Source organism: Nocardioides ferulae (assembly GCF_003660455.1).
GTDB classification, from domain to species: domain Bacteria; phylum Actinomycetota; class Actinomycetes; order Propionibacteriales; family Nocardioidaceae; genus Nocardioides; species Nocardioides ferulae.
This window is the reverse complement of the sequence record NZ_QZVR01000002.1, coordinates 394712-510054: the sequence shown is the minus strand read 5'-3', so window position 1 is coordinate 510054 and position 115343 is coordinate 394712. Positions and strand designations below refer to the sequence as shown.

At 72.4% G+C, this 115343-nt stretch carries 102 protein-coding genes, 1 tRNA gene and 2 pseudogenes (1 of these 105 cut by a window edge); 31 read left to right on the top strand and 74 right to left on the bottom strand.

What is annotated here, in order from left to right; translation table 11 throughout:
* Positions 1–388: 388 nt before the first annotated feature.
* Entirely contained in the window at positions 389–613 is a 225-nt protein-coding gene (locus D6B71_RS05445) for a DUF7455 domain-containing protein (protein ID WP_121252741.1), read from the top strand.
* Positions 614–688: 75 nt separating this feature from the next.
* Positions 689–1165 (top strand): DUF456 domain-containing protein, encoded by a 477-nt coding sequence (locus D6B71_RS05440; RefSeq protein WP_121252739.1) that lies wholly within the window; start codon positions 689–691, stop codon positions 1163–1165.
* 16 nt (positions 1166–1181) lie between these two features.
* Here D6B71_RS05440 and D6B71_RS05435 read toward each other — a convergent pair whose 3' ends face one another.
* The 4 genes from D6B71_RS05435 to D6B71_RS05420 form a co-directional block, all read right to left on the bottom strand.
* Complete coding sequence (locus tag D6B71_RS05435; RefSeq protein WP_121252737.1) at positions 1182–1502, bottom strand: STAS domain-containing protein; 321 nt, start codon at positions 1500–1502, stop codon at positions 1182–1184.
* Positions 1503–1589: 87 nt separating this feature from the next.
* Complete coding sequence (locus D6B71_RS05430) at positions 1590–3017, bottom strand: RNA polymerase sigma factor (RefSeq protein WP_121252735.1); 1428 nt, start codon at positions 3015–3017, stop codon at positions 1590–1592.
* Between the two features lie 144 nt (positions 3018–3161).
* Entirely contained in the window at positions 3162–3731 is a 570-nt protein-coding gene (locus D6B71_RS05425) for an HhH-GPD-type base excision DNA repair protein (protein WP_121252733.1), read from the bottom strand.
* A 72-nt stretch (positions 3732–3803) separates the two neighbouring features.
* Entirely contained in the window at positions 3804–4205 is a 402-nt protein-coding gene (locus tag D6B71_RS05420) for a universal stress protein (protein ID WP_121252732.1), read from the bottom strand.
* A 146-nt stretch (positions 4206–4351) separates the two neighbouring features.
* Between D6B71_RS05420 and D6B71_RS05415 the strand changes: the two genes are divergently transcribed.
* Positions 4352–4750 (top strand): hypothetical protein, encoded by a 399-nt coding sequence (locus D6B71_RS05415; protein WP_121252730.1) that lies wholly within the window; start codon positions 4352–4354, stop codon positions 4748–4750.
* Positions 4751–4762: 12 nt separating this feature from the next.
* Here D6B71_RS05415 and D6B71_RS05410 read toward each other — a convergent pair whose 3' ends face one another.
* From D6B71_RS05410 to D6B71_RS05400, 3 genes are all read right to left on the bottom strand, one after another.
* Positions 4763–6229 (bottom strand): glutamate-cysteine ligase family protein, encoded by a 1467-nt coding sequence (locus D6B71_RS05410; RefSeq protein WP_121252728.1) that lies wholly within the window; start codon positions 6227–6229, stop codon positions 4763–4765.
* Positions 6230–6238: 9 nt separating this feature from the next.
* On the bottom strand, positions 6239–7390 hold the full coding sequence (locus tag D6B71_RS05405) for a carboxylate-amine ligase (RefSeq protein ID WP_121252726.1): 1152 nt from the start codon (positions 7388–7390) through the stop codon (positions 6239–6241).
* Between the two features lie 82 nt (positions 7391–7472).
* Positions 7473–8576: a DUF4192 domain-containing protein gene (locus tag D6B71_RS05400; RefSeq protein WP_121252724.1), complete on the bottom strand. Its 1104-nt coding sequence runs from the start codon at positions 8574–8576 to the stop codon at positions 7473–7475.
* 181 nt (positions 8577–8757) lie between these two features.
* Between D6B71_RS05400 and D6B71_RS05395 the strand changes: the two genes are divergently transcribed.
* Positions 8758–10092 carry a DNA polymerase IV gene (locus tag D6B71_RS05395; RefSeq protein ID WP_121252722.1) on the top strand — a complete coding sequence of 445 codons (1335 nt, stop codon included), beginning with the start codon at positions 8758–8760 and terminating at the stop codon, positions 10090–10092.
* On the opposite strand, the gene D6B71_RS05390 is transcribed toward D6B71_RS05395, so the two are convergent.
* From D6B71_RS05390 to D6B71_RS05380, 3 genes are all read right to left on the bottom strand, one after another.
* Complete coding sequence (locus D6B71_RS05390; RefSeq protein WP_121252720.1) at positions 10034–10948, bottom strand: 5-oxoprolinase subunit C family protein; 915 nt, start codon at positions 10946–10948, stop codon at positions 10034–10036. The genes D6B71_RS05395 and D6B71_RS05390 overlap by 59 nt on opposite strands.
* Complete coding sequence (locus D6B71_RS05385) at positions 10945–11652, bottom strand: 5-oxoprolinase subunit B family protein (protein WP_121252718.1); 708 nt, start codon at positions 11650–11652, stop codon at positions 10945–10947. Before D6B71_RS05385 ends, D6B71_RS05390 begins: the two co-directional genes overlap by 4 nt.
* Before the next feature lie 73 nt (positions 11653–11725).
* Complete coding sequence (locus tag D6B71_RS05380; protein WP_121253005.1) at positions 11726–12451, bottom strand: 5-oxoprolinase subunit PxpA; 726 nt, start codon at positions 12449–12451, stop codon at positions 11726–11728.
* 39 nt (positions 12452–12490) lie between these two features.
* On the opposite strand from D6B71_RS05380, the gene D6B71_RS05375 reads away from it, so the two are divergent.
* Positions 12491–14647 carry a S9 family peptidase gene (locus D6B71_RS05375; RefSeq protein WP_121252716.1) on the top strand — a complete coding sequence of 719 codons (2157 nt, stop codon included), beginning with the start codon at positions 12491–12493 and terminating at the stop codon, positions 14645–14647.
* Between the two features lie 248 nt (positions 14648–14895).
* Entirely contained in the window at positions 14896–15852 is a 957-nt protein-coding gene (locus D6B71_RS05370) for a sigma-70 family RNA polymerase sigma factor (RefSeq protein ID WP_121252714.1), read from the top strand.
* A gap of 14 nt (positions 15853–15866) precedes the next feature.
* Here the strand turns inward: D6B71_RS05370 and coaE are convergent, their stop codons facing one another.
* The 3 genes from coaE to D6B71_RS05355 are packed head-to-tail and all read right to left on the bottom strand — an operon-like array spanning position 15867 to position 18153.
* On the bottom strand, positions 15867–16454 hold the full coding sequence (gene coaE / locus D6B71_RS05365) for a dephospho-CoA kinase (RefSeq protein WP_121252712.1): 588 nt from the start codon (positions 16452–16454) through the stop codon (positions 15867–15869).
* A 2-nt stretch (positions 16455–16456) separates the two neighbouring features.
* Entirely contained in the window at positions 16457–17209 is a 753-nt protein-coding gene (locus D6B71_RS05360) for an SIMPL domain-containing protein (RefSeq protein WP_121252710.1), read from the bottom strand.
* Positions 17206–18153, bottom strand: coding sequence for an NAD-dependent epimerase/dehydratase family protein (locus tag D6B71_RS05355; protein ID WP_121252708.1), 948 nt, complete (start codon positions 18151–18153; stop codon positions 17206–17208). Before D6B71_RS05355 ends, D6B71_RS05360 begins: the two co-directional genes overlap by 4 nt.
* Positions 18154–18281: 128 nt before the next feature.
* Between D6B71_RS05355 and D6B71_RS05350 the strand changes: the two genes are divergently transcribed.
* Together D6B71_RS05350 and D6B71_RS05345 are read left to right on the top strand one after the other, a co-directional pair.
* On the top strand, positions 18282–18989 hold the full coding sequence (locus D6B71_RS05350) for a TetR/AcrR family transcriptional regulator (RefSeq protein ID WP_240641088.1): 708 nt from the start codon (positions 18282–18284) through the stop codon (positions 18987–18989).
* Positions 18986–20278 (top strand): class I adenylate-forming enzyme family protein, encoded by a 1293-nt coding sequence (locus tag D6B71_RS05345; RefSeq protein WP_121252704.1) that lies wholly within the window; start codon positions 18986–18988, stop codon positions 20276–20278. The genes D6B71_RS05350 and D6B71_RS05345 overlap by 4 nt, the downstream gene beginning before the upstream one ends.
* Before the next feature lie 560 nt (positions 20279–20838).
* Here D6B71_RS05345 and D6B71_RS05340 read toward each other — a convergent pair.
* Positions 20839–21816 (bottom strand): helix-turn-helix domain-containing protein, encoded by a 978-nt coding sequence (locus tag D6B71_RS05340; RefSeq protein ID WP_121252702.1) that lies wholly within the window; start codon positions 21814–21816, stop codon positions 20839–20841.
* Positions 21817–21909: 93 nt separating this feature from the next.
* Between D6B71_RS05340 and D6B71_RS22640 the strand changes: the two genes are divergently transcribed.
* A complete protein-coding gene (locus D6B71_RS22640) occupies positions 21910–22053 on the top strand; it encodes a hypothetical protein (RefSeq protein WP_164519544.1) in 144 nt (47 codons plus the stop codon).
* 71 nt (positions 22054–22124) lie between these two features.
* Here D6B71_RS22640 and rpsA read toward each other — a convergent pair whose 3' ends face one another.
* Both rpsA and D6B71_RS05330 read right to left on the bottom strand, forming a co-directional pair.
* Positions 22125–23600 carry a 30S ribosomal protein S1 gene (rpsA, locus tag D6B71_RS05335; RefSeq protein ID WP_121252699.1) on the bottom strand — a complete coding sequence of 492 codons (1476 nt, stop codon included), beginning with the start codon at positions 23598–23600 and terminating at the stop codon, positions 22125–22127.
* 177 nt (positions 23601–23777) lie between these two features.
* Positions 23778–24734 (bottom strand): phosphotransferase family protein, encoded by a 957-nt coding sequence (locus D6B71_RS05330; RefSeq protein WP_121252697.1) that lies wholly within the window; start codon positions 24732–24734, stop codon positions 23778–23780.
* A 79-nt stretch (positions 24735–24813) separates the two neighbouring features.
* On the opposite strand from D6B71_RS05330, the gene D6B71_RS05325 reads away from it, so the two are divergent.
* Together D6B71_RS05325 and D6B71_RS05320 are read left to right on the top strand one after the other, a co-directional pair.
* Positions 24814–25686, top strand: a complete 873-nt coding sequence (locus D6B71_RS05325; RefSeq protein WP_126688186.1) for an ABC transporter — start codon at positions 24814–24816, stop codon at positions 25684–25686.
* A 39-nt stretch (positions 25687–25725) separates the two neighbouring features.
* Entirely contained in the window at positions 25726–26547 is an 822-nt protein-coding gene (locus D6B71_RS05320) for a class I SAM-dependent methyltransferase (protein ID WP_240641087.1), read from the top strand.
* 3 nt (positions 26548–26550) lie between these two features.
* On the opposite strand, the gene pgfA is transcribed toward D6B71_RS05320, so the two are convergent.
* Positions 26551–27471 carry a cell envelope lipid trafficking protein PgfA gene (gene pgfA, locus D6B71_RS05315; RefSeq protein WP_164519543.1) on the bottom strand — a complete coding sequence of 307 codons (921 nt, stop codon included), beginning with the start codon at positions 27469–27471 and terminating at the stop codon, positions 26551–26553.
* A gap of 168 nt (positions 27472–27639) precedes the next feature.
* Here pgfA and D6B71_RS05310 point away from each other — a divergent pair, with 168 nt between their 5' ends.
* Together D6B71_RS05310 and D6B71_RS23360 are read left to right on the top strand one after the other, a co-directional pair.
* Entirely contained in the window at positions 27640–29547 is a 1908-nt protein-coding gene (locus tag D6B71_RS05310) for a hypothetical protein (protein ID WP_121252691.1), read from the top strand.
* Positions 29544–30632 (top strand): annotated as a pseudogene (locus D6B71_RS23360) (acyltransferase family protein); the annotation flags it as partial. The gene D6B71_RS05310 and the pseudogene D6B71_RS23360, both read left to right, overlap by 4 nt.
* Before the next feature lie 20 nt (positions 30633–30652).
* Here D6B71_RS23360 and D6B71_RS05300 read toward each other — a convergent pair.
* Together D6B71_RS05300 and D6B71_RS05295 are read right to left on the bottom strand one after the other, a co-directional pair.
* A complete protein-coding gene (locus D6B71_RS05300) occupies positions 30653–34810 on the bottom strand; it encodes an alpha-(1->3)-arabinofuranosyltransferase domain-containing protein (protein ID WP_121252687.1) in 4158 nt (1385 codons plus the stop codon).
* Positions 34807–35574 (bottom strand): class I SAM-dependent methyltransferase, encoded by a 768-nt coding sequence (locus tag D6B71_RS05295; protein ID WP_121252685.1) that lies wholly within the window; start codon positions 35572–35574, stop codon positions 34807–34809. The genes D6B71_RS05300 and D6B71_RS05295 overlap by 4 nt, the downstream gene beginning before the upstream one ends.
* 56 nt (positions 35575–35630) lie before the next feature.
* On the opposite strand from D6B71_RS05295, the gene D6B71_RS05290 reads away from it, so the two are divergent.
* Positions 35631–36842 carry a glycosyltransferase family 4 protein gene (locus D6B71_RS05290; protein WP_121252683.1) on the top strand — a complete coding sequence of 404 codons (1212 nt, stop codon included), beginning with the start codon at positions 35631–35633 and terminating at the stop codon, positions 36840–36842.
* Positions 36843–36866: 24 nt separating this feature from the next.
* On the opposite strand, the gene D6B71_RS22635 is transcribed toward D6B71_RS05290, so the two are convergent.
* Entirely contained in the window at positions 36867–37022 is a 156-nt protein-coding gene (locus tag D6B71_RS22635; protein WP_164519542.1) for a hypothetical protein, read from the bottom strand.
* Between the two features lie 76 nt (positions 37023–37098).
* Positions 37099–38793, bottom strand: a complete 1695-nt coding sequence (locus tag D6B71_RS05285; protein WP_126688185.1) for an MmpA family trehalose lipid delivery protein — start codon at positions 38791–38793, stop codon at positions 37099–37101.
* A gap of 125 nt (positions 38794–38918) precedes the next feature.
* Between D6B71_RS05285 and D6B71_RS05280 the strand changes: the two genes are divergently transcribed.
* Entirely contained in the window at positions 38919–40178 is a 1260-nt protein-coding gene (locus D6B71_RS05280) for an oligosaccharide flippase family protein (protein WP_121252679.1), read from the top strand.
* Positions 40179–40201: 23 nt separating this feature from the next.
* On the opposite strand, the gene polA is transcribed toward D6B71_RS05280, so the two are convergent.
* Entirely contained in the window at positions 40202–43009 is a 2808-nt protein-coding gene (gene polA, locus D6B71_RS05275) for a DNA polymerase I (protein ID WP_121252677.1), read from the bottom strand.
* On the opposite strand from polA, the gene D6B71_RS05270 reads away from it, so the two are divergent.
* The gene (locus tag D6B71_RS05270; protein ID WP_240641085.1) at positions 43008–43451 is read left to right on the top strand and encodes a hotdog fold thioesterase; all 444 of its coding nucleotides are present in this window, start codon (positions 43008–43010) and stop codon (positions 43449–43451) included. The genes polA and D6B71_RS05270 overlap by 2 nt on opposite strands.
* Before the next feature lie 42 nt (positions 43452–43493).
* Here D6B71_RS05270 and D6B71_RS05265 read toward each other — a convergent pair whose 3' ends face one another.
* Positions 43494–44066 carry a GNAT family N-acetyltransferase gene (locus tag D6B71_RS05265; RefSeq protein ID WP_164519541.1) on the bottom strand — a complete coding sequence of 191 codons (573 nt, stop codon included), beginning with the start codon at positions 44064–44066 and terminating at the stop codon, positions 43494–43496.
* A 204-nt stretch (positions 44067–44270) separates the two neighbouring features.
* On the opposite strand from D6B71_RS05265, the gene D6B71_RS05260 reads away from it, so the two are divergent.
* Together D6B71_RS05260 and D6B71_RS05255 are read left to right on the top strand one after the other, a co-directional pair.
* Positions 44271–45026, top strand: a complete 756-nt coding sequence (locus tag D6B71_RS05260; RefSeq protein WP_121252673.1) for a DUF554 domain-containing protein — start codon at positions 44271–44273, stop codon at positions 45024–45026.
* Between the two features lie 143 nt (positions 45027–45169).
* Complete coding sequence (locus D6B71_RS05255; protein ID WP_206051566.1) at positions 45170–46531, top strand: ABC transporter substrate-binding protein; 1362 nt, start codon at positions 45170–45172, stop codon at positions 46529–46531.
* Positions 46532–46595: 64 nt separating this feature from the next.
* Here the strand turns inward: D6B71_RS05255 and D6B71_RS05250 are convergent, their stop codons facing one another.
* From D6B71_RS05250 to D6B71_RS05230, 5 genes are all read right to left on the bottom strand, one after another.
* Positions 46596–47354 (bottom strand): ABC transporter ATP-binding protein, encoded by a 759-nt coding sequence (locus D6B71_RS05250; RefSeq protein WP_121252671.1) that lies wholly within the window; start codon positions 47352–47354, stop codon positions 46596–46598.
* Positions 47354–48328, bottom strand: a complete 975-nt coding sequence (locus D6B71_RS05245) for an ABC transporter ATP-binding protein (protein ID WP_121252669.1) — start codon at positions 48326–48328, stop codon at positions 47354–47356. The genes D6B71_RS05250 and D6B71_RS05245 overlap by 1 nt, the downstream gene beginning before the upstream one ends.
* Complete coding sequence (locus D6B71_RS05240; RefSeq protein ID WP_121252667.1) at positions 48321–49514, bottom strand: branched-chain amino acid ABC transporter permease; 1194 nt, start codon at positions 49512–49514, stop codon at positions 48321–48323. Before D6B71_RS05240 ends, D6B71_RS05245 begins: the two co-directional genes overlap by 8 nt.
* 12 nt (positions 49515–49526) lie before the next feature.
* Positions 49527–50843, bottom strand: coding sequence for an ABC transporter permease subunit (locus tag D6B71_RS05235; RefSeq protein WP_206051565.1), 1317 nt, complete (start codon positions 50841–50843; stop codon positions 49527–49529).
* A 202-nt stretch (positions 50844–51045) separates the two neighbouring features.
* Positions 51046–51651, bottom strand: a complete 606-nt coding sequence (locus D6B71_RS05230) for an ANTAR domain-containing response regulator (RefSeq protein WP_121252662.1) — start codon at positions 51649–51651, stop codon at positions 51046–51048.
* 39 nt (positions 51652–51690) lie between these two features.
* On the opposite strand from D6B71_RS05230, the gene D6B71_RS05225 reads away from it, so the two are divergent.
* A tRNA-Leu gene (locus D6B71_RS05225) sits at positions 51691–51764 on the top strand.
* A gap of 578 nt (positions 51765–52342) precedes the next feature.
* On the opposite strand, the gene pyk is transcribed toward D6B71_RS05225, so the two are convergent.
* The 8 genes from pyk to trpC form a co-directional block, all read right to left on the bottom strand.
* Positions 52343–53809 carry a pyruvate kinase gene (gene pyk, locus D6B71_RS05220; protein ID WP_121252660.1) on the bottom strand — a complete coding sequence of 489 codons (1467 nt, stop codon included), beginning with the start codon at positions 53807–53809 and terminating at the stop codon, positions 52343–52345.
* A 142-nt stretch (positions 53810–53951) separates the two neighbouring features.
* Complete coding sequence (locus D6B71_RS05215) at positions 53952–55430, bottom strand: glutamate synthase subunit beta (protein WP_121252658.1); 1479 nt, start codon at positions 55428–55430, stop codon at positions 53952–53954.
* On the bottom strand, positions 55423–59988 hold the full coding sequence (gltB, locus tag D6B71_RS05210) for a glutamate synthase large subunit (protein WP_121252656.1): 4566 nt from the start codon (positions 59986–59988) through the stop codon (positions 55423–55425). Before gltB ends, D6B71_RS05215 begins: the two co-directional genes overlap by 8 nt.
* 181 nt (positions 59989–60169) lie before the next feature.
* Positions 60170–61114: a prolipoprotein diacylglyceryl transferase gene (lgt, locus tag D6B71_RS05205; RefSeq protein ID WP_206051564.1), complete on the bottom strand. Its 945-nt coding sequence runs from the start codon at positions 61112–61114 to the stop codon at positions 60170–60172.
* A gap of 11 nt (positions 61115–61125) precedes the next feature.
* Positions 61126–61758, bottom strand: a complete 633-nt coding sequence (locus D6B71_RS05200) for an SCO family protein (RefSeq protein WP_121252654.1) — start codon at positions 61756–61758, stop codon at positions 61126–61128.
* Positions 61751–62548 (bottom strand): tryptophan synthase subunit alpha, encoded by a 798-nt coding sequence (gene trpA, locus D6B71_RS05195; RefSeq protein WP_121252652.1) that lies wholly within the window; start codon positions 62546–62548, stop codon positions 61751–61753. The genes D6B71_RS05200 and trpA overlap by 8 nt, the downstream gene beginning before the upstream one ends.
* Positions 62545–63840 carry a tryptophan synthase subunit beta gene (gene trpB, locus D6B71_RS05190; RefSeq protein WP_121252650.1) on the bottom strand — a complete coding sequence of 432 codons (1296 nt, stop codon included), beginning with the start codon at positions 63838–63840 and terminating at the stop codon, positions 62545–62547. The genes trpA and trpB overlap by 4 nt, the downstream gene beginning before the upstream one ends.
* Positions 63837–64652 carry an indole-3-glycerol phosphate synthase TrpC gene (gene trpC, locus D6B71_RS05185; protein WP_121252648.1) on the bottom strand — a complete coding sequence of 272 codons (816 nt, stop codon included), beginning with the start codon at positions 64650–64652 and terminating at the stop codon, positions 63837–63839. Before trpC ends, trpB begins: the two co-directional genes overlap by 4 nt.
* Positions 64653–64840: 188 nt before the next feature.
* Here trpC and D6B71_RS05180 point away from each other — a divergent pair, with 188 nt between their 5' ends.
* Positions 64841–65263 (top strand): DUF4190 domain-containing protein, encoded by a 423-nt coding sequence (locus D6B71_RS05180; RefSeq protein ID WP_121252646.1) that lies wholly within the window; start codon positions 64841–64843, stop codon positions 65261–65263.
* 97 nt (positions 65264–65360) lie between these two features.
* On the opposite strand, the gene D6B71_RS05175 is transcribed toward D6B71_RS05180, so the two are convergent.
* The 7 genes from D6B71_RS05175 to D6B71_RS05145 form a co-directional block, all read right to left on the bottom strand.
* Positions 65361–65819 (bottom strand): DUF2752 domain-containing protein, encoded by a 459-nt coding sequence (locus D6B71_RS05175; RefSeq protein ID WP_206051563.1) that lies wholly within the window; start codon positions 65817–65819, stop codon positions 65361–65363.
* A 43-nt stretch (positions 65820–65862) separates the two neighbouring features.
* The gene (locus tag D6B71_RS05170) at positions 65863–66063 is read right to left on the bottom strand and encodes an HGxxPAAW family protein (protein ID WP_121252644.1); all 201 of its coding nucleotides are present in this window, start codon (positions 66061–66063) and stop codon (positions 65863–65865) included.
* A gap of 97 nt (positions 66064–66160) precedes the next feature.
* Positions 66161–66763, bottom strand: a complete 603-nt coding sequence (locus D6B71_RS05165; RefSeq protein WP_164519540.1) for a Trp biosynthesis-associated membrane protein — start codon at positions 66761–66763, stop codon at positions 66161–66163.
* Positions 66756–67115, bottom strand: a complete 360-nt coding sequence (hisI, locus tag D6B71_RS05160; RefSeq protein WP_121252640.1) for a phosphoribosyl-AMP cyclohydrolase — start codon at positions 67113–67115, stop codon at positions 66756–66758. The genes D6B71_RS05165 and hisI overlap by 8 nt, the downstream gene beginning before the upstream one ends.
* 23 nt (positions 67116–67138) lie before the next feature.
* Entirely contained in the window at positions 67139–68353 is a 1215-nt protein-coding gene (locus tag D6B71_RS05155) for a hypothetical protein (protein ID WP_121252639.1), read from the bottom strand.
* Positions 68354–68436: 83 nt separating this feature from the next.
* Positions 68437–70260: an ABC transporter ATP-binding protein gene (locus tag D6B71_RS05150; RefSeq protein ID WP_121252637.1), complete on the bottom strand. Its 1824-nt coding sequence runs from the start codon at positions 70258–70260 to the stop codon at positions 68437–68439.
* Positions 70257–72056: an ABC transporter ATP-binding protein gene (locus D6B71_RS05145; RefSeq protein ID WP_338036782.1), complete on the bottom strand. Its 1800-nt coding sequence runs from the start codon at positions 72054–72056 to the stop codon at positions 70257–70259. The genes D6B71_RS05150 and D6B71_RS05145 overlap by 4 nt, the downstream gene beginning before the upstream one ends.
* 110 nt (positions 72057–72166) lie before the next feature.
* On the opposite strand from D6B71_RS05145, the gene D6B71_RS05140 reads away from it, so the two are divergent.
* The 6 genes from D6B71_RS05140 (at position 72167) to D6B71_RS05115 (ending at position 77869) form a co-directional block, all read left to right on the top strand.
* Positions 72167–72814, top strand: coding sequence for a TIGR03085 family metal-binding protein (locus D6B71_RS05140; RefSeq protein WP_121252633.1), 648 nt, complete (start codon positions 72167–72169; stop codon positions 72812–72814).
* Between the two features lie 93 nt (positions 72815–72907).
* A complete protein-coding gene (locus tag D6B71_RS05135) occupies positions 72908–73741 on the top strand; it encodes a pseudouridine synthase (RefSeq protein ID WP_121252631.1) in 834 nt (277 codons plus the stop codon).
* A gap of 162 nt (positions 73742–73903) precedes the next feature.
* On the top strand, positions 73904–75034 hold the full coding sequence (locus tag D6B71_RS05130; protein ID WP_121252629.1) for a serine/threonine protein kinase: 1131 nt from the start codon (positions 73904–73906) through the stop codon (positions 75032–75034).
* Between the two features lie 66 nt (positions 75035–75100).
* Complete coding sequence (locus D6B71_RS05125) at positions 75101–76111, top strand: DMT family transporter (protein WP_121252627.1); 1011 nt, start codon at positions 75101–75103, stop codon at positions 76109–76111.
* A gap of 28 nt (positions 76112–76139) precedes the next feature.
* Positions 76140–77453 carry an MFS transporter gene (locus D6B71_RS05120; protein WP_240641084.1) on the top strand — a complete coding sequence of 438 codons (1314 nt, stop codon included), beginning with the start codon at positions 76140–76142 and terminating at the stop codon, positions 77451–77453.
* Positions 77454–77572: 119 nt separating this feature from the next.
* Positions 77573–77869 (top strand): DUF4193 domain-containing protein, encoded by a 297-nt coding sequence (locus tag D6B71_RS05115; protein ID WP_121252623.1) that lies wholly within the window; start codon positions 77573–77575, stop codon positions 77867–77869.
* Between the two features lie 22 nt (positions 77870–77891).
* On the opposite strand, the gene D6B71_RS05110 is transcribed toward D6B71_RS05115, so the two are convergent.
* The gene (locus D6B71_RS05110; protein WP_121252621.1) at positions 77892–78452 is read right to left on the bottom strand and encodes an NYN domain-containing protein; all 561 of its coding nucleotides are present in this window, start codon (positions 78450–78452) and stop codon (positions 77892–77894) included.
* 14 nt (positions 78453–78466) lie between these two features.
* Complete coding sequence (locus tag D6B71_RS05105; protein ID WP_338036783.1) at positions 78467–79534, bottom strand: IS110 family RNA-guided transposase; 1068 nt, start codon at positions 79532–79534, stop codon at positions 78467–78469.
* 466 nt (positions 79535–80000) lie between these two features.
* On the opposite strand from D6B71_RS05105, the pseudogene D6B71_RS05100 reads away from it, so the two are divergent.
* Positions 80001–80417: pseudogene (locus D6B71_RS05100) on the top strand (NUDIX domain-containing protein); the annotation flags it as partial.
* 14 nt (positions 80418–80431) lie between these two features.
* Here the strand turns inward: D6B71_RS05100 and D6B71_RS05095 are convergent.
* The gene (locus tag D6B71_RS05095; RefSeq protein ID WP_121252615.1) at positions 80432–81160 is read right to left on the bottom strand and encodes a fibronectin type III domain-containing protein; all 729 of its coding nucleotides are present in this window, start codon (positions 81158–81160) and stop codon (positions 80432–80434) included.
* 238 nt (positions 81161–81398) lie between these two features.
* Here D6B71_RS05095 and arr point away from each other — a divergent pair, with 238 nt between their 5' ends.
* Together arr and D6B71_RS05085 are read left to right on the top strand one after the other, a co-directional pair.
* Positions 81399–81833 carry an NAD(+)--rifampin ADP-ribosyltransferase gene (gene arr, locus D6B71_RS05090; protein ID WP_121252613.1) on the top strand — a complete coding sequence of 145 codons (435 nt, stop codon included), beginning with the start codon at positions 81399–81401 and terminating at the stop codon, positions 81831–81833.
* A 246-nt stretch (positions 81834–82079) separates the two neighbouring features.
* Positions 82080–82742 (top strand): Type 1 glutamine amidotransferase-like domain-containing protein, encoded by a 663-nt coding sequence (locus D6B71_RS05085; protein ID WP_121252611.1) that lies wholly within the window; start codon positions 82080–82082, stop codon positions 82740–82742.
* A 983-nt stretch (positions 82743–83725) separates the two neighbouring features.
* On the opposite strand, the gene hisF is transcribed toward D6B71_RS05085, so the two are convergent.
* From hisF to hisD, 6 genes are read right to left on the bottom strand one after another with little or no spacing between them, the layout of a single operon-like run.
* A complete protein-coding gene (gene hisF / locus D6B71_RS05080) occupies positions 83726–84502 on the bottom strand; it encodes an imidazole glycerol phosphate synthase subunit HisF (protein WP_121252609.1) in 777 nt (258 codons plus the stop codon).
* Positions 84499–85248, bottom strand: a complete 750-nt coding sequence (gene priA / locus D6B71_RS05075; protein ID WP_121252607.1) for a bifunctional 1-(5-phosphoribosyl)-5-((5-phosphoribosylamino)methylideneamino)imidazole-4-carboxamide isomerase/phosphoribosylanthranilate isomerase PriA — start codon at positions 85246–85248, stop codon at positions 84499–84501. The genes hisF and priA overlap by 4 nt, the downstream gene beginning before the upstream one ends.
* 34 nt (positions 85249–85282) lie before the next feature.
* On the bottom strand, positions 85283–85915 hold the full coding sequence (hisH, locus tag D6B71_RS05070; protein ID WP_121252606.1) for an imidazole glycerol phosphate synthase subunit HisH: 633 nt from the start codon (positions 85913–85915) through the stop codon (positions 85283–85285).
* Complete coding sequence (gene hisB / locus D6B71_RS05065) at positions 85912–86520, bottom strand: imidazoleglycerol-phosphate dehydratase HisB (RefSeq protein WP_121252604.1); 609 nt, start codon at positions 86518–86520, stop codon at positions 85912–85914. The genes hisH and hisB overlap by 4 nt, the downstream gene beginning before the upstream one ends.
* Positions 86517–87620, bottom strand: coding sequence for a histidinol-phosphate transaminase (locus D6B71_RS05060; protein WP_121252602.1), 1104 nt, complete (start codon positions 87618–87620; stop codon positions 86517–86519). Before D6B71_RS05060 ends, hisB begins: the two co-directional genes overlap by 4 nt.
* 11 nt (positions 87621–87631) lie before the next feature.
* Positions 87632–88933, bottom strand: a complete 1302-nt coding sequence (hisD, locus tag D6B71_RS05055) for a histidinol dehydrogenase (protein WP_121252600.1) — start codon at positions 88931–88933, stop codon at positions 87632–87634.
* Positions 88934–88972: 39 nt separating this feature from the next.
* On the opposite strand from hisD, the gene D6B71_RS05050 reads away from it, so the two are divergent.
* Complete coding sequence (locus tag D6B71_RS05050; protein WP_121252598.1) at positions 88973–89638, top strand: LON peptidase substrate-binding domain-containing protein; 666 nt, start codon at positions 88973–88975, stop codon at positions 89636–89638.
* A gap of 22 nt (positions 89639–89660) precedes the next feature.
* Positions 89661–90152, top strand: coding sequence for a Cys-tRNA(Pro) deacylase (gene ybaK, locus D6B71_RS05045; RefSeq protein ID WP_121252596.1), 492 nt, complete (start codon positions 89661–89663; stop codon positions 90150–90152).
* On the opposite strand, the gene D6B71_RS05040 is transcribed toward ybaK, so the two are convergent.
* The 22 genes from D6B71_RS05040 to D6B71_RS04935 all read right to left on the bottom strand — a co-directional run.
* On the bottom strand, positions 90149–91855 hold the full coding sequence (locus tag D6B71_RS05040) for a DUF3352 domain-containing protein (protein ID WP_121252593.1): 1707 nt from the start codon (positions 91853–91855) through the stop codon (positions 90149–90151). The genes ybaK and D6B71_RS05040 overlap by 4 nt on opposite strands.
* A 59-nt stretch (positions 91856–91914) precedes the next feature.
* Positions 91915–92466, bottom strand: a complete 552-nt coding sequence (locus D6B71_RS05035) for a hypothetical protein (RefSeq protein WP_121252592.1) — start codon at positions 92464–92466, stop codon at positions 91915–91917.
* Positions 92451–96008, bottom strand: a complete 3558-nt coding sequence (dnaE, locus tag D6B71_RS05030; protein ID WP_121252590.1) for a DNA polymerase III subunit alpha — start codon at positions 96006–96008, stop codon at positions 92451–92453. The genes D6B71_RS05035 and dnaE overlap by 16 nt, the downstream gene beginning before the upstream one ends.
* Positions 96009–96163: 155 nt before the next feature.
* Complete coding sequence (locus tag D6B71_RS05025) at positions 96164–96646, bottom strand: GNAT family N-acetyltransferase (protein ID WP_121252588.1); 483 nt, start codon at positions 96644–96646, stop codon at positions 96164–96166.
* Entirely contained in the window at positions 96636–97571 is a 936-nt protein-coding gene (locus D6B71_RS05020) for an RluA family pseudouridine synthase (RefSeq protein WP_121252587.1), read from the bottom strand. The genes D6B71_RS05025 and D6B71_RS05020 overlap by 11 nt, the downstream gene beginning before the upstream one ends.
* Positions 97568–98158: a signal peptidase II gene (gene lspA, locus D6B71_RS05015; protein ID WP_121252585.1), complete on the bottom strand. Its 591-nt coding sequence runs from the start codon at positions 98156–98158 to the stop codon at positions 97568–97570. The genes D6B71_RS05020 and lspA overlap by 4 nt, the downstream gene beginning before the upstream one ends.
* Complete coding sequence (locus D6B71_RS23355) at positions 98131–99045, bottom strand: TraR/DksA family transcriptional regulator (RefSeq protein ID WP_121252583.1); 915 nt, start codon at positions 99043–99045, stop codon at positions 98131–98133. Before D6B71_RS23355 ends, lspA begins: the two co-directional genes overlap by 28 nt.
* Before the next feature lie 137 nt (positions 99046–99182).
* Positions 99183–99932, bottom strand: a complete 750-nt coding sequence (locus D6B71_RS05005) for a DivIVA domain-containing protein (RefSeq protein WP_121252998.1) — start codon at positions 99930–99932, stop codon at positions 99183–99185.
* Between the two features lie 141 nt (positions 99933–100073).
* Positions 100074–100364, bottom strand: a complete 291-nt coding sequence (locus D6B71_RS05000) for a YggT family protein (protein ID WP_121252581.1) — start codon at positions 100362–100364, stop codon at positions 100074–100076.
* A gap of 122 nt (positions 100365–100486) precedes the next feature.
* Positions 100487–100984, bottom strand: coding sequence for a cell division protein SepF (locus D6B71_RS04995; RefSeq protein WP_121252579.1), 498 nt, complete (start codon positions 100982–100984; stop codon positions 100487–100489).
* A gap of 58 nt (positions 100985–101042) precedes the next feature.
* Positions 101043–101753 carry a YggS family pyridoxal phosphate-dependent enzyme gene (locus D6B71_RS04990; protein WP_240641083.1) on the bottom strand — a complete coding sequence of 237 codons (711 nt, stop codon included), beginning with the start codon at positions 101751–101753 and terminating at the stop codon, positions 101043–101045.
* Positions 101750–102523: a purine nucleoside phosphorylase YfiH/LACC1 family protein gene (locus D6B71_RS04985; RefSeq protein ID WP_240641082.1), complete on the bottom strand. Its 774-nt coding sequence runs from the start codon at positions 102521–102523 to the stop codon at positions 101750–101752. Before D6B71_RS04985 ends, D6B71_RS04990 begins: the two co-directional genes overlap by 4 nt.
* 32 nt (positions 102524–102555) lie before the next feature.
* Positions 102556–103827 carry a cell division protein FtsZ gene (gene ftsZ / locus D6B71_RS04980; RefSeq protein ID WP_121252577.1) on the bottom strand — a complete coding sequence of 424 codons (1272 nt, stop codon included), beginning with the start codon at positions 103825–103827 and terminating at the stop codon, positions 102556–102558.
* A 227-nt stretch (positions 103828–104054) separates the two neighbouring features.
* Positions 104055–104837 carry a cell division protein FtsQ/DivIB gene (locus D6B71_RS04975; RefSeq protein WP_121252575.1) on the bottom strand — a complete coding sequence of 261 codons (783 nt, stop codon included), beginning with the start codon at positions 104835–104837 and terminating at the stop codon, positions 104055–104057.
* Positions 104834–106270: a UDP-N-acetylmuramate--L-alanine ligase gene (gene murC / locus D6B71_RS04970; RefSeq protein WP_121252573.1), complete on the bottom strand. Its 1437-nt coding sequence runs from the start codon at positions 106268–106270 to the stop codon at positions 104834–104836. The genes D6B71_RS04975 and murC overlap by 4 nt, the downstream gene beginning before the upstream one ends.
* Complete coding sequence (gene murG, locus D6B71_RS04965) at positions 106267–107349, bottom strand: undecaprenyldiphospho-muramoylpentapeptide beta-N-acetylglucosaminyltransferase (RefSeq protein WP_121252571.1); 1083 nt, start codon at positions 107347–107349, stop codon at positions 106267–106269. Before murG ends, murC begins: the two co-directional genes overlap by 4 nt.
* Before the next feature lie 13 nt (positions 107350–107362).
* The gene (gene ftsW / locus D6B71_RS04960) at positions 107363–108658 is read right to left on the bottom strand and encodes a putative lipid II flippase FtsW (RefSeq protein ID WP_121252569.1); all 1296 of its coding nucleotides are present in this window, start codon (positions 108656–108658) and stop codon (positions 107363–107365) included.
* A 173-nt stretch (positions 108659–108831) separates the two neighbouring features.
* Positions 108832–109869, bottom strand: coding sequence for a Mur ligase family protein (locus D6B71_RS04955; RefSeq protein ID WP_206051561.1), 1038 nt, complete (start codon positions 109867–109869; stop codon positions 108832–108834).
* Between the two features lie 13 nt (positions 109870–109882).
* Positions 109883–110968, bottom strand: a complete 1086-nt coding sequence (gene mraY, locus D6B71_RS04950) for a phospho-N-acetylmuramoyl-pentapeptide-transferase (protein ID WP_121252567.1) — start codon at positions 110966–110968, stop codon at positions 109883–109885.
* Positions 110965–112398: a UDP-N-acetylmuramoyl-tripeptide--D-alanyl-D-alanine ligase gene (locus D6B71_RS04945; protein ID WP_121252992.1), complete on the bottom strand. Its 1434-nt coding sequence runs from the start codon at positions 112396–112398 to the stop codon at positions 110965–110967. Before D6B71_RS04945 ends, mraY begins: the two co-directional genes overlap by 4 nt.
* Positions 112395–113963, bottom strand: coding sequence for a UDP-N-acetylmuramoyl-L-alanyl-D-glutamate--2,6-diaminopimelate ligase (locus tag D6B71_RS04940; RefSeq protein WP_476739130.1), 1569 nt, complete (start codon positions 113961–113963; stop codon positions 112395–112397). The genes D6B71_RS04945 and D6B71_RS04940 overlap by 4 nt, the downstream gene beginning before the upstream one ends.
* 55 nt (positions 113964–114018) lie before the next feature.
* Positions 114019–115343: the 3' portion of a peptidoglycan D,D-transpeptidase FtsI family protein gene (locus tag D6B71_RS04935; RefSeq protein ID WP_240641081.1), read on the bottom strand. The gene runs 439 nt beyond the window's last position; the window shows 1325 of its 1764 coding nt (coding positions 440–1764); the start codon falls outside the window, past its right edge; it ends in the stop codon at positions 114019–114021.

The following is a 115343-nucleotide window of genomic DNA, read 5'->3' as shown; positions in this document are numbered from 1 at the left end:
TGGCCGACGACGCGGGGCGGTCGCCGTGCCCGGGCACCCGAATCTACCCGCGCAGGCGCTAGGTCCGACGCAGGCACGCCTGGATCGGGCGAACCCCCGCACCGGGTCACGGACCGGCCGTGAGTGACGTCACGATGTGGTCACGACGCGCCGCCGTTTCGGCCATCCCCGGCGCGTCGGAACCGGCCAGGGGCCAGACTCGAGGGCGTGCGGCCCTGCCGGTCCGGACCAGTGTCGTCCGGCGCATGGAATCGGTCGGGCAAGGGAATCAGGTTCGTGATCAGATGGACGATCAGATAGGCGTGTCCGAGATTACGTGGCGGCGGGAATCTTGCAGTCTCCGGCTACGTTGAGCAAGACACCGAACGAACGACGAAATGAGGCCGATGTGACCACTGCACTTGCCCCCAGTGCGCCGCTGACCGCTGCGGACCGCTGTGACCGCTGCGGAGCCCAGGCCTACCTTCGCGTAGAGCTGCAGAGCGGCGGCGAGCTGCTGTTCTGCGCCCACCACGCGCGTGAGCACGGCGACAAGCTCAAGGAGATCGCGGTCGCCGTGATCGACGAGACGCACAAGCTCGGCAACTCCCCCACGCCCGCCCCGGAGCACTGACACCGCCCACCGACTGCCGCGACGGCCCCGAACGCAAGCGTTCGGGGCCGTCGCCGTCGTGAAAGGGTGTGGCCCGTGAGTCTCACCGAAGTCGTGGTCGCGATCGCGATCCTGATCGGCCTGGTCGGGATCCTCGTCCCCGTGCTGCCGGGCTCGATCCTGGTGCTGGCCGCCATCGGCGTCTGGGCGGTTCAGACGGGGGGCACCACCGCCTGGGGGGTGCTCGCCGCCGCGGCCGTGCTCCTCGCCGCCGGAACGGTCGTGAAGTACGCCGTGCCGGGCCGCCGGCTCAAGTCGGCCGGCATCCCGGCCTCGACGCAGTGGGCGGGCGCCGGGCTGGCGGTCGCCGGGTTCTTCGTCGTTCCGGTCGTCGGCATCTTCGCCGGCTTCGTGCTCGGCGTCTATCTCGCCGAGCGGCACCGTCTCGGCGCACGACTCGCCTGGCCGTCGACCAAGTCCGCGCTGGCCGCGGTCGGGCTCTCGATCCTCATCGAACTCGCCGCAGCGGTCCTGGCGACGCTCGTCTGGGTCGGCGGCGTGGTGGCCACCTGAGGACCACCAGCCCGGCTCACGCCTCCCGGTAGGGAAGCCCGCAGATCTCCAGCACCCGCTGGGCGATGCAGCCGCGACGCGCAACGAACTCGAGCTCGTGGCCGGCCTTGCGCGCGTTCTCGCGAGCCACGGCCAGCACCCCGACCCCCAGGCTCGGCAGGAAGTCGACGTCGTTGAGGTCGACGACCAGCGGGCGGGAGTAGCCTGCCGACTCCTTCTCCAGCGAGTCGCGCAGGGCGACACCCGAGAGCTCGTCGATGCTGCCGCTGATGGCCAGCACGCCGGTCTCGGCGTCGTACGCCGAACTGAAGGGCCGCTCGTCCACGGTTCCGGTCATCGTTCTCCTCCCTGGCGGTCCAGGGTTGTGGGGGGTGTCCACGGGCGCACTGCTCGGCCCGAGGAGGTCTCGGCAGGTCGGTCTGGGTCAGTCAAGGTAGTCGCGCAGCACCTGCGAGCGCGAGGGGTGGCGCAGCTTGGACATCGTCTTGGACTCGATCTGGCGGATCCGCTCGCGGGTCACGCCGTAGACCTTGCCGATCTCGTCGAGCGTCTTCGGCTGTCCGTCGGTCAGGCCGAACCGCATGCTCACCACGCCGGCCTCGCGCTCGGACAGCGTGTCGAGGACCGCGTGCAACTGCTCTTGCAGCAGGGTGAAGGAGACCGCGTCGGCCGGCACGATGGCCTCGGAGTCCTCGATGAGGTCACCGAACTCGGAGTCGCCGTCCTCGCCGAGGGGGGTGTGCAGCGAGATCGGCTCGCGACCGTACTTCTGGACCTCGATGACCTTCTCGGGGGTCATGTCGAGCTCCTTGGCGAGCTCCTCGGGCGTGGGCTCCCGGCCGAGGTCCTGCAGCATCTGCCGCTGCACCCGGGCCAGCTTGTTGATGACCTCGACCATGTGCACCGGGATGCGGATGGTGCGCGCCTGGTCGGCCATCGCGCGGGTGATGGCCTGCCGGATCCACCAGGTGGCGTAGGTCGAGAACTTGTAGCCCTTGGTGTAGTCGAACTTCTCGACCGCACGGATCAGGCCCAGGTTGCCCTCCTGAATCAGGTCGAGGAAGAGCATGCCGCGGCCGGTGTAGCGCTTGGCGAGCGAGACGACCAGCCGCAGGTTGGCCTCGAGGAGGTGGTTCTTGGCCCGCCGGCCGTCCTCGGCGATCCACTCCATCTCCTCGCGGAGCTTCTCGGAGATCTTCCCGCCCTTGGCCAGCTTCTCGTCGGCGAAGAGCCCGGCCTCGATGCGCTTGGCGAGCTCGACCTCCATCTCGGCGTTGAGAAGCGGCACCTTGCCGATCTGCTTGAGGTAGTCCTTGACCGGGTCGGCCGTCGCGCCGGCGACCATGACCTGCTGCTCGGGCTCGTCGGTGTCGTCGGCGGCCGAGACGACGAACGAGGCCTGCTTCTCGTCCTCCTCGATGGAGGGGTCGGCCGCGACGTCCTTCTCGAACTGCTCGTCGGGCAGGTCGGGCAGCACCTTCTTGCCGTCGGGGCCGACGGCCGGTGCCGCGGCGGCTTCCTCGCCGGCGGGCTGCGGGGTCGCAGCGGCCTTCTTGGCGGCCGCCTTCTTGGCGGGGGCCTTCGCCGCCTTCGCGGTGGTGGTCTTGCGGGTGGTCGTCGCCGCGGCCGCCCGGCCGGTGGTGGCCGGCACGTGCACGGAGATGCCCAAGCCGCTCAGGTGCTGCAGCAGCGACTTGAGGTGCCGCGGCTCGACGGCCGCGTCCTCCGAGGCCTGGCGCACCTCGTCAGGGGTGAGCGTGCCGGTCGGCTGGGCCCGCTCGATGAGGGCGGCGACGGCGGGATGCGAGAGCACCTCGGCGGGAATCTTGCGCGCGTTCGAGGACACGAACACCTCTCGTGAGCTGACTGGGAAACCGACGGTGGATCGAAGTTGGGCGCGGCGAGGCCCGGTGTCGTCAAGTGCCGCTCGGACCATTCTGCCACGGCGCCGGTGAGGCCGGACCACTCCCCCGGCCCTCGGGCGACGTCCGATCCGTCAGGTGGCCGCGGAGCGGGCGGCCGCCTTCTTCTGCTTCTTGTAGTCGCGCACCCGCTGCAGCGACTCGGCGTCGACGACGTCGGCCACCGACCGGTGACCCTCGAGCGCGTAGTCGCCGACCACCGCCTCCCACCCGGGCGGACGGACGCCGAGCTGCTTGGCCAGGAGCGCGACGAAGATCTGCGCCTTCTGCTTGCCGAAGCCCGGCAGCTCCATCACCCGGGCGAGCAGCTCCTCGCCGGTGGCGGCCTCGCTCCACAGCCGCTCGGCGCGGCCGTCGTAGCGCTGCTCGACGAGCGCCGCGAGCGCCTGGAGCCGGGTCGCCATCGAGCCGCCGTACCGATGGATCGCCGGGGGACGCCGGCAGAGCTCGGAGAACGTGTCGGGGTCGGCCGCGGCGATAGCGGCCGGATCGAGACTGCCGAAGCGCTCCAGGACCTTCGCCGGGCCGGCGAAGGCACGCTCCATCGGGAACTGCTGGTCGAGCATCATGCCGACGAGCAGTGCGAACGGCGACTCCTCGAGGACCTTGTCGGCCGCAGGGTCACCGGTGATGTGGATGGCCATGGGGGTCATCTTCGCGCACGATGCGGGGACCACCGGTGCGAGGGGCACCGGGGCGCCCTCGCACCGGGGACGTCAGTCGGCCTTGACCGCCAGCACCGGGCAGTGGGCGTCGAGCAGGATGCGCTGGGCGTTGCTGCCCAGGATCAGCTTGCCCACCGGGGAGCGACGACGCAGGCCGATCACGATCAGCTCGGCCTCGTTGGCCTCGGCGACGTTGATCAGGTCCTCCGCGGGCTCGAGACCCCGGACGAGCTCGCGGACCTCGAAGGGCAACCCCGTCTCCTTGAGCCGGCGCTCGACGTCCTCCATGTCGTTCTCGGTCTGGATCGCGGACTCGGCGTCGAACTCCCGCCCACCGCGATGGGAGTTCACCACGACCAGCTTGGCGCTGCGCAGCTTCGCCTCGTCGATCGCCTTCGCCAGCGCGGCCTCGCCCTCGGGCTTGGGCACGTAGCCCACCACCACGGTCGACATCGCTCTCCTCGTCTCGGTGCTCTCGTCGCTGTCGGGCCGGTCGGCCCACTGGGCACGTTATCGAATCCCTCCTGACGCCGTGCACTTGTGGACAACCGTGACGGTGTGTCGCCGCAGGGGAAGGCTGTGCCCATGACGGAGCGACCATGACCCGAGCGTCCCTCGACGAGATCGATCACGGCAGTGACGCCCGGCCCAGCCCCGAGGAGGGGTTCGACGTCGGGTGTGCCGGCATCGCCGCCGCCCTGCCGGCCGTCCGGCGGGCGGTCGTGCTCCGTCTCGGGCGCCCCGGCGATTCCGCCGTGGCGTTCGCGCTACGGCCCGGTGAGTCTTCCGACCACACGCTGCGTACCGATGTGGTGGCGGCCCTGCTGCGCCGCTGTCCGGCGGCCGACCCCTGGGTGTGGCTGACCCGCGACGGGGGCCACCAGGTCGAGGACTCCGACGCCGGCTGGTACGCCGCGGCCCGCGCGGCGTTCGCCGAGGCCGGCCGTCCGCTGCGCTTCGTCGTGGTCACCCCGGAGGGCTGGGTGCTTCGTGGGTGATGCTCGACGTGCTCAGTCCCAGGTGTGCACCGGCTCGTTGGAGTGCATCCGGTCGCGGTAGTCCAGGAGCGTGGCCCGCAAGGCGTCGAAGCGGTCCTGGTCCGCGCGCCCATGCATGCGGCGCACGAACCACTCCGCGCCGTTGGTGCCGGTGAGGCAACGCTGCTCGATGATGTCGAGCAGCCGGTCGCTCTCCGCCGCGTCGACGCCCCACGCAGCCAGCCCCTCGCGCGCCAACGGGAGCAGCCGCCGCAGCACCAGCTCGGTGGCGCGCACCTGGCCGACGCCGGGCCAGTAGACCTGGGCGTCGATGCCGTGCCGTGCGGCCAGGTGGAAGTTCTCCTCGGCGGCGCTGAAGGACATCTGGGACCACAGCGGTCGCTCGTGCTCGGCCAGTGCCCGCACCAGGCCGAAGTAGAGAGCGGCGTTGGCCATGGTGTCGACGACCGTCGGTCCGGCGGGGAGGACCCGGTTCTCGACCCGGAGGTGCGGGACTCCTCCGGCGATGTCGTAGACCGGGCGGTTCCAGCGGTAGACCGTGCCGTTGTGCAGCCGCAGCTCGGCGAGATTGGGCGTGCCACCGCCCTCGAGCACCTGGAGCGGGTCCTCGTCGGCGTCGGTCACCGGGAGCAACGCCGGGAAGTAGCGGACGTTCTCCTCGAACAGGTCGAACACCGAGGTGATCCACCGTTCGCCGAACCACACGCGCGGGCGCACACCCTGCGCCTTCAGCTCCTCGCCGCGGGTGTCGGTGGCCTGCTCGAAGAGCGGGATCCGGGTCTCGCGCCACAGCTCCTTGCCGAGCAGGAAGGGGGCGTTGGCACCCAGGGCCAGCTGGATGGCGCTGATCGCCTGGGAGGCGTTCCAGTAGGAGGCGAACAGCGCGGGAGAGGTCTGCACGTGCAGCTGGGTGCTGGTGCAGGCGGCCTCGGGCACGATCGAGTCGGCGGTCGTGGCCAACCGCTCGGGACCCGTGATGGCCAGCGTGATGTCTTCGCCGCGGGCGCCCAGGATCTGCTCGCTGAGCAGGTGGTAGCGCGGGTTGGGGCTCAGGCTCGCGGCCGTCATGTGCCCGTGGTCGAGGGTGGGCAGGATGCCGATCATGACCAGGTGCGTGCCGAGGTCGGCCGAGTGCTGCTCGGCGGCGTTCAGGCTGCGCCGCAGGCTCTCCTCGAAGCCGCTCAACCCGCGCTCGCGCAGCCGGGCCGGCGCCACGTTGATCTCGATGTTGAACTGGCCCAGCTCGGTCTGGAAGTCGGGGTCGGCGACCGCGTCGAGGACCTCGCTGCTCCTCAGCGCGGGGTCACCGCGCTCGTCGACCAGGTTCAGCTCGACCTCGAGCCCGGTCATCGGGTCGTCGGTGTCGAAGCGCGCCTCGCGCAGCATCCGGGCGAACACGTCGAGGCAGCGCCGCACCTTCTCGCGGTGTCGGGTGCGGTCCGCGCGGGAGAACTCCTGTGCCTCCACCTCTTCGCCCATGTCCGCAGCCTAGAAGACGGGTCCGAGGGCCCAGGCCCGCTCGCTGCGCTCGACCAGGTCGTCGACGACCCCGTCGATGCCGTCGCGGTCCTGGCCGGCGCTGCGCTCGAAGGCGGCCCGCTGCCGGGTCGCCCCGCCCCCGCGCAGCACGCGGGGCACGCCGTCCTCGACGACCGACAGGTCGCCGGCCTCGTCGAGCTCGCTGCCGACCAGCTCCACCAGGGACTCCAGCACCTCGCGGGCCGGACGCAGCTCGCGGCGGAGCGGGTGCATCAGCGTGTCGCCGAGGCCCCATCGGGCGGCGCGCCACTGAGCCCCTCGCAGCTGTTCGCTGCGCCACCGGTCCGCCGGTTCGCCGGCCGACCAGCCGCGGGCGGCGTGCTCGACCAGGGCCCGGGTCAGCGCGACGAGCAGACCGGCGTCGGCCGGGTCGGTGCAGACGTCGAAGACGCGCACCTCGACCGTGGGCTGTCCCTCGGAGAGTCGCGCGTCGAAGTAGAGCATGCCGCGGTCCCGGGCAGCGCCGCTGGCGAGCAGCCCGTCGGCCGCGGCGCGGTAGCCGGCCATCGACCCGAACGCCTCGGTGGGGCCGGCGCTGGGCCACCTGCCCCACACCTGCGAGCGCCAGGAGGCGTAGCCGGTGTCCCGGGACGCGGCGTACGGCGAGTTGGCGCTGACGGCGAGCAGCACCGGCAGCCACGGCGCCAGCCGGTCGATGACCGCGACTCCCTCGTCGTCGGAGCCGATCCCGACATGGATGTGCATGCCGCAGGTCCCGGCCGAGCGGGCCACCTCGCCGAAGGTGTCGACCATGTCGCGGTAGCGGTCGTCCGGGGAGACACGGGGATGAGTCAGCTCGACCGGCGCGATGCCGCACGCCACCGCCGCCAGTCCCGCCTCCCGAGCAGCCAGGCCGGCCGACCTGCGCGCCGCGCGGAGCTGCTCGACCGCGGCCGGCACGTCGGTGGTCGGGTCCGTGCGCGTCTCCACCTGGTGCAGGAACAGCTCCTGGTCGAGCTCGTCGCTCGCCGCCCTGGGCTCACGTCCGGCGCCGTGCTCGCGGTGGCCCTTCAGGACCTCCCGGGCCCGGGCGCTCACCTGGCGGGTGGCCGGGTCGAGCAGGAGCAGCTCCTCCTCGACGCCGACCGTGCGGATATCCATGGCGCGGGGGTACCCCGCGCCCGGCGCCCGCATCCGGGGCGGTGCGGGTCGGCTGTGTCACGGCATCAGGTCGCACGACGACTCACCGGTCCAGTTCGCAGCCCTGCTCGGCAGCCCGCCACGCCTCCTCCTCGAGGAGCTCGATCTCGTCGAGCCCTGCCCAGAGGTCGGCGACCGCCGAGGGTGGCACGGCCTCGGCCAGCATCCGCTCCAGCAGCGCCGCCATCGGGTCCGACTCCCCTGTCTCGGCGCCGGCCTCGGCGCCCCTGTCGAGCGCACACCAGGCCAGGGCCCCGTCGCCGGCCTGCCAGGCCGACCAGGCCAGCAGCAGGGCCGGGCCGGCGAGAGCCCGCTGCGGAGCCCGACGGAGCACCGTGGTCCACAGCGTGACGTGCTCGGACGCGGACTCCCGGTCGATCGAGCGCAGCAGGAGGTCGCGGGCGGACTCCTCGGTCAGCGCATCCAGCAGCGCCGCCGTCTCGGCGATGTCGGGCACGGAGCCGAGTGGCCGCTCGCCTCGCGCGAGGGCGGCTGCTCGCGCGAGCCTGGCCAGCTGCCCGTCGAGGCGGCGGCCGGCGTCGAGGGCGGAGCTCTGCCGCTCGATCTCCGCCAGTGCGTCGTCGACCGCCGCCACGAGCTCCGGGACCGCCGCGACCATGTCGGCCAGCTCGGTGCGCGAGCCGTGGGTGACTCGACCCAGGACCACCGACTCGACGAGGAACGGATGGGACGAGACGTCGTAGGGCACGCCGTGTCGAGGCGAACCGTGGCCGCCGGCGGGGCAGGTCCACCATCGGCTGCCGTCCGCGCGCAGCACCGGGAGCACGCCCACACCGGCCCGGCCGAAGTGCCGCTGCAGCGCCCCCGCCACTCGGTCGCCGAGCCGGCCGTCGGCGGTGTAGAGCACGAACGCGACGCGAGTCACCCGGTGCCGCCTGACCGGTCGCAGCAGCGTCTCGGCGAGCTCGTCGAGGGCGGACGCGTCGGTCGGGTCGGGTGCCGGGTCGGGCAGGTCGCAGCGAGCATGGAAGGGGCCTGGGGAGGAGCCGGCGGCGCCGAGCGTGATCATCACCGCCGACTCGGTCGGATGGAACCCCAGGAGCACCGGCACGGCGGCCAGGAGGTCCTCGGGGCTGCGGGCGGTCAGGGTCCGCCGGGGCTGGGAGTCGCTGGGCGTGGTCGTCATGGGACGACGGTGGCCCCGGCCACCCCCCGGCCGCAGCACCGCGCGGCTCGGCCTGTGGAGGACGGCGCACTCGAGGCGAGTGTGGAGAGAGCCGATCTGGGTCCGGCTGTGGGTGGCGGTGGGTGGCGGTGGGTAGCGTCCTCGACCGTGAGGATGCGGTCGACCGGCGCGGGGTGCCGAGGTGCGTGAGCATGCCTCGGTCCTCCACCTCGACCTCGATGCGTTCTTCGCCTCGGTGGAGCAGCGCGACAAGCCCTCGCTGCGCGGCAAGCCGGTCGTCGTCGGCGGGGTCGGTGGCCGTGGGGTCGTCTCCACCGCCTCCTACGAGGCTCGTCGCTACGGCGTCCGCTCGGCGATGTCGACCCGCGAAGCCAGGGCCCGCTGCCCGCACGCGGCGTTCCTGTCCGGCCGCTTCCATGCCTATCGTGAGGCGAGCCGCGCGGTGATGGAGCTGCTGCGCTCGGTCTCCCCTCTCGTCGAGCCGCTGTCTCTGGACGAGGCGTTCGTCGACCTCGAGCACGCCGGCCTGCCCGACCTCGAGGTCGGCACGGTCACCGGGCTCGCCGAGGAGCTGCGCGAGCGGGTCGCGGCGGTCACCGGAGGCCTGACCGCCTCGGTGGGTCTCGGCACCTCCAAGTTCATCGCCAAGGTCGCCAGCGACCTCGACAAGCCCGACGGGCTGGTGGTGGTCGCGCCCGGCACCGAGCGCGACCTGCTGCGCCCGATGCACGTCACGGTGATCCCGGGCGTCGGCCCGGCGACGGCCGAACGACTCCGGCGTGCCGGCATCCACACCGTCGCCGACCTCGAGCGGGTCGGCCTCGACGAGCTGGTCCAGCTCGTCGGGCGTGCCCACGGCCACGGGCTCCACGAGCTGGCCCGCGCCCACGACGACCGCCCCGTGGTCCCCGAGCGCGAGGCCAAGTCCGTGAGCGTCGAAGGCACCTACGACACCGATCTGGCCGACCGGCGGCTGATGGAGCACCTGCTGACCCGGCAGGCCGGCGAGGTCGCCGCCCGGCTGCGCAAGTCCGGCCTCTCGGGCCGCACCGTCTCGATCAAGGTGCGGCTGCACGACTTCACCACGCTCAGCCGCTCCACCACGCTGCCCTCCCCGACCGACCAGACGGCCACCATCTCCAGGCTGGCCCGGCGCCTGCTCGCCGACCTCGACACCTCCGGGGGCGTGCGGCTGCTGGGGGTCGGCGTCTCCGGCCTGGCCGACTGGGTCCAGGAGGACCTCTTCGGCGAGACCGCCGAGGAGCAGGAGCCGCTGCCCGAGGTCGACCTGCCCACGGACCGGCTGCGCGGCTGGTCCCCCGGCATGGACGTCGTGCACGCCGAGATGGGCCGGGGCTGGGTCTGGGGCTCGGGCCGGGGGGTGGTCACCGTGCGCTTCGAGACCGCCCAGACGCCGCCCGGGCCGGTGCGCAGCTACCGGGCCGACGACCCCTGCCTCACGGCGTGGCAGCCAGCCCCGCTGCCCGAGGACGCCGCACCGCCGGCGCCCGGGTGAACCGCACCGTCTGCCCGGGGCGCAGCTGGGCGCACTGCCACAGGTCGGCCCTCTCGACGACCGCGATCACCGGGTAGCCGCCGGTCGGGGGGTGGTCGGCCAGGAAGATCACCGGTCGGCCGTTCGGCGGCACCTGGACCGCACCGGAGACCATGCCCTCGCTGGGCAGCTCGCCCGGTCGACGGCGCCGCAGCCGGTGACCCTCGAGCCGCAGGCCCACCCGGTTGGAGTCGATCCCGACCGTGTAGGGCGAGGAGCAGAGCAGGTCGAGCGCGCCCGAGGAGAACCAGTCGAGCCGCGGGCCCGGGTGCAGCCGCAGCACGCCCGCGCTCGGCGGTGGTCGCGGCACCTCGTGTGCCGCGGGTGGCCCGGTCGGGTCGCCGAGCGGGAGGACCGCGCCGGGTGTCAGGGCCGGCGGGCCGACCCAGGCGAGGGTGTCGGTGGAGCGGGACCCCAGCACGGGTGGCACCTCGATCCCGCCGGCGACCGCGACGTAGCTGCGCAGCCCGACCGCGGGCGGCCCCACCTCGAGCACCTCGCCGGCGGGCAGGAACTCCGCCCGCCCACCTGCGCACGGCCGGCCCGCGATGCGCACCGGCCCGGATGCGCCGGTCACCGCCACCCATCGGCCGGCGTGGGCACGCACCGCCAGCCCGCCGAACGTCACCTCGAGCACGGCTGCCTCGGGCGGGTTGCCGACCAGCCGGTTGCCGAGGGCTGCCGCGGGCCCGTCGAGCGCACCGGCCCGGGGCACCCCGAGATGGGCCAGGCCCACCCGTCCTTGATCCTGCACCGTCGCCAGCGGGCCGGTACGCAGCACCTCCAGCGCGGCGGCACGACTCCCGGGAGCGGTCACCGGAACCACCGGCGGCGGGGCGTGCGGGGTCCCGGAGGGGCCGGCTCGCCCGCGATGCCCCGGCTCCCCGGGCGCCCGGCAGCGACCGGCGCCGAGACGGGCTCGCTCGCAGTGACATCGCGGAAGCGCACCCGGGTGCCGGGCGGCAGCAGTGCGGGCTCGATGCGCTCGGGGTCCCACAGCTGCTCGTCGGTGTGGCCCAGCACTCGCCACCCACCTGGGGACTCCCCCGGATAGATGCCGCACCAGGTGCCGGCCAGGGCGACCGCCCCGGCCCGCAGCCGGGCCCGCGGGGAGTCGAGCCGCGGGACGGCCAGCTCCTCGGGGAGCCCGGCGAGATAGGAGAACCCCGGCGCGAAGCCGCAGAAGGCGCTGACGAACTCGATCCCGGTGTGCCGCGCGACCGCGCCCTCGACAGTGGTGCCCCACAGCCCGGCGACCAGCTCGAGGTCGACGCCGTCGTAGGTCACCGGCAGCTCGACGACCCCGCCGCCGATCGGCACCGGGTCGCCCCGCCACGCGTCGAGCGCGGCGGCGAGCGCCTGCGGGTCGGCGACCTCCGCGAACAGGACGCTGGTCGCGGCGGGGACGATCTCGGCCGCGCCGAGAGCGCGCTCCCTGGCCCAGGCGGCCAGGGACAGCGCGGCTGTCGTGTCCGGGACCTCGACCAAGAGCGAGTCTGACCCCACCGAGTGGACGTGCACGGGTCAAGTGTCGCAGTCGGAACCGGTCGCGGAGGGCCGAAATGTGGACGTTGTTCGTCCGAGACTCGGACGCTCAGCAGCTGCGCAGGAGGTACCCGGCCCGCTCCAGCTCTCGGCGTACGGCCTGGGCGTGGGCGACGGCGCCCGGTGTGTCGCCGTGCACGCACACCGAGTGCACCTGGGCCGCCAGCTCGACCGCCCGGCGCGCGATCCGGGCAACGTCGGTCAGCACCGCCCCCGCGCGGTGGCGAGGGAGGAGGCGCCCATCGGGCCCGTAGCCGCGATCGGGGAAGCCCTCGTGGAGGACCCGGCGTCCGGCAGCTGCGGCCTTCTCCTGCAACACCCCCGGCATCGTCATCACCGGCAGTCCGGACCCGTCGAGCACCGAGCCGTCGAGCACCGCGGCCGCCTGCTCCTCGTCGTCGAGCACCCGGTGGTAGAGCGCGCCGTGCGGCTTGACGTAGCGCACCTCGACGCCGCTGCGGGCGGCCGCGTCGGCCAGCTCGCCCACCTGGTGGGCGATCTGCTCGCGCAGCCGCCCGTAGGGGACCTCCCTCGGGATCCGTCCGAAGTTCTCGCGGTCGTCGTAGGAGACCTGGGCGCCGATCGCGACACCGCGCCGCGCGGCCTCCGCGCAGACCTCGCGCATCAGCGCCGGGTGGCCGGCGTGGAAACCGCAGGCCACGTTCGCGCTGGTGACGACTGCGAGCAGCGCGGCGTCGTCGGTGACCTCCTCGCCGAGGTCGGCGTTGAGGTCGACGGCGCGCTCGGCCGGCGCAGGCTCCGAACCGGTGGTCACCGGCACACGCTAACCCCACGTCTCCTAGGGTCTGCCCACATGGAGCCACCTCTCGCCCCCCGTCGACCCGTCACCCGCGAGCTCCACGGCCGGACCCGCGTCGACGACTACGAGTGGCTGCGGGAGAAGGACTCCCCCGAGGTGGTGGCGCATCTCGAGGCGGAGAACGCCTGGACCCGTGAGCGGACCGCCCACCTGGCCGACCTGCGGACCCGCATCTTCGACGAGATCAAGGCCCGCACCCGCGAGACCGATCTCTCGGTGCCCACCCGCAGCCGCGGCCACTGGTACTACGGGCGCTCCTTCGAGGGCCGCGAGTACGGCGCCAGCTGCCGGGTGCCGGTGGCCGGCCCCGACGACTGGACGCCGCCGACCCCGGCGGACGACTGCGCCCCGGACCAGCCGGCGCTGCCGGGCGAGGAGGTGCTGCTCGACCTCGACGCCCTGGCCGAAGGCCACGACTTCTTCTCCCTCGGCGGCTCCGCGGTCAGCCCCGACGGCAACCTGCTGGCGTTCGCGGTCGACGTCGTGGGCGACGAGCGCTACCTGCTCCGGGTCAAGGACCTGCGCACCGGAGAGCTGCTGTCCGACGAGCTGACCGGCCTGCTGGGCGGCGGCACCTGGGACCGGACCGGGGAGAACCTCTATTACACGACCGTCGACGACTCCTGGCGGGCCGACAAGATCTGGCGACACCGGCTCGGCACCAGCCAGGACGACGACGAGCTGGTGCACCACGAGCGCGACGGCCGCTTCTGGGTGGGGGTCGGCCGCACCCGCAGCGACCGGTTCCTGGTGATCGCCTCGGGCTCGAAGACCACCAGCGAGTACCGCTTCCTCGACGCCGACGACCCGGCGGCCGGGTGGCAGGTGTTCTCGCCGCGCCGCGAGGGCCTGGAGTACTCCCTGGACCATGCCGTGCTGGGCGGCGAGGACCGCTTCCTGGTGCTGCACAACCTGACCGGGCCGGACTTCGAGCTCGGTGTCGCACCGGTCCGGCCGACCCCGCCCGAGGAGTGGACCGCGCTGGTCCCGCACGACCCGCAGGTGCGGCTCGAGGACGTCGACGCGTTCGCCGGGCACCTGGTGCTCCACCAGCGCAGCGCGGGGCTCACCCAGCTGCGGATCCTGGAGCTCGGGGACGACCCGACCACCCCGGTGACCGACGACTACCTGGTGCGATTCGACGAGGAGGTCTACACCGTCGGGTCGGGCGGCAACCCGGGCTTCGCCCAGCCCACGGTGCGACTGGGCTACACCACCATGGCGGTGCCGTCGTCGGTCTACGACTACGACGTGCGCACCCGCGAGCTGACGCTGCTGCGGCGTGCCCCCGTGCTGGGCGGCTACGACCCCGCCGACTACGAGGAGCACCGCCTCTGGGCCACGGCGGACGACGGCGAGCGGGTGCCGATCTCGATCGTGGCGCGCCGAGGGGCGCGGGGCCCCGCGGAGGCGCCGCGCCCGATCCCGGTGCTGCTCTACGGCTACGGCGCCTACGAGATGTCGATGGACCCCTACTTCTCCGTGGCCCGGCTCTCGCTGCTCGACCGCGGGGGTGCGTTCGCGATCGCCCATGTCCGCGGTGGCGGTGAGATGGGCCGGCGCTGGTACGACGACGGGAAGCTGCAACGCAAGCGCAACACGTTCACCGACTTCGTGGCCTGCGCCCGGCACCTGGTCGAGACCGGGTGGGCCGAACCGGAGACGCTGGTGGCCGAGGGCGGCAGCGCCGGCGGGCTGCTGATGGGCGCCGTGGCCAATCTCGCCCCCGACCTGTTCGGCGGGATCGTCGCCGCGGTCCCGTTCGTCGACAACCTCACGACGATGCTGGACGCCTCGCTCCCGCTCACCGTGACCGAGTACGACGAGTGGGGGAACCCGGAGGCCGACGCGGAGGTCTTCGACTACATCGCCTCCTACGCCCCCTACGACAACGTGGCAGCGGTCGACTACCCCCCGATCCTGGCCGAGACCTCCTTCCACGACACCCGGGTGCTCTACGTGGAGCCCGCGAAGTGGGTGGCCCGGCTGCGGGCCACGGCCGAGGGGCGCCGTGACTTCCTGCTGCGCACCGAGATGTCGGCCGGGCACGGCGGGGTGTCGGGCCGCTACAAGGCCTGGCACGACCGGGCCTTCACGCTCGCCTGGATCCTGGACCGGATGGGTCTCGCCGACACGCCTCCGGCCGGCTGAGCCGGAGCCGGGACCGCCCATCCGCCGATCGTTCCGCGACACGCCGCAACAGGGCGGGAACCGTCGACGGGTCGCCGCCGGGCTGAGAAGTGGCTGAGAGTTGGCTCGCCAGGCAACTCCCCGCCCGCGCCGTTCGTCGTTCAGGCATACGGGCTCACGTTTGAACCAGGAATCCCAGGGACACCGTGAGCGTTAGACGAGCGTGTGACGACGCAGCGGCGGCGGCACTGGTGCGAAGGAGGGGTCCCATGGCAACACGGACGGCGACGGCAGGGGTGCGAGAGATCGAGGGGCGCGACAGCGTCGGTCTCTACCTCGACGAGATCGCGCGCAACCCGCTCCTCGACGCCGCGGCCGAGGTCGAGCTCTCCAAGACCATCGAGGCCGGCCTCTACGCCGAGTCGCTGCTGCGTGAGGGCCGGGTCGGCCGCCGCAAGGGCGGCGCCCCGATGACCGCCTCCCAGGAGGAGCTGGAGTGGCTCGCCGAGGAGGGTCGCAAGGCGGTCGACACGTTCATCACCGCGAACCTCCGGCTGGTCGTCTCGATCGCCCGCAAGTACGGCCGCGCCCAGATGCCGATGCTCGACCTGATCCAGGAGGGCAACACCGGCCTGATCCGGGCGGTGGAGAAGTTCGACTACACCAAGGGCTACAAGTTCTCCACCTACGCGACGTGGTGGGTGCGCCAGGCGATCACCCGGGGCATCGCCCAGCAGGCGCGGGTCGTGCGGCTGCCCGTGCACGTGGTGGAGGAGCTGAACCAGGTCGGCGGCGCCCGACGCACGCTCGAGCGTCAGCTGGGCCGCGACCCGGAGCCGCAGGAGATCGCCGCCGAGCTCGGCATGGAGCTCGAGCGCGTCCTCGACCTGATGGCCTGGGGCCGCGAGCACGTCAGCCTCGACTCCCCCGTCGACGACGACGGCGACACCTCGCTCGGTGACCTGATGGCCCAGGAGACCTCCCCCGGCCCCGACCTGAACTTCATCGACGTCGAGTCCCGCGACCGGCTCAACAGCCTGGTGGGGCAGCTCGACGACCGGGCCGCCGACATCATCCGCTCGCGCTACGGTCTCGTCGACGGGCGCCAGCACAAGCTCGCCGACATCGGCGCCAAGCACGGCATCTCCGCCGAGCGGGTGCGCCAGCTCGAGCGGGAGGCGCTGCAAAAGCTCCGCCGCTTCGCCGACCCCGACCTGGCAGCCTGACGCACCCGACCAGGTCAGCCGGACCGCAACGCCTCGACGACCTCCGCGACCCGCTCGCGGAGGTCGTCGCGCGTCGCGGTGTTCTCCACGACGTGGGTCGCGATCGCCCGGCGCTGCTCCCGGCTGGCCTGCGCGGCGATCCGCGACTCGGCCTCCTCGGCGGTCCAGCCACGGTCGCGCACCATCCGGGCCACCTGCAGCTCGTGCGGGGCGTCGACGACCAGCACCGCGTCGAAGTCGTCGGCGCGACCGGTCTCGGCCAGCAGCGGGATGTCGTGCACGACCAGCGACCCGGGCGGCGCCTGCTCCTCGAGGGCCACGATCCGCTCGAAGACCAGCGGGTGCACGATCGACTCCAGCCTGCGTCGCAGCTCGGCGTCCGCGAACACCAAACGGCCCATGGCGGCCCGGTCGAGCTCCCCGTCCTCGGTCAGCAACTGCGGACCGAACGCCTCGACCACCGCCGCCAGCCCGGGCGTGCCGCGCGCGACCACATCCCGGGCCAGCTGGTCGGCGTCGATGACGACGGCGCCGAGCTCACGCAGCATGGCCGCGACGGTGCTCTTGCCGGAGGCGATGCCTCCGGTCAGCCCGACGCGCACGCTCAGCGCACCCCGGCGGTGTGCGCGGCGGCCATCCCCGCCACGAACCGGGCGTCGACCGAGGCGGTCACGTCGATGTCCTGCGGCACCAGCTGCAGCTCGGCGTCACCGCCGGCCAGCTTGGCCGCGCGGGTGAACGGGGCACTGGACTCCCCGATCGGGTGCAGCCCTTCGGCGAGCATGCCGGCCTCGGCGAGGGAGACCGGCACGATCGGTCCGAGCTTGAGGGCCTCCGCGTACGCCTGCGCCTTGGCCTGTGCGTCCCGCACGGCGCGGGTACGCGCGGCCCGGGCCAGCTCCTGGCGGCGGTGGACGGTCAGCGACCACTCGACGTACTCGACGTGGAACCCGGTGATGCCGGCCATGTCCGAGAGCCAGGCCGACATCCGCGCGAAGTCGCTGAACTTCACCTGCAGGTCGGTGCGGGCGTGGTGGACCAGGGGCAGCTGCACACCGTCCTTGTTCCACGGCCGGTTCGACCAGGTGCGGACGTCTTGGCTCGACCACCAGGTCACCGGCCCTCGGTCGGGCTCGTGCAGCGAGACGATGCTCGCCTGCACCACCGCGAACTGCTCGGCCACCGCGTCGTAGACCCGGCCCGCCTCGGGTCCCTCGAGCCCGACGCCGGCGTGCACCGTGGCGCGTTCGGCTGGGTGGAACTGGCGACTGGTGCCGCGAACGGTGATCTCCACGGGGGCCGGGGCGTCGGTCGGCGCAGTCGCCTGGTCGGAGGCGTGGGGTGAGGTCGAGGTCACCTCGCCACACTAGCCACCGCGTCGTCGCCGGTGGCCCGGCAGACCTCCTCCCACGGCGTCGGGCGCAGGCCCAGCTCCTCCTGGGCGGCCGAGGAGTCCAGGACGTAGGGCACCTCGAACTGCCACCGCGTGCTGCGCAGCTCGCGCACCATCGGTACGCCGAGTGCGAGCGCGTCCAGCATCAGGCGCGGATAGCCGCGGACCGCGACCGGCTTGCGCCCGACCGCGGCGCACATGTCGGCGATCGCCTGCCGCTGGCTGCGCGGAGCGTCGGTCGGCACGTGCCAGACCCGGCCGAGCGCGTCGGGACGGGCCGCGACCGCGGCCAGGGTGCGGGCGACGTCGCGCACGTCGGTCCACGAGTGCGGCTGGTCCGGGCTGCCGAGCACCCGGACCGGGCGTCCGGCGAGCGCCCGGGGCAGCACCCGGGTCACGTGTCCGTTGTCTCCGACACCCGGGCCGACGTAGTCGGAGCCTCGGACCTCGACGGCCCGGACCCGGCCGTCGCGGTGTGCGGCCAGGGCGTCGGCCCAGATGCGGGCGCGGAGCTCTCCCTTCGGATCGGTCGCCCGGTCCGGGAGCTCCTCGACCATCGGCTCGGTCACCGGACCGTAGGGATAGAGGTTCCCGGTGATGGCGAGCACCGCGCCGGAGCGTTCGGCGGCGGTCAGCATCGCGGCCGCCATCGGCGGCCAGTCACGGACCCAGGTCGTGTAGTCCGGGGGGTTGACGCAGTTGTAGAGGGCGACCGCCCCGTCGGCGAGCGCGGCCAGGGCATCGGCGTCGGTCACGTCGAGGGCGACCCGCCGGACCCCCGCCAGCTCGGGACCGCCGCCGGAGCGGCTGACCAGGACGGTCTGTTCACCGCGGTCGGCGAGCAGGCGGGCGAGCGAACGGCCGACCGGGCCGGCGCCGAGCACGAGATGGTGCTGCTGGGGGTTCATCGGGGCTCCTGAGACGAGTGGACGAGCGAGAGCAGCGCTCTCGAATCGAGACTGGCAGGACCTCGATCCATATGCAAGAGCAGTGCTCTCGTTTTTTGTCAGCGCTCTTGTCGTGCCAGGATTGCCGAGTGAGCACCGAGTCGCTGTCGCAGGGCGCCCGCGCCCGCGCGCGCGCCGAGATCACCAGGACCATCCAGGAGACCGCGCGCCGACACCTGGCCGAGGTCGGTCCCGCAGCACTCTCGCTGCGCGCGATCGCGCGCGACGTGGGCATGGTCTCCTCGGCCGTCTACCGCTACTTCCCGAGCCGCGACGACCTGCTCACCGCGCTGATCGTCGAGGCCTACGACGAGGTCGGCGAACAAGCCGAGCGGGCCGACCGCGCGTGCCACCGCGCCGACCTCGGCGGCCGGTTCGGCGCGGTCTGCCGAGCGGTACGCGACTGGGCACTCACGCACCCGCACGAGTACGCCCTGCTCTACGGCTCCCCGGTGCCCGGCTACCAGGCGCCACAGACCACGGTCGGGCCCGCCAGCCGGGTCCCGCTGGTGCTGCTGGGCATCGCCGCCGACGCCCAGCGAGCAGGTCCGGCCCCCATCGCTCCCGCCGTGCAGGTTCCCGACGCCGAGCGGGCGGCACTCTCGGGCATCCAGGTCCTTCTCGACGAGCCGATCAACGACTCGCTGCTCGCCCGCTGCCTGCAGTCCTGGGCGACACTCTTCGGCCATGTGTCGCTGGAGCTGTTCGGACACATGCACACCGCCGTACTCGACTACGACGCCCATTTCGAGCACGTCGTGCGGCAGCTCGTCGCCGATCTGGGGTTGGACCGATGAGCGACCTGCCACCCGGTGCCCGGGTCGCTCTCCTCGTGCCGGGCTCGCCGACCTTCCTCGACGTCGTGATGGCGCTCCTGGCCGAGGGCAGGTTCCCGATCCCGCTCGACCCGAGGCTCACCACCTTCGAGCGCCACCGGATCCTGGCCGGACTCTTCCCCGACCTGGTCGTCGACGACGAGGTCGGGCTGCGCGACCTGCACCTGCGACTGCTCCCCGACGGCGGCCCCGAGCAGCGCCTCCCCCGAGCCCGGCCGATGCACGTCACCAGCGGCACCACCGGAGTCCCCAAGGGAGTCGACAGCGGCCAGCTGAGCCGGGCGGACGCCGAGGCGCTGGTGGCGGAGGAGCGCGACCTGTGGGGATTCCGGCCCGACGACGTGAACCTGGTGCTGAGCCCGCTCTACCACTCGGCCCCGCTGCGCTTCGCGATGGGCACCCGCCTGGCCGGCGGCCGGGTGGTCGTGCCGGGACCGTTCGACCCGGCGAGGGTGACCGAAGCCATCCGCAGCGAGCGCCCGACCACCATGTTCTGCGTGCCCGCCCACCTGCAGCGGCTCTTCGCACACTGGGACGAGGTCGGCACCCCCGACCTCTCCTGCTTCCGGCTGGTCGCCCACGCCGGCGCGCCGTGCCCCGAGCAGGTCAAGCGGCGGCTCATCGAGGCCTTCCCACCCGGGACGACCTGGGAGTTCTACGGCTCCACCGAGGGTCAGTTCACCGCCTGCCCCAGCGAGGAGTGGCTGACCCGCCCCGGCACCGTCGGCCGGGCCAGGCCGGGACGCACGCTCCACGTCGACCCCGACGGCACGATCTGGTGCACCGTGCCGAGGCATGCCCGGTTCACCTACTACGGCGCCCCCGAGAAGACCGCGGCCGCCTGGCGGGAGACACCCGAGGGGCCCGCCTTCACCGTCGGCGACCTCGGCCGCCTCGACGCCGACGGCTACCTCTACCTCGACGGGCGGCGCGAGGACCTCATCATCACCGGCGGGGTCAACGTCTATCCGCTCGAGGTGGAGCAGGCGCTGCGCACCCACCCGGCGGTCGCCGACGCCGCCGTCTACGGCATACCGGACGAGCACTGGGGCCAGCGCGTCTGCGCGGCCGTGGTGCCCGCGCCTGGCGGCGACCTCGACGTCGAGACCCTGACCGCGTTCGCCCGCGAGCACCTGGCCCCACCGAAGCGCCCCAAGACCTGGACCCTGCTCTCCGACCTGCCCCGCACCCTCACCGGCAAGGTGCTGCGCGACCGACTCCCCGGGGCGGAGCCGCGTCGGGCGGACTGACGCTGACCCGCCACTCGTGGTCGGTGCTTGCGCGCTGACCTGCCACTCGTGGTCGGTGGTGCCTCGCTGATCTGTCACTCGTGGTCGGTGGTGCCTCGCTGACCTGCCACTCGTGGTTGGTGCTTGCGCGCTGACCTGCCACGCGCGGCTTTCCGCTGCGCGGGGCTTCGTGGTCTGCCTGACCTGGGGTCTGGTGGGTTGTGGTGGGTGGGGCGGGAGTCTGCGTCGCTCGCGCTCCCAGGGAGGGAGGGTGTGCGGCTTCGCCGCACTGACCCGACCAGGCGCGGCCGCGCAGGGGTTGGTGTCATCGCGGCGTAGCCGCGAAACCCCCTCCCACCCGCGGTCGGTGAGCCCGGCGCTGAGCGCGGGGTGGGGCGGCGGAGCCGGAGGGGGCCCCCGGACGGCCGTGGATGGGCCTGGCCCCCGCTCCGTGAGGAACGAGCGGAGCGGGGGCTTGGCCGGCCGGGGCCCCCTCCGGCGCAGCCGACCCGCCCCACCCACAACCACCCCAGGGCTCACCAGCACCACGACGCCCCGCGCAGCGGCACGCAGCGGTCGTCTCAGGAGGCTGCCTCGTCGGTACAGGTCTCGTCGCGGCAGGCGAACCGGCGGCGGTAGGCCTGTGGACTGAGTCCCCGGACCCTTCCGAAGTGATGGCGCAGCGTGGCCGCGTTGCCGAAGCCGACCTCGGAGGCGATCCAGTCCACCGAGCGGTCCGTGCGCTCGAGCAGCTGCTCGGCCCGCAGGACCCGCTGCCGGGTGACCCACGCGTGCGGCGTGGCGCCGACCTCGTCCTTGAACCGGCGGGCGAAGGTGCGGGGCGACATCACGGCCTGACGCGCGAGCGTGTCGACGTCGAGGTCCTCGTGCAGGTGCTCGACGATCCACTGCTGGAGCGGGCCGAAGGTCTCGCCGGCCAGGTCGGGGACGGGGCGAGAGATGAACTGGGCCTGACCACCGTCCCGCTGGGGCGGGACCACCATCCGGCGGGCGATCTGCGCGGCGGCGGCCGCACCGTGCTCCTGCCGCCAGATGTGCAGGCAGGCATCGATCCCCGCGGCCGTCCCCGCGCTGGTGACCACCGACCCGGCGTCGACGTAGAGCACCTCGGGCACGACGGTCGCCTCCGGGAAGCGGCGGGCGAGCTCATGGGTGTACTTCCAGTGCGTGGTGCAGCGGCGCCCGTCCAGCAGTCCGGCCTGCCCGAGCACGAACGCCCCGGAGCACACCGAGAGGATCCGCGCACCACGGTCGTGGGCCGCACGCAGCGCGGCGACGACCGGCTCGGGGGCCTCGAACGATCGCGGCACCGCGGGCACCGCGACCAGATCCGCGTCGGCGACCCGGTCGAGACCGTCGCTCACGTTGATCGAGAACCCCTGGGTGGTCTCGATCGCGCCGGGCTCGTCGGCGCAGACGGCGAAGTCGAGACGAGGGATGCCGTCGTCGGTCCGGTCCAGGCCGAAGGCCTCGCAGACGACTCCGAGCTCGAAAGGCGCGACTCCGTCATAGACGATCACGGCCACGTTGGTCAGCACAGGAGGAGTCTGGCACGAGGTTGGCAGGAAATCACCTATCGGCGACATTCCTGCCACTCGTGGCGTGATCAAAGCGGTCGCATGATTACTGCCATGATCTTCGTGTTCCTCCTCCTCGCGATCGCCGCGTTCCTCGCCGCGGCCGGCGTCCACCTCTCCATCCACGACGGCCGCGGTCCCGCCGGACCGCCCGCCTCCCACGAAGACCCCACCTTCCGCTCCCCGAGCGCGTGGTGAGTCGCCCCCCTCCCCCACAGACGACGAAGGGCCCGGCCACCCACCTGGGTGACCGGGCCCTCGTCTGTTGCTCAGTTGCCGCCGGTGAGCTTCTCGCGCAGCGCCTGCAGTGCCTCGTCCGAGGCGAGCGAGCCGCCGCCCTCCTCGACCACCACGTCGGCGGTGCCGCCGCTGGAGTACGAGGTGGCCTCGCCGGCCTCGGCCTCGGCCGCCTTGGCCTCGGCCTGCTGCTTGACGTGAGCCTCCCAGCGAGCGTGCGCCTTGGCGTACTGCTCCTCCCAGACCCCGCGCTGCTCCTCGAAGCCCTCGAGCCACTCGCCCGTCTCGGGGTCGAAGCCCTCGGGGTAGATGTAGTTGCCCTGGTCGTCGTAGGTGGCGGGCATGCCGTAGAGCGTCGGGTCGAACTCCTCGACGTCGCTGGCCGCGGCGGTCTCGTTCGCCTGCTTCAGCGACAGCGAGATCCGGCGACGCTCGAGGTCGATGTCGATGATCTTGACCATGACGTCGTCGTTGACCTGGACGACCTGCTCGGGGATCTCCACGTGGCGCTCGGCCAGCTCGGAGATGTGCACCAGGCCCTCGATGCCCTCCTCGACCCGGACGAACGAGCCGAACGGCACCAGCTTGGTGACCTTGCCCGGCACGATCTGACCGATCTGGTGGGTGCGGGCGAAGTGCTGCCAGGGGTCCTCCTGCGTCGCCTTGAGCGACAGCGAGACCCGCTCGCGGTCCATGTCGACGTCGAGCACCTCGACGGTGACCTCGTCACCGACGGCCACGACCTCGGAGGGGTGGTCGATGTGCTTCCAGGACAGCTCGGAGACGTGCACCAGGCCGTCGACGCCGCCGAGGTCGACGAACGCACCGAAGTTGACGATCGAGGAGACGACGCCCTTGCGGATCTGACCCTTCTGGAGCTGGGTCAAGAAGCCGTGGCGAACCTCGGACTGGGTCTGCTCGAGCCAGGCGCGGCGCGACAGGACCACGTTGTTGCGGTTCTTGTCGAGCTCGATGATCTTCGCCTCGAGGGTCTGCCCGACGTAGGGCTGCAGGTCGCGCACGCGGCGCATCTCGACCAGCGAGGCGGGCAGGAAGCCGCGCAGCCCGATGTCGAGGATCAGGCCGCCCTTGACGACCTCGATGACGGTGCCCTCGACGACGCCGTCCTCCTCCTTGACCTGCTCGATCGTGCCCCAGGCGCGCTCGTACTGGGCGCGCTTCTTGGACAGGATCAGCCGACCCTCCTTGTCCTCCTTCTGGAGGACGAGCGCCTCGACCTTGTCGCCGACGGCGACGACCTCGGAGGGGTCGACGTCGTGCTTGATCGACAGCTCGCGCGAGGGGATCACACCCTCGGTCTTGTAGCCGATGTCGAGCAGGACCTCGTCACGGTCCACCTTGACGATGGTGCCGTCGACGATGTCGCCGTCGTTGAAGTACTTGATGGTCGCGTCGATCGCGGCGAGGAAGTCCTCTTCGGAACCGATGTCGTTGATCGCCACCTGGGGGGCGTCGTAATCGGGAAGAGTGGAGATGGTGCTCGTCATAAGGGAGGCTGGACCTTCGTTGTGGGCAGAAGTCGTGCGGGCACGCGCGAGAAGTCGGTTTCACTACCGGTGGTGTCGTGCCCGGCGGCCCGCGAGGCGGGCACCGGGTCTGAACCGGGGCTGATAGCGAGCGAGAGTCCACTCCGTCCGGGACGCAGGCAGACTTCAGGCGCCTAACTACCCTACGCGGTCGCGCACGCCCTCGTCCAACCCGCCGGACAGGTCACCGCTCGCGAGGATCGAGCGCAGCAGCCGGTCGGCCCGGGCGGCCACCGGATTCTGCTCGCGGCGGGCGGACAGGTCGACCAGGGCCGCGAGGTCCGCGGCACGAGCCAGCTCCAACGCACGCCGCGGCTCGACGCCGCGCCGCGCGGCGTACGCCGTCAGCACCGCGTCGCTGAAGTCCGGATCACGCTCGAAGCGCAGGAGGTTGCCCAGGTCGGTGAACGGGTGCCCGGCGTGGGCGTACTCCCAGTCGACCAGCCCGGTGACCCGGAGCGTGTCCGGCGCGACGAGGAGGTTCTTGAGGTTGAAATCGCTGTGGACCAGACAGCTGCGACCCACCCCGTCCAGAGCCTCCTGCGCGCGGTCGGCCACCGAGCGCAGCGCGGCCACCTCCGTGCGGCCGAGATGGGCGAGCTGCGGGAGGAAGTGCTCGACCAGCTCGGGCACCCCGTCGAGTGCGTCCCAGGTGCCGATCGAGAGGTCGGCGTCCAGGAAGGGGCCGCGGCGCAGCATCGGCATCCCGCCCAGGTCGGCCAGGAGCACACCGAGGTTGCCACCCAGCCGCCGGCGGCCCTCGGCGCCGAGCGTCGGCAGCACCTCGTCGGCGCGGCGTCCGGGGAGCAGCTCGGTGATCAGCAGCGCGGGGCGCCCGGCGACCGGGTCGGCCCGGCGCAGCTCCAACACCCGGGGCACCGGCACCAGTCCGCTCACCAGTCGCAGCAGCGCGGCGTCGACCTCGGCGGCGGCGGCGCCCCGCAGGCTGTGGCCGGCATAGATGCGGACCACCGACTGCTCTCCGGGAGCGCCGGCGAGGAACGTCTCGCCGGACCAGCCACCGGGGAGCGGCACCAACGAGGTCCAGGCGTCGGCGACCCGGCCGGTCGCGCCGGGGTCCTCCGCAGCAGGCATGCCCCCGATGCTGCCAGGTCGATCCGGGGGCGGGTCACGGAGCCTCCCGCGGCGACCGCCGCCCGGCTACCGTCGGCCCATGGCGCTGCCCCGGCTCCCCCACGTGCCCGTCCCCGGACTGCCCGGACGCCTCCCAGAGGCTCTCCCGCACCTTGTGGTGCAGACCGTCACGCTCCCTGTCCGGCTCACCGTGGCAGCGACCAGGGCCACCCTCGCTCTCGGCGAGCTCGCCCACCCCGACGGACCGCTGCGCCGCCCCGGCGGGTACGCCGAGCAGCTGGTGCGGGTGATCGGCGAGCAGGGGTACGCCGCACAGCTGGTGGCTCGGCTGACCGACCTGCTCGACGAGGAGGCCGGCCCGGCGCGCCTGGCCGCCACCCTCAACGACCTGACCGCCCCGGACCGTCCGCTGGGTCGGATGCTGGCCCGCGACGGGGCGCTGGACCGACTGCTGGCCGAGGACGGCCCGGTGGTGCGCCTGCTCGACGAGAGCGGCGCGGTCTCCCGACTGATCGCCGAGGACGGCCCGATCACCCGGCTGCTGGCCGAGGACGGGCCGGTGGCCCGCCTGATCGCCGAGGAGGGAGCCCTCGAGCAGCTGGCCGCCGAGGGCGGCGTCCTCGACCGACTGCTGGCCACCGGCGGCGCCCTGGACCGGCTCACCGCCCCCGGGGGCGTGCTCGAGCGGCTGCTCGCGCCAGGCGGCCTGGCCGACCGGATGCTCACCGAGGACGGCTTCGTCGAACGGCTGGTGGCCGAGGGCGGCACCCTCGAGCAGCTGATCGCGCTCGGCGACACCATGGAGTCGATCCGGCCACGACTCTCCGAGCTGGCCGCCCTGGTGCCGGCCCTGGCCGACTCCGCGGAGTCCCTCGGCCGGGCGGTGGGGCCGCTCGGCGACCTCGCGGGGCGCATCCCGCTCACGCGGCGCCGCCTCCCCGGCACCTCCTGACGCCTCCGGGCGCAGTAATCTCCGTTCGTGGAACCAGCTGTGCAGCACCCGCCCGTGCGCGTCGAGCGCCGGCCGGTCGACGAGGCGGAGTCACGCCGGGCGAACGGCCCCGACTGGGACCGCTACGCCGACGAGTACCAGTCCACCCACGGCGAGTTCCTCGGTGACGCCGGCTTCGTGTGGGGTCCCGAGGGTCTCACCGAGGCGGTCGCCGGTGTGCTCGGGCCGCTCGAGGGGCGCGACGTGCTCGAGGTCGGCTCAGGCGCCGGCCAGTGCTCCCGGTGGATCCGCACCCAGGGCGGCCGGGCGGTGGGCCTGGACCTGTCCCACCGACAGCTCCAGCACGCGCGCCGCCTGGACCTCTCGACCGGGGTGAGCGTGCCGTCGGTGCTCGGCACCGCGACCGCACTGCCCTTCGCCGCGGCGTCCTTCGACGTCGTGTTCAGCTCCTTCGGGGCTCTGCAGTTCGTCAGCGACATCGACGTCGCGGTGGCGGAGACGGCGCGGGTGCTGCGGCCGGGCGGCCGGTTCGCGTTCTCGATCACCCATCCGACGCGCTGGATGTTCCCCGACGACCCCGGAGAGGCGGGCCTGGTGGCCAGCCAGTCCTACTGGGACCGCACGCCGTACGTCGAGGTCGACGACGCGACCGGCCTGGTCTCCTACGTCGAGCACCACCGCACCCTGGGCGACTGGGTGTCGTTGCTGGCCCACGCCGGCTTCGTGCTCACCGACCTGCTCGAGCCCGAGTGGCCAGAGCACCACGACCGCGTCTGGGGCGGCTGGTCGGCCACCCGCGGGCGGTTCACACCCGGCACCGCGATCTTCGGCGCCGACCTGCTCCGCCCGGCGGGGGCCTGACGGTCAGGCGGAGACCGAGACCCGCTCCTCGTCGCTGAGCGTGGCCTCCCTGCGGGAGCCGCTGGGCCGACCGGTCAGCAGCAGCCCGGCTCCGGCCAGCAGGCACAGTCCGCCGCCGATGAAGCCGATCATCGGCACGGTGCGCAGCATCAGGTCGAGGCCGGCGAGGTTCTCCTCGGCGTCGGCGATGGAGGTGGCGAGCTGCTCGTCGCTGAAGGCCAGCTGGATGGAGACCGCGCGGGAGCCGTCCTCGAGGTAGCGCTGCTGGTCCTCGGTCTGGTTGATGACCGCACCGGTGCGCGGCTCGACCCAGATCTCCTTGACGGTGTCGTAGGTGCCGGGGACGCCCTCCATGATCTCGATCGGCGCGTCACTGATCTCGACCTTGTAGACGTAGGCCTCGATGCCCTCGAGGTTCTCGGTGCGGTCGTAGGCGGCCGTCACTGCCTGCCCGGTGGTGCCGTCCCAGTAGGGGTAGTCCTGCTTCTCCGCGTCGAAGGGCCACTTGTTCACCAGGCCCTCGTGGGGAGTCGCGTCGGCCGGGAGCGTGTCGATGTCGTTGACCGCCTCGGCGCTCACCCTGTCGGTGGCGAACACGTCGACGTCGGCCTTGAACAGACGCTCGTCGCTGTCGCTGCTGCCGCAGTCGGGAGGGTTGCCCTGGTCGACGACCACGCAGACGGTGTTGACCCAGACGGCGGTCTGGTCGTCGGTGGCCTCGGCGTCGGTCTTGGTGACGCTGGTGGCCCGGATCGGGACCGGGTCGTCCTCGAGCTTCTGCAGGGTGCCGCTCAGCCTGGTGGTGGTGTTGACGTCCTCCGGAGTCTTCTTGATCATCCCCGGCGCCCACACGGTGGCCAGCACACCGGCGACCAGCAGGAAGCCGCCGAGGCCCAACAGGATCCGACCCGTGATGTTTCGCAATGCAGTTCCCTCCCCAGGAAAGTGATCGCAGCCACAGTAGCCCCGATCCGACGCATTTGTGCGGAAGGTCACATATTCCTCGGTGAGCGGTCAACGAGAAGTCCCGGTAGGTGGTGGCCGGGCGGAAGCACCGCTGATCCGCGGCGGCACTGTGGGACACTCGCCCGCGTGCCGCAGCCGTCCGCTCCCCTCGCCGTCACCCCGGCACACGGCTCGAACGTGACCGAAGGAGCGGTCGCCGACCGTCGCCCCGACGGTCGTGGCGAGTCCACCTGGGCGAGCGTCCCCAGCCGCGACCGCGTGCTGGTCGCGGCCGGGCTGCTCGTCCTGGTCCAGCTCGCCTTCCGGGCCTGGGCGCTCTTCCCGTCGTGGTTCTACACCGACGACTACCGGTTCCTGCACGACGCCACCGGCGCCGAGCTCGACCTCGACTACCTGATCACGCCTTTCGACAGCCAGTTCATGCCTCTGGGACGGGCGCTGGTCTGGCTGGTTGCCGACTCCGGGCACGTCAACTGGACGCTGGCCGCCGGCTCCACGCTGCTGATGCAGGCTCTGGCGAGCGTCGCCTGCGTCTGGATGCTGACCACGCTGTTCGGGGCCCGCTGGGAGGCTCTGGCGCTGCTGGCGCTCTACCTGTTCGGCGCCATGACGCTGCCGGCGCTCATGTGGTGGGCCGCGGCCCTCAACCAGATCCCGCTGCAGGCTGCGCTGTTCGCCTCCGTCGCCTGCTGGGTCCGCTATCTGCGGGGCGACGGGCTGCGTTGGCTGGCGTTCACCCTGATCGTGCTCGCCCTGGGCCTTCTCGCCTATGTGAAGACCGTGCTGGTCTTCGGCGTTCTGGCCTACCTGTTGCTCGCCTACTTCGCCGAAGGTGGCCCGATCCGGCGCACCTGGTCGGCCGTCCGGCGCTTCTGGCCGGCGGCGGTCGGCGCAGTCGCGCTCGGCGCGGGCTACACGGCGTACTACGTCACCCAGGTGCCGTCGATCTTCGCCGACGCCGATCGGCCGCTGGCCGGCAGTCTCGCCGAGCACATGCTCGGCACCTCCCTGGTGACCGGCCTGGTCGGCGGACCCTGGCAGTGGGACACGAGCAACCCGCCGGTCGCCCAGGCGGCGCCGCCTGACTGGGCGACCCACGCAGCGTGGGTCGCCTGCGCCGTCGTGGTCTCGGTGATCCTGCTCCGCAGAGAGCGCGCCGGACGCGCCCTCGTCCTCTTCTGCGGCTACGCGGCGCTGGCCTACCTGCTCGTGCTGACCAGCCGGGCCCCCGTGATCGGCGGCGACATCGGTCGGGAGTACCGCTACCTCACCGACACCGCTGCCATGGTCCCTCTCTGCCTCGGGCTGGCCACACTCGGAATGCCGGGAGCGCCCGGCAGCAGCGCGCCACGTCGGCGGCCGCTGCTGCTACTGGCACCGGGCAAGGGGGTCGTCGTGTCAGCGGTGACGCTGGTCTGCGCCTCCGCCCTGCTCAGCTCTCGCGCCTACGCGCTCGTCTGGCACCAGGACCACCCAGGCGCGGACTTCACCCAGCGCGTGATCGACTCCTTCGGCAACCGGACCAGCGCCGACCTGGCCGACCAGGTCGTGCCGCCGGAGGTCATCCCGGGCTACTCCTCGCCCTACAACCTCACCTCTCGGCTGGTTCCCCTGCTGGTCGACGACCCGCGCTTCCCCACCACCTCGGCGCGCTTGTCGGTCCTCCGAGGGGACGGCAGCCTACGCCCGGCGGAGGTCGACGCGGTCGCCGAGAGCCGCCCCGGCCCCGACGAGGACTGCGGTTGGGAGGTCGCCGAGAGCGCGACCACGGTTGCGCTCGACGCCCGCACCTTCGACTACGCCTGGTGGGTCGAGATCGACTATCTCGCCTCGACAGACACCGAGATGGCCGCGCGGATGGGTGACACCCAGCGGACGCTTCCGTTGCGCCAGGGGCTGCACACCCTGTGGACCCGCGCCGACGGCGAGCTCTCCTCGCTCACGTTCGGCGACCTGAGCGTCGAGGGCGCACGGGTCTGCATCGACCGTGTTCGGGTCGGCCTGCTCGACCCCGACCTGGAGCTCGAACCATGAGCCTGGAGTCGTCGGCCCCGCAGGGGCTCGATCCGCGGTTCCCCGCGTTGGACACACTGCGCGCGGTGGGAGCCCTCGCCGTGGTGACCACGCACGTCGGCTTCGAGTCGGGCGCCTACACCCGGTTCGGCGTCCTCGGCGCTGCGTTGTCCCGCCTCGATGTGGGCGTCGCGATCTTCTTCGTCCTCTCGGGCTTCCTGCTCTCCCGCCCGTACCTCGCGGCGGCCGTCGGGCACGGCACGCGTCCCCGCGCCGGCCGCTACCTGTGGCGCCGGGCACTGCGCATCCTCCCCGTCTACCTCGTCACCGCGGTGGCCGTGCTGGCGCTGACTCCCGCCAACGCGGGAGCCGATGCGCGCGACTGGGCGGTGACCCTGCTCTTGGCCAACATCTACCTCGACCCGATCCTGCCCAGCGGGTTGGCGCAGATGTGGAGCCTGGCGGTCGAGGTCGCCTTCTATCTCGTGCTTCCGCTCCTCATGCTCGCCGCGGTCGGGCGCCCCGGCCGCCGGCTCCGGACCGGCCGAGTGGTGGCGGTGCTCGCAGTGCTGGTCATGATCACCGTCTGGTGGCACGTCGACGGGGCCGCATGGGCCCCCGACGGCGACGCGGTGGCCACCCAGTGGCTGCCCGGCTTCCTCAGCTGGTTCGCCGTCGGCATCGGGCTGGCCCTGCTGCACGTCCTGCACGTGACGGGGGCTTCGGGACCGGTCGTGACGGCGCTGGTGACCGCGGGCCGACAGCCGGGAAGCTGCTGGGCGGTCGCCGCCGGGCTGATGCTGGTCGCCGCGACGCCGGTGGGTGGGCCGGTCCTCCTCGTCGCGCCCACCGCGTCGGAGTCGTTGGCGAAGAACCTCCTGTACGCCGGCATCGCGGGCCTCGTGGTGCTGCCGGCCGTCTTCGCCGGTCCCGACGGCGTCTTCGGCCGGGTGGCCGGGGCACCGTGGGCTCGACACCTCGGGCTGGTCTCCTACGGCGTCTTCTGCGTGCACATGTCGCTCCTCCACCTCCTGCGCGAGGCGATGGGATGGCCGCTCTTCGCCGGCAACTTCGTGGTGATGTGGGTCTCGACCGTGGCTGCCAGCCTGATCGTCGCGGAGCTCGTCTACCGGCTGGTGGAGCTGCCGGCCATGCGTTGGCGCAATCTCGACCCGCCCTGGCGCCGTCGGGGCCGGGGCTCGTCGGCCGCGGACACCACCACCGCCACGACGGAGAACAGCACCAGATACTGAGGCGGCATCGCCTCGCCCGCCCAGCCCTCGCTGCTCCCCCACGGACGCACGGCGTACCACGACGCCGCCACGAGCACCGGGGCGGCCAGCCACCACGCGTAGGTCGCGCGACGTCGCGCGCGCACCCCCACCGTCGACACGGCCGCGAGCACCCCGATCGCCAGGCCAGGCCAGCCCGCCAGCAGTCCGGCGCCGACCAGGGCGAGCACCAGCGCGGCCGGACCGGGCAGGGAGCGCGCGCCGGTGGGCGATGGCTCGGCTCCCGCGCGGCGGCGACGCACCAGCGTCATCACCATCGCCAGCCCCGCGGCGGCCAGTCCGCCTGCCAGCAACCCCCACCGGTAGAGCCGGTCCGGGCCGAAGTGCATCGCCACGACGCCGGCCGGATCGTCGGGCGGGAGCCAGAACGCCTGCTGCCATCCGTCCACGACGACCGGTTGCAGGGGGTCACCATCCAGAGAGGCGGTCCAGCCCGGGTTGGTGTTCGTCCGCAGTGCAAGGATCGCGTCGCCCTCGGCGGTGACGACCGATCGGCTCACCGGGTCGCTGGCCTCCACGACACGTTGACGCACCGTCGGTCTCGTGGCTGCGGCACCGCGGAGCCGGAGCACCACGGAGCTCACCTCGAAGGCGTCACTGTCGCCCGCGGCCACCACGGTCTCGCCCTTGCCCACGGTCACCGCGGAGGGCACCCGGACGGGTCGTCCACCAGCATCGCCCGCCGTGCAGGGCCGGGCCCGAACCGGGCGGCCCGACAGCAGGGCACGGTCGGAGGCGCTCACCGCGGTGCCCAACACCTTGCCGGCGACGCGAAGCCTGGGCCCGCTGTCGCACCCGCGGCGCACCGGGTCGGAGGACAGCTTCAGCGGCAGGTACGGGACGCCCGTGACCTCCAGCTCCCCGATGCCCACGCCGAGCTCGGTGCCGCGCTGGTCGAAGCCGAGCGAGCCGGTCGGCTCGGCATCCAGCACCGTGAGCCGCAGCCGGTCGGTCCGGATCGCGCCGATCGCCGCCCGCCCCTGGTCCAGGTCGACCGTCCGGCTCCCGGTCGGCCAGGTCAGACGCACCCGGGTGGGCAGCCGTGCGGCCGCATCGTCGTCGAGGCTCAACGAGATCGCGCGGACGGTCTGCGTCCCCAGCCAACTGACCTCGACGACCGGTTGAGCGTCGTCCACGTCGGCGATCCAGGAGGTCCCGGGATCGCCGTCGACGAGGGCCAGCGAGGTCGCTCGGGGATCGGGCACCGCCTTCGAGGACACCCAGACGTCGACCGGTTGGCGTCGCAGGATCAGCCGCTCCAGGGCTCGATCGGACCGGGGGTAGACCCGCACCGCGATGCCGTACTCGCCGCCGTCCGGCACGGTGAAGGCGCGACGAAGGCCGTGCGGCTCCTCGTCGGGGACATCCCGCCCCTGCGCGCATCGCAGCTCCAGGCCGACCTCGACACAACCGTCGCGCCGGTCGCGGTCGGCCCGGAGCACGATCGCGTCGGGAGATCCCCACTCTTCGGGGATCTCCGGAAGCACGAGGGTGCGTTGCACGGCGACCCCGGGCAGCGACACCTCGGCGAGGCTGATGGTCCGATGACCCGGCCCGGAGGCGTCCTCCACGCGCACCCGGTCGACCGGCTCGCTCGTCGGCAGCAGGACTTCACGTCGTTCGCCGGCGGTGAGCGCCACCGGCTCGCTGGCACCGGCGTCGGTCACGACACGGACGAGCTGGTCGCGGTCGGCATCCGGTCCACCGACCAGCACGACCTCGGGCAGCTCGATCGGCGTGGCCAGCTCCACCTCCCACCAGGCCCGGTCGTCCCGGGCGGCCCCCGACGTCCACGCGGTGTCCTCGGCGCCGTCCACCGCGGCGTACGGAAGGTTTCCCCGGCGGCTGCCTCCGAAGGAGATCGAGTCCGAGGCCGACGACGACGCCCGCAGCGCCGACGCGCCCTCGAGCCGGACCGTGGTCGCCCATCGGTCGTCGTCGCGATCCCGGTAGTCCCGCGCCGGGTTCCCCGTGCGGCGCCGGTCCCCCGGGGTCAGCACCGGCGAGTAGCCGTCGTGGATGCGCGCAAAGCTGCGCTCACGGGCTCGGAAGCCGTCGGTCAGCAGCCACCGGCCCGGAGGCTGGGCCAGCCCGGCTCCCTCGAGGTCCGCCGCGAGCACCGTCGGCTCGCCCGCAAGCAGTCGCAGATCCGCGAGGTCACCGAGATCCTCGGGACCGCCGACGACCACCGGGACCGAGGAGCTGGTGACCGCCGCGGTGTCCGAGCCGCTCACCGCGTAGACCTCGACGGCCGGGAACTCCGCCTGCCAGCCTCCGTTGACCACGACCCGCCCCTCGACGCCCTCCAGGTGCGCCTCGCCACCGACCAGGGGCCCGAAGGAGGCGACCAGGCCGATGCCGGGCGAGCGCGCGATCGCCTGGTGCACCGCGACCGGATCGGGGACGTCGTCGGAGCGCTCGAGGTCGTTGCGGACCACCAGGTGGCCGACCCCGGCACGGCGGAGCAGGGCGGTGAGACCCGGCGAGCCGTGGCCCTGGACCAGCCGATCCTCGATCGCGTCGAGGAGACGCACGTTCCCCGGTGGGGCGAGCGGCACCACATTGCGCACCGCCCAGGGGGAGTCGGCGAGGAACTGCAACGGCTCGTCCTGTGGCGAGCCCCAGGTGTACTCGGCGAACGGCGCTCCCGGGACGACCAGGGCGGTCCGCTGAGGATCACGCTGCGCCAGCCACTCGGCGGCCTCGTGCCAGTAGCCGGGCACCGCCAGCGTGGCACCGGCAGGCTCGACCCGGGTCTGCAGCGCCGGCGAGGCCGCACCCGCCACCGCGGCCACCGTCATCACCACGAACCCGTAGCGCTCGAGCCACGCGCCTGCGCCGACGTCGGTGGCGCGGGCGCGCGCGAGCTCGACGGCCCGGTCGAGCACGAAGCCCAGCCCCAGCACGAGCGGGAGCCGCACGATCGGGTCGAACTTGTGGACGTTGCGGACCGGCGAAAGGACCTCGTCGAGGGCCTGGGCGAGGTCACCGGCGAACCACCCCGCCACGGCGCCCTGGTGACCCGCGGTGACCATCACCAGCCCCACGAGCAGCGAGAGGGCGAGGAAGGGCCGGTGCGGCGTACGCCGGCGCACGAGCCCGGCGACACCGACGAGGAGCACGACTCCGCTGACCACCGGCAGGTACCAGGTCGTGACGAGGTCGTTGCCCGCCCGCGAGCGGGCGTCGATGTAGGGCACCCAGTTCGACGAGCCGCGCAGGGCGTCGAACAGGGTGGTGGGCAGCGTCGTCACCGAGCTGGTCTCGATGTAGTCCAGGAACGGTGGGCTGTAGGCGCCCATCACGAACAAAGGCACCAGCCACCAGAGGGTGCCCAGGGCGGTGAACAGCGGCCACCACAGCATCATCGCGCGGCGGCGCGGGCCCGGCTCCCGGGTGAGCAACCAGATCGCGCCCATCGGGATCACCGCGAAGGTCGCGGCCGCGTTGACGCCACCGACCATCGCGACGGCCAGCGCCGAGAGCGCGGCAGCGCGACGCGCAGAACCGCGCTGGGCGCCGAGCACCAACGGCAGCAGCACCCAGGGGGCGAGCGCGCTGGGCCAGGCCTCGATCGAGATCGGCCCCAGCGTCGTCAGCATCCGGGGGGACAGGGCGAAGGCGAGCCCGGCGACGATCGCAGCGAGGTCCGAACGCACCCCCAGGGCGCGCGCGACGCGGGCGGCGCCGGTGAACGCCACGCACACGACCAGCGACTGCCACAGGCGCTGGACGACCCAGCCGGGCAGGTCGAGCGCCGCCCCCAGCCAGAAGAACGGGCCCATCGGCCACAGGTAGCCGTAGGCCTGGTTCTGCAACTGGCCGAACGCCCCCTCGGCGTCCCACAGGTGCAGCGCCCGGGCGAGGAAGTCACCCGGCGCGACGGCCAGGTCGAACTTGGTGTCCGCCGCGAGGAAGCCGGGGTCCTGCACGAAGACCAGCCCGATCAGCAGCGAGCAGGTGGCGAGCAGTCGGAGCGAGAACCTGCTCATCGCTTGCGCAGGACGATCACGAGGTTCCAGGTGACGACCTCCCGCACCACCGGCACCCGCAGCAGCCAGCGCGACCACCACGGGTTGTAGCGCGGCGTCAGGTCGACCAGCTCGACGGCGCCGCCGTCGGCCTGCCTGCGAGCCCAGCGCAGCCCGTCGCGCACGGTGACCGCGAACAGCGACTCGCCGTAGCGGTTCTTCGGCTCGTGACCGTGCTTGCGGGCATAGCGGCGCCGCGCCCGCTGGCCACCCAGGAAGTGCCACGGCGCGGTCTCGTGGCCGCCCCAGGGGCCGAACCAGACGGTGTAGCTGAGGAAGACCAGCCCGCCGGGCTTGGTGACCCGCACCATCTCCTCGGCCATCCGCCACGGGTCCGGCACGTGCTCCAGCACGTTGCTGGAGTAGCAGACGTCGACGGCCCCGTCGCGGAACGGCAGCTGCATCCCGCTGCCGATCACCGTGCCCGCGGCGATCTCGCCGAGCCCGGCCAGCTCGCCCACGTCCGAGTCGAGGGAGAGGTAGGTGGCCCCGGCGGCCGTGAACGCGTCGCGGAAGTAGCCGGGACCGCCGCCGACGTCGAGGAGCGTGCGGCCCGCGAGATCGCCGTAGCTGGCGAGCTGACGGGCGGAGTCCTGCGCGAGGGCGGTGTAGAAGCGGGCCGGGTCGGGCTGCTCGTAGCGGAACTCACGCAGCAGCCGGACCGATCGGCGCAGCGTCGCCTGGTGGGGGGACGTCGGGCGCGGCACGCGGGCGACCTTACCCATCACCGGACGCTACCGTTGCGCCGATGCACGAGAGTGGGCATGGGACGGGGAGCACAGTGGACGCGCTGGACGGGCTGGCCGGCAAGCATGTGGCGTTCCTCAGCTGGCGCGACACGCACAACCCCGAGGGCGGCGGTGCGGAGCGCTACCTCGAGAAGATGGCCGCCGGACTCGTGGCCCGCGGCTGCCGGGTGACGATCTTCTGCGCCGCGCACGCCGCCGCGCCCCCCGACGAGGTCGTCGACGGGGTCCGGTTCGTACGCCGTGGCAACAAGCTCTCCGTGTACGCCGCCGGCATGCGCGCCCTCGCCCGGGGCGACCTCGGGCCCGTCGACCTGGTGGTCGACGTGCAGAACGGCCTGCCGTTCTTCAGCCGCCTGGTCACCCGGGCCCCGATCGTGGTGCTGGTCCACCACGTGCACCGCGAACAGTGGCCGGTGGTCTACCCGGGGCTGACCGGCCGGGTCGGCTGGTGGATCGAGCGGCGCCTCTCGCCGTGGCTCTACCGTCGCTGCCAGTACGTCGCGGTCTCCCAGGCCACCCGCGCCGAGCTGCGCGCCCTGGGCGTGCGAGGGCCGCGGATCGCCGTCGTGCACAACGGGACCGACCCCATCGTGCCGGTCGACCCGGGCAAGGCCACGTCGCCGACCGTCGCAGTCGTGGGCAGGCTGGTGCCGCACAAGCAGGTCGAGCACGCCATCGACGCGGCTGTGTCGCTGCGCGAGGAGTTTCCCGCCCTGCGCCTGCACGTCGTGGGGAGCGGCTGGTGGGAGGGCGAGCTGCACGCCTATGCCGAGACCGCCGGGGCCGGTGACACCGTCGTGTTCGAGGGGCATGTCGACGAGGAGCGCAAGCACGAGGTCTACGAGCGAGCCTGGGTGCTGGCCCTGCCCTCGCTGAAGGAGGGGTGGGGCCTGGTCATCGGCGAGGCCGGGATGCACGGCACGCCGGCCGTGGCCTACGCCTCGGCAGGCGGCACGCGGGAGTCGATCGCGGACGGCCGCTCCGGGGTGCTCGTGGAGACGCCCGAGCAGCTCACCGCCGCGTTGGGCCGGCTGCTTCGCGACTCCGAGGAACGGGGCCGACTCGCCGCCGGCGCCCGCGAGATGAGCCACTCGTTCACCTGGGAGCATGCCCAGCACTCGTTCGCACTGGTGGCGCTGGCCGCGATGGACGGCACCCCTGTCGACACCCAGGACCCCGAAGACCCGGCCGAGGTGCTCGGCCGGGTCGCGAGGTCGGGGTTCCGCCGCTGGCGGAGGAGCTAGCGGGCCACAGCGGGCCCGCCGGGCTCAGTCGGAGGTGCCGTACTCGATGACCGGCTGGTTGACGTTCGCCGGCGAGTCACCGCTCGGGCTGGTCTGCGAGCTCACCACACCGACGATGGTGGCGGTCGCGACGATGCCGCCGACGACGAGGCTGCCGAACGTGCTCAGGATCGATCCCACGATGTAAACCCTCCCTTGGTTTGAACCGAAGCGTAGCAGTGGCCACGGAAGGAGACTCACCACATTGGGATTTCGGTCACAACCCGGTGCCCCGAGACGCCGGTGCGGCCCTCCGGCGCCGTCGCGCCAGCCCGGCCGACACCAGACCGCCGGCCAGGGCACCGCCGTACGCTGCCCACGCGAGCACCGCGGCGGCGTACCAGCCGGTGGGGATGCGACGCTCGCGCACACCGTCGAGGGCCAGCACCCGCAGCTCCCCGGCGTCGAGAAGGGTCCGGCCCGCGGGTAGTGGGCTGCTCCCCGGCGCGGTCTCGTCGACCACGACCAGCCCGATGCCCTCGGCCGCGAGCGCCCGGGCGCGCGCGGCGGCGTCGGGCAGCGCCAGACCCGCCGCGACCCGAGCCACTCGCGGGTCCTCCCCCGCGACTGCGACGCCCGAGACCACCAGCTCGTCGCTGGCCACGAAGTCGGGGCTCAGGAATCGCCCGAGGGGGTCGAGCACCTTGCGGTGGTGGTTCCACTCCGGCTGGCGGTAGCTGGCCAGCGGCAGCAGCAGCACGTCGCCCTTCTGCCCGTCGGCCACCGCGGTCGCCACCGACTCCTGTGCCGCGACGTAGTCGGCGGGGAAGTCGGCCGGCCGCAGACGCCCGCCGAGCCCCCAGGCCGCATCGGGGAGCACGGTGACCGGCAGCACCACCAGCACGCCGGCGGCGACCAGCCGGGGTGCCCCGTCGCCGGGCAGGCGTCGAACCGCCTCCGCGGCGCCATGACCGGCGAGCACGGCGAGCAGGGGCGCACAGAGCACCAGCGAGCGGGCGCCGTCGCGCAGCACCCCGGCCCCCGGAAGCGTGGCGCCGGCCCAGGCGACCAGGTCGGGTGCCGCCCAGGTCAGTAGAGCTGCCCCGAGACCGAACGTCCAGCAGAGCCCGAACGCTACGAGGTCGCGCCGATCGGCGCTCGCCGACCAGGCCCGCCACCCGCCCCAGACGGCCGCGGTCACCAGGCCCAGGGCCACCCAGGACAGCGGACCCTCCCGCGAGGGCAGCACGACCTCGGCGTTCCACGAGCCCCCGAGTCCGAGAGCGGCCAGCGGGGCCGGCAGCGCACCCGAGCCGCTCAGCGCGAAGAGCGCCGCGCCGGCCCGGTCGGTCGTCGCGTCTCCGGTGTGGAGGAGTCCGGTGACCAGCCACGGTGCGTTCCCGGCCACCAGCAGCCCGCCCAGTGCGGCATCGCCGCGCGACCGGCCACGCCACCCGAACGCCAGCAGCGTGAGCGCCGTCGCCAGGCCGGCGCTCACGCTCAGGCTGCCCAGCGGCACCAGCACGAGCAGCAGGGGGAGCCCTCCACCGTCACGACGCCAGCGTCGAGCCGCCAGCGCCAGCCACGGCAGGACGGCGTACCCCACCAGCACCGGCCAGTGACCGATCGCGAGGCGCTCGGTCACCAGGGGGTTCCACTGGTAGATCGAGACCGCGACCAGGCGACCGGACAGCGACTCGGGCGGCAGCCACCGCGCCGCGCCGAGCCCCCCGACCACCAGAGAGGCGAGCAGCACCGCCTTCTGCAGCAGCCACCCGGGCACCACCTCGTCGACGACGGCGACCACGGCATCCGAGGGCACCGCCCGCGGCAGCCCGCTGCCCAGCCCCCAGAAGTCGGGCCGCATCGCCAGGTCCGGCACCCACACCATGTCGTAGGTCAACAGATAGCCGGAGCCCAGGGCCGGGCCCAGCAGCAGGACGGCGAGCAGCAGTGACCAGGTCGGAGTCACCCACCCATGCCAGCGCTTCACCCGCCGCTCCCCTCGCCCGCTCGCGACCCGCCTCGCGTCCTGCGCGGCACGAGCGATCCAACCATCCCCGACCTCGACCGGTTCGCCCCCGTAGGCTCGGGCCCATGCGGGAGGAGAACCGGGGCGGCTTCCGCTCTCTGCTCAAGGGCGGTGCCGTCATCGCTGTCGCGATGGGCGTGATGAACGTCGCGACCTACGGCTACACCGTGGCCGCCGCGCACCTGATCGGCCCCGAGCCGTTTGGCGCCTTCTCGGCGCTGATGGGGGTGCTGCTGGTGGTCAACGTCGTCTCGCTGGGGCTTCAGGCGACGGGGGCGCGCCGGATCTCGGCCGACCCCGACCACGTGGAGAGCATCGAGCGGATGGTCCTGGGAGTGTCCTACCGGGCGGCGCTCGCCCTCGGCGTGCTCTGTCTGCTGCTCGCTCCGGTTCTCAACGTCGTGCTGCGCCTGGACAGCCTCGCCTCGGCTGCCATGGTCGCCTTGACCGCCGCGCCGCTCACGATCATGGGTGGCCAGGCCGGGGTGCTGCAGGGTGAGCGCCGCTGGGAGCCGCTCTCTCTCGTCTACCTCACCCAGGGCGTGGCGCGGGTGGTGTGCGGCGTAGGTCTGATGCTGCTGTGGCGCACCGAGTTCGCGGCGATCCTCGGGGTGGCGATCGGGGCGTGGGTGCCGGTCCTGGTCGGCTGGCTGGCGCTGCGCCGTCCGCGCGGGACCGTGGCGCCGGCCGGCGTCCCCCACTCCGGGACCGAGCTGTTCAAGGAGGTCGCGACGAGTAGCCAGGCGCTGCTGGCCTTCTTCGCCCTGGCGAACTCCGACATCCTGCTGGCCCGGGCGGTGCTGGACCCCGACCTGGCCGGTCTCTATGCCGGGGGGCTGATCCTGGTGAAGGCGATCCTGTTCCTGCCCCAGTTCATCGTGGTCATCGCCTTCCCGTCGATGGCCAGCCGAGGAGCCTCGCTGGGCACCCTGGCCAAGTCTCTGACGGTGGCCGCGGCCATGGGTCTGGTCGGGCTGGGCGGCGTGCTCGTGCTGCCCGACCTGGCGTTGGTCTTCGTCGGCGGCGAGGAGTTCGGCGCGATCCGCGACGACCTCTGGCTCTTCGCGATCGTCGGGACGCTGCTGTCGATGGTGCAGCTGCTGCTCTACTCGGTGCTGGCCCGCCAGCAGCTGCGCGCAGTGCTGATGATCTGGGCGGCGCTCGCCGCACTGATGCTCTCTGCCTCCACCGTGCACTCGGTCACCTCGCTGGTCACCTTGGTCTGCACCCTCGACGGCCTGCTGCTGGCCGGCCTGCTCGCCAACGCCTGGCTCAGCAAGCCCGCGGCGGCGCCCAGCGAGGCCTCGGAGCGTGCCCGGGTCTGAACGCAGCCGAAGATGGCGGCCGGTCAGTGCGCCGCGTCGTGCCAGCTGCGCCCGGTGCCCACCGAGACGTCGAGGGGCACGGTCAGGTCGGCCGCGCCGCCCATCTGTTCGCGAACCAGCGCCTCGAGCGACTCACGCTCACCCGGCGCGACCTCGAACACCAGCTCGTCGTGCACCTGGAGCAGCATCCGCGAGCGCAGGCCCCCGTCGACGATCGCCTGCTGCACGCGCAGCATCGCCACCTTGATCAGATCGGCGGCCGAGCCCTGGATGGGAGCGTTGAGCGCCATCCGCTCCGCCATCTCGCGCCGCTGACGGTTGTCGCTGGTGAGGTCGGGCAGGTAGCGGCGACGGCCCATGATCGTCTCGGTGAAGCCGCTGCGCCGCGCCTCGACGACGACGCCCGCGAGATAGTCGCGGACCCCGCCGAAGGTCTCGAAGTACTCCTCCATCAGGCCGCGGGCCTCGCTCGGCTCGATGCCGAGCTGCTGGCCCAGCCCGTAGGCGGACAGACCGTAGGCCAGGCCGTAGTTCATCGCCTTGATCTTGGCCCGCATCTCGCTGCTCACCGCGTCGGCCGGCACGTCGAAGACCCGCGCGGCGGTGATCGAGTGGAAGTCGCGGCCGGACCGGAACGCCTCGATGAGCAGCTCGTCCTCGGAGAGGTGGGCCATGATCCGCATCTCGATCTGGCTGTAGTCGGCGGTCAGCAGGCACTCGTAGCCGCTGCCCACGACGAACCCCTCGCGGATGCGGCGCCCCTCCTCGGTGCGGACCGGGATGTTCTGCAGGTTGGGTTCGGTGCTCGAGAGCCGGCCGGTCGCGGCGATGGTCTGGTTGAACGTGGTGTGGATGCGCCCGTCGGGGGCCACGGTCTTCAGCAGGCCCTCGATGGTCTGCCGCAGCCGGCTCACGTCGCGATGGCGCAGCAGCGCCAGCAGGAACGGGTGCTCGGTCTTGACGAAGAGCTGCTGCAGGGCGTCGGCATCGGTGGTGTAGCCGGTCTTGGTGCGCTTGGTCTTCGGCATGTCCAGCTCGTCGAAGAGCACCACCTGGAGCTGCTTGGGCGAGCCGAGGTTGATCTCCTTGCCGATCACGGCGTAGGCCTCGTCGGCGGCCTGGCGCACCTCGGCGGCGAAGTGCGCCTCCAGCGCCTCGAGGTGCTCGGCGTCGACGGCGATGCCGGTCTGCTCCAAGGCGGCGAGCAGGTGCAGCAACGGCAGCTCGACCTCGGCCAGCAGCCGGGTGCCGCCGGCGGCCTCGACCTCACCGTCGAGCGCCTCGGCGAGGTCGATGACCGCCCGGGCGTGCAGCATCGCGGTCGCGGCGACCTCGTCGGTGGCTCCTGCGGAGCCGTCCACGGGCTCGTCGAAGAGCATGCCCTGGTCGTCGTCGACCTCACTGCGCAGCTCGCGGCGCAGGTGACGCAGGGTCAGGTCGGCGAGGTTGTAGCTGCGCTGGTCGGGCTGGACGAGGTACGCCGCGAGCGCGGTGTCGCTGACCAGGCCGGCCAGCGGCCAACCGTGGGCCGCCAGCGCCACCTCGGGGCCCTTCGCGTCGTGCAGCACCTTGGGCCGGGCCGGGTCGGCGAGCCATCGGGCGAGGCCCTGCTCGTCGTCGGGCGTCAGCGACGCCACGTCGACGTAGGCCGCCAGCCCGCTGGCGTCGGCGAGCGCGATGCCCTCGACGACCCCGGTGCCCGAGCCCCAGCCGCCGCGCACGTGGACGCCGACGTGCTGCGCCCCCAGCCCGGCCAGGAAGCCTTCGACCTCGTCGGGCCCCAGCCGACGCCCCGCGAGCTCGAAGCCGCCCTCCTCGACCGGGGCCTCCTCCTCGGGAGCGAGCGTCTCGATCGCGCGGGTGCGCAGTTCGCCGCGGATCTCCAGCTCGTCGAGGAGCGTCAGCGCGGAGTGCCTGTCCCAGGGGCGGAGCACCAGCTCGGCCGGCGCCGCCTCCAGATCGAGGTCGCAGACCAGCGCGTTGAGGTGACGGTTGCGGATCACGTCGCCGAGGTGCGCGCGCAGCGCCTCACCCTTCTTGCCGGTGATCTGGTCGGCGTGGGCGATCACGTTGTCGAGGCCGTCGAACTGGTTGAGCCACTTCGCGGCGAACCCCTGGCCGACGCCGGGGACGCCGGGCAGGTTGTCGGAGGTCTCGCCGACGATCGCGGCCAGCTCGGGGTAGCGGCCCGGGGGCACGCCGTACTTCGCCTCGACCGCCGCCGGCGTCATCCGGGCCAGGTCGGAGACGCCACGCATCGGGTAGAGCACGGTGGCGTCGTCGCTGACCAGCTGGAGCGAGTCGCGGTCACCGGTGAGGATCAGCACCTCCATGCCCTCGGCCACGGCACGGGTGGTCAGGGTGGCGATGATGTCGTCGGCCTCGAAGCCGTCCTTCTTCAGGAACGTGATGCCGAAGGCGTCCAGCACCTGCTCGATGATCGGCAGCTGGCTCTTGAACTCGTCGGGGGTCTTGTTGCGCTTGGCCTTGTAGTCGGCGTACTCGGCGAGACGGAACGTCTGGCGGGACACGTCGAAGGCCACGGCCACGTGCGTGGGGCGCTCGTCGCGCAGCACGTTGACCAGCATCGAGGTGAACCCGTAGACCGCGTTGGTGTGCTGGCCGCTGCCGGTGGAGAAGTTCTCGACCGGGAGCGCGAAGAACGCGCGGTAGGCCAATGAGTGGCCGTCGAGCAGGAGCAGGCGCGGGCGTGAGGAGGGCGTCTGGGCGGTCTCTGGCACGCCCGCGACTCTAGCCTCAGCCACCGACGTCCATGGACGGCCCAACCCCCGGCGCGGACTCGAGGGGGACTGCTCCACAATGGCCGCCATGAGTGACGACGCGCTGACCACCACCGAGGTCGAGGACTACCTGGCCACCATGCCGCACGGCATGGGACGACTCAACGAGAAGATGGGCGTCGAACTGCTCGAGGTGAGCGCCGAGCGCGTGGTCGCGCGGATGCCGGTGGAGGGCAACACCCAGCCCTACGGCCTGCTGCACGGTGGGGCCTCGGTCGTGCTGGCCGAGACGCTGGGCTCGATCGGCTCCGGCATCCACGGCATGCCCGACCGGGTGCCGGTCGGTGTGGACATCAACGCCACCCACCACCGTTCGGCTACCTCGGGCATGGTCACCGGCGTCGCGACCGCGGTGCACCTGGGCCGGCAGACGGCGAGCTACGAGATCGTGATCACCGACGAGCGAGGCAAGCGCGTGTGCACCTCCCGGATCACCTGCCAGCTGATCCCCGCGGAGCGCGTGGGGCTCTGACCCGGGCCGAGGGCCTCGACAACACGTCGGGCAGGCGCCGGCTCAGCGTCCAGGTGCCTGGCTCCGGCGCATCGAGCGGCGGGCGGCCAGGACCTGCGGCAGGTTGCGCCCCGCGCCGCGCTGGTGCGCGGGGCGCTGCGCGTTCAGCTTGGCCCGGACCGCGTGGGTGGTGGCGATCCGCAGCACCGCCTGCGGGCCGAGGCCCAGCCGGGCCATGAAGCGGTTGGCGTCGCGAGAGCCGGAGGACGCGGCGGTCGCCACGTGCCCCACCCCGAGCTCCTCGGCGAAGCTGACCGCCGACTCCATCAGCATCCGCCCGACGCCGTGCCTGCGGAACTGTGGGAACACGTGCGGTGAGATCGCCTGCACGGTCGGCTCGAGGTTGACCGGGGTGATCGTGGTGACCCGCAGGAAGACCGCGCCCGCCAGCTGACCGTCGTACTCGGCGACGACGAGCCGCTGCTCGGGCGATGCCTCGGCACCCTTGATGACCAACTCGAGGTCGGCCACCTGCTCCTGGGGATCGGCCCGGCGCAGCGCCTCGGACCACAGCTCGGCCAGCACCGGCGCGTCAGCCAGGTCCGCGCAGCGCAGCGTCACCGACGTTCGGCTCATGGGTCCCCCTGCAGGTTGGTCTGGTCGGTCGCGCGATCCCCCCCGCAGCGCACGGCACGGTCCCGAGTGTGTCCGCCTGCGCTCGCGCGCACCAGGTGATCCTCGGTGCGCGCTGAGGCGAGACTACGCTCCTGGGGCCCCGCTTGTCCCGGGGGTGCTCGTGACAGTGCAGAAGCCGGCCCGAGACGGGCTCAGGACTGGAGGATGCCGGTGTTCGTCGGCCTCGGAACCGCCGCCAACGTGGCCACCGTGCTGATCGGGGCCGGTGTCGGGCTCGCCCTCGGCAACCGGTTGCCCGTGCGCACCCGCGACGTCGTCACCGACGCACTCGGCCTCACCACGCTGCTCATCGCCGCGACCGCGGCGATGGCGGTCCTCGACGACGGTCTCGCCGAGGAGATCGGGTCGAGCGCACCGACGCTCGTCGTGCTCGGGTCGCTGCTCGTCGGAGGCATCGCGGGGTCGCTGCTGCGCCTGGAGCAGCGCGTGGAGGCGCTGGGCGGGTGGCTGCAGCGCCGTCTGGGCGGTGGCGACCGCGGCTCGGTCAGCCGGGAACGCTTCGTGGAGGGGTTCGTGGTCTCCTCGCTGGTGTTCTGCACCGGGCCGCTCACGATCCTCGGTTCACTCAACGACGGCCTGGGCAACGGCGCCGACCAGTTGCTGCTGAAGTCGGCCCTGGACGGGTTCGCCGCCGTGGCGTTCGCCGCGTCGTTCGGCTGGGGCGTCGCCGCCAGCGCGCTGACCGTGCTCACCGTGCAGGGATCGCTCACCGTCGTCGGGTTGCTGCTCGGCGACGTCCTCCCCGACGCTCACCTGTCCGCGGTCACCGCGACCGGCGGCCTGCTGCTGGTGGGGGTGGCCCTGCGCCTCCTCCGGATCCGCGAGATCCCGGTCGCCGACCTGCTCCCCGCCCTGGTGGTGGCACCCGCGCTAGTCCAGCTCGCGGCCGCGCTGCGGTGAGGAACCATTGACGTAACGGTTTGGTGACGACAAGGTGCCGGGGAGCAACGGGTCCCTGAGGTGGACCTACGGTGATGCGCTACGCCCTGCCTCCGGGGGTCGGGTGGCTGTAGTGCACCAATCGCGACAGAAAGGTTCACCACGTGAATCGCTCCAAGACCGCTTCCTGGGTGAAGCTGATGGCGGGCACGGCCGCCCTCACGCTCTCCCTCGCCGCCTGTGGCTCCGAGGACGACGACTCGCCGGAGGCCGAGGACACCCCGGCCGCCACCTCCGGTGAGACCGATTCCTCCGCGCCGGCCGGCGACTTCACCAACGACGAGTGCGCGGGCGGCAGCACCAGCGCCGACACGCTCAAGGTGGGCGGCATCCTGCCGCTGACCGGCAACCTGGCCTTCCTCGGCCCGCCCGAGGTCGCCGGCGTCGGCCTGGCCGTCTCCGACATCAACGCGGCCGGCGGCGTCAACGGCGCCGACGCCTGCCACCAGATCGAGGACTCCGGTGACACCACCGACCTCTCGGTCAGCACCGCCTCGGCCCGCACCCTCATCAAGGACAAGGCGTCCGTGGTCATCGGCGCCGCCTCCTCCAGCGTGTCGCTGAACTTCGTCGACCGGCTCACCGCCGCGAAGATCACCCAGGTCTCGCCCGCCAACACCGCGGTCGACCTGAGCGGCTACTCCGACTTCTACTTCCGCACCGCTCCCCCGGACGGCATCCAGGGCAACGCGCTGGGCTCGCTGATCTCCAGCGACGGCTACCAGAAGGTGGCCTTCCTCGTCTTCTCCGACACCTACGGCACCGGCCTGCGCGACGTCGTGCAGGAGACCGTGGAGGCCGGCGGTGGCGAGTGCACCTACGGGTGCAAGGGCGACGGCGACGAGTTCCCCGCCGGGCAGACCACCTTCTCCTCCGAGGTGAGCGCGGCGGTCAACTCCAACCCCGACGCCATCGTCATCCTCGCCTTCGACGAGACCAAGGCGATCGTGCCCGAGCTGGCCTCCGCCGGGTGGGACATGTCGGCGACCTACTTCTCCGACGGCAACACCGCCGACTACTCCGCGGACTTCGAGCCCGGCACGCTCGAGGGCGCGCAGGGCACCATCCCGGGCGCGGACGCCTCGGACGACTTCAAGGAGCGGCTGCAGGGCTGGAACCAGGCGGTGAACGGTGAGGAGCTCACCGACTACGCCTACGCCGCCGAGTCCTACGACGCCACCATCCTGGCCGCCCTCGCGGCCTACAAGGGCGGCGCCACCGACTCCGTGACGATCCAGCAGAACTACGCGGCCGTCTCCGGCGCCACCGACGGCGAGGAGTGCACGTCGTACGCCGACTGCACCGCCCTGCTCGACGAGGGCAGCGAGATCCGCTACGTCGGCCCGTCCGGCATCGGCCCGATCGACGAGGAGAACGACCCCTCGTCCGCGTTCGTCGGCATCTACACCTTCAACGCCGAGAACAAGAACGAGCTGACCTCCACGGTCGAGGGTCGCAAGTCCTGACCCACTCGCTCGACGCAGAAAGGCCCCGGACTCGCGTCCGGGGCCTTTCTGTCTGTCCGTGCGGTCAGTCGGCGCCGACCTCCTTGGCCAGGGTGCCGAGGTAGAGCTCGATGACCCGCGGATCGTTGGCCAGCTCACGGCCGGTGCCCGTGTAGGCGTCCCGGCCCTGGTCGAGCACGTAGCCACGGTCGCAGACCTGCAGGCAGCGACGGGCGTTCTGCTCGACCATCACCACGCACACACCGGTCTTGTTGATCCGGCGGGTGCGGATGAAGGTCTCGTCCTGGCGCACCGGCGACAGGCCGGCCGAGGGCTCGTCGAGCAGCAGCACCGACGGCTCCATCATCAGGGCCCGGGCCATCGCCAGCGACTGGCGCTCGCCACCGGACAGGGCGCCGGCGCTCTGGTTGCGCCGGTCGTGCAGGACCGGGAAGAGATCCCACATCGCCCGCAGCCGCTCCTGCATCTTCTTGGGCCGCAGGAACAGCCCCATCCGCAGGTTCTCCTCGATGGTCAGCGAGGGGAAGACGTTGTTGGTCTGGGGCACGAAGCCCACGCCCATCTCGACCAGCTGGTTGGTGCGCATGTTGGTGATGTCGCGCTCCCCCAGCGTCACGCTGCCGGAGTGCACCTTGACCAGGCCGAACATCGCCTTGAGCAGCGTCGACTTGCCGGCCCCGTTGGGACCGATGATGCCGACCATCTCGCCGGGGTAGGCGGCCAGGCTGCACCCGTTGAGGATGTTGACGCCGGGCAGGTAGCCGGCCACGACGTCGGTGGCCTCGACCACGGGCCGCTGGCCCGCGCTGTTCGTGGTGCTCATCAGCGCTCCCCCTCCTGATTGCGGGCCGCCTCTTCCTCGGCGACCTCCAGCTCGAGCGCAGCCGCGACGCCCTCGTCGAGCAGCGCGTCGTCCCCGAGGTCGGTCTCGTGGTGGGCACCGAGGTAGGCGTCGATGACCGCCTTGTCGGCCATCACCGTGTCCGCCGGCCCCTCGGCCACGATGCGGCCCTCGGCCATCACCACCACCCAGTCCGAGATGTGCTGCACCACGTGCATGTCGTGCTCGACGAAGAGCACGGTCATGCCGTCGTCGCGCAACGACTGGATGTGACCCAGCAGTGACTGGGTGAGCGCCGGGTTCACCCCCGCCATCGGCTCGTCGAGCATGATCATCGACGGGTCCGTCATCAGCGCCCGCGCCATCTCCAGCAGCTTGCGCTGCCCGCCGGAGAGGCTGCCGGCGTAGTCGTCGCGCTTCTCCAACAGCTTGAAGCGGTCCAGGAGCTCCTCGGCCTTGTGCCGCACCTCGCGCTCCTGCTGGCGCCACAGCGGGCGGAACATCGCCTTCGCGAGGCTCTCGCCGCCCTGGTCCTTCGCGCCGAGCATCATGTTGTCCATCACCGTCATGCGGCTCAACGCCTTGGTGAGCTGGAAGGTGCGCACCATGCCGGCCTTGGCGACGCTGGAGGCCGACGTCTTGTCGAGCGTCGCGCCGTCGAAGGCCCAGTGCGCGCCCTTGCCGGCCGAGGTGGGCCGGTCGAACCCGGTGATCAGGTTGAAGAAGGTCGTCTTGCCGGCGCCGTTGGGCCCGATCAGCGCGGTGATGATGCCGCGCTGCACCTCGAGGTGCTCGACGTCGACGGCCATCATGCCGCCGAAGCGGCGCTGGATGTGGTCGACGCGAAGGATCGGGTCGGGCTTGGCGGAGCCGGGGATCCGGTCGACCTGCGACATCATCTGCCGTCGGGCGGCGGGGTCCGCATGGCCGGCCGTGGCCGTGGTCTGCTCAGACATGGAACCGTAGCTCCCTCTTGTTGCCCAGGATGCCTTGCGGCCTGAAGATCACCAGCAGCACCAGCACGATGCCGACGACGATGTAGGAGAACTGCTCGGTCTGCTGGTCGCTCATGATGCTGTTCGGGACGTAGGCGCCCGACATCTCGCGCACCAGGATGCGCGCGGAGAAGAAGATGATCGCGCCCAGCACCGGTCCGAAGATGGTGGCCGCGCCGCCGAGCAGCAGCGCGGTGTAGGCGAAGAACGTCAACTGGCGACCCATCGAGTCGGCCTGGACCGATCCGGTGAGCACGTAGACCATGCCGCCCAGCGCACCGAACATGCCGCCGATGATCAGCGCCTGCATCTTGATCGCGAAGACGTTCTTGCCGAGGCTGCGGATCGCGTCCTCGTCCTCGCGGATGCCGCGCAGCAGGCGTCCCCAGGGGCTGCGCACCAGCAGGAAGACGATCAGGCAGGAGAGGCCCACCAGGCCCCAGGCCACCAGCCGCACCCACCAGCCGTCGACACTCGTGTTGGGCTCGCTCTGGGGGAAGGAGAAGAAGAGGGCCAGCACCATCACGACGCTGAGCACGGCGAGCAGCAGCTTCGGCGTGGCGGAGGTGCCCACCGTCGGCTCGTCACTCCCGCGGGACTTCATCCGCTTGGCGACCCACACGATCGCGGCCAGGGCGGCCAGCGCCACCAGCAGCCCCGCGATCCGGGCACCGGTGCCGCCGGCCTCCCGGTAGTTGAGGGGGAGCAGCGTCGTGCTGCCGTCGCCGAGGAAGGACAGCGAGATGAACGGCCCCTGGTAGCTCTTGCCGAAGATGCCCTGCGAGCCGCCGGTGAAGTCCTCGAAGGCGGCCAGTCGACCCGTGTAGCGGATGATCTCCGCCGCGGAGATCGTCACGATCGCCAGGTAGTCGCCGCGCAGCTTCAAGGTGGGCAGGCCGAGGATCAGCGAGAAGATCAGCGAGATCACCAGGCCGATGAGGACGGCGAGCGCCAACGGGATGTCGTGGGTGATCGAGATCGCCATGCCGTAGGCACCCAGCAGCATGTAGCCGGCCTGGCCGATGTTGAGCAGGCCGGTGAAGCCGAAGTGGATGTTCAGGCCGATCACGGCGATCGCGACCGCCGCGGTGTCCGGGGCGATGGCCTCGCTGACGACCGAGTTGAGGATGCTCAGGAAAGTGTCCATGGTGGCTCCTTCTCAGCCGACCCGCACTGCACGACCGAGCAGGCCCTGGGGCCTGACCATCAGCAGCAGGATGAGGATGACCAGCGCGACGGCGTACTTGAGGTCGCCGGGCGCGCCCAGCGGCCCGGCGAGCTCGACGACCAGGCCGATGACGATGGCGCCGACGAACGCACCGAAGGCCGTGCCGAGACCACCGAGCGTCACCGCCGCGAACAGCAGCAGCAGGATCTGCATGCCGGTGTCCCAGCGGATGCCGTTGCTGACCACCAGCGCGTAGAGCACACCGCCGAGCCCGGCCAGGCCGGCCGCGGCCGTCCAGACCAGGCGGATGATCTTGTCGACGTCGATGCCCGAGGCGGCAGCGAGGGCCGGGTTGTCGGAGACCGCGCGGGTGGCCTGGCCGATGCGGGTGCGCAGCAGCACGAAGCCGACCAGGCCGATCATCAGCAGCGAGATGCCCATCGCGACGAACGACATCTCGGTCAGCCGGACGGGGCCGATCTCGACCACGTCGAAGGTCTCGACGACGACCTTCTGCTGGGAGGCGCCGACGAAGAACTGGAAGGCGTACTGCGCGGCCAGGGAGAGGCCGATGGTCACGATCATCATCTGGGTCAGGCCCAGCCCGCGCCGGCGCAGCGGCTGCCACAGCCCGCGGTCCTGGAGATAGCCGGTGGCCGCGCAGATCAGCGTCGTCAGCACCACCCCGAGCCACAGGTTCAGGCCGCCGACGTTGACCAGCCCGTAGGCGACCATGCCGCCCAGCGTGACCTGCTCGGCGTGGGCGAAGTTCGACAGGCCCGTCGTGCCGTAGATCAGCGACAGCCCGACCGAGGCCAGGGCAAGCAGCAGGCCCAGCCGCAGTCCCTGGGCGATGCTCTGCGCGATCTGGTCGCCGAAGCTCGCGCCGCCGGCGTCGTAGTCGACCGAGCGGACGTCGAGGTCGGGAGCGACCGTCTGGCCCAGGCGGACCTGCACGAGGATGCTGCCCTCGGGGCCCTGGAAGCGCGGGGCGGGCTCGAGGATCTCGAGGTCGTCGGGGAGCGTCTCGGGGTCGACCAGCACGGCGTACTCGCCGGCCTCCTCGACCTGGAAGCTGAACTTGCCGTCAGCCTCGGTGGTCTGCGACTCGATCTCGGCACCGTCGGGGCCGAGCAGCGTCACCTCGACCCCCTCGACCGGGTTGGTGCGGTTGCCGACCGTGCCGTTGATGCACGCCGTCTGCTCGGGCTGCGCCAGACACAAGGTGGCGACGCTCGCCTGGGCGCTGCCGGCTCCGGCGACGAGGAGCACGAGCGGGGCGAGCAGCAAGCCCAGCAGGGCACCCACCACAGTCGTTCGTCGACGGAGGCCGGGTGGCCTCGGACATGCCTTCACGTGCGGTCTCCTCTCCCGCGCCCGGCTGGACGCTGCCCGGCAGTCTAGGGGGCACGGCCGTGAGGCTAGGCACACCTGCGGGTCGGCGACCGCGAGGTGACCAGGGCTTTACCTACTCGTGACCTGCGCGGTCGAAACGAGCGCGCTCGGCGGCTCAGCCTCCGGCGATCCCCGGCCCGTGGGCGATCACGCCGTCGGCGACCTGCCGCATCGACAGCCGCAGGTCCATCGCGGTCTTCTGGATCCAGCGGAAGGCGTCGGGCTCGGAGAGCTCGAGCTGCTGCTGGAGCACGCTCTTGGCCCGGTCGACGGCCTTGCGGGTCTCGAGCCGCTCGGTGAGGTCGGCGACCTCGCGCTCGAGCAGGGTCAGCTCGGTGAACCGGCTGACCGCCATCTCGATGGCCGGCACCAGATCGCTCTGCGAGAACGGCTTGACCAGGTAGGCCATCGCGCCGGCGTCGCGGGCCCGCTCCACCAGGTCGCGCTGCGAGAACGCGGTCAGCATGACGACCGGGGCGATCCGGGCCTGCGCGATCCGCTCGGCGGCCGCGATGCCGTCGAGGACCGGCATCTTCACGTCGAGGATGACCAGGTCCGGGCGCAGCTCCTCGGCCAGCTGCACGGCCTTCTCGCCGTCGCCGGCCTGGCCGACGACGTCGTACCCCTCCTCGGCGAGCATCTCGGCGAGGTCCATGCGGATCAGCACCTCGTCCTCGGCGATGACGACGCGGCGCGGGGTCGCGGAAGCGGGCTCGGTCACGGGCTCAGGCTAGCGGTCCGCTAGTCTCGATGCCCGCCAGCCCCGGTATTCCAATCGGCAGAGAAAATCGGCTCAAACCCGATCCAGTGTGGGTTCGAATCCCACCCGGGGCACTGTAGGACTGGCTGTGTCGGTGCCCGGACCCATCATGGCCGCGTGTACCCGGACCTCACCCGCCGCGCCGCCCTCGACGCACTCAACCGGGGCGTCACGATCTCGGAGCTGAGCCTCAGAACTGGCATCCATCGGTCGACGCTCCGGGAGTGGCGAGACCGCCCACGCCCACAGCCCGGCGCCTGCCCGACGTGCGACGGGGCAGAGCCGCCGACACGGGGCTACTCGGCGCTTCTCGGCTACTACCTTGGGGACGGATGTATCTCGGCTGCTGCCCGCTACTTCGCGTTGCGGATCGTCTGCGACGCGGCCTATCCCGGGATCATCGGCGATGTCACCTCGTGCATTCGGAGCATCCGCCCGGGCGCCCGGGTGCACCAGGTAGCAGCGCCCGGATGTGTCCACGTCCAGAACAACTGGAAGCACTGGCCCTGCCTCTTCCCCCAGCACGGCCCAGGGCGGAAGCACGAGAGGCCCATCGTGCTCGAACCGTGGCAGTGCGAGATCGTGGCGGAGCATCCAGGCCCGCCTCGACGAGCTGGTGGGGCCGAAGCGGTGACCCTGCGTCCTCCGCCGATCAGCTCGGCGGGTTGCGGTAGGCCCAGGCGGCGCCCTGCTTGGCGTCGCCCATCCGGTGCACGCGCAGGGCGTTCGTCGAACCGGGGATGCCCGGAGGGGCACCGGCCACGATCACGACCAGGTCGCCCTCGGTCACCCGACCGATCTTCAGCAGCTGCTGGTCGACCTGCGGGGCCATCTCGTCGGTGTGGTTGACCTGCGGCGTCAGGAAGGTCTCGATCCCCCAGCTCAGGGCCAGGTTGGACCGCACCCGCGGCTCCGGGGTGAACGCCAGCAGCGGCGTCTGGGGGCGCAGCCGCGACATCCGCCGCGCGGAGTCGCCGGTCTGGGTGAACGCCACGACGTACTTCGCGTCGAGCCGCTCGGCGACCTCGGCCGCCGCCTTGGCGATCACGCCGCCCTGGGTGCGCGGCTCCCACTGGAGATGACGGATGACCCGGCTGTGCTCGTCGGTCATCGCGTGGTTCTCGGTGGCCTCGACGATCTTGGCCATCGTCTCGACGGTGTGGATCGGGAACTCGCCCACGCTCGTCTCGCCCGAGAGCATGACGGCGTCGGCACCGTCGAGGACCGCGTTGGCGACGTCGGACGCTTCGGCCCGGGTGGGCTGCGGGTTGCCGATCATCGACTCGAGCATCTGGGTGGCGACGATGACCGGCTTGGCGTTCAGGCGCGCCTTGTCGATGATCCGGCGCTGCAGGAACGGGACGTCCTCGAGCGGGCACTCGACGCCGAGGTCGCCGCGGGCGACCATGAAGGCGTCGAAGGCCTTGATCACCTCGTCGAGGTTCTCGATCGCCTGGGGCTTCTCGATCTTGGCGATGATCGGGACCGAGATCCCCTCCTCGGCCATGATCGCCCGCACGTCGTCGGCGTCCTTGGCGTCACGGACGAAGCTCAGCGCGACGAAGTCGACGCCGAGGTGCAGCGCGAAGCGCAGGTCGGCGATGTCCTTCTCGGACAGCGCCGGCACCGAGACCGCCACGCCGGGCAGGTTGATGCCCTTGTGGTCGCTGACCGGCCCCCCGACCAGCACCTCGGTGTGCACGTCGGGGCCGTCGACCTCGCGCACCCGCAGGCGCACCTTGCCGTCGTCGATCAGGATCGGGTCGCCAGTCTTCACGTCGCCGGGCAGGCCGGCGTAGGTCGTGCCGGCGATGGTCTCGTCACCCGGCACCTCGCGGGTGGTGATCGTCCACGACTGGCCGCGGCGCAGCAGCACCGGCCCGTCGGCGATCTTCGCGAGGCGGATCTTGGGGCCCTGCAGGTCGGCGAGGATGCCGACGCCGCGACCGCTGGCGTCGGAGGCATCGCGCACGAGGCGATATCGCTCGGCGTGCTCCTCGTGGCTGCCGTGGCTCATGTTCAGCCGGGCGACGTCCATGCCCGCATAGACGAGCTCGCGGATGCGCCGCGGCGTCGAGACGGCCGGACCCAGGGTGCAGACAATCTTGGCTCTACGCACGGTCCGAGCCTACCCCCTCTTGGATCGTTCCAAGCATTCTTGGGGCGAACCGGCCCCCGGCCGGGCGGAAATGCGGACCGGCGCCCGCCCCGCTCTCGCGGGTGCGGGCGCCGGTGGACGCGTGTCGACTGCGCGCGGATGCTCAGACCACGAGCGGGCGCGCGGTCGGCGGGATCGGGGACGGCAGCGAGGTGGAGCCGGTCAGGAACCGGTCCACCGCGGAGGCGGCGGCCCTGCCCTCGGCGATCGCCCACACGATCAGCGACTGCCCGCGACCCGCGTCGCCGGCGACGAAGACCCCCTCGACCGAGGACATGTAGGCGTCGTCGCGCACCACGTTGCCGCGGGCGTCGAGCTCGACCCCGAGCTGCTCGACCAGGCCGGCCTTCTCCGGCCCCACGAAGCCCATCGCGAACAGCACCAGGTCGGCCGGGATCTCCCGCTCGGTGCCCTCGCGCTCGACGAGCTTGCCGTCGACGAACTCGACCTCGACCAGGCGCAGCGCCCGCACGTTGCCCTGCTCGTCGCCGAGGAACTCCTGGGTGGAGACCGCGTAGACCCGCTCGCCGCCCTCCTCGTGGGCAGACGAGACCCGGAACGTCATCGGGTACGTCGGCCACGGCTGCCCGGCGGGCCTCTCGTGCGGGGGCTCGGGCAGGATCTCGAGCTGGGTGATCGACGCCGCCTCCTGCCGGATCGAGGTGCCCAGGCAGTCGGCGCCGGTGTCGCCGCCGCCGATGATCACGACGTGCTTTCCGGTGGCCAGGATCTGGTCGGAGCCGTCCTGCGTGGCCGGCTCGCCGAGCGCGACCCGGTTGGCCTGCGGCAGGAACTCCATGGCCTGGTGGATGCCGGCGAGCTCGCGGCCGGGGATGCGCAGGTCGCGCGGCTCGGTGGAGCCGATCGCCAGCACCACCGCGTCGTACCGCTCCCGCAGCTTGGTGCCGGTGAGTTCGGCGCCGACGTCCACACCGGCCCGGAAGACCGTGCCCTCCCGGCGCATCTGGTCGAGGCGACGGTCGAGGTACTTCTTCTCCATCTTGAACTCGGGGATGCCGTAGCGCAGCAGCCCGCCGATCTTGTCGGCCCGCTCGTAGACCGCGACGGTGTGGCCGGCCCGGGTCAGCTGCTGGGCGGCGGCCAGGCCGGCGGGACCGGAGCCGACCACGGCCACGGTGCGGCCCGAGAGCCACTCCGGTGGCTGCGGCCGCACATAGCCGGCGTCGAAGGCCTTGTCGGCGATCGTCACCTCGACGTTCTTGATCGTGACCGGGTCCTGGTTGATGCCCAGCACGCAGGCGGTCTCGCAGGGCGCCGGGCAGAGGCGACCGGTGAACTCGGGGAAGTTGTTGGTCGCGTGCAGGCGCTCGCTGGCGCCCTCCCAGTCGTCACGCCAGACCAGGTCGTTCCACTCGGGGATCAGGTTGCCCAGCGGGCAGCCGGAGTGGCAGAACGGGATGCCGCAGTCCATGCACCGCGACGCCTGGGTGTTGATGATCGGGAGCAGCGCCCGGCCCATGCTGCCGGGGTAGACCTCGTTCCAGTCGTGCACCCGCTCGGGCACCGGACGCCGTTGCGCGACCTCGCGGCCCGCCTTGAGGAATCCCTTGGGGTCAGCCATGAAGCACCTCCATGATCCGGGCTGCGGTCTCGTCCTCGTCGAGGCCGTCCTCGAGGGCCTCGGCGCGCGCCTCCAGCACCCGCTTGTAGTCCGACGGCATGACCTCGGTGAACCGCGGCAGTGCGGCGTCCCAGTCGGCGAGCAGCTGCTCGGCGACTCCGGAGCCGGTCTCCTCGAGGTGCCGGGTCACCAGGGCCTTGAGCTCGACGGCCGCCTCGCCCTCCACCGGGCGCAGCTCGACCAGCTCGGGGTTGACCCGGAACGGCTTGAGGTCGAGCACCCAGGCAACGCCACCGGACATGCCGGCCGCGAAGTTGCGGCCGGTCCTGCCCAGGACGACCACCCGGCCGCCGGTCATGTACTCGCAGGCGTGGTCGCCCACGCCCTCGGTCACCGCGGACGCGCCGGAGTTGCGGACGCAGAACCGCTCCCCCACCCCGCCGCGGATGAAGATCTCACCGGACGTCGCGCCGTAGCCGATCACGTTGCCGGCGATGATCTGCTCGCTCGGCTCGAACGGGGCGGTGCGGTCGGGACGGACCACGATCCGCCCACCCGAGAGGCCCTTGCCGACGTAGTCGTTGGCGTCGCCCTCGAGTCGCAGGGTGATGCCGCGCGGCACGAACGCACCGAACGACTGACCGGCCGACCCCAGGAAGGTGAGATCGATGGTGCCGTCGGGCAGCCCCTCGCCGCGGTAGCGCTTGGTCACCTCGTGGCCGAGGATCGTGCCGACGGTGCGGTTGACGTTGCGGATGCGCACCTGGGCGCGCACCGGTTCGCCGTTCTCCAGCGCCGGCTGCGCCAGCGGCAGCAGCTCGGTGACGTCGAGGGACTTCTCCAGCCCGTGCTCCTGGCTGGTCACGTTGCGCAGCGCCGTGCCCTCGGGCAGCTCCGGCAGGTGCAGGATCGGCGACAGGTCGAGCCCGGAGGCCTTCCAGTGGTCGACCGCGCGGGCGACGTCGAGCGCCTCCACGTGACCGATCGCCTCGTCGAGGCTGCGGAAGCCCAGCTCCGCGAGGAGCTCGCGGACCTCCTCGGCGACGAACTCGAAGAAGTTCACCACGAACTCGGGCCGGCCGGAGAACCGCTCACGCAGCACGGGGTTCTGCGTCGCGACGCCCACGGGGCAGGTGTCGAGGTGGCAGACCCGCATCATGATGCAGCCCGAGACCACCAGCGGCGCGGTGGCGAACCCGAACTCCTCGGCGCCGAGCAGCGCCGCGACCACGACGTCGCGACCGGTCTTGAGCTGCCCGTCGGTCTGGACGACGATCCGGTCGCGCAGTCCGTTGAGAAGCAGGGTCTGCTGGGTCTCGGCCAGACCGAGCTCCCAGGGCCCGCCGGCGTGCTTGAGCGAGGTCAGCGGCGAGGCGCCGGTGCCGCCGTCGTGGCCGGAGATCAGCACCACGTCGGCGTGTGCCTTCGAGACGCCGGTCGCGACCGTGCCGACGCCGACCTCGGAGACCAGCTTCACGTGGATGCGGGCGCTCGGGTTGGCGTTCTTCAGGTCGTGGATCAGCTGGGCCAGATCCTCGATCGAGTAGATGTCGTGGTGCGGCGGCGGGCTGATCAGGCCGACCCCCGGTGTGGAGTGCCTGGTCTTGGCCACCCAGGGGTAGACCTTGTGGCCGGGCAGCTGGCCGCCCTCGCCGGGCTTGGCGCCCTGCGCCATCTTGATCTGGATGTCGTCGGAGTTGGTGAGGTACTCCGCGGTGACGCCGAAGCGTCCGGAGGCCACCTGCTTGATCGAGCTGCGCCGCTCGGGGTCGTAGAGCCGCTCGGGGTCCTCGCCGCCCTCACCGGTGTTGGACTTGCCGCCTAGCCGGTTCATCGCGATCGCGAGGGTCTCGTGCGCCTCCTTGCTGATCGAGCCGTAGGACATCGCACCGGTCGAGAAGCGCTTGACGATCTCGGAGACCGGCTCGACCTCGTCGATCGGCACCGGCTGCCGGCCGCTCGCCTCGGCGTCCTTGAACCGGAACAGGCCGCGCAGCGTCATCAGCCGCGACGACTGCTCGTCGACGGCCTGCGTGTACTGCTTGAACACGTCGTAGCGGCCGGTGCGGGTGGAGTGCTGGAGCCGGAAGACCGTGTCGGGGTCGAACAGGTGCGGCTCGGACTCCCCCTTCACGCTGCGCCGCCACTGGTACTCGCCGCCCGCCTCCAGCTGACGGTGCGCGGGCGCCAGGCCACCGCGGGGGTACGCCGTGGCGTGCCGCCGGGCGACCTCCTCGGCGATCGTCTCGAGCTCGATGCCGCCGAGCTTGGAGGTGGTGCCGGTGAAGTACCGGTCGACCACGGCCTGGGAGAGCCCGACCGCCTCGAAGATCTGGGCGCCGGTGTAGGACGCCACCGTGGAGACGCCCATCTTCGACATCACCTTCAGCACGCCCTTGCCGAGCGCCTTGACCAGGTTGCGCACCGCCTGCTCGGGCTCGGCCTTGACGTAGTAGCCCTCGCGGGCGAGGTCCTCGACCGACTCCATCGCCAGGTAGGGGTTGACCGCGGCCGCGCCGTAGCCGACCAGCAGCGCGACGTGGTGCACCTCGCGGACGTCGCCGGCCTCGACGAGGAGCCCCACCTGGGTGCGGGTCTTCTCGCGCACCAGGTGGTGGTGCACGGCACCGGTGAGCAGCAGCGACGGGATCGGGGCCAGCTCGGCGGTGGAGTGCCGGTCGGAGAGCACGATGATCCGGGCGCCCTTGGCGATCGCCTCGGACACCTCGGCGCAGATCTCGTCGATCCGGCGGGCCAATGCGGCACCGCCGCCCTCGACCTCGTAGAGGCCGCGCGAGACGTGGGTGATGAACCCGGGCATGTCGCCGTCGCGGTTGATGTGGCGGATCTTGGCCAGGTCGTCGTTGGAGATGACCGGGAACGGCACCACGACCTGCCGGCACGAGGCCGGCGTCGGCTGGAGCAGGTTCGCCTCCGGGCCGATCGTGCCGTTGAGCGAGGTGACCAGCTCCTCGCGGATCGCGTCCAGCGGCGGGTTGGTGACCTGGGCGAACAGCTGGCTGAAGTAGTCGAACAGCAGCCGCGGCCGCTCGCTGAGCGCGGCGATCGGGGTGTCGGTGCCCATCGAGCCGATCGGCTCGGCGCCGGTGTTGGCCATCGGCGTGAGCAGGATCCGCAGCTCCTCCTCGGTGTAGCCGAAGACCTGCTGGCGGCGGGTGACCGAGGCGTGGGTGTGCACCACGTGCTCGCGCTCGGAGATGTCGTCGAGGTGGATCAGCCCGGCGTGCAGCCACTCGTCGTACGGGTTCTCCCCGGCGAGCTCGGCCTTGATCTCCTCGTCCTCGATGATCCGGTGCTCCTCGGTGTCGACCAGGAACATCCGGCCCGGCTGCAGCCGGCCCTTGCGGACCACCCTGGCCGGGTCGATGTCGAGCACGCCGACCTCGGAGGCCAGCACGACCAGCCCGTCGTCGGTGACCCAGAACCGGGAGGGGCGAAGCCCGTTGCGGTCGAGCACCGCACCGATCTGGGAGCCGTCGGTGAACACCACGCAGGCCGGCCCGTCCCACGGCTCCATGAGCGTGGAGTGGAACTCGTAGAACGCCCGTCGCTTGGCGTCCATCTCGCCGTGGTTCTCCCACGCCTCGGGGATCATCATCAGCACCGAGTGGGGCAGGGAGCGTCCGCCCATGTGCAGCAGCTCGAGCACCTCGTCGAACGACGCGGAGTCGGACGCTCCGGGGGTGCAGATCGGGTAGAGCCGCTCGAGGTCGCCGGGGATGAGGTCGGAGGCCAGCAGCGCCTCGCGGGCGCGCATCCAGTTGCGGTTGCCCATCACGGTGTTGATCTCGCCGTTGTGGGCGATGAACCGGAACGGGTGGGACAGCGGCCAGCTCGGGAAGGTGTTGGTGGAGAACCGGGAGTGCACCACGGCCAGCGCCGAGGTCAGCCGCTCGTCGCGCAGGTCGGGATAGACCTCGTCGAGCTGGGCCGGGGTGAGCATGCCCTTGTAGACCAGGGTGCGCGAGGAGAGCGAGGGGAAGTAGACGTCGGTCTCACGCTCGGCCCGCTTGCGCAGGCAGAAGGCGAGCCGCTCCAGCGCCATCCCGGTGATCCGCACGCCGCGGCCGGCGACGAAGAGCTGCGCGAACGACGGCATCACACCGCGCGCGGTGGCCCCCAGCGACTCGGGGTCGACGGGGACCTCGCGCCAGCCGAGGACGTCGAGGCCCTCCTCGTGGGCGATCTCCTCGATCCGGCTGCGGGTCTTGGCGACCTGCTCGGCGTCGCCGGGGAGGAAGGCGGTGCCCACGGCGTAGGCGTGGGGCGGGGGGAGCTCGATGCCGAGCTCGGCGGTCACCTCGCGCAGGAACGCGTCGGGGACCTGGATCAGGATGCCCGCGCCGTCGCCCGAGTTGGGCTCGGCGCCGGCCGCGCCGCGGTGGTCCAGGTTGAGCAGGGCGGTGACGCCCTGCCGCACGATCTCGTGGCTGGCAACGCCGGTCAGGGTCGCGACGAAGGCCACACCGCACGCGTCGTGCTCGTGGCTGGGTTCGTAGAGGCCCTGCGGCGGCGGGAACGCGTGCGGATAGGGCACCGGGTTCTCCCGTCGTCGTCTGTGCCGTCCGGACACACAGGGTCGAGCCCTGGGCGTGGCCGGAGGTGCGGCAGTGGGAAACAGATGTTGGCTGCAGGGACGACATTGGCCCACGCGGTCGCGTCAGGCTATCACCAGGCGCCGGCTGCGAGCACCGCCCCGACTTCGGTGGAGAGGCAGGTCACGGCGCGGGTTCGGAGCCGTCGGGGGCGTCGGGGGCGGCGCCGTGCTCCCCCTCGTCGGCCTCTGCCCGCGCTCGGCGGGTCCGCACGGACTCCTCGCGCCCCGGGTGCCGCCGGCTGCTCAGCAGCAGGTACGCCGCCGCGGCGGCGAACAGCACGATCGAGGTCCAGACGTTGAAGCGCAGCCCGCCGACGTCGGCGAGCTCGACGCTGTCGATGCGCAGCGACTCGATCCAGCCCCGGCCGGCGGTGTAGGCCATCACGTAGAGGGCCATCACCCGACCGTGGCCGAGCCGGAACCGGCGGTCGGCCCAGATCACGAACGCGAAGGCCACGAGGTTCCAGGCGAACTCGTAGAGGAACGTCGGGTGGAACGTGGTGCCGACCTCGAAGACCCGGCCGGCGGGCCAGTGGTCCGGGTCGATCTCCAGGCCCCACGGCAGGTCGGTGGGGCGTCCGTAGAGCTCCTGGTTGAACCAGTTGCCCCACCGCCCGATCGCCTGGGCGACCAGGACGCCGGGCGCGAGGGCGTCGAGCAGCGGTGGCAACCGGATGCCCTTGCGCCGGGCGCCGAGCCACACCCCGACCGCGCCGAGCGCGATCGCCCCCCACACCCCGAGGCCGCCGCGCCAGATGTAGAGCGCCTCCCACGGGTTGTCCCCGTCGCCGAAGTAGCGGCCGCTGTCGGTGAGCACGTGGTAGATCCGGCCGCCGACGAGTCCGAACGGCACCGCCCAGACCGCGAGGTCCTGCACCTCCCCGGGCTGGCCGCCGCGAGCCACCCAGCGCCGCTCGCCGATCCAGATCGCGGCCACGATGCCGAGGATGATCGACACGGCGTAGCCCCGGATCGGGAACGGTCCCAGGTACCACGTGCCGGTGTCGGGGCTCGGGATGGAGAGCAGCGTCACCAGCCCGGTCGACAGCTCGGTGGTCAGGGTCATCGGGGCTCCCGTCAGCCGGCGTCGGCGAGCAGTGTGTGGATGTCGTCGGCGAACTCGGCCGAGGTGGTGTCCTGGCTCCAGAGCAGCGGCGCCCGGTCGGTGTCGTCGATCGCGGTGACATGAGTGCTGTGGGCGTCGAGGTCGCGACCGCCGCTGGGCAGCTTCTCCCCCTCGTCGACATAGACCGCCAGCGGCTTGCCGATCGCGGCGATCGTCTCCAGCTCGCCGGTGAGCCCGATGAAGTCGGGGTCGAACCGGTCGAGGTAGTCGCGCAGCACCTCGGGGGTGTCCTGCTTCGGATCGGTCGTCACGAACACCACGTCGACCCGCTCCCGGTCGGCGTCGTCGAGCCGGTTCATCGCCTGCGCGAGCGAGGCCATCACCAGCTGGCAGACGTCGGGGCAGCTGGTGTAGCCGAAGAAGACGAGCGTGAGCGGCTTGTCGGTGTCGTCGACCAGCGAGAACGGCTCGCCGTCGGTGTCGGTGAGGGGGGTGGCCAGCACCTGGTAGGGCTCGTGGGTGGCGCCGTGCAGGCCCCCCTCGGCGTCGGGCTCGTCGCCGCCGCAGCCGGCCAGGAGGCCGGCGAGCAGCAGCACCGCGGAGATCGCGCCGGCGGTGCGGCCGACCCGCGAGCCTTCACCCACGCCGTACCCCGTTCGCGAGCTCCTCGGTGAGCGCCCGCAGTGCCGCCAGGCCGGCGGCCCGGTCGTGCGGGTGGTCGAGCAGCGTGCGCACCAGGGCGGAGCCGACGATGACGCCGTCGGCGTACGACGCCAGCTCGGCGGCCTGGTCGCCGCTGCTCACCCCGATGCCGACGCCGATCGGCAGGTCGGTGGTCGCCCGGGTGCGGGCCACGAGCGGGCCGGCGAGGTCGCTGGTGGTGGTGCGGGCCCCGGTGACGCCCATGACGGCGGCGGCGTAGACGAAGCCCCGGCTGGCCGCGGTCGTCATCGCGATCCGCTCGTCGGTCGAGGAGGGGGCGACCAGGAAGACCTTGTCGAGGTCGTGCGCGTCGGCGGCGGCGATCCACTCGGCCCCGCTGTCGGGGGTCAGGTCGGGGGTGATCAGGCCGGCCCCCCCGGCGGCCGCCAGGTCGGCGGCGAACCGGTCGACGCCGTAGCGCTCGACCGGGTTCCAGTAGGTCATCACCAGGGTCGGGGTGCCGGTGGCGGCGACCGCCTCCACGGTGCGCAGCACGTCGGCGACGCGCACGCCCCCGTCGAGCGCCTGCTGGGCGGCGGCCTGGATCGTGGGCCCGTCCATGACCGGGTCGCTGTAGGGCAGCCCGATCTCGATGACGTCGCACCCGGCGTCGACCATGGTGGTCAGCGCCTCGATGCCGCCGGCGACGTCGGGGAAGCCGGCCGGTAGGTAGCCGACCAGTGCCGCGCGACCCTCGTCTCGGGCGCGGGCGAAGGCGGGGGTGACGCTCACCGCCGGTCTCCTGTCTGCTCCTCGCCGGGCTGTCCGACCGGCTCCTCGGTGACCTGCTCGGGGTCGCCGAGCCCGAACCACTCGATCGCGGTGCCCATGTCCTTGTCGCCCCGGCCGCTGAGGTTGACCAGCAGCGTGGCCTCCGGCCCCTTCTCGGCGGCCAGCTGCTCCGCGACGCGCAGCGCCCCGGCGATGGCGTGGGCCGACTCGATCGCGGGGATGATGCCCTCGGTGCGGCTGAGCAGCGCCAGCGCGTCCATCGCCTCGGCGTCGGTGACCGGCAGGTAGCTGGCCCGGCCCGTGGCGGCGAGGAAGGCGTGCTCGGGCCCGACGCCCGGGTAGTCGAGGCCGGCCGAGATCGAGTGGGACTCGACGGTCTGGCCGTCCTCGTCCTGCAGCACGTAGGTGCGGGCGCCGTGCAGCACGCCCCGCTCGCCGGCGCCGATCGTGGCCGCGTGGCGCGGCGTGTCGACGCCCTCGCCGCCGGCCTCGAAGCCGTAGATCGCCACGTCGTCGTCCTCGAGGAAGGCGGTGAACAGCCCGATCGCGTTCGAGCCGCCGCCCACGCAGGCGGCGATCGCGTCGGGGAGCCGGCCGTAGCGGTCCAGGCACTGGGCCCGGGCCTCGTCGCCGATGCCCCGGGTGAAGTCGCGGACCAGACTCGGGAAGGGGTGCGGTCCGGCCGCGGTGCCGAAGAGGTACGCCGTGTGGTCGACGCTGGCGACCCAGTCGCGCAGCGCCTCGTTGATGGCGTCCTTGAGGGTGGCGCTGCCGGACTCGACGGGCACCACCTTGGCGCCGAGGAGGTTCATCCGGGCCACGTTGAGCGCCTGGCGGCGGGTGTCGACCGCGCCCATGTAGACGGTGCAGTCGAGGCCGAAGTAGGCGGCCGCGGTGGCGCTGGCCACGCCGTGCTGGCCGGCGCCGGTCTCGGCGATGACCCGGGTCTTGCCCATCCGCCGGGTCAGCAGCGCCTGGCCGAGCACGTTGCGGATCTTGTGGGCGCCGGTGTGGTTGAGGTCCTCGCGCTTGAGCAGGATCCGGCAGCCGACCTTCGCGCTGAGCCGCTCGGCCTCGTAGAGCGGGCTGGGACAGCCGGCGTAGTCGCGCAGGATCGCGGCGAACTCGTCGGTGAAGGCCGGGTCGGCCATCGCGTCGTGCCAGGCCTCGGTGAGCTCGTCGAGCGCCGCCACGAGCGCCTCGGGCATGAAGCGTCCGCCGAACCCGTCGACGGGGCCGCCGAAGAAGCCTCGCTCGTCGGCCTCGAAGCGCGACGCCTGGTGGCCGGTCATCGGGTCTCCCCCTCGCTGAGCGGCGTCGCGTGCCGGGTGAGCCCGGTCATCGCGCGGACCGCGGTGGTCGGGTCGCCGTCGCGCACCAGCGCCTCGCCGACGAGCACGGCGCGGGCGCCCTCGTCGACGTAGCGCTGCACCTCGTCGGGCGAGAAGATGCCGGACTCCGCGACCAGGACCCGGTCGTCGGGCACCATCGGGGCGAGCCGGCCGAACACGTCGGGGTGGATCTGCAAGGTCTTGAGGTTGCGCGCGTTCACACCCACCAGCTCGGCGCCGACGGCCACGGCGCGCTCGGTCTCGGCCTCGTCGTGCACCTCCACGAGCACCGCCATCCCCAGCTCGCGGGCCTGGTCGTGCAGGCGGCGGAGCAGGTCGTCGGGCAGCGCCGCCACGATCAGCAGCACCAGGTCGGCTCCCGCCGCCCTGGCCTCGACCAGCTGGTACTCGGTGACCACGAAGTCCTTGCGCAGGATCGGCACGTCGACCGCGGCACGCACCGCGCGGAGGTCCTCCAGGCTGCCGCCGAAGCGGCGCTGCTCGGTCAGCACGCTGATCGCGGCCGCGCCGCCGGCGGCGTACTGCCGGGCCAGCGCCGCGGGGTCGGGGATCTCGGCGAGGGCGCCCTTGCTGGGGCTGTGCCGCTTCACCTCGGCGATCACGCTGCTGCCGGGGGCGCGGAAGTGGGGCATCGGGTCGCGGGGCGGGGCGACGTCGGCGAGCGAGGCTCGCAGGTCGGCGAGGCCGAGGGCGGCCTCCCGCACGGCGAGGTCGTCGCGCACTCCGGCGACGATCTCGTCGAGCACGGACATGGGTCCTCCGGGCGAGGGCGGTGGCGGTTCAAGGGCGCTCCGAGTCTGTCACGCGACCGGTCCCGCCCCGACTCCGGCTCCGGACCGCGGAACCGGACCGTGATGTCGTGGCTCTCTCCGCGAGGCGAGGTTTGGGAGACCGATCGGCTCGGTAGGGTCCGGAGGCAATCGATCTCTAAGGGGAGACCATGAGCTACACAGACCCGCCGCCTCCTGGGTCCGGCGACCAGTACGGCCAGGGCCAGTACGGCCAGGGCGGGGATCAGTACGGCCAGGGCGGCTACGGCGGCCAGCCGCCGCAGTACGGCATGCCCACCGACCAGGGTGGTGCACCCAAGAGCTCCGGCAAGGCGATCGCCTCGATGGTGACCGGCCTGGTCGGGCTGCTGACGCTGTGCTGCGGCTTCTTCGTGGCCAGCAGCATCGCCGCGATCGTGCTGAGCTTCCTGGCCAAGAAGGACATCAAGTCTTCGAACGGCCAGCTCAAGGGTGACGGCATGGCCCTCACCGGCCTGATCACCGGCATCATCGGCGTGGTGATGGTGGTGATCTCGATCATCCTGGTCGCGACCGGCGCCATCGACACGAACTTCGAGTACAGCACCTCGTAGTCAGCGCCGACGCAGTGCAGGAGGGCCGCTCCCGTCGGGGCGGCCCTCCTGTCGTCGGTGGGCTCCTCGGATGCCGGACCGGGGCAGGACCCGGGGCTCAGGGCGCGAGCCAGCTGCCGGCGGGCAGGTTGCGCAGCACGCCGAACAGCACGCCGACCGTGCAGAAGGCGACGGTGGCGATCGTGATCAGCCGGGCGTCGGGCTCGCGCGATCGGCCGACCCACCGGTCCCGAGCCCAGCTGACCAGCAGCAGCACCACGACCGGAATCGTCAGCACCAGCAGCAGGTTGCTCGACGCGGCGGCGGCGATGTCGCCGTTGGTGAGGTCGTTGACCGCCCGCAGCCCACCGCAGCCGGGGCACCAGAAGCCCAGGGCCGCGCTGGGGCAGAAGCCCCACGACCCGCGCTCGTGCGGGTCGCGCAGGTGCAGCGCGACAGTGGCCAGGGCCAGCCCTCCGATGGTGGCCGACGGGGCGACCATCCGGCGCCACCGGGGCGGCACCGGCTCGGGACGCGGCGCGCGGCCCACGTGCGGGGCCTCGGACAGCTGGCTCATCGCACCTCCTGCGTCGCCGGGTGGAGCCGGTGGGACCGGCGGGTCAGTGACCCTCATCGTTGAGACCCATCTTGGCCATCACCGCGAAGACCACAAGGGCGGCGACCGCGATGCCGGCGCCGACATAGAAGACCGTCATGTTCACCGGGCTCATCATCAGCCCCACCGAGCCCACGACGAAGCCCACCATCGCCACGCTGACCCCGGTCCACGCTGCGGGGGTGTTGCCGTGGTTCTGGGACATCTGTGCTCCTTCTGCGGGGGTGTGCGTGCGGGCGCGCGGCTGCTGGTCCGTGCTCGCGCAGGTGGGGCCAGTGTAGGGGCGGGCGCGCGTCGGCGCCTCAGGCGGTCGGGTCCTCGCCCTCGTCCATCGCCCGCCACAGGTCGAGGCTGCTGGGCGCTCCCTCGGGGGCGGCGTCCTTCGGCGCGCCAGCGCCGACGGCGCCCGGCGCGTCGTAGCGGCGTCCCATCTCCGGCCACGAGGGCGCGAGTCGCACGGCGGCCACGGCGGCGACCAGCGCGATCAGGGCTCCCGCGCCCGTCGCCCAGATCCATCCGGTCCGAGAGACGTCGGGCGACTCCACTCCGAGCGAGGTGACCGAGTCGCGGACACCGTCGGGCACGTCGGACCAGCCGACAGCCACAGCCGCCAGCACCGCCACGGCGGCCAGCGCGGCCAGGACGGCGACCGCGCGGCGGAACCGGCCGCGGGTCACCAGCAGCACGCCCCAGCAGGCGAGGGCCACCAGGGCGAGGGCCCCGGCGGCCGGCGACTCGCCGACGCCGGTGCCCGCCGCGACCTGCACCAGGCTGTCCCCGGCGTGGCCGCCACCCTCGGCGGTGGCCCAGGTGCGGTGCCCGGCGAGTGCGGCGAGCCCGGCACCGGCCAGCCCGGCCAGCACCACCGGTCCGAACGTGCGCCGCCCCGCAGCGGGGTCAGGCACCCCGACGCTCCGGGCCGGGCAGCAGGTCGGCGTCGAAGCAGGTGCGGTCGCCGGTGTGGCACGCACCGCCCTCCTGGTCGACCTTCACCAGCAGCGTGTCGCCGTCGCAGTCGAGGCGCACCTCCTTGACCCACTGCACGTTGCCGGAGGTCTCGCCCTTGACCCAGTACTCCTGACGCGACCGCGACCAGTAGGTCGCCCGGCCGCTGGTCAGCGTGCGATGCAGGGCCTGGTCGTCCATCCAGCCGAGCATCAGCACCTCACCGGTGTCGTGCTGCTGCACCACGGCGGGCACCAGCCCGTCGGCGGTGCGCTTGAGCCGGGCGGCGACGGCGGGGTCCAGAGAGCTCACTCCCCCAGTATCCCGGCCCCCGGTCAGCGCCGGACGACGACCCGCACCACCTCGCGGTCGCGCACCACCAGCGGGCTCCCCGGATAGACCACGCGGAGCGAGTGCCTGCCGGCGCGCAGGCCGCGCAGCACCACCACCGTGCGGCCCTCGACCAGGCGCGCCCGGGCGAGCCGGCCCCCGTCGTGGCGGCGTACCAGCACCCGGCCGGGCACGGGTCGCACACCGGGGGCGGTGACCCGGATGCGTAGCCGGGCGCTGCGGGCGGCCGCCTCCGCCACCCGCGCCCGCACGGTGGCCCTGGTGCGCACGAGAGCCGCGGCGGTGGTGCGGGTCGCGGGCTCGCGGTCCGGGTGGGTGTAGGTCACCCGGGCGGCCAGCGACCCGCCGACGTCGCGGCGGCGCGGGGTGTAGGTCGGACCGTCGGCACCGGGCAGCGGCGAGCCGTCCAGCAGCCACTGCACCGACGCCGCCGCGGACGCCGGCTCGATGCGGCCGGTCTCGACACGCAGCGTCCGCCCCACGCGGGGGCCGGCGGTCAGCCGCGGGTCGTCGAGCACCGCCACCTCGCCGTCGCCGCCCGGAGGCGGAGTCGTGGTCGTGACCGGGGCGGTCGCCGCCGAGGTCCGCGACATCGACCCGTCGTCGGAGCGGGCGATGACCTGGACCGCGATCTCACGGCCGACCTGGTCGCTCGTGGGGACGAAGACGTCTCCGGTGGCGTCGGGGATCTTCGACCCGTCGGCCAGCCACTGGTAGAGGTAGCGCCGAGGCGGACTGCTCCACTCCCCCGCGTCGGCCTCGAGTCGAGCGCCGACGACCGGTCGGCCGACGACCGCGGGCATCAGCCGGTTGCCGAACGGGGCGGTGCCCGGGATCAGCACGGTGGCCCGGGTCGGTTTCGCCCGCGCCGTCGCCGACTGGCCGTCCGCGGAGGCGGTGACCCGCACCGTGTAGCGGGTGCCGGAGTCGAAGGCCGGGATGGAGTAGCTGCGGCTGGTCGCACCGACGATCCGCCGCCCGTCGGCGAGCCACTGATAGGTGAGCCTGACGCCCGCGGGCTCCCAGGTGCCGGGCTCCGCGGTGAGGGTCGAGCCCGCCTCGGCCGCACCGCGTACCCACGGCCCGCGCACCGGCGCAGGCACGTCCGCCGCGGTGGCCGGCGGCGGCGCGGCCACCGCGAGCGTCAAGGCCAGGGAGAGCGCGAGCAGGCCGGCGGCGAGGCGGTAGGGCGCGTCCATGCCGACTCAACGGCGCAGACGCCGCCGGGGTTATCGCCGGAGACCACGGCGGGCTGGACCACCGCCGCCCCGCCGCGGCGCGGTCACCGGGCGCTGCCCTGCTGGGCCACCCAGGAGGCGTGCAGGCGACCGTAGACCGTGTCGTCCTGCGTGACGAGCTCGGCATGCGGACCCCGCTGCACCACCTGGCCGCGGTCCACCACGATCACCTCGTCGGCGCTCTCGGCGGTCGAGAGCCGGTGCGCGATGGTCACCGACGTGCGTCCGTCCATCAGCCGCTCGAGGGCGCGCCCGATGCGCATCTCGAGAGCCGGGTCGACCGCGCTGGTGGCCTCGTCGAGGACCAGCAGGTCGGGGTCGGCGAGCTGGGCGCGGAGCAGGGCGACCAACTGCCGCTCACCTGCCGAGAGCGACTCGCCGCGCTGCCCGACCCGGGTGTCGAGCCCGTGGGGCAGGCCCGCGAGCCAGTCGCCGAGCCCGAGCTCGTCGGCGGCCTCGGTGATGTCGGCCGCCGAGGCGTCGATCCGGCCGTAGCGCACGTTGGCCGCGATGGTGTCGTCGAAGAGGAAGCCCTCCTGCGGCACCAGCACCACACTGCGCCGCAGCGAGGAGGCGGCGATCTGCCGGACGTCGACGCCGTCGAGCAGCACCGCTCCTTCGGAGGGGTCCATCAGCCGGGTCAGCAGCTTGGCGAACGTGGACTTGCCCGAGCCGGTCTCGCCCACGATGGCCACCCGGCTGCCGGCGGCGAGGTCGAGGGTGACCTCGCGCAGCACCGGCGGCCCGCCCGGATAGGCGAACGAGACCTGCTCGAACCGGACGTCGACGGGCCCGTGGGGCAGCTGGTGCCCCTCCGGGCCGGGGTCGACCAGGTCGGCAGGGGTGTCGAGGATGCCGATCACCCGGCGCCAGCCCGCGACGGCGTTCTGGGCGTCGGTGAGGATCTGCGTGCCCATCTGCACCGGGCTGACGAACAGGGTCACCAGGAACGCGAACGCCAGCACCTCGCCGGCGGTGATGTCGTCGGCGAATCCCAGCCAGATGCCGACGATCAGCACCCCGGCGTTGGCCAGCCCGGCGGAGACCCCGCCCAGCGAGAACGAGAACGCCGTGAACCCCTGCGCGCGCGTGCTGGCCTGCCGGTGGGCGTCGATCGCCTCGTCGATGCGCCGCTGGGTGCGCGCCTCGACGGCGTAGGAGCGGACCACCGCGGCCCCCACCACCGGCTCGGCGATCGCGGACAGCATGATCCCGACCTGACGGCGCACGGTGCCGTAGGCGGCCGACAGCTTGCGCTGGAAGTAGCGCAGGGAGGCGAACAGCGGCGCGAAGCAGAGCCACACCACGAGCGCGAGCTGCCAGCTGTAGGCGACCATGACGACGGTGGCCACCAGGACCTGCCCGATGCTGACCACGAACAGCAGTCCGCCGAAGACCAGGAACTGGCTGACCTGGTCGACGTCGCTGGTGACCCGCGAGACCAGCGCGCCGCGCCGCTCGGTGTTCTGGGTGAGCAGCGGCAGGTCGTGCACGTGGCGGAACGCCTTGACACGCAGTGTCGCCAAGCCGCGCTCGGAGGTGCGGAACAGCCGGCTGGTCATGGCGTACGACGCCCAGCTGGTCACCGCGAGCACCGCCAGCGCCGCGAGCCCCATGCGCACGGTGAAGCCGACGTCGGGACCGCCGGGCCCGCCCAGACCGCGGTCGAGGGTCTGCTGGACCGCGATCGGGACCACGACCTGCCCGACCGAGGCGAGCACTGCGAGCAGGAGCGTGACCCAGAGGCCCTCGGTCAGCTCGGGCGAGTGCCGCAGCCCGCTGCGGATCGTCTCGAGGGCGCCGCGGTCCTCGCCGGTCTCCATCCGGGTGCCGGAGGCGCTCGGTGGGGCGGACGTGACGCTGCTCATGAGGGCTCCCCGGCCAGCTGCTCGTGCTGCTCGTAGGCGTTGACCAGGCGGGCGTAGCCGGGGCTGCGGGCGAGCAGCTCGGCGTGGGTGCCGCGGTCGACGACCCGGCCGCCCTCGAGGTGGACGACCTCGTCGGCGAGTCCGATGGTGGCCTTGCGGTAGGCGACCACGACCAGGCTGGTGCCCGAGCCGACGCCGGCCGAGCCTGCCGAGGCCCGCAGCGCGCCGAGGATGCGCGCCTCGACCTCGGGGTCGACCGCGGAGGTGGCGTCGTCGAGGACCAGCAGCCGGGGGCGGCGTACCAGAGCGCGGGCCAGCGAGATCCGCTGGCGCTGGCCGCCGGACAGCGAGGTGCCGCGCTCGCCCAGCTGGGTGTCGAGGCCGTGCGGGAGCGCGGCGACGAAGCCGTCGGCCTGGGCCACCCGCAGGGCCGCCCAGACCTCGTCGTCGGTGACGTCGGCGCCCAGCGCGACGTTGCCGCGCACGGTGTCGTCGAAGAGGAACGCGGTCTGCGGCACCACGGCCACCGCGCGGGCCAGCTCGCCGGCGCCGAGGTCGCGCAGGTCGACGCCGTCGAGGAGGATGCGGCCGGTGTCGGGGTCGAAGAGCCGGGCCAGCAGCATGGTGAGGGTGCTCTTGCCCGAGGCGGTGGCCCCGACGACCGCGACGGTGCGGCCGGGCTCGACCTCGAACGCGACGTCGGTCAGCAGCGGCTGCTCAGGGTCGTAGGCGTAGCCGAGGTGCTCGATCCGGAGGTGGGCGCCGCCTGCCTCGGTGACCACGCGCCGGTCGCCGAAGGCCATCTCGCCGGTGGCGGCGAGCACCGAGGTCACCCGGCGGTAGCCGACCACGCTGCGTGGGAACTCTCCCAGCAGCCAGCCGAAGGAGCGGATCGGGAACGTCACGATCGTGAGCAGGTAGGCGACGGTCACCACGTCGCCGGCGTCGGTGGCCCCGTCGAGGACCCGGGAGACGCCCACGGCGAGCACCACCAGCACACCGATGTTCGGGAGCGCGGCCAGGGCCGGGTCGAACGCGGCGCGGTAGCGGCCGGCGCGGATGTTGACGTCGCGCAGCTCGCGGGCCTTCGCGGCGAACCGCTCGGTCTCCTCGCCCTCGCGGCCGAGGGTCTTGACGACCATGGCGCCGTCGAACGACTCGTGGGCGACCTCGCTCAGCTCGGCGCGCAGCTGCTGGGCCCGGGTCATCAACGGCGAGGCGAAGCGCTGGTAGGCGAGGTTGGCGGCGATGACGGCGGGGAAGACCAGCACGCCCACGACGGCCAGGACGAGGTCGGCGGCGAACATCTGCCCGATGGCGATCACCATCATCGCCAGCGTGCCGACGGCCATCGGCAGCGGCGCGATCGGCGCCCAGGCCGCCTCGACGTCGGAGTTGGCGTTGGAGAGCAGCTGGCCGGTCGGGTGCCGCTGGTGCCACTCCATCGGCAGGGTGAGGTACTGGCGGGTGACGGCGCGGCGGGTGTGGGCCTGCATGCGGTACTGCATGACGCCGGCCCCCAACCGGCGGGCGACGATGCCGACCGCGCGCAGGATCGCGACGCCCAGGAACAGCGCCAGCACCCCGACCAGCACCCCGCCCCCGATCTCACCGTCGCGGAACGCCGGGAGCACCGCGTGGTCGGTGGCCCAGCCGAGCACCCAGGCGTCGGCCACGGTCAGCGCACCGAACAGCAGGCTGCCGAGTGTCGAGAGGGTGAAGATGACCGGCTCGCGCTTGATCGCGACCCAGAGCACGCCGAAGCCGTCGCGCATCGTCGCGCCTCGTTCCTGCACAGCCAGCCCCTTCGTCGTCGGCCCCGGGGGCGAACCGGGAGCGCGGTCAGGCTATTCCCCGCCACCGACTCCCCCGGCCGGCTCCCCCGGGGCATGGCTAGGGTCGCTCCATGGACACGCCTTCGTTGGCCCGCCGCGAGCGCCACGACCTGTGCGACCTGGCCCTGGTCGTCGGCGAGGATGCCCCCACCCTGTGCGAGGGGTGGCAGGCCAAGGAGCTGATCTGCCACCTGCTGGTGCGCGAGACCCGCCCGTTGGGCGCGGCCGGCCTCGTGGTGCCGGGGCTCGCGAGGCTGACCGACCGCTCGATGGCGCGGATGGCCCGGCACGAGTACGCCGTGCTGGTCGAGCGGCTGCGCGACCCCGGCCTCACGCCGTACGCACTCCCCCCGGTGGAGCGGCTGGCCAACACCGCCGAGTTCTTCGTCCACCACGAGGACCTGCGCCGTGGCCAGTCCGGCTGGGAGCCGCGCACGCTCGACGCCGCCGACGAGCGCCGACTCTGGGCGATCGCGCGGATGATGGGCCGGATGCAGGTACGCCGCGCCGGCGTCGCCGTGCGGATCGTCGACCCCGGCGGGCCCGGCCGGCCGGGCTCCGCCGCCGACCTGGGCGGCAAGGGCGAGCGGGTCACCGTGGCCGGAGCCCCCTCGGAGCTGGTGCTGTTCCTCTTCGGCCGCGACCAGCTGCACGGGCTCGAGTTCGAGGGCTCGGAGGGCGCGGTCGCCACACTCAAGGGCGCCTCGTTGGGGTTCTGACCGGTTCCGGCGTGGGCAGGGCGGTCCCTTCGTCCACCTCCTCGGGAAGTTCGTCCCTGTGCCCCACGGACGCCCGTTGGCACAGTCGGGAGCATGGCGAGCACCCTCGGCCCGGACGAAGGGAGCGGCTCGGAGCCCCCCGTCCCCACGCCGCTGCGCCTCGACAAGGCCCTGGCCCGGTCCGGCGCGGGATCGCGACGCGCCTGCGGGAAGCTCGTCGTTGCCGGGCGGGTCCGCGTCGACGGCCGTGTGGTGACCAACCCGCTGGCCCCCGTCTCGCCGGCCACGTCCGAGATCACCCTCGACGGGACCGCGCTGCACCCCGCGACGGACCTGACCTACCTCGTCGTCCACAAGCCGCCGGGCGTGGTCTGCGCCATGCACGACCCGGACGGCCGGCCGTGCCTCGGCGACCTGCTCGGACCTGACCGACCGGGCCTGTTCCACGTCAGCCGGCTCGACGTCGACACCTCCGGCGTCCAGATCCTGATGAACGACGGCCAGCTCGCCGCGCGGCTCACCGCCCACTGCGCCCCGCGCACCTACCTGGCCCAGCTGCGCGGTCCGGTGCCACCAGGGCTGGAGCGCCGCCTGCTCGACGGGGTCGAGGTCGACGGCACGCGGGTCCGGGCCGACTCCTTCCGGTCGGTGGTCGACTCTCCGCGCACCAGCCTGGTCGAGATCGGCCTCCATGAGACCGTGAAGCGCGGCGCCCGCCGCCTGCTCGTCGCCCTGCACGATCCGCCGGTGCGCATGGTGTGCGTGCGGGTCGGGCCGGTCACGCTCGGCAGCCTCGAGGTGGGGCAGGTGCGCGACCTGAGCCGCGAGGAGGTGTGCGCCCTGCGGGCGATGGCCGAAGGGGACCAAGGTCCTGGTGCCCCCGGGTCCGACTCCTCTGCCGAGGTCGGCGCGCCGGACGGACAGTGAGGACAGCGCGCAGACGTGGACCGCCGACCGGTCGCCCACCATCCGCTTCCAGGATCGGTGCACCGTGTCACCCCACCTGCGCGCTCTCTCATGCCTGCGCCGTCCCTGGAGGAGCATCCAGCTCCCCGACCGGGAGCGCACCGCTAGGAGAGAGCCACAACCATGGCCAAGATCGTCAACTCGTGGAACGACTTCGACCCGCTCAAGCACGTCATCGTCGGCCGCGCCGACCACAGCTGCATCCCGCCGGAGGAGCCGGCCACCTCGGAGAAGGTGCCGATCGACAGCCCGATGCGCGGCTCCTGGGGTCCCCGGCCGCTGGAGACGGTCGAGAAGGCCAACGCCCAGCTCGACAACCTGGTCAAGGTGCTCGAGGAGCGCGGCGTCAAGGTCGACCGGCCGACGCCGCTGCAGTGGAACGCCCCGGTGATCACCCCGGACTTCCGGACCGACTCGATGATGACCGCGATGCCGCCGCGCGACGTGCTGCTGACCATCGGCAACGAGATCATCGAGGCCGCGATGTCGTTCCGCTGCCGGTTCTGGGAGTACCTCGCCTACCGGCCGCTGCTGGAGGAGTACTTCAACGAGGACCCCGAGTTCCTGTGGAGCCAGGCGCCGCGCCCGCGGCTGAGCGACGCGTCGTACAAGCACAACTACTACGACGAGCAGATCTCGCTGGAGGAGCGCCTCGAGCGCACCGCCAACAAGGACTTCGTCACCACCGAGAAGGAGATCCTCTTCGACGCGGCGGACGTGCTGCGGCTCGGCAAGGACCTGTTCATCCAGCACGGGCTGACCACCAACCGCAAGGCCATGGAGTGGTTCAAGCGCCGCTACCCCGAGTTCCGCGTCCACGCCGTCAACTTCCCCGGTGACCCCTACCCGATCCACATCGACGCCACGTTCGTGCCGCTGCGGCCGGGCCTGATCATCAACAACCCGCACCGCCGCCTCCCCGACGAGCAGCGCGCGATCTTCGAGAAGAACGGCTGGGAGATCGTGGACGCCGCGCAGCCGGCGCACAGCGAGCCCCCGCCGCTGTGCTACAGCTCGGTCTGGCTGTCGATGAACTGCCTGGTGCTCGACCACAAGACCGTGATCGTGGAGGGCTCGGAGGTCTACCAGCAGGAGCAGATGGACAAGCTCGGGATGAACGTGATCCCGATCGACTTCCGGGACGCCTACCCCTTCGGTGGCGGCCTGCACTGCGCCACCGCGGACGTCTACCGCGAGGGCGAGCTGCAGTCCTACTTCGACGACGTCGACTTCGGTGACGTGACGCTGGTGTGAGCCGCGGGCGGCCGGGTGCCACCGCACCCGGCCGCCCCGCCCCCGAACCAACAAGGAAGGGGTCCGATGACCACCACCTCCGTCCCGAGAACCGGGGCGACCGGAGCCTCGGGCGAGCTCCACGTCAACAAGAACCTCGGGTTCTCCACCATGGTGGTCTCGGCCACCCTGATGGGCTTCGTCGGCTACTTCGCCCGGCACATCGAGACCACCGGCGACGTGATCGCGTTCTTCCGGATGCTCGCCGGCGCGACCGGCTGCTTCCTCATCCTGGTCTTCGCCCGTCGGCTGCCGGCCCTGCGGTCGGTGCGCCTCTCCCCGGCGATGATCGTCGGCGGCATGGCACTGGGCACCTGCCTGGCGGCCTACGTCTCGGCCACGAAGTACACCTCGCTGGCCAACGCGGTCTTCCTCATCTACACCGGGCCGCTGATCTCGGCGATCCTTGCCGCGATCTTCCTGAAGGAGAAGATCAAGCCGCTGACCGCCCTGTTCCTCGGCCTGGTCTTCGTCGGCATGATCTTGATCCTCGGGCTGGTCAGCATCGACGGCTCGGGCGTCTCGGTGGGCCTGTCGTTCTCCGGCGACACCGTCAAGGGCGACATGCTCGGGCTGCTCTCGGGCGCCGGCTACGGCCTGTTCCTGTTCCTCTCCCGCTACCGCACCGATGTGCCCAGCGACGTCCGCGGCTTCTACAACTTCGTGTTCGGAGCCGTCGGCATCGGCATCATCTTCATCTTCAGCGGGCCCAGCCTGGCGGAGATGGACGGCTCGAGCTGGGTGTGGCTGGCCACGATGGCAGCGCTGATCGGGTTCGGTGCGCTCGGCCTGCTGACCGTGGCCGGCCGGCACCTCACGGCCGTGCAGCTGTCCACGGTCTCCTACTGGGAGTGCGTGGTCGGCGCCGGCGTCGGCGTGGTGGCCTTCTCCGAGTCGCTGTCGGCCATGCAGGTCATCGGCGGTGCGTTCATCATCGTCGGCGGCATGGGCGAGGTCGTCGCGAGTCTGCGGCGCACCCGTGGTCGGGGCGGCCTGATCGCCGACGATCCGGCCTCGAACGCGCGGACGCCGGTGTAAGAGGCGAGCGGCGGTGAGCGGCGTAGGCGTGACCACCCGGGAGACCGGTGGCCGGCAGGGCGATCGTGGGGCGCTGCGGAAGGCGGCCACGGCCTGCTTCATCGGCAACTTCGTCGAGTGGTTCGACTACGCCGCTTACGGCTACCTCGCCACGGTGATCGCACGGGTCTTCTTCCCCGACTCCGACGCGACCACCGCGCTGTTGGCGACGTTCGGCGTGTTCGCGCTGTCGTTCGTCGTCCGCCCGATCGGCGGGATCTTCTGGGGCCACGTCGGCGACCGGCACGGCCGCCGGGCGGCGCTGTCGGTGTCGATCCTGATCATGACGTTCGCGTCGTTCTCGATCGCACTGATCCCCAGCCACGCCACGATCGGGCTGCTGGCCCCGGCCCTGCTGCTGGTCGCCCGGCTGGCCCAGGGCTTCTCGGCCTCGGGTGAGTACGCCGGGGCGTCGGCGTTCCTGGCGGAGTACGCCCCCGAGGGGCAGCGCGGCCGCTACACCAGCATCGTGCCGGCGAGCACCGCCACCGGGCTGCTGTTCGGGTCGCTGTCGGCGGCGCTGCTGCACGGCCTGCTCGACGACCCGGCCCTGGAGAGCTGGGGCTGGCGGCTGCCGTTCCTCCTCGCCGCGCCGCTGGGCCTGATCGGCCGCTACATCCGGCTGCATCTCGAGGACACCCCGCGGTTCTGCGAGATGCAGGCCCGCCGGGAGCAGGCCCCGGCGGACGAGCACGCACCGATCCGGCTGCTGCTGACCGAGCACCGCCGGGCGGTGGTGATCGCCTTCGGCGTCACCTCCCTGAACGCGGTCGCCTTCTACCTGCTGCTCAGCTACCTGCCGACCTACCTGACCACCGAGCTCGACGTCAGCGAGACCGAGGCGTTCACGTCCTCCACGATCGCGCTGGCCGCCTACATCGCGGCCATCTTCGGGATGGGCCGGCTCTCCGACGCCCTGGGCCGACGCACGATGCTGGTCGCGGCCTCGGTGCTGTTCCTGCTCGCCTCGGTCCCGCTGTTCGTGCTCGCCGGCCAGGTCGGCATCGTCGCGTTGATCGGGATCCAGGTGGTGTTCGGGGTGATGCTGACGATGAACGACGGCACGCTGCCGGTGTTCCTCTCGGAGATCTTCCCGACGTCGGTGCGCTACAGCGGCTTCGCGTTCAGCTTCAACTCGGCCAACGCGCTGTTCGGCGGCACCGCTCCCCTGGTCGCCACCTGGCTGATCTCCGTCACCGGCAGCGTCCTGGCGCCGGCCTGGTACCTCACCGGCATCGCCCTCCTCGCGCTGGTGGCCATGCTGGCCAGCCGGGAGACGGCGCACGAGGCCCTGCGCGACTAGGGCATGTCTCTCGAGTCCGTGGCCTGGCCGAGACTTGGGAGACACACCCAAGCCCGTGATTGCGGCCGGTGGCGGCGTCCGGACTACGATTCGCGCTCCGCCCCGAGAGGACCCACCACATGGCCACTGACTACGACGCATCGCGCAAGACCGAGGAAGAGCAGAAGGAAGAGAGCCTGGAGGCTCGTCGCCTGACCTCGGGCGAGCAGGACAAGAGCTCCGGCAAGGTCGACGAGGACGAGGCCGAGCTGGCCGAGTCGTTCGAGCTCCCGGGCGCGGACCTCTCCCACGAGACTCTCGACGTCGAGGTCACGCCCAAGCAGGCCGACGAGTTCACCTGCACCCGGTGCTTCCTGGTCCAGCATGTGTCTCGGCGGGACGCGGCCGGGGTCGACGTCTGTCGCGACTGCGCCTGAGCCTCGACGCCCCCGCGTCGGGTCAGAGGAACTGCGTGGGGTCGAACTCGTCGATCGGGATGATGCGCACGCGTGGCAGGGCCGCGTTGAACGCGCCCACGTCGTACTCCAGGTCGAAGGCCTCGAGTCCCTGCGCGGCCAGCCCGGCGAAGCCCTGGTTGCGGAACTCGCCGAAGCCGACGACGCCGACCCGCCGTCCGTCGAGCAGGTCGTCGAGGTGGTCGACGAAGTCGCCGTCGTTGCTGACCAGGACCACGTCCGCCTCGCGGCGGCCGATCTCGTCGAGCGTGCGCTGGATGGCGATGTCGACGACCTTGTCGCCGGCCGCCCCCGACAGCGGGATCGGCTTGTAGCCGATCGCGAGCAGGGCCTGGACGAACGCCATCGGCAGCTCGTTGTTCGCGGCCAGGAAGAACAGGCCGCTGGCCTGCTGCCCCCAGCGCTCCTCGACGAACTGCAGGAGCCGCTCCCACCGCGGGCGCTCCTCGGGGCGGGGCCGTCGCCCCAGGATCGAGGTGCCGAGCGTGGCGTCGATGTTCTCTCCGTCGACCAGGACATACGTGGTGCGCGGCGCCTCGTCCATGCGTTTCTCCTATGTCAAGCAGCGGTCGCGAGTCCAGTCGCGGCCGCTGCTTGGTCGGTGATCAGGTGGTTGAACACGATGCGGGCGAGGCGTCGTTTGAGGCAGCGCAGGGCCTCGGGGGTGGACATGCTCTCGGCCTTCTTCTTCTCGTAGTACGTCTTCCCGAGCCCGTCGAGCCGGATCTGGGTGATCGCGATGCGGTGGATGGCGGCATTGAGCTGGCGGTTGCCGGATCGCGTGAGGCGCACTCGCCCCCGGGTATTGCCCGACCAGACCGGGATCGGCGCGATCCCCGCGTGCCTGGCGAACGCAGCCTCGGACCTGAACCGGGTCACACCGGCGGTCTCACCGACGATCTTGGCCGCAGTCAGTGGCCCGCAGCCGGGCATCGCCAGCAGGGTCGGCGCGACATCACGGACCCGGTCGGTGATCCGTCGCTCGAGCCCGTTGATCCTCTTCGTGAGGTCGACAATGTCGGCCAGCTCGTCGCGGGCCAGCTCGGCCACGATCCCGTCGAACCGGTCGAGCGCGGCAGCGAGTGCCTGCTGGTGCGTGGCCAGGTCCAGCGACCGTTCCGGCGGCGAGATGCCCGGGTCGAGCTCGTGGACCCGCCACAGCAGCCGGTTGATCGTGGCGGTGCGGTGCTTGACCAGGTCATCACGCCGGTCGACCAGCAGCTTCAGCTCCCGCGAGACCTCGTCGTGGGCCGCGACCGGGAGGTCCGGCTCGCGCTGCGCAGCCCGGGCGACCGCGAGCGCGTCGATCGGGTCAGACTTCCCGCGAGTGCGGGCGACACGGCGCTGCTCGGCCATCATCTTCGGCGGCACCCGCACCACCGACTGACCACTGGTCAACAGGTCCCGCTCCAGCCGCGCAGAGAGGTGACGACAGTCCTCGATCGCCCACAACACCTCCCCACCGAACCGCTCACGCACCCAACGCACCGCGACCTGGTGACCCGCGGTGGACGCCGCAACGGTCTTCGACCCGACCTGGCGGCCGACCTCGTCGACCGCGACGAACGTGTGCGTCCGCTTGTGCACATCGGCACCAACAACAACCATAGAGGCTGCCTCCTTCACCTTGATCAAGTGACTGGATGGTTGGGCCGGTCGGCGGACACATCTCTGTGGGGGCGATGCCACGCTCCTATCAAGTCACGCCGGCCGGTCCGTCACACCCGGCGTCGGCAAAACACATGCCCGCCAGACCGAGGTCGGCAAGGAGGCTACGAGCCAGACACCAGGTGATCAGGATCCAACCAGCCGCAACAGCGGCAGGAGAAGCCTCACACTGAGAGGAGGCTACCGGGAGCGGCTGTCATGACCGCCCTGGCCGCACCCCTCCTCGTGCCCGACCCGGGCCTCCCGGACGACGGGACCAAGCCCGAGTCGAGGACCGAGACCCGGGCTGCGACCTGATCGCGGAGGTCCGGCGCGAGCTCTCGCTCCGCCCGGCTATCGTCGCCCCGTGCCGACCCCGCGCCTGCGCCACACAGCCCGGGCGCTGCTGCTCGACGCGGACGACCGCCTCCTCCTGGCGCGGCACGACCTGACCGCTCGTCACGCGGGGCGCGTGCTGTGGGCCCCGCCGGGCGGCGGACTCGAGCCGGGCGAGACACCGGTGGACGCCGTCCTGCGAGAGCTCGTCGAGGAGGTCGGCTACGAAGCGACCGCCCACGAGGTCAGGCACGTGTGGCACCAGGTGGTGGTCTCACCGGCGTACTCGGCGAGCTGGGACGGGGCGGTCCACGACTACTTCCTCGTGCGGTGCACAGCGTTCACCGCACTGGGCTCTTCTACTCCAGAACAGCTGGATGACGAGGGCATCACGGAGTTCCGCTGGTGGACGCTCCCCGAGATGGACGCGCTGGCGGCTCCCGAGGTGTTCGCTCCCCGGCTGCTGCCCCAGCTGCTCCGGGAGCTCATCGCGGGCTCGGCGGAAACCGTCCCCATCGACATCTAGCCGGGTCCGTCCGTTCAGCCCCGATGTCGGCGCGGCACGAGGAGCCGCACTGCGCGAGACGGCCCGGCACCGCCCTCCGTGCTGGCCCGCACCGTGAAGCGGTGCCACCCGGGCGAGAGCCGGCGGTAGGAGACGACTCCGCCGCCGTAGGACGGCGGGGCCGAGAAGGTCGATCTCGGCTTGCGGCCGGGGGTGGTGACGACGTACCGCACGCAGCAGCTGCCGTGCAGCTCCGGCGTGCGCCATGCCACCAAGGCCCTCCGCGCACCGGTGAGCCGAGCGGTCAGCCGTCTCACCGGACCAGGGGGGATGGGGCCGAGGACCGTGGTGGTGAGCTCGCTGGTGTTGCCCTCGAGGTCACGGGCGTAGAAGGTGATGTCACTCGTCCCGCGAGGCACCTCGACGCTGAGGGCATAGTCGACGGGGAACACGACGTCGTTCCCATAGGGCCGGAACCAGCCGTACGGCTCGAAGCCGGTGCCGTCGTCGAAGACGTGCTCGGTCAGCACCTCGTCGCCGATCCGCGCTCCGAGCACGGCCAGATCGTCGCCCGGCTGAAGGTCGCCGAAGACCTCCGCGTACACGCGACGACAGCTGGTCTCATCGTCGTGACAGGGGTTGAGCCCGATCTGCGGTGCGGTGGTGTCCGGGGCCTCGTCGGCCAGCGCGACTCCCGTGGGCAGCGAGACGAGTGCTGCAGTCAGCAGCGTGAGCACCAGCGAGCGCGTCACCCGATCGATCACCGACTCAGCCTACGGCGGTCGCGGCCGGGGCTTCCCCGCAACGGCGCCAAGAGAGGCACTCCCCGTTGTCCTGCGTTTCGCGCGCATTCTCGTCGAAGAGACTGCGTGGCGGGACCACTCGCGTCACCGGCCCCCGCCACCGCACCATCCAGTCCACCGTTCCCACCTACCGGGGCCGAACCCCAGCCGGCCCCGAACAGCCTGGCTGCCCGCCCCGCCGGAGCCCTACGGTTGTTGCATGAACTCGCCCAAGGAGCCCGTGCCCTTCGAGATCTACGAGCCCGGCGTGTTCCTGCACGGCACCAAGGCCGATCTGGCCGTCGGCGACCTGCTCACCCCCGGCCGTGGCTCGAACTTCGAGGACGGCCGGACGATGAACCACATCTACTTCACCGCCACCCTCGACGCCGCCACCTGGGGCGCCGAGTTCGCCGCCGGTCCCGGCCGCGGCCGGATCTACCTGGTCGAGCCCCTCGGCGACTACGAGGACGACCCCAACGTCACCGACAAGAAGCTCCCCGGCAACCCCACCCGGTCCTTCCGCTCCCGGCAGCCGCTCCGCGTCGTCGGCGAGATCGAGCACTGGGTTGGCCATCCACCCGAGCAGCTCCAGGCGATGCGGGACGGCCTCGCCGCACTCCGAGAGCGTGGCGAGGCCGTCATCTACGACTGATGTGTGGCCGACCGGCTCATAGGTCAACGGACATAACGGCCCTCCGGCCCCGCGAACTGCCCCGATCGAGGTCCTTATGTCCGTCGCGGTACGAGGACGACGTCGCCGTCTGCGTCGGTCTTGCCCCGTGACCCGCCTAGTGTCCGCCTCGACCCGGCACCGGCGCCCCATCATGGGCCGATGACTTCCGGCGTCCTGCGTGGTCCCTACTCAGTCCTGTCACCCACACCGAAGCCTGGAGGCGCCTTGAAGCTCTTGCTGACGTCGGGCGGCGTCACGAACCCCAGCATCCACTCGGCGCTCGTGCGGCTGCTCGGCAAGCCGATCGACGAGTGCCGCGCCCTGGTCGTCCCGACCGCGCAGTGGGGCCACCCGATGTGCGGACCGTCGTCGGTGCGGGGGCTGGTCGCCGCGGAGCCCGCGTGGAGCCACTCCACCGGCCTGGGCTGGGGGTCGCTCGGCGTGCTCGAGCTCACCGCCCTGCCCAGCATCGGCGCCGAGCGGTGGGTGCCCTGGGTCCGCGAGGTCGACGTCCTCCTGGTCGACGGCGGCGACGCGACGTACCTGTGCCGCTGGATGCGTGAGTCGGGGCTGGCCGACCTCTTGCCGACGCTCCCTGAGACCGTCTGGGTCGGGGTGAGCGCCGGTAGCATGGTGCTGACGCCCCGGATCGGCGACTACTTCGTCGAGTGGCCGGCCGCGGCCGACGACCGCGCCCTGGGGGTCGTCGACTTCTCGATCTTCCCGCACCTGGACCTCTTCGAGACCAACACCATGGCTCACGCGGAGCGGTGGGCCGCCAAGCTCGGCGGCCCGGCCTACGCCATCGACGAGCAGACCGCGATCGCGGTCGTGGATGGCGAGGTGGAGGTGGTCTCCGAAGGCCGGTGGACGGCGTTCGGTCGCTAGCTGGTCCGTGTGCGCCCCGGGGGGAACGCCGCCGCGGCTGGCCCGCCGGTTGGCGCCTCACGAGCTGCTGCTGACAGGTGGCTGGGAGCTGGGGGCGAACCACCCCGAGTCATCGCGGCGGAGGCGGAGGGGCCCCCGACGGCCGTGGATGGGCCTGGCCCCCGCTCCGTGAGGAACGAGCGGAGCGGGCGGTTTGGCCGACCCGGGCCCCCTCCGACGCAGCCGCCCCACCCCGCCCACGGGCTCACCAACACCACGAAGCCGAGCACCGACACCCCGACGAGATCGCCCACCCCGAGTCATCGCGGCGCAGCCGCGAAACCCACCCCTCCCGGGGTCGGTGAGCCCGACGCCGAGCGCGGGGTGGGGCGGCGGAGCCGGAGGGGCCCCGAGGCCGTGGATGGGCCTGGCCCCCGCTCCGTGAGGAACGAGCGGAGCGGGTGGTTTGGCCGAGCGGGCCCCTTCGGCGCAGCCGACCCACCCCACCCACACGCAACCGGTCCTCACCAGCACCACGAAGCCCCGCGCAGCGGAAACCCCGCCAGACCCGAGCGACACCCGGCGAACCGCACCACGACCAGCCGTGACATCGCGGCGCAGCCGCGAAACCCCCTCCCACCCAGGGCCGGTGAGCCCGGCGCGGACGGGGGGGGGGGCGGCGGCGCCGGAGGGGCCCCGAGGCCGTGGATGGGCCTGGCCCCCGCTCCGTGAGGAACGAGCGGAGCGGGCGGTTTGGCCGAGCGGGCCCCTCCGGCGCAGCCGACCCACCCCACCCACAAACCACCCCGGGGCTCACCAGCACCACGAAGCCCGCGCAGCGGCGACCACCCCCACCACGAGCGACAGGTCAACACCCCCAGACCCAGCACGAGCGACAGGTCAGCGGGTGAACATCGACCACGAGTGGCAGGTCAGCGCGCGAACACCAACCACGAGTGACAGGTCAGCGTCCCACCATCAACCACGAACGGCGCGACCGCGCCTCAGCGGACCGGGTGACCGGCGTCGGCCAGCGCCTGCTTCACCTCACGAACCCGCAGCGTGCCGAAGTGGAACACCGACGCCGCCAGCACCGCGTCGGCGCCCGCGTCGACGGCCGGCGGGAAGTGCTCGACCCGGCCGGCACCACCCGAGGCGATCACCGGGATGCTCACCTCGCGGCGCACCAGCCGGATCAGCTCCAGGTCGAAGCCGTCCTGCGTGCCGTCGGCGTCCATCGAGTTCAGCAGGATCTCCCCCGCCCCCAGCTCCGCCGCACGGGCCGCCCACTCCACGGCGTCCAGTCCGGCCGACTTGCGGCCACCGTGCGTGGTCACCTCGAACCCGGACGGCGTGCCCGCACTCGAGCCCTCGGCGACGCGTCGCGCGTCGACCGACAGCACCAGCACCTGGTTGCCGAACCGCTCGGCGATCTCGGCGACCAGCTGCGGCCGGTGGATCGCCGCGGTGTTCACGGCGATCTTGTCCGCCCCGGCGCGCAGCAGCCGGTCGACGTCGTCCACCGACGAGATGCCTCCCCCGACCGTCAACGGGATGAAGACCTCCTCCGCGGTGCGCGAGACGATCTCCATCGTGGTCGCGCGCCCCTCGTGGGAGGCGGAGATGTCGAGGAAGGTCAGCTCGTCGGCACCCTCCGCGTCGTAGGTGCGGGCCAGCTCGACCGGATCACCGGCGTCGCGCAGCTGCTGGAAGTTGATCCCCTTGACCACCCGGCCGGCGTCGACGTCCAGGCACGGGATCACCCGGACCGCGAGCGTCACCGCGATCCCCCACGGTCCGCTGGCAGGGTCAGCGCCAGCGCGTCCTCGAGGGTGAACCGGCCCTCATACAGGGCCGTGCCCGCGATCGCGCCTTCGACACCGACCGGGACCAGCCCCATCAGCGCCTCGATATCGGCCAGCGTGGTCACCCCACCCGAGGCCACCACCGGACGGTCGGTCGCCGCGCAGACGTCGCGCAGCAGCTGCAGGTTGGGCCCCTGGAGCATGCCGTCCTTGTTCACGTCGGTGACGACGTAGCGCGCACAGCCCTCGGCGTCGAGCCGGGCCAGCGTCTCGTAGAGGTCGCCGCCCTCGGAGGTCCAGCCGCGCGCCGCCAGCGTGCGGCCGCGCACGTCGAGCCCGATCGCGATCCGGTCGCCGTGCTCGGCGATCACCCGGGCGCACCACTCCGGCTGCTCGAGCGCGGCGGTGCCGATGTTGACCCGAGTGCAGCCGGTGGCCAGCGCGGACGCCAGCGACTCGTCGTCGCGGATGCCCCCGCTCATCTCGACCTTGATGTCGAGCTTCCCGACGATCTCGGCCTGCAGCTCACGGTTCGAGCCGCGCCCGAACGCGGCGTCGAGATCGACCAGGTGCAGCCACTCGGCCCCCGCGTCCTGCCACCGGCGCGCCGCCGCCAGCGGGTCGCCGTACGCGCGCTCGGAGCCGGCCACACCCTGGGACAGCTGCACCGCCCGCCCCTCGGTGATGTCGACGGCGGGCAGCAGCTCGAGGTAGTCGCTCATGGTTCCTTCGCTTGTCTCGGGGGTACGTCGGTCGCTACAGCGACTCGACCCAGTTGCGCAGCAGCGCGGCGCCGGCGTCACCGGACTTCTCGGGGTGGAACTGGGTGGCGGTGAGCGGGCCGTTCTCGACGGCGGCGACGAACCGGTCGCCGCCGTGCTCGGCCCAGGTGACCAGCGGGGCGACGGTGCGGTCGTTGGTCTGCAGGGTCCAGTCGCGCACGCCGTAGGAGTGCACGAAGTAGAACCGCTCGTCCTCGATGCCGGCGAACAGCCGGCTGCCCGCGGGCACCTCGACGGTGTTCCAGCCCATGTGCGGCACGACCGGCGCCTGCAGCCGCTCGACCACGCCCGGCCACTCGTCGCAGCCCTCGGTCTCGACGCCGTGCTCGACCCCGCGCTCGAACAGGATCTGCATGCCGACGCAGATGCCGAGCACCGGGCGCCCGCCGGCCAGCCGCCGGCCGATCATCTCGTGCCCGCGGACCGCGCGCAGCCCCGCCATGCACGCGGCGAACGCGCCGACACCCGGCACCAGCAGCCCGTCGGCGTCCTGCGCCGCCTGCCGGTCGGCGGTCAGGGTCACCTCGGCCCCGGCACGCTCGACCGCGCGCACCGCCGAGCGCAGGTTGCCGGACCCGTAGTCGAGGACGACGACCTTCTTGGTCAAAGTGAGCCCTTGGTGCTGGGGACCCCGGTCTCCCGCGGGTCGAACGCCACGGCGTCGCGGAACGCCCGCGCGAACGCCTTGAACTGGGTCTCGACGATGTGGTGCGGCTCGCGGCCGGCCAGCACCCGCACGTGCAGCGCGAAGTGGCCGTGGAACGCGATCGACTCGAAGACGTGCTGGGTCAGCGACCCCAGGTAGGCCGGCGTCGAGCCGCCCAGCTGGACGTACTGCTGGCCCTCGGGCTCGCCGGTGTGCACGCAGTAGGGCCGCCCGGACACGTCGACGACGGCCTGCACCAGCGCCTCGTCGAGCGGCACGGTGGCGTCGCCGAAGCGGCGGATGCCCTGCTTGTCTCCGAGCGCCTGGCGCAGCGCCTGCCCGAGCGCGATCGCGGTGTCCTCGGTGGTGTGGTGGGCGTCGATCCAGTGGTCGCCTTCGGACTGCACCGTCAGGTCGACCAGGCTGTGTCGGGCGAACGCGGTGAGCATGTGGTCGTAGAACCCGATGCCCGTGGAGACGCTGTGCCGGCCGGTGCCGTCGAGGTCGACCTCGACCAGCACCTTCGACTCGCTGGTCTGCCGCTCGATCCGTGCGGTCCTGCTCATCGCTTCTCCTCAACAACTGCGGACAGGGCGTCCTTGAACGACATCATCTCGCCTGCGGTGCCGATCGAGACCCGCAGCCATCCCTCGGGCCCGACCTCGCGGACCAGCACCCCCCGGTCGACCAGCGCCTGCCACACGGCGTGCCGGTCGTCGAAGGTGCCGAACAGCACGAAGTTCGCGTCGCTGTCGGCGACCTGCAGGCCCCGCTCCCGCAGCCATCCGACCGTGCGGTCGCGCTCGCCGCGGAGCTCGTCGACCTTGCCGAGCAGCTCGGGTGCGTGGCGCAGCGCCGCCAGCGCGGCGGCCTGGGTGACCGAGGAGAGGTGGTAGGGCAGCCGCACCACGCGGATCGCGTCGCAGATCGCCGGGTCGGCGGCCAGGTAGCCCAGTCGCAGCCCGGCCCCCGCGAACGCCTTGCTCATCGTGCGGGTCACCACCAGGTTGCGGTGCGTGGGCAGGAGCTCGAGCGCGCTCGGCGTGCCGGCACGGCGGAACTCGATGTAGGCCTCGTCGACCACCACCAGACCGCTCTCCCCCACCGCGGCGCACAGCGCGGTCACGGCCTCGGGCTGCAGCGCGGTGCCGGTGGGATTGTTGGGCGAGGGCAGCAGCACGACGCTCGGCCGCTCTGCCTCGACCAGCTCACGCGCCAGACCGAGGTCGAGGCTGAAGTCGTCCTCCCGCCGGCCCTGCACCCAGGCGGTCGAGGTGTCACGGGCGTACTCGGGATACATCGAGTACGTCGGGGCGAAGCTCAGCGCCGTGCGCCCCGGACCGCCGAAGGCCTGCAGCAGCTGCAGCATCACCTCGTTGGAGCCGTTGGCCGCCCACACCTGCTCGACCGACACCCCGTGCGGGGTGTCGCGGGAGAGGTAGGCCGCCAGCGCCGTGCGCAGCTCGACGTGCTCCCGGTCGGGGTAGCGGTTCAGCCCGGTGGCCGCCCGACGCACCGACGCCGCGATGTCGTCGGCGCACTCCTCGGACGGCCCGTAGGGGTTCTCGTTGGTGTTCAGCTGGACCGGCACCTGGTCCAGCGGCAGCTGCGGGGCGCCGTACGGCTGCAGGCCACGCAGCTCCTCGCGCAGAGGAGGGAAGGTCATGACAGTCCTCGTCAGTCGGCGAAGCGCACGCGCACGGCGGCGCCGTGGCCCGGGAGGTCCTCGGCGTGGGCCAGCGTGACCACGTAGTCGGCCACCTCGGCGAGCGCCTCGCGGGAGTAGTCGACGACGTGCACCGACTTGGTGAACGCACGCACCGAGAGCCCGCTGCTGTGGCAGGCGCACCCGCCGGTGGGCAGCACGTGGTTGGAGCCGGCGCAGTAGTCGCCGAGGCTGACCGGGGCGTGCGCGCCCACGAAGACGGCGCCCGCGTTGCGGACCCGCGCGGCCCAGGCGGGCGCGTCGGCGGTGTGGATCTCGAGGTGCTCGGCGGCGTAGGCGTTGACCACGTCGAGGCCCTGCTCGAGGTCGTCGACCAGCACGATGCCCGACTGGGGACCAGCCAGGGCGGTGCGGATGCGCTCGACGTGCTTGGTGACCGACACCTGCTTGTCGAGCTCGGCCTCGACCTCGGCGGCGAGCCGCTCGCTCGGGGTGACCAGCACACTCGCGGCCAGCGGGTCGTGCTCGGCCTGGCTGATCAGGTCGGCGGCGACGAACGACGCCTCGGCCGTGTCGTCGGCCAGGATCGCGATCTCGGTGGGGCCGGCCTCGGAGTCGATGCCGACCCGGCCCTTGAGCAGGCGCTTGGCGGTGACCGTGTAGATGTTGCCCGGCCCGGTGACCAGGTCGACCTGGGCACAGGGGCCGACGCCGTAGGCGAACATGGCGATCGCCTGGGCACCGCCGACCGCGTAGACCTCGTCGATGCCGAGCAGTGCGCACGCCGCCAGGATCGTCGGGTGCACGGCACCGCCGAAGTCCTTCTGCGGCGGGCTGGACAGCGCGATCGACCGGACCCCCGCGGTCTGCGCGGGCACGACGTTCATCAACACGCTGGAGACCAGCGGAGCCAGACCGCCGGGCACGTAGAGACCGACCCGGTCGACCGGGACCTTGCGGTGGACGACCGTGGCGCCGGGACCCAGCTCGGTGACGGCGTCGCGCTCGAGCTCGCGCTCGCAGGTGGCGCGCAGCCGGCGGATCGACTCCTCGAGGCCGGCCCGGATGGCGGGGTCGAGCTCGTCGAGCGCGCGGCGCATCGCCTCGGGCGCGACCCGGATGTCGTCGACGGCGACGCCGTCGAACCGCTCGCCGTACTCGCGGATCGCGTCGAGCCCGCGGGTGCGCACCGCCTCGCAGATCTCATGCACCGCCGGCACCGCCGCTTCGACGTCGAAGTCGGCTCGGGGCACGGCTGCCCGGTAGTCGACCGTGGTCCGGTCGGCTCCGCGCAGGTCGAGGCGCTGGATCATGGGTCCGATTCTACGGGCGTGGGGCACTAGGGTCGGCGGGTGACCACGACGCTGCCCCTGTTCCCGCTGAACACGGTCGTCTTCCCGGGGGTCACCCTCCCGCTGCGGGTCTTCGAGGACCGCTACCGAGCCCTGGTGCACCACCTGCTGAGCATCGAGGACCCCGCCCAGCGGGTCTTCGGTTCGGTGGCCATCCGGGAGGGCTACGAGGTCGGCGACCACGGCGCCCAGTCGCTCTACCGGGTGGGGTGCCGGCTGCAGCTCACCGACGCGGAGCCGCGCCCCGACGGAGGCTTCGACATCGTCGCCGTCGGCCGCGACCGGATCGAGCTGGAGCGGCTCGACACCTCCGGGGAGTTCCCGGTGGGCCACGTCACCGAGCGCCCCGATCCGGACACCGCCGTCGTCGACCAGCTGGCCGAGCGGGCCCGGGCCACCTTCACGGCGTTCCGGGCGGCCCTGGTCGACCTGCGCAGCGACCCGTTCAGCGGCACCCTGCCCCGCGACGCCACCTACCTCTCGTGGACCCTCGCGGCGACCGCTCCCCTGCCCCTGCACGACCGGCAGGCTCTGCTGGAGGCCGAGGACGCCGGCGTCCGGCTGGCGATGGTCACCGACCTGCTGCGCGCCGAGCTGCAGGCGATGAACGTGATCCCGTCGCTGCCGGCGACCGAGGTGGCCCGCACCCGCTGGTCGCCGAACTGAGCGAGAAGTCCAGGAGGACGCGATCTCCAAGAACCGGAAGGCACCCGGCGGCACCCCCGCGACCGTCGCGCTCACCCGCGCGGGCGTCGCGTTCACCCTGCACGAGTACACCCACGACCCGCGCTCGGGCTCGTTCGGGCTCGAGGCGGCGGCGGCGCTCGGGCTCGACCCCGCCCGGGTGTTCAAGACGCTCCTGGCGAGCCTCGACGGGCGGCTGGTCGTCGGGGTGGTGCCGGTCTCGGGCCAGCTCGACCTCAAGGCGCTCGCCCGGGCGCTCGGCGGGAGCAAGGCGGTGATGGCCGAAGTCGCCGCCGCCGAGCGGGCGACCGGGTACGTCGCGGGTGGGATCTCGCCGGTCGGCCAGCGGCGAGCGCACCCCACCGTCGTCGACGTGACGGCGCTCGACCATCCCACCGTGTTCGTGTCGGGTGGCCGGCGCGGCCTCGACCTGGAGATCGCGCCGGCCGACCTGGTGCGGGTCACCGCGGCGGTGACCGCGCCGATCCGGCGCTAGTTGGTGGTCAACCGCAGCACGCCGTGGGTGACCGCGTCGTCACCCTCACCCTCGAGCCAGCCGCTGAGGCCGACGCCGGCCAGCGGCTCGAGGTTCTCCCGAGCCGTGTCGTCGTCTCCCGCCATGTTGGCCAGCCAGTCGCCGGCGTCGAAGTTGACGAACATCAGCGAGCTGGCGTCGTCCTCGCGCACCACGTCGCGGAAGACGTCGGAGTCGCCGAGGTCGCCGTCGTCGAGGAGCCGGCTGCGGTAGGTGTCGTCCGGGCCGATCGCCACGTAGCCGTCCGCGCTGTCGGAGACCAGCACGGCACCCGAGTCGCCCAGACCGTGCATCTTGTCGAGCACGGACTCGATCTCGTCCGCCTCACCCTGGATCTTCACGCCGATCGGCAGGCCGGAGCCGTCGGGGCTGGAGAAGAACGCCTCGGGGTCGAAGTCGCCGCCGACCGCCACGGCCAGCGCCTCGCCCGCCAGGGTCTCGGCGTCCTCGGGAAGCTCCATGCCGGTCATCGCGCTCATCTCGGCGAGCATCTGGTCGGCCGAGAGTCCCGAGGCCTGCTCGGCCTGCTCCAGCACCTGACCGAACCATCCCTCGGCGAACGCCACCGCGAACACCGCCCCGGTGTCGCCCGGCAGGCCGCTCACCAGGTCGCCGACTCCGTCGTCGGAGTAGACCATCGCCTGGGAGGCCCCCGCGTTGCCGGCGACCTCGAGCTCGACTGCTCCGTCGTCGAACCGGAGGGTGGCTGCCGCACCGCCGAAGTCGGCTAAGGCTCCCTCGAGCAGCTCGGGGTCGAGCTCCTCGCCGTCGAGGCCGGGCAGCGGCTCGTAGGACCCCTCGTAGCCGTCGTCGTAGCCGAACGGCATCGCCTCGCCCGGCAGGGCCCCCATCCCGAACGGGTCGGCGAGCTCGCCCGCCAGGTCGGCGAGGTAGCTGCCGGCCTCGGCGGCGACATAGGCGCTCATCACCCCGGCGTCGCCGGCCTCGCCGGTCCAGCGCTGGAACTGCTCGTCATCGGCCAGCGAGGCGTCGGCGGCCTCGTCGACGACCCCCTGGGCGAACTCGTCGGTCTCGGCGATCACTCCCCAGTCGCCCTCGACCGCGAACCCGATCTCCTCGCCCGCGCACTCGCCGAGCGCTGCGACCCCGTCCTCGGCGGCGGTGGCGTCGTCAACCTGCAGCACGAACACCGGCGCGGGGCCCTCGGCGCCCTCCACTGCGGCGATCGCCATCCGGTCGCCCAGCCACGGCTCGATGTCGGCGTCGTAGTCGAGCCCCTCACAGCCGCTCTCCGCCTGGATCTCCTCGAAGATCCTCCGGCGCAGGTCGTCCTCGGCGTCCATGTCGAGCTCCTCGCGCAGGGCGGGGAACTTCTGCAGGGTGCGCAGCGCCTCGACCTTCTGCGCTCCCTCGGGGTCGAGGTCGATGGCGACGTAACCGAGGGTCCCGGCGGGCAGCGCCTGGGCCGGTTGCGGTCCGGAGTCGAACCACCACCATGCCGCCCAGGCGGCGCCGCCGACGAGCGCCACCGCACCGACGACTCCCCCGGCGGCCAGCCAGGTGCCGACGCGGCCGCGGCGCCGCGGCCGCTCGGGGCCGCGGGTGAGGTACTCCGGAGGCGGCCCCGACGGTGGCGGGCCTGACGGCGGCGGGCCCGACGGAGGCGGACCCGACGGCGGCATCGACGGTGTGTTGCTGGACAAGCGGACCCCCAAAGACCGGGCGGGCGATCCCCGCCGTGTGCGCTCGAGCGGCAGGCAGCCTACCGGGTCCGGCGGTCGAGCAGCAGCAGGTAGACCGCGGCCAGGCCGCTCAAGGCCCCCACCGGGAACGCGGCGAACGGGGTGCGGCCGGTCACCGACAGGTCGTCGGGGATCCGGGTGCCGTCGTCGGCGACCCGGGCGAGCTCGTCGGGGTCGCCGGGGCCGAGCTGCACGCCGACCTGCCACATCAGCCAGGCGGCGAGCCCGGCTCCCAGCGCCACGGCGACCAGCGTGAACACCTCGGCCCGGTGGAACAGGTGGGCACACAGCGCACCGAGGACGAGACCGCCGGCCAGCGCCACCACCACGTAGGTGGCGGTGCCGGAGAATGCCTCGCGCAGGCCCGCCTCGTTGGTGTACCAGACACCGCCGGAGGCCACGCCGTCGGCCGGCTCCCACCACCACTGCCACAGGACACCGCAGAGCGCCCCGCCGAGAGCGAAGAGCGCGAGCACCGCACAGATCTCCACCATCACCCTGCCCCACCCCGCCGGGGCGGGGTCGGCGGGCGGGCCCGAGAACGCGTGCACGGTGGTCAGCTGGTCAGGCATCCGGGGCCCAGCAGCTGCTTGAGGTCGGCGAACAGCGCCGGGCTCGGGGTGACCCGCAGCCGGTCGTCGAGCCGCATCACCCGGGTCGCCTCCCGGGTGAGCAGCCGCAGCCGGACCTCGGTGACGCCCGGGTGGGTGACCAGGACGTCCTTGAGCTGCTCGACGACGGGGGGCGTGCAGCGGGTCGACGGCAGCGAGATCACCACGGGGCCGGACGGACCGTCGGAGATGTCGGGGACGCTCACCTCCTGGCCCTGCAGCTCGGGCTGGTCCTTGCTGCGGGAGAGCCGGCCCTTGACCGTGATGATGTTGTCCTCGGCCAGGTGCGGAGCGGCCAGCTGGTAGGAGCTGGGGAACAGCAGCACGTCGATGGCGCCGTCGAGGTCCTCGAGGGTGATCATCGCCCACGCGTCGCCCCGCTTGGTGATCTTGCGCTGCACCGAGGTGATCAGGCCGCTGATCGTGATCACCGACCCGTCGGGGCGGTCCTCGTCGAGCATCAGCTGGCCGATCGTGCAGTCGGTGCCGTTGGCCAGCACGTGCTCGAGGCCGAGCAGCGGGTGGTCGGAGACGTAGAGGCCGAGCATGTCGCGCTCGTGCGCGAGCAGCGTGGACTTGTCCCACTCGTCGATGTCGGGGATGTTCACGCTCACCCCGAACGAGCCGCCGTCGGAGTCGTCGAGGCCCCCGAAGAGGGAGTCCTGGCCGATCGCCTCGTTGCGCTTGATGTCGACGTACTGGTCGACGGCGGTCTCGTGGATCGCCACCAGGGCCCGGCGCCGATGCTTCATCTCGTCGAAGGCCCCGGCCTTGACCAGCGACTCGATGACCCGCTTGTTGCACACGTGGGCGGGCACCTTGCCGAGGAAGTCGTTGAAGTCGACGAAGCGGCCCTTCTCCTCACGCGCCCGGACGATGCCGTCGACGACGTTGGTGCCGACGTTGCGGATCGCGCCGAGCCCGAACCGGACGTCGTTGCCGACCGGGGTGAAGTTGTTGGCCGACTCGTTGACGTCGGGAGGCAGCACCTGGATCTTCATCCGGCGGCACTCGTTGAGGTAGATCGCCGACTTGTCCTTGTCGTCCTTGGTCGAGGTCAGCAGCGCGGCCATGTATTCGGCTGGGTAGTTGGCCTTGAGGAAGGCGGTCCAGTAGGAGACCAGCCCGTAGGCCGCGGAGTGTGCCTTGTTGAAGGCGTAGTCGGAGAACGGCAGCAGGATGTCCCACAGCGTCTTGACCGCGGCCATCGAGTAGCCGCGCTCCTTCATGCCGGCGCTGAAGGTCTCGAACTGCTTGTCGAGCTCCGCCTTCTTCTTCTTGCCCATCGCCCGCCGCAGCAGGTCCGCCTGGCCGAGGCTGTAGCCCGCGAGCTTCTGGGCGATCGCCATGACCTGCTCCTGGTAGACGATCAGACCGTAGGTCTCCCCCAGGATGTCGGCGAGCGGCTCGGCGAGCTCGGGGTGGATCGGCTCCACGGGCTCGCGGCCGGTCTTGCGCCGGGCGTACTTGTTGTGGGAGTCGGCGCCCATCGGACCAGGTCGGTAGAGCGCGCCGACCGCGGAGATGTCTTCGAAGGTGTCGGGACGCATCGAGCGCAGCAGCGCCCGCATCGGCCCGCCGTCGAGCTGGAAGACCCCCAGGGTGTCACCGCGCTGGAGCAGCCGGAACGTGGCCTCGTCGGTGAGCGGGAGGTCCTCCAGCACGATGGTCTCGCCGCGGTTGGCCTCGATGTTCTTGACCGCGTCGTCGAGGACGGTGAGGTTGCGCAGGCCGAGGAAGTCCATCTTGATCAGGCCGAGGCCCTCACAGGTGGGGTAGTCGAACTGCGTGATCATCGCGCCGTCGGCGGGGCGCTTGAGCAGCGGGATCACGTCCTCGAGCGGCGCGCGCGACATGATCACGCCGGCGGCGTGCACCCCCCACTGCCGCTTGAGCCCCTCGATGCCGATCGCGGTGTCGACCACCTTGCGCACGTCGGCGTCGCCGTCGTAGAGGGAGCGGAACTCGCCGCCCTCGGAGTAGCGCTTGTGCTCGGGGTCGAAGATCTGCTGGAGGGGGACGTCCTTGCCCATCACCGCGGCCGGCATCGCCTTGGTGATCCGGTCACCCATGGCGAACGGGTAGCCGAGGATGCGCGAGGAGTCCTTGACGGCCTGCTTGGCCTTGATCGTGCCGTAGGTGACGATCATCGACACCCGGTCGTCGCCGTACTTGTCGGTGACGTACTTGATGACCTCGCCGCGCCGGCGCTCGTCGAAGTCGATGTCGAAGTCGGGCATGGAGACCCGGTCGGGGTTGAGGAACCGCTCGAAGATGAGCCCGTGCTCGAGCGGGTCGAGGTCGGTGATCCGCATCGCGTAGGCCACCATCGAGCCAGCGCCGGAGCCGCGGCCGGGGCCGACCCGGATGCCGTTGTTCTTGGCCCAGTTGATGAAGTCGGCCACGACCAGGAAGTAGCCGCTGAACCCCATCTGGGTGATCACGCCGATCTCGAAGTCGGCCTGCTGGCGCACCGCGTCGGGGACGCCGTCCGGATAGCGCCGCTCCAGTCCGCGCTGGACCTCCTTGACCATCCAGGAGTCCTCGGTCTCGCCCGGAGGACACTCGAACTCGGGCATGTAGGTGCCGATGCCCTCGGTGAACTCGACGTCGCACCGCTCGGCGATCCACAGCGTGTTGTCGCAGGCCTCGCGCAGGTCGTAGCGGTCGGCCCAGAGCGCGCGCATCTCCTCGGGGCTCTTGATGTAGTAGCCGTCGCCGGAGAAGGCGAAGCGCTGGCCGGGACCGTCGCCGGCCGGGATGTCCATCGTGGAGCCGGAGTTGATGCACAGCAGGTGCTCTTGGGACTTGGCGTCCTCGCGCATCACGTAGTGGGAGTCGTTGGTCGCGATCATCGGGATGTTCAGGTCGCGACCGAGCCGGAGCAGGTCGTCGCGGACCCGGTTCTCGATGTCGAGGCCGTGGTCCATCAGCTCGAGGAAGTAGTTCTCGCGACCGAGGATGTCCTGGAACTCGCCGGCCACCTTGCGGGCGGCGTCGTACTGGCCGTAGCGCAGGTGCACCTGCACCTCGCCCGAGGGGCAGCCGGTGGTGCCGATGATGCCGCGGGAGTGCTGCGCGAGGAGCTCGCGGTCCATGCGCGGCTGCTTGAAGTAGCCGTCCTTCCAGGCGCCGGTGGAGAGCCGGAACAGGTTGTGCATGCCCTCGGTGGACTCGCTGAGCAGCGTCATGTGGGTGTAGGCGCCGCGCGCGGAGACGTCGTCGGGTCCGCCATCGTAGAAGTTGACGCCCTTGCGCTCGAAGCGGGAGATGTTGGGGGTGAAGTAGGCCTCGATGCCGATGATCGGCTTGACCCCGACGGCCTTGCACGAGCGGTAGAAGTCGTAGGCGCCGAACACGTTGCCGTGGTCGGTCATCGCGATCGCCGGCATGCCCAGCTCGGCGGTGCGGTCCGCCAGCGCCCCCAGCCGAGCCGCACCGTCGAGCATGGAGTACTCGGTGTGGACGTGCAGGTGGACGAAGCTGTCGGAACCAGAGGCCATGGTCGCGAGCGATCCTTCGAGCGGGGAGAGAACGGGGGCAGGCAGCAACGACCGGGCAGCACCGGGCGGGCTTCTGGGGGAAGACCGTCAGACTACGCGATCGCCGGGCCCGATCCTGGCAGCCACCGCCGACAGCCGCCGCGGTGACGCCGGTGTCACAGCGGACGCGTGCCGGCCCACTCGACCCGGATGTCGGGGGCCCCTTCCTCGTTGGCGGAGCCGTCGGTGCGCTCGGTCTCGACGAGGCCGTGGCGGCGGTAGAACCGCCGCGCCGACTCGTTGCTCTCGAAGACCCACAGCCCGAACCCGCCGGGGCGTCGCTGCTTGACCACCTCGAGCAGCACCGAGCCGATGCCGCGCCCGGCGGCCTCGGGTGCGACGTAGAGCGAGTCCAGCCAGTCGTCCTCGACGACGGCGTAGCCCACCAGCGCCGCGGCCTGCTCGGCCACCCAGAGCTCGCGCCGGGACAGGTCCCAGCCGGCGACATAGGCGCGCACCTCGTCGGGCGGGTGGACGCCGTGGGGCATGGCCGGGTACGCCGCCTCGCGCGTGCGCAGGTAGAGCTCGGCGACCGCTGGGAGGTCCGCGGGGTCGCCGGGGCGCACCGTCAGCTCGCCCGGATCGGCCTCAGGCGCCATCTCGGACGATCTCGAGCGCGTGGGCGAGGTCGTCGGGGTAGCCGGACTCGTACTCGACGTAGTCGCCGGAGTCGGGGTGTTCGAACCCGAGCCGCACCGCGTGCAGCCACTGGCGCTCCAGCCCCACCCTGCGGGCCAGCACCGGGTCGGCTCCGTAGGTCAGGTCACCCACGCACGGGTGCTTCAGAGCGGACATGTGCACCCGGATCTGGTGGGTGCGCCCGGTCTCGAGGTGGACCTCGAGCAGGCTCGCGAACCGGTGCGCCTCGAGGGTGCGGTAGTGGGTGACGCTGTGCCTGCCGTCGGCGCGCACCGCGAACTTGTAGTCGTAGCGGGGGTGTCGGGCGATCGGGGCGTCGACGGTGCCCTCGAGCGGGTCGGGGTGCCCCTGCACCAGCGCGTGGTAGGTCTTGTCGACGGTGCGGTTGCGGAAGGCGTTCTTCAGCAGGGAGTAGGCGTGCTCGGACTTGCAGATCACCATCACCCCCGAGGTGCCCACATCGAGGCGCTGCACGATGCCCTGGCGCTCGGAGGCGCCGCTCGTCGCGATCCGGAAGCCGGCACCGGCCAGGTGCCCGGCGACGGTGGGGCCGGACCAGCCGGGCGAGGGGTGCACCGCCACCCCGACCGGCTTGTCGATCACGACGATCGAGTCGTCGTCGTGGATGATCTTGATCCCCTCGACGATCTCGGGGACGAGCTCCATCTGCGCCACCCGGGGGATGCTGACCTCGAGAACCGCCCCGGGCAGCACCCGGTCGCTCTTGCCGACGGTGCCGCCGTCGACCAGCACCAGGTCGGCGGCGATCAGCTCGGCCGCCCGAGTGCGGGAGAGACCGAACAGGCGAGCCATCGCGGCGTCGACCCGCTCGCCCGCGAGCCCCTCCGGCACCGTCAGCACGCGGTGTTCGCTCTCGGTGCTCACCGGGTCTCCTCGCTCGGATCGTCGGTCGCGCCGGCCTCGTCGTCGTCGTGGCGACTGCCGTCGACGCGGATGCCGCGGAACGCCTGGACCAGGATCAGCCCCGCGGCCGCGTTGATGCAGATGTCGGCCACGTTGAACACCGGCCAGTTGGGCAGCATCAAGAAGTCGATCACGTGACCGCGCAGCGGGCCGGGGGAACGCAGCAGCCGGTCGGTCAGGTTGCCGGCGACACCGGCCAGGAGCAGGCCCAGGCCCACCGCCCACAGCCGGCTGCCGACGCGCCGGCTCAGCCACAGCACCACCAGCACGGCCGTGATCGCCACACACGAGAGGACCACGGTGTACTCGGTGCCGGTGCTGAACGCGGCCCCCGGGTTGCGGGTCAGGTGGAGCACCAGCAGGTCGCCGACGACCGGGACGTCGGGCTCTCCGGCCAGGTGCTCGACCGCCAGCACCTTGGTGACGACGTCGATCAGGTAGGCGGCCGCCGCGACGGCGGCGAAGGCGAGACGCAGCCGACCACTGGTCGCTGGCCTCGTCGGCGTGCCGGCCGGGTCGCTCAGCGACGTTCCTCGCGCTGCTTGCATGTCATGCACAGTGTGGCACGGGGGAAGGCCATCAGCCGCATCTTGCCGATGGGCTGACCGCAGGACTCGCACTGGCCGTAGCTGCCGTTCTCGATGCGCTGGAGGGCTCTGTCGATCTGCGCGATCTTGTCGCGCTCACTGGTCAGCACGGAGAGCTCGTGGTCGCGCTCGAAGCTGCTGGCGCCGACGTCGGCCTGGTCGTGACCGGCACCGTCGCCGGAGTCTCGCATCAACCCGGAGAGCTCCGCCTCCTGCTGCTCGAGGAAGGCCACGCTGTGCTCGCGCTGCCCGTGCAGCTCGTCGAGGACCTCCTTCAGCTCCGCCTTGGTCCAGGCCTCCTCCCCCTCCTTGACCACGAGGGCGGATGCGGACCCCGCGGAGCGGCCGTTCGTCGGGGAGGGCGCCTTGTCGGCCGCCGGTGCGGTGTTCTTCGCGGTGCTCTTCGCGGAGGCCTTCACTGGTGCCGCCTTCGTCTGCTCGGGGGTGATCTCTTGCCTGCTGCTCGTCGCCGCTCTCGCCGCGGACGTCTTCTTCGCCGCAGCCTTCTTGGCCGCGGTCTTCTTCGCGGCCGTCTTCTTCGCCGGAGCCTTCTTGGCCGCCGTCTTCTTCGCCGCGGTCTTCTTCGCCGCGGTCTTCTTCGCCGCGGTCTGCTTCGCCGCGGTCTTCTTCGCCGCGGTCTTCTTCGCCGCGGTCTGCTTCGCCGCGGTCTGCTTCGCGGGAGCCTTCTTCGCGGCGGCCTTCTTGGCCGGGGTCTTCTTGGCCGGGGTCTTCTCGGCGGGCTCGTCGGGAGCATCGGCCTGGTCGGCGGCGGGGCGCCGACGACCGATCACCCGGAGCGCGGCCGAGGCCGCCTGACCTGCGAGCGACTTGCTCGTGCTGCGTGCCATCCGAACGTGGCCTCCTGAGTCGATGTGCCCGGAGGGTAGTCCGTGAGCACGGTCGGTCCAAACCGCCACGCGGGAAATGCGCGACCGACCGGCACCCCGGAGGGGCCGGTCGGTCGGCGTGCAGCGTTCGACTCAGGTCAGCTCTCGTCCTCGCCGAGGATCGAGCGCAGCCGCTTCGGTGCCGGCTGACCATCACCCGGAGGGGGCGTCTCGGAGGTCCCGCCCAACACCTCGAGCTGCTGGGAGAAGTAGCTCTTCAGGCGGGAGCGGTACTCGCGCTCGAAGGAGCGCAGCGTCTCCACCTCGCCGTTGAGCTTGTCGCGCTCCTTCTCGAGGTCGCCGAACATCTGCTGGCGTCGCTCGGCGGTCTCGGAGTCGAGCATCTGGGCCCGGGTGCGGGCGTCGGACTCGAGCCGCTCGGCCTTGGTCTTGGCCTCGGACTCGAGCCGCTCGGCCTTCGTGCGAGCCTCCCCGACGATCTTGTCGGCCTCGTTCTTGGCCTCTTCGACCAGCTCGTCGGCGTTGCGCGTGGCGATCTCCAGCAGCCGCGCCGCGGCGTTCGACGCCTGAGGGACGGTCTCGACCCGGATCGTCTCGACCGGGCCACCGACCACGGCCGCTGCCGGGGCGGGAGCAGGAGCAGGGGTGGGCACCGGTGCCGGCTCGGGAGCCTTCTGCTCGACCGGGGCGGGGGCGGGTGCCGGGGCCGCGGCGCCGCCCTGGACGGCCGCGAGCTTCGCCCGGAGGTCCTCATTCTCCTTCGTCAGCCGCGCCAGCTCGGCCTCGACCTCGTCGAGGAACTGGTCGACCTCGCCCATGTCGTAGCCCTCGCGGAGCCGGACGGGAGTAAAGCGCTTGTTGCTCACGTCCTCAGGCGTCAGCGGCATGACCTCACCCATTCATAGATCGTCGAAGGGAACACACAGAACAACTTTCCGTCGAACAATAGCGCCTGCCGTGGGACTGGTGTGACTCGCGGCGGAACCCGGCCGTCGATGCCCGGGCCGGCGTCCCGGCGACGCCAGGCCTCACAGCATCGTGTTCCCGACCACGGTCAGCAGGATGTAGGCCACGAGCATCACGATCAGGAAGCTGAGATCGAGTGCGAAGTTGCCGATCCGCAGCGGCGGGATGATCCGGCGCAGCGCCTTGATCGGCGGGTCGGTCGCGGAGTACACCAGCTCCAGCAGCACCAGGAGCGGCCCGCTGGGCGTCCAGGAGCGCGCGAAGACCTGCACCCAGTCCACGACGAAGCGCACCCACAGCAGACCGATGAAGGCCCAGAGCGCGAAGTAGAGCGGGATACCGACGGCGTTCACGTGAGGCTGCTTCTTCCGACGAGTCAGGACTGATGGCCGGGGCGGCACCGAGGCCCCGGGGAGGCAAGCGTAGGGGGCCGGCCCCAGGGATCCCTAACGGCCGGCGCCCGGGTCTGCCCCGGTCAGCTCTGGTTGAAGAAGCCGCCCTCGGCGATGCGGCGCTTGTCCTCGGCCGCGACGGTCACGTTGGGCGGGGAGAGCAGGAACACCTTGTTGGTCACCCGCTCGATGTCGCCGCGGGTGGCGAAGATCAGGCCGGCAGCGAAGTCGACGAGCCGCTTGGCGTCGGCGTCGTCCATCTCGGAGAGGTTCATGATCACCGGCGTGCCCTCGCGGTAGTTCTCACCGACCAGCCGCGCCTCGTTGTAGGTGCTCGGGTGCAGGGTGACGATGCGGGACAACTCAGCGACCACTCCGGTGGGGCCCGGGGCCGTGCGACGGCGCTCGGACAGGTCGGACACAGGGGCAGGGCGGTGCTCTCGCACCTTGGGCGCACGGTTCGCCGAGGCGACCGGCGCGGTCTCCTCGGTGTGGTAGTCGTCGCCGTCGTACTCGTCGTACCGGCCGGTGTCCTCGAGCAGGCCGAGGTACTCCCCGATCCTGCGCATCGCGCCGCTCATGAGTGTTCCTCCGGAACTTCCGGCGCCCTGGTCGGGGCGCGCTGTGACGGTTTGGACCCTACTTGACCCGTGGCCTCGAACCGAGGACCGCGGAGCCTATGCGTACGTGTGTCGCGCCGGCCCGGAGCGCGTGCTCCAGGTCGCCGCTCATGCCTGCCGAGAGCCAGGTCGCCTCGGGGTGGTCGATCAGCAGCTCGCGGTGGTGTGCGGCCAACCGGGAGAACGCCTCGGCCGGGTCGGAGTCGAGCGGGGCGACGGCCATCAGGCCGCGCAACCGCAGGTGCGCCGCCGCCTCGACCGCCGCCGCCAACTCGGGCAGCTCGGAGGGCGGCGCGCCGAACCGGTGGTCGGCCTCGGGCGGGTCCAGGCTCACCTGCAACAGGCAGTCGATCGCCTCCGGCCGCGTCGCGGCGCCGCGCTCGAGCGGGGCGACCAGCTTGCGACGGTCGAGCGACTGCACGACGTGGGCGTAGCCCGCGACCGCAGCCGCCTTGTTGCTCTGCAGGCCGCCGATGAAGTGCCACCGGAGCCCGAGGTCGGCGCACTCGGCGGCCTTCTGCTCGGCCTCCTGGTGACGGTTCTCCCCCACGTCGGTGACGCCCAGCTCGGCGAGCAGCCGCACGTCGGAGGCGGGGAAGAACTTGGTCACCACCACGAGCCGCACCTGGCCGGGGTCGCGGTCCACCTCCGCACAGGCCGCCGCGATCCGGGCCCGGACCCGGGCGAGTCGGGTCGCGATCTCCTCGCGCCGGCCGGACGGCGTGCTCACGACGCCTCCCGGCCGGCGCGCGGCGGCGAGCGCCGGACCAGTCCCGCGATCCGACCGGCACGGCCGCTGTCGCGCCGGTGGGAGTAGAGGTGGTCCGACTCGAGGGTGCAGGCCGAGACGTCGACGACGGTCACCGGCCCTCCGGGTGCGGCCGCCAGTTGCGCGCGGACGCCGGCCCCCAGGTCGAGTGCGGGGGTGCCCCACGAGGTGGTGGCCCGCGACTGGGGAACCGCGGCGAGCACCTCGCGCTGCAACTGCTCGGGCACCTCGTAGCAGGCGCCGCACACGTGCGGCCCGATCCAGGCGGTGACCGGGCCGGCTCCGAGCTCTCGCATGCGCACCACGGTGGCGGGCACCACGCCCGTCAGCACACCCTGGCGGCCGGCGTGGGCGGCGCCCACCACTCCGGTCTCGAGGTCGGCGAGGAGCACCGGCACACAGTCGGCGGCTCGCACCGCGAGCACCGCGCCGGCGCGACCGGTGACCACGCCGTCGGCCTCGGGGCGAGCACCGGCCTGCCCTCGGCTGCCGTCGTCGACGTGCACCGTGGCGCCGTGCACCTGGCGCAGGTCGACGAGGTCGTCGCCGGGAGCGAAGTCGGCCAGCACCCGGCGCAGGTTCTCGGCTCGCGCCGCCGGGTCGTCCGCACCGTCGACCGCGAGGTTGAGCGAGGCGAAGGGTCCCTCACTGACGCCGCCGTGGCGATCGGTGAAGGCGACCTCGACCACCCCGCCGTCGCCGGCGGGGTGGCTGCTGCGGTGGTGGTACACCTCGGAATGCCGTCCGGGACCGACGCTCGCGCCTACTTCAGGAAGTCCGGGACGTCGAGGTCGTCGTCGTCGAACTCCACCTGGCGCGGCGCCGGCCGGGTCTGCGCCGGCGCGGTGCGCTCGGGAGCGGGCCGTGCGGCCCCCTGGCCCGCGGCGCCGGACTGCGAGGGCCGGCCCGGCTGACCGCCCTGGCCGGACTCGCCGCGAGCGCCGGCGAACACCGGCTCCTTCTCGCGCTGGTCCTCGCGACGGGTCGCCGCCGCCTGGGCCACGGCACGGGTGTCGTCGGGCGCAGCCGGGGCCGCGGCCTGACGGGGCTCGCGGCGCAGCACCGTGCCCTCGTCGCGACGCTTGGGCTGACCACCGTCGAACCCGGCCGCGATCACGGTGACGCGCACCTCGTCGCCGAGCGCGTCGTCGATGGTGGCACCGAAGATGATGTTGGCCTCCGGGTGCACGGCCTCGGCGACCAGGGCGGCCGCCTCGTTGATCTCGAACAGGCCGAGGTCGGAGCCCCCGGCGATCGAGAGCAGCACGCCGTGGGCCCCGTCGATCGAGGCCTCGAGCAGCGGGCTGGAGACCGCCATCTCGGCAGCCGCCACGGACCGGTCGTCACCGCGCGCCGACCCGATGCCCATCAGGGCGGAGCCGGCGTTGGCCATCACCGACTTCACGTCGGCGAAGTCGAGGTTGATCAGGCCGGGGGTGGTGATCAGGTCGGTGATGCCCGAGACGCCCTGCAGCAGCACCTGGTCGGCCTGCTTGAACGCGTCGAGCATGGAGACGTTGCGGTCGCTGATCGAGAGCAGCCGGTCGTTCGGGATCACGATGAGGGTGTCGACCTCCTCGCGGAGCGCCGCGATCCCCTCCTCGGCGGAGTTGGCGCGGCGACGCCCCTCGAAGGCGAACGGACGAGTGACCACGCCGATGGTCAGTGCCCCGAGCGAGCGGGCGATGCGCGCCACCACGGGCGCGCCGCCGGTGCCGGTGCCGCCGCCCTCGCCGGCGGTCACGAACACCATGTCGGCGCCCTTGATGACCTCTTCGATCTCCTCGGCGTGGTCCTCGGCGGCCCGGGCACCCACGTCGGGGTTCGCGCCGGCGCCGAGGCCGCGGGTGAGCTCGCGGCCGATGTCGAGCTTGACGTCGGCATCGCTCATGAGCAGGGCCTGGGCGTCGGTGTTGATGGCGATGAACTCGACGCCCTTGAGCCCGACCTCGATCATCCGGTTGACGGCGTTGACGCCGCCGCCACCGATGCCCACGACCTTGATGATGGCCAGGTAGTTCTGCGCTGCTGCCACGGCAGGTTCGCCTCTCGCTGATCGTGTCCGAGGAGTCACGGACGTCGGTTGTCGTCCAGGTACAGGTGCGACGGGGCGACAACCCTTACCCTCAGCCTGAGGGTTATAGTTATGTCAACCTCGTCGTGGGAACGACAGTAGGGAACCGACGGCCCCGGATCGTGGCGACACGCCCGGGTGTCGGCGGGACTTCGCTCGCGCCCGGCCCGGAGACGTCCCCCGACCGCTCACCCGCAGAGCGCCGGCTGCGCACAGGTGGTCGGCTGACCGGGCACCGACACGTCGTAGATCGGCCCGGGCTTGCTCAGCAGGTGCGCCAGCACCTCCGCCTTCTGCTCGGACTCCTCCGCGCTCCCCCAGCGGACCGTGCGCCCGTCGGTGAGGGCGAGCGCGATCGCGTCGACGGTCTCGATCTCGACGTGCTCGACCAGCTCCGCGATCTCGGCGGGCAGCGCGGCGATCACCGACGCGCCCTCGCTCAACGCCGCCGAGGTGGTGCCGGACCGGGTCAGCACCCGCGGCAGGCCCTCGGGCGGGTCGGCGTAGTCACGGAAGACGACGCCGTCGGCGTCCATGCCCCGCAGCCGCCCGCCGAGCTCGACCACGGCCACGGCTACCCGCTCCTCCACGACCACCAGCACCTGGTCCGGCCACTGTCGCGAGACCTCGGCGGAGCGCACCGGTGCGAGCGCCTCCACGCGGGCCTCGACACCGGCGAGGTCGACGGTGGCGACCGGGTCGCCCGTGGGCACGGCCGCGGCCGCCCGCACCTCCTCGCGGGAGAGCAGGTCCGTGCCCCGCACCTCGACGCCGGCGACCGACAGCCAGGCCGAGAAAAACACCGCCCACACCGCCGCGCCGACGACCCCCAGGAGGGCGACGCCGGCGACCACCGGCTTCCAGGTCAGCCAGCGGCGGGTCCACTGCCGCCGGGCGAACCGGCGGCGCGTGCGCTCCGACTCCGCCTCGGGAGGGCGCCGGGTGGAGGAGCGACGGGTGCCGCTGGTCACCGAGTCCCGTCCTCCGCCTCGTCTTCGGCGGCCAACCGGGCGAGCAGCCGGGGGCCGACCTGCGTGACGTCGCCGGCGCCGAGCGTCAACACCAGGTCACCGGCGCGGGCTCGCCGGGCGAGCTCGGCCACCGCGTCGTCGAGCCCACCGACCGAGGCGACCCGCTCGGGGGGCAGCGGCACCGCATCGGCCACCAGGTCGCCGGTCACCTCCGGGTCGGCCTCCTCGCGCGCGAGGTAGACGTCGAGCACGACCACCTCGTCGGCGGCGCCGAGCGCCTCCCCCATCGCGGGACCGAAGAGCCGGGTGCGCGAGACCAGGTGCGGCTGGAAGGCGACCACCAGGCGCCCCTCCCCCGCGACCGAGCGACCGGCCTGGAGGTCGCCGGCGATCTCGGCGGGATGGTGCGCATAGCTGTCGTAGACGCGCACGCCGGCCGCCTCGCCCTTGCGCTCCATCCGGCGGCGGGTGCCACCGAATGCCTCCAGCCCGGCACGCAGCCGGTCGAACGGCAGGCCGAGGCGCAGGCCCACGGTGAGCGCCGCGAGAGCGTCGAGCACGTAGTGGCGTCCGGGGATGCGCAGCGTCACCCGGCCCAGCTCGCGGCCGCCGTCGACGACCGTGAACACCGAGGTGGTGCCGGCCAGTACGACGTCGCGCGCCCGGACCTCCGCGTCCGCGGACTCCCCCACCCCGACCGTGCTCACGCCCCGTTCGCGCGCCAGGCGAGCCAGCTCAGCCGCGCCCGGGTCGTCGACCACGCAGACCAGGAAGCCGCCGGGCCGGACCCGGTCGACGAACTCGGCGAACGCCGCCCGGTAGGCCTCCTCGGTGCCCCAGTTGTCGAGGTGGTCGGCCTCGACGTTGGTCACGACGGCGGCCCAGGGCTCGTAGACCAGGAAGGCCCCGTCGCTCTCGTCGGCCTCGGCCACGAAGAGCTCGCCGCTGCCCTCCGCGGCGTTGGTGCCGCGGTCGGCCAGGTCGCCGCCGACGGCGTACGTCGGGTCGGCGCCGGCGGCCTCCAGCGCGACGGTCAGCAGCGAGGTCGTGGTGGTCTTGCCGTGGGTGCCGGCCACCGCGAGCACCCGGCGCCCGGCCATCACCGCGGCCAGCGCGGCCGAGCGCGGCAGCACCCGCAGCCCGCGGCGTACCGCCTCGGCGTACTCGGGGTTGTCCTCGCGGACCGCGGTGGAGACCACCACGGTGTCGGCGTCGCCCAGCTGCTCGGCCGCGTGCCCGAGGTGGACCCGGGCCCCCGCCTCGCGCAGGGCGGTCAGCGTCGGGGAGTCGGCGCCGTCGCTGCCGCTGACCGGCACGCCACGCGCGAGCATGATGCGAGCGATCGCAGACAGGCCGGCGCCGCCGATGCCGACGAAGTGCACCCGGCCGAGCCGGTCGGCCGGCAGGATCCGGTCGGGAACCGGGACCTTCACCGCCGGCTCCCGGTCTCGAGCACGATGCGTGCCAGGTGCTTGTCGGCGTCACGCGGGATCAGCCCGGAGGCGGCTCGGCTCATCGCGGCGAGGCGCTCGGCGTCGGCCGCCAGCCCGGGCACGGTCGCGGCGACCCACTCGGAGCTGAACGCGGCGTCGGAGACCAGCAGTGCGCCGCCGGCGTCGACGACCGGCCGGGCGTTGTGCTCCTGCTCGCCGTTGCCGATCGGCAGCGGCACGAACACCGCGGGCACCCCGACCGCGGCCGCCTCGGTGACGCTGTTCGCGCCAGCCCGGCAGACCATCAGGTCGGCGGCGGCCAGCGCGAGGTCCATCCGGTCGACGAACGGCAGCACCACGTAGGGCGGTCCACCGGGCACGGCCTCCGGGTGCGCCTCGCCCTTCGGACCCACCACGTGCAGCACCTGCACGCCCGCCTCGCCGAGCACCCGAGCCGCCGCGGAGACCGACTGGTTGAGCCGGCGCGCACCCTGCGAGCCCCCGGTGACCACCAGCGTGGGCCGGTCCGGGTCGAGACCGAAGAACGCGCGGGCCTCGGCCCGGCGCGCGGACCGGTCGAGCGAGGAGATCATCGTGCGGATCGGGAGGCCGATGTGCTCGGCCCCCCGCAGCGGGGTGCCGGGGAAGCTCACCGCCACCCGCGTCGCGACCCGGGCCCCGACCCGGTTGGCCAGGCCCGGCAGGGCGTTCTGCTCGTGCACCACGATGGGGAGCCGGCGACGGCGGGCGGCGAGGTAGGCGGGCACCGATACGTAGCCTCCGTAGCCGACCACCACGTCGGGCCGGACGCGGTCGAGCACGTCGGCGGTCTGCCGCACGGCCTCGCGCAGCCGGGCGGGCACCAGCAGGAGGTCCTTGCCGGGCTTGCGCGGGAGCGGCACCGGCGGCACCAGCTCGAGGGGGTAGCCGGCCTCGGGGACGACCCGGTTCTCGAGACCCCGAGGGGTGCCCAGACAGGTCACCTCGGTGTCGGGGGCGAGCCGGCGCAGGGCGTCGGCGGTGGCGAGCAGGGGCGAGGTGTGTCCGGCGGTGCCACCGCCGGCGAGCAGGACGCGCATGATGTCGGCGACCCTACGAGATCCGGTCCGGGCGCCGGCGAGCGGACAGGCCCGCGGACTGCCGGCGCCGGGCGGCCAGCGCCCGAGCCGCCTCGGGCTCGCGCCGGGCGAAGCCGATGACCAGGCCGAGGGCGACCAGCGAGGGCAGCAGTGCCGACCCGCCGTAGGAGACCAGCGGGAGCGGGATGCCGATCACCGGCAGCAGCGCCAGCACCATGCCGACGTTGATGATCATCTGGCCGAGCAGCCACACCACGACGCCGAAGGTCGCATAGCGCACGAACGGGTCCTGGGTGCGTCGCGCCACCTTCAGGGCCGCGTAGGCGATGGTGAGGAACAGCCCGATGACCAGCAGGGTGCCGATCAGGCCCAGCTCCTCCCCCAGCACCGCGAAGATGAAGTCGGTGTGCGCCTCGGGCAGCTGCCCCCACTTCTGCTGGCTGGCGCCGATGCCGCGCCCGAACCAGCCTCCGGAGGACAGCGCGTAGAGGCCGTGGGCCGGCTGCCAGCCGGCGTCGTGGTAGTCGGCGAACGGGTCGACGAAGTTGGTCATCCGGGTCACCCGCTCCTGGTCGAGCGTGGCCAGCCCGAGCGCGAGCACGCCCACCACGGTGATGCTGAACCAGAACAGCTTCGCCGGGGCGCCGACCACCCAGAGCAGCCCGAGCATGATCGCGAAGAGCACCAGTGCGGTGCCCAGGTCACGCCCGAAGACGACCAGCCCGGTGGCCAGCGCCAGGCCCGGCACCACCGGCACGATCACCTCGTGCAGGCTGCCGAGCCGGCGCTCCTTGTTGGCGTAGATGTGCGCCGCCCAGAGGATCAGCGCGAGCTTGGCGATCTCGGAGGGCTGGATCTGCACCGGGCCCAGCGCCAGCCAGTTCTGGTTGCCGTTGACCTCCACCCCGATGAGCGCGGTGAGCAGCAGCAGCACCAGCGACAGCGCGTACGCCGGGTAGGCCAGGCCGCGGATCAGCCGGAGCGGGAGCCGGCTGGCGATCCAGGCGCAGGGCAGGCCGATCAGCACCCACATCAGCTGCCGCGTCACCACGGCGTAGGAGTCGCCGTCGTGGACCTTGTAGGAGTAGACGCTGGAGGCGCTGAGCACCATCACCAGCCCGATCGTCAGCAGCAGGGCCGAAGCGCCGAGCAGCAGGTAGTAGGCGGTCAGCGGACGGTCGAGCGCCTCCCGGATCGTGGTGGTCGCGCGCCGCGCCGCGGCGAGCCAGGCGCGTGGCGACGGACGGGTCCGCGTGGGCGACGCCGGGGGCGGGTCGAGCGGGCGGGTGCCGGGGTCCACCGCGGTCATCGGCTCTCCCCTCGACTCCGGTTGCTCGCGTCGAGGTCAGCCAGCACTGTCCTCGACCCTCCTCCTCACGGCCGCGGCGGGTCTCGTCCACCGTGGTCACCAGTCTCACCGCCGTCGACCACGATGACCGGCACATCCGGCGCGTGTCGCGAAAGGGTGTCGACGGTGAGGTGTCAGCCGGGGCGGAAGGAGCGCAACCCGTCGCGAACGGCCGCCTGGGAGACGCCGTGCGCCCGGGCCAGGGCGGCGGCGGCGAGCGCGTCGGCGACGAAGTGCGGAGCGGAGGAGGCCAGGTCGCCGATCGTGCAGAGCTCGGCGGCGCTGGTCTCGCGCTCGTCGATGAACGCCCGGTCGGCGAGGATGTCCTCGACGACGCCGACCATGCCGACGCCGGGCATGCCGAGCGTGAAGCCGATCGCCCGTGCGCCCTCGACGACGTCGGCCTCGCGCACCAGACGCTCGGTCTCGGCGTCGGCCGCGTTGTAGACGCAGACCCGCTGCACCTGCTCGTAGATGCGGCCCATGTCGCTCGCGTAGGCGGCCACGGGGTCGGTGCCCTGCTCGGCACCGAGCTCGGCGTACCAGCCGAGGTGGTCCTCGGCGACGTTGAGCACCGCGGCCGCCTCGGCGCTCATCGACTCGGTGTGGTGCAGCTGGAGGCTGGACAGCTCGACGGCCATCACGTCGTACGGCGTGGGGTCCATCACCGCCTCCACGATCGGCAGCCCCGCGTCTCCGACCGCGATGCTGCGCAGCCCGGCCGCGCGCAGGATCGCGTCGAGCAGCTGCACGGTGGTGGTCTTCCCCTTGGTGCCGGTGACGGCCAGCCAGGGCGCGGCGTGCTCGGGGTCGCGAAGGCGCCACGCGAGCTCGACCTCGCCCCACACGGGGACGCCGCGGGCCCGCGCCTGCGCGAGCAGCGGAGCGGAGGGCCGCCAGCCGGGCGAGGTGACGACCAGGTCGACGTCGTCGGGCAGCGTGGCGGTGCTGCCCTCGCCGAGCCGGATCGTGGCGCCGAGCACCTCGAGCAGCTCGGCCTTCTGGGCGCGTCCGTCGGTGTCGTCGGCCGACTCGTCGAGCGCGGTGACGTCCGCGCCGAGGTGGAGCAGGTTGTCGGCGGCGGCGAAGCCGGAGACGCCGAACCCGGCGACGACCGCGCGCACGCCCTCCCACGAGTCGCGACGACCGAGCAGGCGTGGGTCCGGGCTCATCGACGTCGGCTCATCAGACGCCGGCCACCCACTCCGCGTAGAAGATGCCCAGGCCGGCCGCGACGCAGATGCCGGTGATGATCCAGAACCGGATCACGACGGTGACCTGCTCCCAGCCGAGCATCTCGAAGTGGTGGTGGATCGGGGCGATCCGGAACACCCGCCGGCCGGTGCCGGTCAGCCGCTTGCTGATCTTGAAGGTGGCCACCTGGAGCATCACCGAGGCGGTCTCCAGCACGAACAGCCCGCCCAGGATCACCAGCAGCAGCTCGGTGCGGGTCATCACGGCGAACCCGGCGACCGCGCCGCCGAGCGCCAGCGAGCCGGTGTCGCCCATGAAGATCTGGGCCGGCGAGGCGTTCCACCACAGGAAGCCGAAGCAGGCTCCGGTGATCGCCGCGGCGACCACGGCCAGGTCGAGCGGGTCGCGCACCTCGTAGCACTGGCTGCCACCGGCGGTGCCGCAGTACTGGTTGAACTGCCAGATGTTCACGAGCATGTAGGAGGCGAAGACCATCACCGAGGCGCCGGCGGCGAGTCCGTCGAGCCCGTCGGTGAGGTTGACCGCGTTGCTGAAGCCGGTGACCAGCAGCCAGACCAGCAGCAGGACGACGGCGGTCGGCATGGTCCAGCTCTCGAAGTCGCGGATGAACGACAGGTGCCGCGAGGCCGGCGTCTGACCGCGGTCGTCCTCGAGCCACGGCGCCAGCGCCAGCAGCCCGAAGACGACCGCCACCACGGTCTGGCCGATCATCTTGGCCTTGCTGCGCAGGCCCAGGCTGCGCTGCTTGGAGATCTTGATGAAGTCGTCGAGAAAGCCGACCAGCCCCATGCCGGCGAACAGGAAGAGCAGCAGCAGCGCCGACGCCGACGGGGGGCTATGGGTGATCAGCTTCGCCCCGAAGTAGCCGGCCACCGTGGCCAGGATGATCACGACGCCGCCCATGGTCGGCGTGCCGCGCTTGGTGTGATGGCTGGTGGGCCCGTCGTCGCGGATCTCCTGGCCGTAGCCCCACTTGGTGAACTGGGTGATCGCGACCCGGGTGCCGAGCAGGGAGATCAGCAGGGCCAGGCCGCCTCCGAACAGGACGGCTCTCATGGCGTGCTGGTTCCTCCCTCGAGACCCGATGCATCTGGCTGACCGGCTGACGTTGCGGCCGGCTGGAGCAGCCCGTCGGCCACGACCTCCAGGGCGGCACCGCGCGAGGCCTTGACCAGGACCACGTCCGCGGCCCCGGCATTCTGCCTCACCCACGACAGCGCCTCGTCACGGGCCTCCACGGCGACGGCCGTGCCCGACCAGCCCGGGGTGGACCGCGCGCCCTCGGCGATGCCGGCGGCTGCGGCGCCCACCGCGACGACCGCGCCGACGCCGGTCTGCGCGGCGTACCGGCCGACGGCCTGGTGCTCGGCATGGGCGTGCTCGCCGAGCTCGCGCATCTCGCCGAGCACGGCCAGGGTGCGCCGGCCCCGCCGCCCGCCGATGGTGGCGAGCGCGTCGAGCGCGGCGGCCATCGACGCCGGGTTGGCGTTGTAGGCGTCGTTGACGACCAGCAGCCCGTCGGCCCGCTCGTGCAGCTCCATCCGCCAGCGCGACGCGGCGGTGGCCCGGCCCAGTGCCTCGGCGACCTCGCCGAGCGACAGCCCGGCGGCCAGCGCCATCGCCGCGGCCGCGGCCGCGTTGGCGGCCTGGTGCGCGCCGGTCTGGGTCAGCCGGACCGGCGCCCACGCCCCGTCGTGGCCGAGCTCGAAGGAGGGCCGGCCCAGGTCGTCGAGCTCCAGGCTCCGCCACGAGACGTCACCGGTGCGACCGAACGTGAGCACCCGGGCCCGGGTGCGGTCCGCCATCGCCGCGGTGAGCGGGTCGTCGGCGTTGAGCACCGCCGTGCCCTCGGGTGGCAGCGCCTCGACGATCTCGCCCTTGGCCGCCGCGATCGCCTCGCGGCTGCCGAACTCGCCCAGGTGTGCGGTGCCGACGTTGAGCACGGCCGCGATCGAGGGCGGCGCGATGCCGCACAGGTAGGAGATGTGGCCGATGCCCCGCGCCCCCATCTCGAGCACCAGGTCGCGGGTGCCGGCGCTCGCCTGGAGCGCGGTCAGCGGCAGCCCCAGCTCGTTGTTGTAGCTGCCGGCGGTCGCGATCGTCGGACGGGAGGAGGCCAGCACCTGGGCGAGGTAGTCCTTGGTTCCGGTCTTGCCCTGGGACCCGGTCAGCGCCAGCACGGTGAGCCCCGCACCGGTCAGCCGGTCGACCACGTGGCGGGCCAGCCGGCCCAGCGCCACGACGGGGTCGGCCACCACGACGGTCGGCGCCGCCGTCGGTCGGCTGCCGAGCACGGCGTGTGCCCCCGCGGCGTGCTCGTGGCCGTCGGTGCGCTCGCCCACGACGGCGACGAACAGGCCGTCGGCGACCGGCGTGCGGCTGTCGAGGTACGCCGGCCCGGCCACCACGCGCGCCGCGTCACCGGGGGCTGCGTGCAGGGTGCCGCCGACCACCTCGGCGATCTCGGACAGGGTCATCGCGATCATGGCCTCGAGCACTCCTCTCGCAGCACCTCGGCCGCCACCTGCCGGTCGTCGAACGGGTGCACGACGCCGGCGACCTCCTGCCCGGTCTCGTGGCCCTTGCCGGCCACCAGCACGATGTCGCCGGGCCCGGCCCGCCGGACCGCGGCGCGGATCGCCTCCCGCCGATCGCCCACCTCGAGCACCTCGGCGTGCGGTGCCGGCGCGCCGCGGGCGCCGGCCAGCAGCGCCGCGCGGATCGTGGCGGGGTCCTCGCTGCGCGGGTTGTCGTCGGTGACCACCAGCACGTCGGCCAGCCGCGCGGCGAGGTCGCCCATCACCGGGCGCTTGCCAGGGTCGCGGTCACCGCCGGCGCCGAGCACCACCAGGAGCCGCCCGCTGGCGAGCGGACGCAGCGTGCGCAGGGCGGCCTCGACGGCGTCGGGCTTGTGCGCGTAGTCGACGACCAGTGCGAAGTCCCGGCCGGTCTCGACGGTCTCGAGCCGGCCGGGAACGCCGGCGCCGCGCCGGATGCCCTCGGCGACGGCTCCAGCGTCGAAGCCGGCCTCGGCACAGGCCGCGACCGCGGCCAGGGTGTTCGCGACGTTGAAGTCGCCGGGCAGCGGACAGCCCGCCGGGACCCGGAGGCCACCGGGGCCGAGGACCACGAACTCGGAGCGGTCCGCGTGGAGCACGACGTCGGCCGCCCGCCAGTCGGCGTCGGCGCCGGCAGCGGAGAAGGTGCGCGTCGGGATCGTCGACTCCCGCGCCAGCCGCCTTCCGTGGGCGTCGTCGACGTTGACCAACCCCAGCCGCGCCCGCTCGGGGGTGAACAGCGACGCCTTCGCCGCGAAGTAGTCCTCCACGTCGGCATGGAAGTCGAGGTGGTCGCGGCCCAGGTTGGTGAACACCGCCACGTCGAAGACGATGCCGTCCACCCGCCCCAGCACCAGCGCGTGGCTGGAGACCTCCATCGCGCAGGCGCGGACCTCCCGCTCACGCATCGCGGCGAACAGGCCGTGCAGGTCCGGCGCCTCCGGGGTGGTCAGCAGCGATGGCACGTCCTGGCCGGCCACTCGCGTGCCCACGGTGCCGACCACCGCGGCGGTCACGCCGGCGCGCTGCAGGCCGTCCTCGGCGAGCCGGGTCGTGGTGGTCTTGCCCTGGGTGCCGGTGACGCCGATCATCGCCATCGCCGTGGCCGGCTCGGCATAGACCCGAGCAGCCAGCCGGCCGAGCACCGCCCGCGGCCGCTCGACGACCAGGATCGGCACCGCCGGGAGCCCCGACCCGCTGATCCGGTCCGCACCGGCGGCGTCGGTGAGCACCGCCACCGCCCCGGCGTCCAGGGCGGCCGCGGTGAAGTCGGCGCCGTGGGCGCGGGCCCCCGGAAGCGCGGCGTACAGGTCGCCGGGGAGGATCCGCTGCGAGCTGAGGCTGACCCCGGTGACCGAGACCCCGGCCGGCTCGCCGATCACCCGCGGCTGTCCGCCCAGCGCCGTCACCACATCGGCGAGCGGGGTGTGCGGGGGACGACTCGGCCGCGTCGCCGGGCGTCCGGTGGGGGTCGACTCGGGCAGCTGGCTCACCACCCGGCGAGGTTACCGCCGACGGGCTTCCCACCCGGGACGGCGTGCGGGGTGCTCACCACTCGACCGGCAACCGCGACGGGCGGGTGTCGGTCGGCGGCACGCCGTAGCGGCGCAGGGCGTAGCTCATGATCTTCGCGAACGCCGGACCGGCCACCGAGCCACCCCCGCCACCGTTCGTGGGTGCCTGCACGACCACGTAGACGGTGAACCTCGGGTCGTCGGCGGGCGCGAAGCCGGCGAACGAGACCGTGAAGGTGCCGTCGTAGCCGCCGTCGCCGGCCCGCTGCGCGGTGCCGGTCTTGCCGGCGACGCGGTAGCCGGGCACCTGCGCGGCCGGCGCCACCCCGGCCTCGGGGTCGACCACCCGCTCCATCATCAGCATGGTCTGGTGCGCGGCCCGCTCGCTGATCACCCGCGAGGTGACGGCGGTCTCGGTGCCGACCTCGGCGCCGTCGTCGGTGGTCGCAGCGCCCTGGACCAGGCTCGGTGTGATCCGGACCCCCCCGTTGGCGATCGTGTTGACCGCCGCGGTCATCTGCAGCGCGTTGACCGCCAGCGCCTGGCCGAACGCGATGCGGTCCTCGGTCTGCTCGGTCCACATGCTCCCGGCCGGGAGGATGCCCTGGCTCTCGCCGCGCACGCCCACGCCCGTCCTCTCACCCAGGCCGAACGCGCGTAGGTAGCGGCGCAGCTCGCCGGAGCGGAACCGGTCGGCGGCCAGCACGGTGCCGATGTTGGAGGACTTGGCCAGCACCCCGGCGAGCGTCAGCCGGATCCTGCCGTGGTCGAACCAGTCGCCGATGGGGCGGTCCTGACGGAACAGGGTGCCCGGCACCGTCAGCCGCGTGCGCGGCGTCACCAGCCCGGCGTCGATGAGCGCGGCCATCGTGAGCACCTTCTGCACCGAGCCCGGCTCGTAGGGGGCCTGCATGGCCCGGGAGCCGAGGTCCTCGTCGGGCGCCTCGAGCGGGGTGTTGGCGTCGAAGGTCGGGTAGTCGGCCAGCGCGAGCAGCTCGCCGGTGCGCCGGTCCATCACCACCGCGACCCCCGACTCACCGCCGGAGCTCACGACGGTCTGGCGCAGCACCGTCTGGGTGAAGAACTGCAGGTCGCGGTCGATCGTGGTGTGCAGGTCGGCGCCGTCGACGGGGTCCTGGACGGTGTTGTCGCCGAGCGGGATCCGGTTGCCGCCGCCGACCTCGTAGCGCGCGGACCCGTCGCTGCCGGCGAGCAGGTCGTCGAAGGTGCGCTCGAAGCCGCCCAGCGCCTCGTCGGTGCCCAAGAACCCGACCAGGTTCGCCGCGACCTCACCCGCCGGGTAGGCCCGGACCGGGTCACGCCGGGTGTCGAGACCCTCGAAGCCACGCTCGGCGGCGG

Coding starts and splice junctions, on each gene's coding strand:
- polA (WP_121252677.1), bottom strand. CDS start 43,009: ATGGCGGCCATTGTGGAGCAGTCCCCCTCGAGTCCGCGCCGGGGGTTG.
- D6B71_RS05180 (WP_121252646.1), top strand. CDS start 64,841: ATGAGCTACACAGACCCGCCGCCTCCTGGGTCCGGCGACCAGTACGGC.
- arr (WP_121252613.1), top strand. CDS start 81,399: ATGAACTCGCCCAAGGAGCCCGTGCCCTTCGAGATCTACGAGCCCGGC.
- D6B71_RS05060 (WP_121252602.1), bottom strand. CDS start 87,620: ATGACCTTCCCTCCTCTGCGCGAGGAGCTGCGTGGCCTGCAGCCGTAC.
- D6B71_RS05300 (WP_121252687.1), bottom strand. CDS start 34,810: ATGAGCAGGTTCTCGCTCCGACTGCTCGCCACCTGCTCGCTGCTGATC.
- rpsA (WP_121252699.1), bottom strand. CDS start 23,600: ATGACGAGCACCATCTCCACTCTTCCCGATTACGACGCCCCCCAGGTG.
- hisD (WP_121252600.1), bottom strand. CDS start 88,933: ATGATCCAGCGCCTCGACCTGCGCGGAGCCGACCGGACCACGGTCGAC.
- D6B71_RS05175 (WP_206051563.1), bottom strand. CDS start 65,819: ATGAGCCAGCTGTCCGAGGCCCCGCACGTGGGCCGCGCGCCGCGTCCC.
- D6B71_RS05250 (WP_121252671.1), bottom strand. CDS start 47,354: ATGAGCACCACGAACAGCGCGGGCCAGCGGCCCGTGGTCGAGGCCACC.
- D6B71_RS05115 (WP_121252623.1), top strand. CDS start 77,573: ATGGCCACTGACTACGACGCATCGCGCAAGACCGAGGAAGAGCAGAAG.
- D6B71_RS05330 (WP_121252697.1), bottom strand. CDS start 24,734: ATGCCTGCTGCGGAGGACCCCGGCGCGACCGGCCGGGTCGCCGACGCC.
- D6B71_RS05355 (WP_121252708.1), bottom strand. CDS start 18,153: ATGAACCCCCAGCAGCACCATCTCGTGCTCGGCGCCGGCCCGGTCGGC.
- D6B71_RS04945 (WP_121252992.1), bottom strand. CDS start 112,398: ATGATCGCGATGACCCTGTCCGAGATCGCCGAGGTGGTCGGCGGCACC.
- D6B71_RS05170 (WP_121252644.1), bottom strand. CDS start 66,063: ATGTCCCAGAACCACGGCAACACCCCCGCAGCGTGGACCGGGGTCAGC.
- ftsW (WP_121252569.1), bottom strand. CDS start 108,658: ATGACCGCGGTGGACCCCGGCACCCGCCCGCTCGACCCGCCCCCGGCG.
- D6B71_RS05425 (WP_121252733.1), bottom strand. CDS start 3,731: ATGGCCATCCACATCACCGGTGACCCTGCGGCCGACAAGGTCCTCGAG.
- D6B71_RS05245 (WP_121252669.1), bottom strand. CDS start 48,328: ATGTCTGAGCAGACCACGGCCACGGCCGGCCATGCGGACCCCGCCGCC.
- D6B71_RS05270 (WP_240641085.1), top strand. CDS start 43,008: ATGAGTGACGACGCGCTGACCACCACCGAGGTCGAGGACTACCTGGCC.
- D6B71_RS05150 (WP_121252637.1), bottom strand. CDS start 70,260: ATGAGCAGCGTCACGTCCGCCCCACCGAGCGCCTCCGGCACCCGGATG.
- D6B71_RS22640 (WP_164519544.1), top strand. CDS start 21,910: ATGATCTTCGTGTTCCTCCTCCTCGCGATCGCCGCGTTCCTCGCCGCG.
- D6B71_RS05325 (WP_126688186.1), top strand. CDS start 24,814: ATGGCGCTGCCCCGGCTCCCCCACGTGCCCGTCCCCGGACTGCCCGGA.
- D6B71_RS05155 (WP_121252639.1), bottom strand. CDS start 68,353: ATGGACGCGCCCTACCGCCTCGCCGCCGGCCTGCTCGCGCTCTCCCTG.
- D6B71_RS05410 (WP_121252728.1), bottom strand. CDS start 6,229: ATGGGCGAAGAGGTGGAGGCACAGGAGTTCTCCCGCGCGGACCGCACC.
- D6B71_RS05110 (WP_121252621.1), bottom strand. CDS start 78,452: ATGGACGAGGCGCCGCGCACCACGTATGTCCTGGTCGACGGAGAGAAC.
- D6B71_RS05140 (WP_121252633.1), top strand. CDS start 72,167: ATGGACACGCCTTCGTTGGCCCGCCGCGAGCGCCACGACCTGTGCGAC.
- D6B71_RS05025 (WP_121252588.1), bottom strand. CDS start 96,646: ATGGCGCCTGAGGCCGATCCGGGCGAGCTGACGGTGCGCCCCGGCGAC.
- mraY (WP_121252567.1), bottom strand. CDS start 110,968: ATGAGAGCCGTCCTGTTCGGAGGCGGCCTGGCCCTGCTGATCTCCCTG.
- D6B71_RS05260 (WP_121252673.1), top strand. CDS start 44,271: ATGCCGGTGTTCGTCGGCCTCGGAACCGCCGCCAACGTGGCCACCGTG.
- priA (WP_121252607.1), bottom strand. CDS start 85,248: ATGAGCGACTACCTCGAGCTGCTGCCCGCCGTCGACATCACCGAGGGG.
- D6B71_RS05265 (WP_164519541.1), bottom strand. CDS start 44,066: ATGAGCCGAACGTCGGTGACGCTGCGCTGCGCGGACCTGGCTGACGCG.
- D6B71_RS05035 (WP_121252592.1), bottom strand. CDS start 92,466: ATGCCTGACCAGCTGACCACCGTGCACGCGTTCTCGGGCCCGCCCGCC.
- D6B71_RS05135 (WP_121252631.1), top strand. CDS start 72,908: ATGGCGAGCACCCTCGGCCCGGACGAAGGGAGCGGCTCGGAGCCCCCC.
- D6B71_RS05240 (WP_121252667.1), bottom strand. CDS start 49,514: ATGGACACTTTCCTGAGCATCCTCAACTCGGTCGTCAGCGAGGCCATC.
- D6B71_RS05405 (WP_121252726.1), bottom strand. CDS start 7,390: ATGGATATCCGCACGGTCGGCGTCGAGGAGGAGCTGCTCCTGCTCGAC.
- murG (WP_121252571.1), bottom strand. CDS start 107,349: ATGCGCGTCCTGCTCGCCGGCGGTGGCACCGCCGGACACACCTCGCCC.
- D6B71_RS05215 (WP_121252658.1), bottom strand. CDS start 55,430: ATGGCTGACCCCAAGGGATTCCTCAAGGCGGGCCGCGAGGTCGCGCAA.
- D6B71_RS05280 (WP_121252679.1), top strand. CDS start 38,919: ATGCGGGAGGAGAACCGGGGCGGCTTCCGCTCTCTGCTCAAGGGCGGT.
- D6B71_RS05420 (WP_121252732.1), bottom strand. CDS start 4,205: ATGTCGACCGTGGTGGTGGGCTACGTGCCCAAGCCCGAGGGCGAGGCC.
- D6B71_RS05295 (WP_121252685.1), bottom strand. CDS start 35,574: ATGGGTAAGGTCGCCCGCGTGCCGCGCCCGACGTCCCCCCACCAGGCG.
- D6B71_RS05130 (WP_121252629.1), top strand. CDS start 73,904: ATGGCCAAGATCGTCAACTCGTGGAACGACTTCGACCCGCTCAAGCAC.
- D6B71_RS04995 (WP_121252579.1), bottom strand. CDS start 100,984: ATGAGCGGCGCGATGCGCAGGATCGGGGAGTACCTCGGCCTGCTCGAG.
- hisB (WP_121252604.1), bottom strand. CDS start 86,520: ATGAGCAGGACCGCACGGATCGAGCGGCAGACCAGCGAGTCGAAGGTG.
- D6B71_RS05400 (WP_121252724.1), bottom strand. CDS start 8,576: ATGACGACCACGCCCAGCGACTCCCAGCCCCGGCGGACCCTGACCGCC.
- D6B71_RS23355 (WP_121252583.1), bottom strand. CDS start 99,045: ATGGCACGCAGCACGAGCAAGTCGCTCGCAGGTCAGGCGGCCTCGGCC.
- D6B71_RS05370 (WP_121252714.1), top strand. CDS start 14,896: ATGGCAACACGGACGGCGACGGCAGGGGTGCGAGAGATCGAGGGGCGC.
- D6B71_RS05005 (WP_121252998.1), bottom strand. CDS start 99,932: ATGCCGCTGACGCCTGAGGACGTGAGCAACAAGCGCTTTACTCCCGTC.
- D6B71_RS05375 (WP_121252716.1), top strand. CDS start 12,491: ATGGAGCCACCTCTCGCCCCCCGTCGACCCGTCACCCGCGAGCTCCAC.
- lgt (WP_206051564.1), bottom strand. CDS start 61,114: ATGACCCTGACCACCGAGCTGTCGACCGGGCTGGTGACGCTGCTCTCC.
- trpB (WP_121252650.1), bottom strand. CDS start 63,840: ATGACCGGCCACCAGGCGTCGCGCTTCGAGGCCGACGAGCGAGGCTTC.
- trpC (WP_121252648.1), bottom strand. CDS start 64,652: ATGTCCGTGCTCGACGAGATCGTCGCCGGAGTGCGCGACGACCTCGCC.
- D6B71_RS05125 (WP_121252627.1), top strand. CDS start 75,101: ATGACCACCACCTCCGTCCCGAGAACCGGGGCGACCGGAGCCTCGGGC.
- D6B71_RS05415 (WP_121252730.1), top strand. CDS start 4,352: ATGACCCGAGCGTCCCTCGACGAGATCGATCACGGCAGTGACGCCCGG.
- D6B71_RS05435 (WP_121252737.1), bottom strand. CDS start 1,502: ATGACCGGAACCGTGGACGAGCGGCCCTTCAGTTCGGCGTACGACGCC.
- dnaE (WP_121252590.1), bottom strand. CDS start 96,008: ATGGCCTCTGGTTCCGACAGCTTCGTCCACCTGCACGTCCACACCGAG.
- D6B71_RS04955 (WP_206051561.1), bottom strand. CDS start 109,869: ATGAGCCCGGACCCACGCCTGCTCGGTCGTCGCGACTCGTGGGAGGGC.
- D6B71_RS05345 (WP_121252704.1), top strand. CDS start 18,986: ATGAGCGACCTGCCACCCGGTGCCCGGGTCGCTCTCCTCGTGCCGGGC.
- lspA (WP_121252585.1), bottom strand. CDS start 98,158: ATGCAAGCAGCGCGAGGAACGTCGCTGAGCGACCCGGCCGGCACGCCG.